This is a genomic window from Lichenibacterium ramalinae, assembly GCF_004137085.1.
GTDB lineage: Bacteria > Pseudomonadota > Alphaproteobacteria > Rhizobiales > Beijerinckiaceae > Lichenihabitans > Lichenihabitans ramalinae.
Map to the genome: position 1 here is coordinate 53,503 of NZ_QYBC01000013.1, position 111,946 is coordinate 165,448.

The following is a 111,946-nucleotide window of genomic DNA, read 5'->3' on the forward strand; positions in this document are numbered from 1 at the left end:
ACCGGAGCCCGCAGCCCCCGAGCCCGCCAAGAAGGCGCGCCGCGGCCGCGCCAAGGCGACCGCCGGCTGAGAGTCCGTCGAGGAGAACCCTTTCCCCCGGAGACGACGAGAAAGCTCTCGACGTCGTCGGAGGGCGTTGGGGCACGCGTTCGATAGCGTTGCGGGCACCGAGGCCAAGGCCACCGCCGGCCCCGCCATCGTGCCCGGGCGCCGACCTTGCCGGGCTTCGGCCCGGCGCCCCGCAAAGCCTCAGGCGGTGCGGCCGATGCCGACGTGGACGAAGCCGTGCCGGGCCGCTTCCTCGCGCGGATAGATGTTGCGGAGATCGACCAGCACGGCGGCCTTCAGCAGCGACTTGAGGCGGCTCATGTCGAGCGCCCTGAACGCGTCCCATTCCGTCACGATGACGAGCGCGTCGGCGCCGTCGGCACAGTCGTAGGCGTCCGACGCGAAGATGACGTCGTCGAGCATGCGCCGTGCCACCTCCATGCCTTCGGGATCGTAGGCGCGCACGCGCGCGCCGGCGTCCTTAAGGGCCGCGATGAGGCTGAGCGAGGGCGCATCGCGCATGTCGTCGGTGTTGGGCTTGAACGTCAGACCCAGCACCGCGACCGTCTTGCCGCGCAGGCTGCCGCCACAGGCCGCCAGCACCTTCTTGGCCATGGACCGCTTGCGCTGGTCGTTCACGGCCGCGACCGTCTCGACGATGCGGACCGAGGCGCCATGGTCCTGCCCGGTCTTGATCAGCGCCATCGTGTCCTTGGGGAAGCAGGAACCGCCGTAGCCGGGGCCGGCATGCAGGAACTTCGAGCCGATGCGGTTGTCGAGGCCGATGCCGCGCGCCACCTGCTGCACGTCCGCCCCCACCTTCTCGCACAGGTCGGCGATCTCGTTGATGAAGGTGATCTTGGTCGCCAGGAAGGCGTTGGCGGCGTATTTCGTCAGCTCGGCCGTGCGGCGCGACGTCCACAGGATGGGCGCCTGGTTCAGGTAGAGCGGGCGGTAGAGTTCCTGCATGACGGCACGGGCGCGGTCGTCCTCGATGCCGAGGACGATGCGGTCGGGACGCTTGAAGTCCACGATGGCGGCGCCTTCGCGCAGGAACTCGGGGTTGGACGCCACCGAAACGTCGGCGTCGGGCCGCGCCTCGCGGATGATGCGCTCGACCTCGTCGCCGGTGCCCACCGGCACGGTGGATTTGGTGACGACGACGGTGTGGCCCTGGAGGGCGCCGGCGATCTCGCGGGCCGCGCCGTAGACGTAGGACAGGTCGGCATGGCCGTCCCCCCGCCGCGAGGGCGTCCCGACCGCGATCAGCACGACTTCGGCGGCCGACACGGCCGAGGCGAGATCGGTCGTGAAGGACAGGCGTCCGGCGCGGACGTTGGAGGCGACGAGGTCGCCGAGCCCCGGCTCGTAGATCGGCATCTCGCCGCGCAGCAGCATGGCGATCTTGGCGGGATCGTTGTCGACCGCCGTCACGGCATGGCCGAAGTCCGCGAAGCATGCGCCCGAAACGAGGCCCACATAGCCCGAGCCGATGATGGCGATGCGCATACTGATCATCCCGTGGGACCGTCGCTCGGGACCGTGACGCCACGGCGGCCACGCAACCGGCACGCCGCCAAGCTTAACCATTCAGTCCCGGGGCGGCAAGGCGACGGGCTTCCCCCAACGTAAGCGGGGGCGCTCCCGCCTTCGGTGACGGCGCTCCGGCCTACGTCGGGGAAGCCGTGCTATCGGCTTGCAATCGCTGGGAAGTTCTTTCCCGAACGCCCGAACGGCCACGGCCGCGCATGGCTGCCATCAGGCGTCCAGCCTCGCTCCGCGTCAGTGGCGCGCGAGGCGGCGGCGGACCGGGTCGTCGCGCAGGATGAAGCGGGCATATTCGGCGCCGGCGTGCCGAAGGGCCCGGTCGCGGTGCACGTCCTTGTGGCCGGGCAGCACGGGGAAGTCGTCGAGCCGGAGCAGCCCGTCGAGCTTGTCCGACAGGTCCCGCATCGTCATGGTCCGGCCCCGCGCCGCCTGCCCCTGGACGTAGAGCAGGAACTGCTCGCACAGCACGTGGAGCGCGTAGAGCTCGTCGCGGTCGAGGTAGTTGGCGGCGATGCGCGCCTCGTCGACGCTGGGCTGCTCACCGGCGATGCGCTGCAGCCCCATGTTGGGGGCATCGTGATCGGCCCGCGCCAGGATGACGTCCGACGGCGTATGGCCCGTCACCGCATAGACGAACTTGGCCTGCAGCGCCTCGTTGAAGCGCCGCGCGTCCGGGGCGGCGGCGTCGTGGTCGGTCGCGGCCTGCCGGAAGAAGGCCCGCACGGTCTCGTAGATGTTGGTCTCCTGCGCCCGCAGCCCGCGCAGCCGCGCCGCCAGCCTGTCGGCCGCGGCGGGGTCGTCGCGCAGCCGCGGCTCGTTCAGGGCATAGCCGTCGACGGCCGTGGCCCGGAGCATCTGGGTGGCCCAGCGCCGGAAGGCCGCCGCCTTGGCCGAACTCAGCCGGTAGCCCACGCACAGGATCGTATCGAGATCGTGCAGCGTCCCGGTCGCGGCGCTGCCGGGGCGCTGCGTGCCGAGCGCGCCCTCGCCCGCCAGCACGGCGAGCTCCTTCGAGACGGTGGCGGCCGCGACGCCGAAGAGTTCCGCCATCTCGGCCTGCGTGGCCCAGATCGTGTCGGCCCCGAGATCGACGCGCAGGTCCAGCGGCCGGTCGCGCGGGCCGAACCGCACGAACTCGAAGGCGAGCTGTTCGACATCGGGGGAGGCCGGGCGGCGGCTGCGCCCGGCGGGCGGCTCGGAAGGGGAACGCGGCTTCGGCATGGCGACCGGTCTCGTCGGCGGTTGAATCACCGTCAACGCGCAGGCCGGCCCTGGTTCCGCACCGTCGCCGGCACCGTCCGGCCCGGATCCCGCCGCAGGGCGAGGCCGTGCTCGGTCTTGTTCCAGCCCTGCGGGTCGCGCAGCAGCTCGAACAGGGCTCGCCAGGCCGCGGCCGAGACGAGCAGCAAGTAGAGGGGGAGGGTCGCCAGCCAGGGCACCAGGTCCGGCCGGCCCATGCGACGGGCCCCCGCCACGCCCGGCCACAGCGCCGCCAGCACGCCACCGGCCAACAGGGCCGCGCTCGCCGCGACGAAGAACCACCAGGCGGCAGTCTCGGGCCGGAACGCGAGGCCCCACCAGGCTTCGGCGGCGGCGAGCGCCAGGAGCGGCGCCCCGAGCAGGCAGCTGAGCACGGTGCCGCAGAGCGAGACCGCCACCGACAGGCCGCCCCGACACCCGAGGTCGCGGAACAGCCGCACCGGATGGCGGCCGTGGACGATCAGCGTCACCATCCAGCCCTTGAGCCAGCGGGCCCGCTGGGGCATCCAGCGCGCCACCGTGAGCGGGGCTTCCTCGAACGTGTCGGAATCGAGCGAACCGAGACGGAAGCCGAAGCGCGCCAGGCGATAGCCGAGGTCGATGTCCTCGGTGACGTTCCAGGCGTCCCACAGGCCGACGTGGCGCAGGGCCGCAGCGCGGAAATGGTTGGAGGTTCCGCCGAGCGGCACCGGCAGGCCCAGCGCGGACAGCCCCGGCTTCACGCAGTGAAACAGCGCCGCATAGTCGAGGGCGAACATGCGGGTGATCCAGGCGTCGTCGGCGTGGTCGATCGTCAGGCGGGCCTGCAGGCAGGCGAGGTCGTCGCCCGCGGCCGCGAACCGCGCGGCGGCCGCCCGGAGTTGGCCGGGGTCGGGCCGGTCCTCCGCGTCGAACACCACCACGAGCGCGCCGCGGGCGGTCTCGAGCGCGGCATTCAGCGCACACGGCTTGGTGCGCGGTCGGCCGTCGCCGAGGACGACGACGTCGTAGGGGAGCGGCAGGTCCAGCCGCGCCGCCGCCGCCACCGTGGCGGCGTCGCAGGCTTCCAGCATGATCTTGATGTCGAGCTTGGCGCGGGGATAGTCGCGGCCTTATGTAGGAAACGCAACATTTGCCATCGTCGATGGTGACGTTTCCTCGTTGCGAGCGTCCATCATCATCCCGGTTCCTCGATCGCCATCGCTGAGGAATCGAACACCGAATGTCTCAAAGGCCTCGCGCACGGCTGCGTAAGCTTTACCCGACACCGGTTGTGAGGTCTTCATCTCCAGTCGCTTCACCGTCGACACCGACAAGCCGGCTGCCCGTGCGAGGTCCAACATGGACCAGTCGAGCATGCCTCGCGCACCACGGATCTGGCCCGGCGAAAGCGTATCAGCCATGAGCGAAGGTCCTCTCCTCGCCCGATAGTTTTTACGGGCGATGCACGGATTTACACGACGCTTGTGTGGTATGCAATTCCGTCATCTCGACCTTATCGCATCTTGAATTTCGTTCCGGATCAATTTCTGTCGAAGCCGGGTTAAGTCTCTATCGCCATTCAACCCCATGGCTTTCGGCGACTGAGGGACGCTTGCACCCTTGCCACAAAGGCTGGAGGCGCAGCGTGCCGTTATATTATTTCGATGTCCGCAACGCGGATGGGCTTCATCGCGATGAAGTCGGAGATCACTTCGATAGCCTGGACGAAGCTATTGATATCGCTCAATCGCTCCTCCCGGATCTTGCTTCGAGAAAACTGTCGGACGGCGACTGGCACGATCTTTCTTGTGATGTGAGGGATGACGCCGGCCGTGTCGTCTACCAAGTAGAATTGACATATCGGGGAACGCGCATGCCGGTGAGACCGGCCTCCCGGCCGGCTTGGTGAGGCTGCTACATAGGTCTATCAGTAGGGGTGGGCTGTAAATAATCGCCATTCCGCTGTCCCGTGGTCAATGCCCCATGCTGTCAGCACTTTAGGAGCAAAACCGTTAGGAGTTGCCATGGGACCCAAGCACTGAATTCGGATATCCCACGGCGTATGCTGAGCATTGGCGATTTGAGACGGATCGAAATGGCTTTTCAGCGCCGTCTCAAAAGTGTCGAGGTCAGACGGACTAAAGCCCCATCCAAGGAAGAACTTGGCCTTTGATCCGCCGCCCGGATGGCTTAAATTCAACAGGTAAGAAAGCAGTCTCTGCCTATCAACCTTCAGCTTTACCGGTAGCTGCAATGAGGTGTTCACGCGTTGCCCCCGGTATAGCAGCGACTTTGCTTGCCTCAAGCAACAACAAAGCGTGGAATGGCTCTTCGAACTCTACCGTGTACGCCTCGCCAGCGCCATGCACGGCAACTACCGTGCCTTCGGAGCCAGCCGGCAAATATCCCCTTGGGGCGAGTTCGATGCTCCTGACTAGGCGAACGTCGCTGAGTTCGTCAATCGGAGACGGCCGAAACGGCTCAGCGTTGTAAAACAGTCGGGCGTCCATGGCCAACCCCTTACCCACACGATACCACTGCGGTATCAGCTATGCTGATGGGAGAGCGCGAAACTCGCCCCAAGGCGCATTATGCAGGCCGTATTATATCAGGTGATTCGCGTTTTGCGGCCCATAGACTTCAGGATCGGTCAACCCGGAACGGGGCATGCGACGATGTGTCACAAAACTTGTTCAGAAAATATCCTCGCGTTTACAGTGACTTACTGAGTTTCGGGTTCCTCGGCGCTTTTAATGGTTTTTTGGTTCCCCCGCAGAAAAGTGACAAACCTCTTCCAAAACGGCCAAACTTTTTCAGCCAAGTAGAAAGCTTGAAGAATCAAAGAGTTACAAAATCGGTGTCAATCCGGGCTTCGTGAGAGTTGATCATCAAAAAATTTGATGATTGATGTCCCTGGAGGCTAATCTAAAAGGATGTTCTTAGCCCCAATCGCTGCCATCACCTGCACCATGAACACGGCGGTGAACCGGCCTCGGGCGAGCTTGTTGCGGATGTTCGGCTCATTCTCGGGCACGCCAATCGCGCTCAGGCGTTCGGCTAGTTCCTTGTACCCGATCCCCCGGCGTTTCAGCTCCGCCTTGAGGACGTTTTTGACCTTAGCTTCCCATTGTTCCCCGCCATCGGCTGGCGCGGCTTGTGGGGCTGGGCTCACATTGTCGAGCATGGCATCATCTCCGTAGCGAATGCCATCATACACGATGCTTTTGCCCTTGACTACGATGCAAATATGCCATCATGTGCGATGCATAAGCAGCGCGGACGATGGCAATGGCTCAGCACTTCCTCCTTTCGGCCCAGGCCCGCACCCTCTCCCTAGCCTCGATTTACAAGGCCGGTGAGGACGCCGCTTACGGCACGTTCTGCAAGATGCGCTGGGCCGAGACGGAAGGCGCCCCGGTATGCCCCCGCTGCGGTGGCCTTCGCCACTACGACGTGAAGGGCCGCCGCAGGTTCAAGTGCGCCGCCTGCGCGCATCAGTTTTCAGTCACCTCGGGGACGATCTTCGCCAGCCGCAAGATGGCCTTCGTGGACCTCTGCGCCGCCATCTGCATCAGCGTGAACGCGGTCAAAGGCGTCTCCGCCCTCCAACTCGGCCGGGACATCGACTGCCAGTACAAGACGGCCTTCGTCCTCGCCCACAAGATCCGTGAGGCTCTGGCCTCCGAGGTCGAGGGCATGCAGCTCGCCGGTGAGGTCGAGGTTGACGGCGCCTACTTCGGCGGTAAGGTGCGCCCCGCCAATCACAAGGAGGATCGCCGGGACCGCCGCAAGGCCGAGAACCAGAACGGCGAGCGCCGCGTGGTGATCGCCCTCCGCGAGCGTGACGGGTCCACCAAGACCTTCGTCACCAACACCGAGGCCGAGGGCGTCGCCCTAGCTGTCGAGAACGTGTCGGCCGAGGCGACCGTGTTTGCCGACGAGGCGAAGCACTGGGATGCCCTCCACAGCCGGTTCCCCGCCGTGGGCCGTATCAACCACTCCGAGAGCTACGTCACCGAGGAAGCCAACACCAATCAGGCCGAGTCCTACTTCTCCCGCCTCCGCCGCATGGTGGACGGCCAGCACCACCACGTCTCGGCTCGCTACCTCTATCAGTATGCCGCTGAGGCGGCCTGGAAGGAGAACAACCGTCGTCTCCCCAACGGCGACGCCTTCCGCCGCACGCTGTCCCTGGCGATGGGCTCGCCTGTGTCGCGGCAGTGGAAGGGGTACTGGGAGCGGTCGCAACCATAATCGCTTACCGATAACCATTCCGCACGGCTGACTCGTAGTTCATTTTATAAAGTCGGATTGCCATCGCGTCTCTCGACACATTGAAATATTCGGCAAGCTCTGTAATTGTTTTATATCCATCTTTTTTTGCCTTTTTGATAAGGTCATTTGGCATAAGAATGTCAGCTGCTAATGAGTTAGCTTGGATCTCCACAGCATTGCTCAGCGCATCGGATCGTAGAAGCGCGTCCTCTACAACTCCATCTCCGATAATTTTCTTGTGCAATATGAAGTGTGCTATCTCATGCGCGATGGTGAAACGCCTCCTAGTTTCCGAATGCATTTCGTTGACGTAGATAGCGTAACCACTATCGCCGCCTTCCTCGTCGTCTTTTTTAATCATTCCTGAGACCTTTTCAGGAAGCTCGGTTCTATAAACTTTTAGGCCGAGATCATGCGCGAGCGATACAACCTTGATAGGTGGCCGCTTTTGATGCTCTTCGATAATTCTATCTTGCTCACGAAGCAACATTATAGATCTCCGCTTTCTTCTTTTGCGCCCCTTACATTTGGAAAATTGTCTACTCTTGATGCTCTTCGTCTAACTCCGAATCCTCTTCCTGGGCTCCTAAAAGGAGACCCTTCCTCAAGCTGTTGAAAATACCTCTCGGATATTTCTCTAGCCGTTTTGTCTGCCCGTAATTCTGCTCGCTCAAGGACTGTTTGCATCCCAAGAAAACCCAGCCCAGTAAGAACAACTGCAACTAGGGCGATAACGATCCCTAGTACCGTGACCTCTAGGGAAACCTGCCCCAACATATATGTGTTAGCATCACCGGTAGGAGGCAATGCGTCCTTACGAATCATTGAAAACCAAAGCGCAAAAAGCGCAATGTTTACAATCAGAAGTAAGAAATTACCGATACGGAAAAAATTAGAAAGCGACATCGTTTGGCCCCTGATCAACAGGGACCCCATAGGCAAACTGACCTTTTGTCAAACAGTCGCCCACACCCGCACGCCCTTCCTGATACCCTCGCTCCCGAGCTTCCCCCGCTTCCACTGGAGCGTAAGGGCCTGGACGATGCGGTAAGCGAGGGCCTTGCACAGCACCGGGTCGGAGGCGTCCATTGCCTTCGCCTCGGCTACGCGGCGTGATAGCTCGCGGGTGTCCTGCGGGCCGTGCTCTCTCAGCGATGCGACACAGAGCGCCCATAGCTCGCCCCGGCGGAATAGCCGAGACGTGTCGGTGTAGGCCCGCACGTCGGCGGGATCGTTCGTGGCGAAGATCGCGAGCGTCGCGTTGACGTGGGCGAGATCGCGCCGGGCCTGCTCCGCCTTCTGCTCATAAAGCTTGATCGACGCTTCGATGTCGTTCCGCTTGGCCTTGAGGGTGGCGATGATCTGAGGGGGAGGAAGGGCCATGGCCTATCTCCCGACCGCGAGGCGCCAGAGCGACGCCCCGTCCCGCAGCCCGGCCTTGTCCACGATCCCGCGCCGATCAAAGCGGGCCATCATGGTTCCGACCTTGTGCGTCATGGTGAGGGCAAGGCGCCTATCGTCGTGATCCCAGCCCTGAGACGTGATGACGTGTCGAGCAAGCTCACGAGTGGACAGGGGCTTGGTGGAGGCGTCCATGGCGGCCTTGCAGAGCGCGAACATGTCCGACCGCTTCAGGGCCTTGGTGAGCCCGTGGTAGGCCGTGACAGGGCCTACAGCCGCCGCTGTGGGATCAAACAGCCGAACGGCGCCGACCACGTGAATGAGATCCGCCTTGGCTTCGGCCAGGCGATCGGTCAGGCTATCGATCTGAGCTTCCACCTCGGCCTTCTTGAGAAGGAGCTGGGTGACGACGTGAGGCGTAGACATGCGCCATCATAGGCAATGGCGAAGGCATCGCATAGGTTGATGTTTGTTGCGTTTCCTACATAAGGCCGGATAGTCGAGGGCGTCGAGGTTGCGCACCACCTGCGCCAGCATCCGGGCCTCGCGGAAGAGCGGCACCACCAGCGTGTAGATCGGCAGGGCGCCGTCCGGGACGCGCGCCGCGGGCGAAGCCGGGCGCCGGGCGCCGCTCGCCGCCGCCACGGCGAGGCGCTGCGCCACCGCGGCGGCGAAGAGCGGGAAGAGCAGGACCACGACGACCAGCCATCCTCGCGGCGGGTCCGCCGCCGTGACGAAGGCCATCGACGCGGCCGCGCCCAGCGCCACCGCCTTCTGCACCGGCGTGGCGCCGCCCCGCGCCGAAAGCGCCGCGTCCCAGGCCGCGAGGCCCGAGGCGCTCCGCTGGGCCAGCCCGGCCGCATCGTGGCGGCGCAGCAGCGCTTCGAAACGCCTGGGCGTCGTGATGGCGAAATCATAGGCGCCGGGGTCGGCGGCATGGGCGGCGAGCAGGCCGCGCAGTTCCTCGCCGCGCGGTGCCAGCACGGCATGGAGGTTCGCGGCATTGGGGGCCAGTGTCGCGGCGCCGGAGCGGCCGTGCGGGCCCGGCAGGACACCGCGGCTCAAGGGCAGGGCCCGGTCGAGATAGGGCACGCCGAGGTGCCGGGCGAGCGACCGGAAGTAGCGCGCCTCGGCGAAGCCAAAGCCCAGCAGGGCCGCTTCCCCCGTCACCGCCGCCGCCGCGGCCGCTGTCGCGGCGAGCCGCAGGAGCGACGGCGCGACAGCTTGCGCGAGGAGGAAGTCCAGTTCGGGCGGGAGCGCGTCGCTTCCGGCAAGCAGGCCGAAGGTGTCTCGCAGGCTCCGCGTCGGCGCGGCGGCCCCTGATGCCGCAGCGCGCCGCGCGGTCGCGACGGCAGGGCCGGCATCGGCAGCGAACGGGTCGGCAAAGGCCATGGCGGGCGCCCCGGTTGGACGGCCCGAGCCTAGCGGTTTCCACCACCTGTTGAAAGCGCGGCGAGCGCCCGATGAGCGCCTCGACCACCGCCGACGGTGGCGCCGGCCCTACTCGCTCGCCACCAGGGCGGCGGCGGGGTTGCGGGGGAAGCCGCGCAGGCGCGCCAGGACGGCGGCGAGCGGGTCGCCCCCGAGGGCGGCGGTGACGAAGTCGCCGTGCGGCACCGCATCGCCCGCGTCGACGAAGACCACGCCGCCCGGCGCGATCGCGTCGCCGAGGCTGTCGTCCGAGACCGGCACGCCGCGCGCGGCGAGCCGCCGGCGCAGGGCCTCGTTGCCGGCGCGCGACGACTTGCCGTAGAGGCTGACGAAGACGCCCGGCCCGCGCCGCATCACGAAGTCGGCGAACGTGTCCTCCTCGCCGTAGAGCGCGTCGAGCAGAACGACGCCGCGCACGCGGCGCCCGGCGCCGCCGTAGCGCAGCGCCGCCGCGGCCGGGAGGTAGCCGCCCGAATAGCCCACGAGGATCACCGGCGCCTCGTCGAAGACGAAGGCGGCCCCGGGGCGGCCGTCGAGTTCGGCGAGGCGGCGCGCCGCCTCCTTGAGGAACTGCGCGAAGACGCCCGGCTCCCAGAAGCGTCCAGCACTCGAATCCTTGGCGTCGAGCGCGAATTGCGGCGCCACCAGCACGGCGTTCATGTTGGACTGCGCCAGCTGGCGCGCCACGCCCTGCCGGTCGCGGACGTCGCGGTCGAGCCGGGCCTCGTTGCCGTGCAGGAAGACCACGATGGCGGCCGGCCGGCGCGGGTCGAAGCCCTTCGGGATCGACAGCAGGACGCGCTTCTCGCTGTAGCTCTGGTCTTCCCAGAGGACGCCGTTGCGGGCCGACGAGTGACCCAGGCGGCCGTTGTCGTCCACGTCCATGAAGGGCTTGTCGCGGCCCGGCACCGTCCCGTGGAACGGGAAGGGCGTCGTGTCGAAGGGGACCAGCGCGGTCGCGCCCGCCGAGGGGGCGAGGCCCGCGGTGCGGCGGGCGAGGTTGGCGGCGAGGCTGGGCGGGCTCGGCGTGCAGGCCCCCGCCAGGACGGGCAGGCCGGCGGCGAGCACCAGGACGGAACGGCGGGAAAGGCTGCGCAAGAGGTCCGGACCGTTTCGCTTTCGTGAACGGACCTCGACCATGCGGCGCCTTGGTGACTAAACTTTTAACGGCAGGGGGGTGGCGACCTCGGTGCGCGGCGCCGGCGTCCGGCCCGGTCCCTGGGGCAGCATGACGGCGAAGAAGGCCGGGATCGCCACCAGATAGGCCACGCCGCCGACCGCCAGCACGCTCGACAGGCCGAACGCCGTGGCGATGAGCGGCACGGCGGCGGCCCCCACCACCGAGAAGCAGCCGTTGATGCCCCAGGCCCACAGGAACATGTGCTCCTTGCCGAGCCGCGCCAGCCACGTCATGGCGGTCGGCATGGGGAAGCCCATGAGGAAGGCCGGCGGCGCCACGGTGAGGAAGCAGATGAGCAGGCGCCAGCCGTAGGGCAGCGTGCCGATCAGCACCAGCGCCTGGTCGAGGAAGAGGCCGTAGCCGATCAGGATGGCGCCGATGGCGAGCAGGATGACCGGGAGGGCGGTGCGGGCGCGGCCGAGCAGGCGTTCCGCCGTGAGACTGCCGAGGCCCGAGAAGACCAGCATCGACGTGATGAGGATCGAGGCCGACACGGTCGCGTTGTTCAGCGCCAGCGTGTAGTCGGCGATGAGCCCCACCTCCACGGTGATGTAGCCGAGGCCGAGGCAGGCGAAGTACAGGATGGTGCGGCCCTTGCCGGGCGCGGTGCTGAAGGCGGTGCGCCAGCCGAACACCACCGGGATGACGATCAGCGAGGCCGCCGCGATGGCGGCGATGCCCAGCGTCGCCCAGAGCAGCAGGTAGCCCCATTCGTCCTGCACGATCTCCAGCCGGTCGAGCAGGTTCGGCAGGTCGCGCGGCTTCACGTAGGCGGCGAAATAGGGCCGGTCGTTGGTGAGGGGCCGCGCGTCGAAGACGTAGCGGTCCGCGATGGCGGGCCAGCCGCCGAAGACCAGCGCGTGGAAGGCGAGCCGCCCCATCTGCGTCGAGGGGAGCACCTTCGGGGCCGGGCCGGGCCCATCATCGTCGACCTCCTCGGTTGCCGCCGTCCCGGTCCCGTCCGTGGCGGCCTTGCCGGCCGCCGGGGCGGAGGCGTCCGAGAAGATCGCGTTGCGGTAGTCGGCGAGCAGCTTGTCGGTGGCACCGGCGTCGAAGGGGATGCCGGGCCAGTAAACGTCGTCGAACGACATCGCGTGGGTGTGGTCGCGCAGCGTCGCGATCTCGGCGGGCGTGAAGCCGCCCTTCTTGTACAGCACGGTCGTGGTCGACAGGTAGGACGAGACCGCGAAGAACGCGTTCTCGACCGCTTCGGGCCGGTCGTGCGATGCCGGGTCAGGCGCCACGGCGCGGGCCGCCTCCACCATGGTGCTGTAGAGCTTGAGGATCGACTTGGGCGGCTCCTCCTTGTTCCACAGCGTCACCGACAGGATGCCGCCGGGGCGCAGCGCCCGCATGTAGGTTTCCATCGCCTGGCGGGTGTAGCCGTATTTCTCGACGATGGCGAAGCCGCCCGGCGCCGACAGGCCCGCCGAATCGGCCAGGCTGAGGTCGACGACGTCGTAGGATTCGGGGTGTCCGGCCAGGAACAGGCGGCCGTCGTAGTCGACGACGTGGACGCGCGGGTCGTTCAACACGTCGCCCGTGAAGTCCCGCAGCGTCGGGTCGGTGCGGAAGGCCTTCAGGATGGCGGGGTTCGATTCCGCCACCGTGACGCTCTTCGAGCCGTCCCGCAGCGCCACGTCGGTCGAGATGCCGCCGCCGAACTGGATGACGAACGTGTCGGGGTTCTTGGCGACGAGATAGGGGTAGACCATCGGCAGGAAGCGGAAATAGGCCGTCTCGGCGGGCTTCAGGTCGCGGATGATGCCGCTCGGGCCCTCGCCGTCGATGTAGAGGCCGAGATAGGCATTCTCCGGCACCTGCGGCAGGTTGAAGGCGGCGTTGTCGCTGAGGCCGGGCGCGAAATGCAGGTAGGAGGAGCCGTAGACGGCGATGTCGCCGAAGGGCGAGTAGTCCCGGTAGACGAGGTGGCTGTCGGGGAACTTGCGGGCGTAGGAGATGCCCTTGTAGTCCGAGACCGCCAGCGTGTTCAGCCCGAGGGCCGGCGGCAGCACGGCATGGGCGAGCAGCGCCAGCACGCCGCTCGCCAGCAGGGCGGCGTCGGCCCGCAGCGCGGACCGGCCGGGCGCGACGGCGGAGAACCAGCAGAAGCCTCCGGCGAGCGCCAGGACGATGGGGGTGACGACGAGGTTCTCGGGCGGCAGCAGGTACAGCGTGCCGAGGAAGGCCAGTCCTCCGAGCCCCGCCCCCACGAGGTCGGCGAAATAGACCCGGGCGAAGAACCGGTCCGCCTTGAGGAACACCGTCCCGAGGAACAGCGCCCCCGCCAGGAAGGGCACGAGGTAGAGGCAGAAGTTGGCGGCGAGGCGCCATTTCTGCATGGGGTCTGACAGCAGGAAGATGGCGTTGAACGGCACCTGCTGGGCGAGGAGGTTCGCCGCCACCAGCAGCGGCGCGAAGAGCAGCAGCGACGCCCCGGCGACGCCGCGCCACCGTCGGGCGAAGAAGCCCTTGCCGATGCACATGACGGCGCTCACGAGGCCGAAGGCCAGCATGGCGAGGCTGACGACGAGCGAGCCGAAATGCGCCCACGACCCCACCGAGAAGATCCGCATGATGCAGATCTGCAGCGCGATGACGGCGCCGGCCACGAGGCCGACGCCGAGGTAGAGCGGCAGGCTCGGCGAGAGCGGCGGGTCGGAGATCCTGTCCCTCATGCCGCGGCTCCCGCTCCCCTGGTCTCGATCACTTGTTGTGGTTGCCCTGGATGGCGTCGCCTTCGAGCTTGGTGAAGGGCACGAAGGGCACGACCTTGTTGAAGATATCGGACCGCGCCACCGTGATGGTGCCGTCGGCCGCGACGGTCTTGTCCACCTTGAGGACGCGCTGCGCGCCGGGCGGGCCGACCGGGATCACCATGATGCCGCCGGGCTTGAGTTGCTGGAGGAGCGGCGGCGGGATGTGGTCGATGCCGCACGTCACCACGATCTTGTCGAAGGGGCCGTTCTCGGCCCAGCCGTAATAGCCGTCGGCGTTCTTGGACGAGATGGCCTTGAACTCGTTGTAGCCCTTGGCGGCGAGGTCGTCGTAGGTGGCGCGGGTCCGCTCGGCGAGAGGCTTGATGATCTCGATCGACCAGACCTTGTCGGTCAGGTGGCTGAGGTAGGCGGACTGGTAGCCCGAGCCCGTGCCGATCTCGAGCACCTTCTCGCCGGGCTTGATGTCGAGCGAACTCGTCATGCGGGCCACCGCATGCGGGCCCGAGATGGTGACGCCGTAGCCGATGTCGAGGAAGGCGTGGTCGTAGGCGCGGGACAGGTTGGCGGGGCGGACGAAATGCTCGCGCGGCGTCAGCAGGAAGGCGCGTCCGTCCTTGGCGTCCCAGATGTCCTTGTTGTGCAGCAGGGCCTGGTAGCGGTCCCAGTGCTCGCCGAGGAACTTCGGGTCCTCGCCGCGGTTGGCCACCATCCACTTGATGTAGTCGTCGCGCCCCGTCACCGGCGGCGTCAGGCTGGCATCGTAGGGCTTCGGCACGTCGGCCAGGGCCAGGCCCGGCCGCCACAGCGCCGCCGCTGCCACGAGGCTTCCCGCCCCGATGATGAATGTACGACGATCCAAATCCGCCTCCGAGCGAATGCCGCGCCAGGGCGCGCCGGCGGGACGATGCTGCACCGCGGTTGAATCGACGCTACGGGTGTCGCCTTCCCTTGGCAAGTCGGCTGGCAAGTCGGCAGGGCGGGCAGCTTCGCGGCCGCACCGGGCCGCCGGAGCCGGATTCCGCAGCGACGCCATCGGGTTGAGGGCGCCGGTCGCGTCACCGCCCCCGCGGTCGCGACCGGGCGGACTGCCGGTAGGGTGAACGGCGGGCCGGCGCGACCGCCTGCAGGAGGCGGGCGTCATGGAGCGACAATCTGCGGTGGTGCCGTCCGGCGACGGTCTCGTGACGGTGGACCGGTCCCTCGCCGCCATGCTGGTCGCCATGCTGCGCGACCCGCTCTCGGCCCTGCCGCCCGGCGTCTTCGACGCCCCGCTGGTGATGGAACGGGTCGCCGGGCGCCGGAGGCTGCACCTGCTCGACCCGGCCCTGATCCAGGACGCCCTGGTGCGCCACGCCGACGACCTCGTGAAGACCGACGACATCCGCCGGGTGCTCGGGCCGGCGCTCGGCGAGGGGCTGCTCACCGCCGAGGGCGCGCATTGGCGCTGGCAGCGGCGCGGCGCCGCCCCCGCCTTCGCGGCGGCGCGGCTCGGCGCCTTCCTGCCCGCCATGCTGGCGGCGGCCGAGGCCACGGCGTCGCGCTGGGCGGCACGGGGCGACGGCGCCGTCCTCGACATCGGCCACGAGACCACGGTGACGACCTTCGACATCATCGTCGCCACCATGCTGTCGGGCGGCGCGGGGCTGGACGTGGGACGGGTCGAGCGGAGCGTCGACGACTACCTCGCCCCCACCGCCTGGGTCTTCGCCCTCGGCCTGCTCGGTCTCCCGTCCTGGACCCCCTACCCCGGCCGGCGACGGGCCGCGGCGGCCAAGCGCTTCTTCCGGGGCGCCATGCGGGCGGCGGTGGCGCGGCGGCGGGCCGCCCCGGCGGGGGACGACGACCTCGTGTCGCTGCTGCTCGCCAGCGCGGATCCCGACACCGGGCGCCGCATGACGGACGACGAACTCGCCGACAACATCGCGACCTTCATCGCGGCCGGCCACGAGACCACCGCCAACGGCCTCGCCTGGACCCTGCACCTCCTGTCCCGCCACCCCGCCGAGGAGGAGCGGCTCGTCGCCGAGGTCCGGCGCGTGACGGGCGGCGGCCCGGTGCGGCCCGAGCATGTCGGGCGCCTCCCCTACACGCGGGCCGTCTTCGAGGAAGCCATGCGGCTCTACCCGCCGGCGCCGCTCATCGCCCGCCAGGCCCTGCGCCCCTTCACGCTCGGCCCCGTCCGGGTCGAGGCCGGCACCGCCCTGGTGGTGCCCATCCACGCGCTGCACCGCCATCGCCTGCTGTGGGAGGAGCCCGAGCGCTTCGACCCCGGGCGGTTCTCGCCCGAGCGCGCCGGGGCGCGACACCGCTACAGCTTCATGCCCTTCGGGGCCGGGCCGCGGATCTGCATCGGGGCCGGGTTCGCCACGCTCGAAGCGGTGGCGATCCTGGCGGTGCTGCTGGGGCGCTTCCGCCTCGACAGCCTCGGCGGTCCCGAACCGCGCCCCGCCATGCGGGTGACGCTGCGGCCGGCGACGCCGATCCGCCTGCGGCTGCGGGCCAGGGACGGCGGGCCGTGACGGCGGACCTGACGGTGGGAGGTGACGGTGGCCCGCCCCGCCCTTCCCCTCCGTCCGCCGCCGTGCTTCGGTTCCGCCGAGCGGAGGGATGCAGATGCGGCGCACGACGACGGTGGCGATGGGTCTGGGTGTGGTTCTGGCGACCGGCCCCGCCCTCGCCGACTACAACAAGGGCCAGGAGCTGATGATCCTGATGCTGCATTCCGCCGTGCTGGCCGAGGCGCACTGCCCCTACCGGGTCGACGATCGCAAGATGCAGGGCTTCCTGTCGCGCAAGGGGCTGACGCGCGGCGACCTGACCTCCGGGCGCTTCTCGCCGCTGCTGCAGGAGGACATGGCGGCCGACACGCAGCGCTACGACGGCGACGCGGCCGCGGCCTGCGATCAGGCCTGGGCCTCCTTCGGCCCGCAAAGCCCGCTCGGCGGCCTGCTCCGCGCCAAGTAGCGGGGGTTCCCCTGCCCGGCCGCCTCCGCTAACCCGGGGCGGGCGAGGACGAGGAGCCGGGGGATCCCATGTGCGGCATTGCCGGGATGATGATGCGGGGCGGCGCCGCCGTCCCGCGCGAGCGCCTCGCCGCCATGGGTCGGGCCGTCGCGCATCGCGGGCCGGACGGCGCGCACGACCATGTGGCCGGGGACGTCGGGTTCCACCACGCGCGTCTCGCCATCATCGACCTCGCCACCGGCGACCAGCCGCTGCACGACGGCGCCGGGCGCGCCCTGGTGGTCAACGGCGAGATCTACAATTACGTCGAGCTCCGCGCCGCCCTGCCGGGCGTGCCGTGGCGGACGCAGGGCGACTGCGAGCCGCTCCTGGCCCTCTACGACCGCCACGGGCTCGACTTCCTCGCCGAGGTCCGGGGCATGTTCGCCCTGGCCCTGCACGACCCCGGGCGGGGCCGCGTCGTGCTGGCGCGCGACCCCTTCGGCATCAAGCCGCTCTATTACGCGGCCGACCCCGACGGCCTGCTCTTCGCGTCGGAACCCCAGGCCATCGTGGCGGCACGCCGCGCGGCTTCGGGCGCCAACCATCAGGCCATCCGGCCGGAAGCCGCCCACGAACTGCTGCAGCTGCAGTTCACCACGGGGCGCGACACGATCTTCGCCGGCATCGCCCGCGTGCTGCCGGGCGAGATCCTGGTGGTCGAGGGCGGCGAGATCGTCGAGCGGCGCCGGGCCCCGCCGGTGCTGCCCGAAACGGTGCGGCGCCAGCCCGAGCGGGCCGCGCTCGCCGCCATCGACCGCGTGGTGATGGACAGCGTCGCGCTGCACGAGCGCTCCGACGTGCCCTACGGCCTGTTCCTGTCGAGCGGCATCGATTCCGCGACGGTGCTGACCGCCATGACGCGGCTCGACGCCGCCCCGGTGCGCTCCTACACGGCCGCCTTCCCGGAGACGGGCGTGCACGACGAGCGCGAGACGGCCGCCGCCATGGCCCGGGCCGCGGGGGCCCGCCACACCGAGCTGCCCATCACGGCCGAAGCCTTCTTCGCCCGCCTGCCCGAGATCGCCGCCTGCCTCGACGACCCCGTGGCGGATTACGCCGTGGTGCCGAACTTCCTCCTGGCCGAACGGGCCGCCGAGGACGTCAAGGTCGTGCTCTGCGGCGTCGGCGGCGACGAGATCTTCGCCGGCTACAGCCGCTACCGGCGCCAGGCCCTGCCGCGCTGGCTCGGCGGACGGCCGCGCCGCCGCAAGGGCCCCTGCGACGGGCTCGACCTGTTCCGGACGCCCATGGCGGGATGGCGCGACGGCATCGCGGCCGCCGAGGCCGAAACCGCCACCCACGCCTTCAACGGGTTGCAGCGCGCCCAGGCGCTCGACTTCGCCGACTGGCTGCCCCATTCCGTCCTGGTGGCGGTGGACCGATGCCTGATGCATTTCGGCCTCGAAGGGCGGACACCGCTGCTCGACCGGGCGGTGGCGGATTTCGGCTTCGCGCTGCCGAACGGGCTGAAGCTGCGGGGCGGTCAGGGCAAGTACCTGCTGCGCCGCTGGCTGGCCGACGCCAACCCCACCGCCAAACCCTTCGCCAAGAAGCTCGGCTTCACCGTGCCGGTCGGCGAATGGATCGCGCGCGACGGCGCGCGGCTCGGCGACCTCGTGGCGCGCGAGCCCGGCATCGCCGAACTCTGCCGCCCGGCGACGGTGCGCCAGGTCTTCGTCAGCCCCGACAAGGCCCACCGCCTGCTGGCCTGGCGCCTGCTCTTCTTCGCGCTCTGGCATCGCCGCCACATCCGCGGCCTGGCGCCCGACGGTGGCACGCTGGCCTGCCTCGACGGCTGACCTATCGAAATTCTCGATGGCCGCTGCCGAAGTTTTGCCGGTTTCGCCCCGGAACCATCGAGGCTAGACCGAAGCGCCAGTGGCGGCCGTGCCGCCACGCCCATCGACAAGGTGCCCCGTCCATGAAGACGATCCTCCTCGCCTCCGCGCTGCTCGCCGCCGCGGCCCTCCCGTCCTTCGCCCAGGGCCTCGTCACCGACGGCGCCAAGGTCGAGGCCGGCACCTACACGATCGAGCCCGAGCACACCCGCGTGCGGTTCGACGTGTCGCATTTCGGCTTCACCAAGTATGACGGCGAGTTCCGCAAGGTTTCGGGCACCATGACGCTCGACCCCGCCAAGCCGGACGCCTCGAAGGTCGACATCACCATCGCGACGAACAGCGTCATGGTGCCCAACGCCAAGCTCAAGGAGGAGCTCGACGGCGCCCAGTGGCTCGACGCCGCGAAGTTCCCCGAGATCACCTTCAAGTCCACCAAGGTCGTCGCCACCGGCGCCGACACGGCCGACGTGACCGGCGACTTCACCCTCCACGGCGTCACCAAGCCCCTGACCCTCAAGGTCAAGTTGAACGGCGCCGGCGTCAACATGGTGAACAAGCACTATACCAGCGGCTTCGAGGCCAAGGGCACGATCAAGCGGGCCGACTTCGGCGTGAAGACCTACGTGCCGATGGTCAGCGACGCCGTCGACCTCGACATCGACGCCGCCTTCGAGAAGACCAAGTAAGCGACCAAGACCAAGCCAGCGACCGCATCCGCCCCGGCCGGCCCGTGCCGGCCGGGGACCCGCCCGGGAGGCCCCGCCATGACCGCAACCGCCGTCCCCTCCCGTGCCGCCCCGCGGCGTGGCGCCTCGCCACGCTACGGCTGGGTGGCGATCGCGCTGCACTGGACCATCGGCCTCGGCATCCTGGCCATGCTGGCCATGGGCCTCGCCATGGTGCATGCGCCGCTGGCGCCCCTGATGAAGTTCAAGCTCTACCAGCTCCACAAGTCGGTCGGCATCACGGTCCTGGCCGCCGCCCTGCTGCGCCTGCTGTGGCGCTTCACCCACCGCCCGCCTGCCCTGCCGGGCCACATGCCGGCCTGGGAGAAGGGCGCCGCCGAAGGCACGCACCTGCTGCTATACGGGCTGATGATCGGCATGCCGCTCGTCGGCTGGGCGCTGGTGTCGGTCGCGCCGCTGAACATCCCGACGGTGCTGTACGGCGTCCTGCCCTGGCCCCACATCCCCGTCACAGCCTGGTTCGGCTGGAGCAAGGCGCAGGCCGCGCCGGTGCTGGGCTTCCTCCATGCCTACGGCGCCTATGCGCTGATCGCCCTCGTCCTGCTCCATGCCGGCGCGGCGCTGGGCCACCACCTCGTGCTGCGCGACGACGTGCTGCGCCGCATGATCCCCGGGCTGCCGTGGTTCGGCCGCCGCTCCACCGAGAGGCTCCCCTGATGCGATCGACCTTCGCCGCCGCCGCCCTGCTCCTCGCCATCGCCGGCTCCGCCGAGGCCGCCACCTGGACGGTGGACCCGGCCAAGAGCCGGCTCGGCTTCTCGGGCGCCCAGACCGGCGCACCCTTCACGGGGCGCTTCAAGACCTGGACGGCGGCGATCGACTTCGACCCGGCCCATCCCGAGTCCGGCCACGTCCTCGCCACCGTCGACACGGCCAGCGCCACCACCGACGACCCGCAGAAGGACGAGGCCCTGCCGGGCAGCGACTGGTTCGACGCCGCAGGCTTCGCCAAGGCCACCTTCGAGGCCACGGGCTTCGTGCCCAAGGGCGGCGACAGCTACGAGACCGCCGGCAAGCTGACGCTGCGCGGCGTCGGCAAGGACGTGGTGCTGCCCTTCACCCTCACGATCGCCGGCGACCAGGCCCATGCCGTCGGCCACGCCAAGCTGGTCCGCACGGATTTCGGCGTCGGCCAGGGCAGTTGGGCGTCGGCAGACTATGTGGCGCTCGACGTGACGGTCGACCTCGACCTCGTCGCCACCCGCAAGCCCTGACGGGCGGCGGGCGCCGCCGCCGTCCGGAGGCGCGGGCCGCGCTTCAGCCCTCGTAGGCGTGGGACGCGCCCCAGGGGTCCGTGACGGCGCCGTCGGCGATGTAGCCGGGCCCCACCGGCACCTTGCCGTGGCCGCCCGGGATGTCGAGCACGTAGGTGGGCTGGCACAGGCCCGACACCCGCCCGCGCAGCGCCCGCATCAGCGCCTGGCCTTCCGCCAGCGGCACCCGCAGGTGCGCGGTGCCGGGCGCGAGGTCGCCGTGGTGCAGGTAATAGGGGCGGATCCTGAGTTCCACGAAGGCGCGCATCAGCGTCGCCAGCGTTTCGGCATCGTCGTTGACGCCGCGCAGCAGCACGGTCTGGCTGACCAGCGCCAGTCCCGCGTCGAGGAGGCGCCCGCAGGCCTCGCGGGCGGCGGCCGTCAGCTCGCGCGGGTGGTTGCAGTGCAGCCCCACATAGGTGGTCTTGCCCGAAGCGCCGAGGGCCGCCACCAGCTCCGGCGTCACGGCCTCGGGCGTCACCACCGGCACGCGCGTGTGGAAGCGCACGATCCTGACATGCGGCATGGCGGCGAGCCGCGCCATGACGTCGGCGATGCGCCGGGGCGACAGCGCGAGCGGGTCGCCGCCCGTGAGGATGACCTCCCAGATCGCCGGCTGGCCCGCGATGTAGTCCAGCGCCGCCGCGATCCGGTCGGGCGGCAGCACGGCGTCGGCGCCGGGCCCCACCCGCTCGCGGCGGAAGCAGAACCGGCAATAGACCGGGCAGACGTAGAGCAATGTCAGCAACGCCCGGTCCGGGTAGCGGTGCACGATGCCCGGCACGGGGCTGTGGGCGGCGTCGCCGATCGGGTCCTCGAGTTCCTCGGGGCGCCGGTCGAGCTCCGCCGGGCGCGGCACGAACTGGCGGGCGATGGGGTCGGCAGGGTCGGCGGGGTCGATCAGCGCCGCCATGGCGGGCGACACCGCGACGGCGTAGCGCTCCGCCACCGGGGCCAGCGCGGCCGCCTCGGCGACGCCGATCAGGCCGGCACCGGCGAGGTCGGCGGGCGTGCGGAGGGTGGCGCTCACGCGTCCGCCACCGGCAGCCACAGCACGTCCTCGATGCGCGGCGCCCCGGCCGCCAGCATCACCAGCCGGTCGAAGCCGAGCGCGATGCCGCTGGCCTCGGGCATGGCGGCCAGGGCGGCGAGGAAATCCTCGTCGAGCGGGTAGGCCTCCTGGCCTCGCGCGGCCCGGCCCGCCATGGCGGCGACGAAGCGACGGCGCTGCTCGGCGGCGTCGGTGAGTTCGCCGAAGCCGTTGGCGAGCTCGACGCCGCAGCAGTAGAGCTCGAAACGCTCCGCCGTGCGCGGATCGCCGGGGCTCGGCCGCGCCAGGGCCGCCTCGGGCGCCGGATAGCGGTCGAGCAGGGTCGGGCGGCCGAGCCCGAGGTGCGGCTCGACGCAGGCGCTGAGCACCCGGCTGAAGACGTCCGACCAGCTGTCGTCCTCGGCGACCCGCAGGCCGGCGCGCACGGCGCCCGCCGCGAGGGCGTCGCGGTCGGGCTCCGGCCCCGCGAGGGTCGCCGGCAGGTCGATGCCGGCGTGGCGGGCGAAGGCTTCCGCCACGTCGAGCCGCTCGGGCGCGGCGAAGGGGTCGCAGCTGCGGCCCCGGTGGTGCCAGAGCCGGGACCCTGCGGCCTCGGCGGCGGCGGCGAGCAGCGCGCCGCAGTCCCGCATCAGCGCCTCGTAGGGCTCGGCCGCCCGGTACCATTCCAGCATGGTGAACTCGGGGTGGTGGGTGGCGCTGCGCTCGCCGTTGCGGAACACCCGCGCCAGCGTGAAGAGCCGCGGTTCACCCGCCGCCAGCAGCTTCTTCATGGCGAATTCCGGCGACGTGTGGAGGTAGCGCCGCCGCGGCGCGGCGTCGGGGCCCACGAGGTCGGTCGCGAAGGCCTCGAGATGGGCCTCGTTGCCGGGCGACACCTGCAGGACCGGCGTCTCGACCTCCAGGAAGTCCCGGGCGGCAAACCAGGCCCGCAGCGCCGCGGCGATGCGGCCGCGCGCCAGCAGGAAGGGGCGCCGGTCGGCATAGACGTGCGGCGACCAGGCGGGGGACGGGGACGGCGAGGCGGAGGACAAGCGCTGGGGACTCGAGACTCTGGTCAAATGGGACGAAATCGCTATGGTGCCGGCCGATTGCGCGTCCGGCTGAAACACGCCCGGACCGCTTAGCAATTTTTCGAAGGTCAATCACCCGTGAGAGTCATCGCCAGCTCGGTTCGCAAGGGCAACATCCTCGAGAAGGACGGGCAGCTCTACGCCGTCCTCAGCGCCGAGTCCTTCCACCCCGGCAAGGGCACCCCCACCACGCAGATCGACATGCGGCGCATCAGCGACGGCGTGAAGGTGTCGGACCGCTACAAGACCACCGAGCAGGTCGAGCGCGCCCACGTCGAGGACATGAACTTCTCGTTCCTGTACCAGGACGCCGACGGCTTCACCTTCATGAACGAGGAGAACTTCGAGCAGGTGGTGGTGCCGGCCGACGTGCTCGGCACGCAGGCGCAGTATCTCCAGGAAGGCATGAAGGTCCAGCTGTCGATCTTCAACGAGACCGCCGTCTCCGCCACCCTGCCCCAGCGCGTCACCTTCGAGGTGGTGGAAACCGAGCCCGCCATGAAGGGCCAGACGGCGTCCTCCTCCTACAAGCCCGCCAAGCTGTCCAACGGCGCCCGCGCCATGGTGCCGCCCCACATCCAGCCCGGCACCCGCATCGTCATCCAGACGGAAGACGGCAGCTACGTCGAGCGCGCCAAGGACTGACATGCCGGGCCTTCTCCCGCCCGCGGGAGAAGGCGCTACGTCCCCCGCACGATCCCGAGTTCGAGCCCCACCAGAAAGGCCGCGAGGTCGTCGGTGGCGGCGTCGACGTGGGACGCATCCGCGCCGAGGCGCTCCCAGGGCTCGCGCCCGTCCTCGGCCGTGGTCGGCGGCACCACCAGCACGGTCGCCATGCCGCGAGCATGCGGCACCACGAGGTTCTTGCCGAGGTCCTCGAACATCGCGGCGCGGCGCGGGTCGACGTCGTGGAGGAGGAAGAACCGCTCGTAGGCGGCGGCCTCGGGCTTGGGGACGAGGTCGGCCGACACGATGTCGAAGACCGCCTCGAAGCCCCCGGCGGCGAAGCCGAGCCGTTCCGTGGTCCGCAGCGCGTGGTCCTTCGAGCCGTTGGTGAGGATCAGCTTGCGCCCCGGCAGCGCCGCCACGGCCTCGACCAGCGCGGGATTGGGGGCGAGCGACGAGCGGTCGATGTCGTGCACGAAGGACAGGAAGGCCTCGGGCGCGACGGCGTGGTCCTCCATCAGGCCCTTCAGCGTCGTGCCGTAGCGGCGGTAGTAATATTTCTGCAGGCCGCGCGCCGTCAGGCCGTCGATCCCCATGAGGTCGGCGAGCCACCGGGTGATGCGCTCGTCGATCGCCGGCCAGACCGCGCTGCCGGCCGGGTAGAGCGTGTTGTCGAGGTCGAACACCCAGGTGTCGACGTGGGCGAAGCGGGCCCGGACCGACGCCGGAAGCCGCGGCCTCGACGCCAGGACCCGCTCGGCGGCCTCGGCACCGTCCAGCACGTCCCGGACGGCGGCGTCTGCGGGCTGTTCCGTCACCGGGTGATGAGCGTCCCGGCGCCGTGGTCCGTCAGCAGTTCGAGCAGCACCGAATGCGGCACCTTGCCGTCGAGGATCACCACGCCCTCGACGCCCTGCTCCAACGCGTAGATGCAGGTCTCGACCTTGGGGATCATGCCGCCCGTGATGGTGCCGTCGGCGATGAGCTCGCGGATGGCGTCGACCGACAGTTCCTTGATGAGCGTCTTGTCCTTGTCGAGGACGCCCGGGACATCGGTGAGCAGCAGCAGGCGCTTGGCCTTGAGGGCGCCCGCGATGGCGCCCGCGAAGGTGTCGGCGTTGACGTTGTAGGTGGCGCCGTCGCTGCCCTGCGCCACCGGGGCCAGCACGGGGATAAGTTCGCGGCCCAGCACCTGGTCGAGCACCGTGGTGTCGACCCGGGACGGGTCGCCGACGAAGCCGAGGTCGACGCCGTGGTCGCCGTCGCTGCCGGCATCGGCCGGCACCTCGTATTTGGTCGCCGTGACCATGTTGCCGTCCTTGCCGCAGAGCCCGATGGCCCGGCCGCCCTCGGCGTTGATGAAGCCGACGATCTGCTTGTTGATGGAGCCGCAGAGCACCATCTCGACGATCTCGATCGTGGGCTTGTCGGTGACCCGGAGCCCGTTCGAGAACTGCGACTGGATGCCGAGCTTCTTCAGCATGGCGCCGATCTGCGGGCCGCCGCCGTGGACCACCACGGGGTTCACGCCCGACTGTTCGAGCAGCACCATGTCGCGCGCGAAGGAGCGCGCCGTGGCCTCGTCGCCCATGGCATGGCCGCCGTATTTCACCACCACGATGGCGTCGTCGTAGCGCAGCATGTGGGGCAGCGCCTGGGTGAGGATCTCGGCGCGTTCCGCCGGGCTGCCCTTTTCCACGTCCGTCATGGTTCACAGATCCGTCGGCTGGCGGTCGGTCGCCCGGGGCGCTGGGGCGCGGCGGACGTCAAAGCTTTAGCGCGAGAGCCCCGCGTTCGGCCAGGAGCCGGGCGACGCTTTCGCGCATTTCCGGTATTCCGGCCCCGGTCTCCGACGAGGTGAGGATCACCTGCGGATAGGCGGCCGGGTGCTTGGCGAGGGCGGCCTCGGTCTCGGCCACCCGGGCCGCGCGGTCCGCCGCCTTCACGGCGTCGCCCTTGGTCAGCACCACCTGGTAGGAGGCGGCGGCCCGGTCGAAGGCCGTCATCTGGGCGTGGTCCACCTCCTTGAAGCCGTGGCGTGCGTCGACGAGGAGGTAGACGCGCTGCAGCGAGGTGCGGCCCCGCAGGTAGCTTTCGATCAGCACGCCCCATTCGGCGATCTTGGTCTTGGACACGGCGGCATAGCCGTAGCCCGGCATGTCGACGATGTTGAGGTGGCCGCCGAGGTCGAAGAAGTTGAGCTGCTGGGTGCGGCCGGGCGTGTGGGACACCCGGGCCAGCGTCTTGCGGCCCGTCATGGCATTGACGAGTGACGATTTGCCGACATTCGACCGGCCCGCGAAGGCGATCTCGGGCCGGGTGATGGGCGGCAGGATCTCGACCGACGTGGCGCCGGCGAAGAAGAGGCATTCCCGCGCGAAGAGCAGGCGGCCCGCCTCGGCGAGGTCGCGGGCCGGCGGATCGCCCGGCCCCGCCGCGCCCTCGGGGTCAGACACGCTTGGTCTTCCGCACCATGTTGGACAGGTTGCCCCACAGCTCCACCTTGGCGCCCGCCTTCTTGGCGATCAGGTACTGCTGCACCACCGACAGGGTGTTGTTCCAGGTCCAGTATATCACCAGCCCCGACGGGAAGGTGCCGAGCATGAAGGTGAAGATCACCGGCATCCAGGAGAACATGGTCTTCTGGACCGGGTCCGGCGGCTCGGGGTTCATCTTCATCTGCAGGAACATGGAGAAGCCCATGATCACCGGCCAGATGCCGATGGTGAGGAAGTGGCCGATGAGCGGCACGGCGCCGGGATCGTAGGGCAGCACGCCGGCGAAATTGAAGATGGAGGTCGGATCGGGCGCCGACAGGTCGTGGATCCAGCCGAAGAAGGGCGCGTGGCGCATCTCGATGGTGATGAAGATCACCTTGTAGAGCGCGAAGAACACCGGGATCTGGATGACCATCGGCAGACAGCCCGCCACCGGGTTCACCTTCTGCTCCCGGTAGAGCTTCATGGTGGCTTCCTGCTGCTTCTGCTTGTCGTCGGGAAAGCGCTCCTTCAGGGCCGCCAGCTGCGGCTGCAGCTGCTTCATCTTGGCCATCGACATGTAGGACTTGTTTGCCAGGGGGAAGAAGATCCCCTTGATCAGCACCGTCACGATCAGGATCGCCACACCGAAGTTGCCGGTGAGCTTGTAGAACCAGTCGAGGACCTGGAACAGCGGCTTGGTGATGAAGTAGAACCAACCCCAGTCGATGAGGTTGCCGAAGTTCCGGATGCCGTAGTCCTTCTCGTATTTGTTGAGGACGGCCGTCACCTTGGCGCCGGCGAAGACCCGGGTGGTGACGTCGGTGCTGGCGCCCGGCGCGACGGTGCGGGCCGGCAGCAGGGCGTCGGTCTGGTAGTCGCGGTTGGCATTGTCGGCGAAGGACGAGAAGCGGCCCTTGTAGGGCAGATCCTGCTGGGGAGCGATCACGCCCGCCCAGTACTTGTCGGTGATGCCGAGCCAGCCGCCGGTGCCGTCGAGCGTGCGCGAGTTGCCCGTCTCCTTGTCCATGGCGGCATAGGTGATGTCGGTCTCGCGGTTGTCGCCGATCTCGCCGACGAGACCCTCGTGCAGGACCGAATAGTTCGACGTCACCGGCGTGCCGTGGCGCGAGATGAGGGCGTAGGGCAGCAGGTTGACGGGGGCGGTGCCGGAATTCGTCACCGAATCCTTCACGGTGAACATGTACTGGCTGTCGACCGAGATGGCCCTGTGGAACAGGAGGCCCTGGCCGTTGTCCCAAGTGAGGGTCACGGGCTTGTCGGGCGTCAGCCGGTCGCCGTCGGCAGTCCAGACCGTGGAGGGACCCGGCATGGCGGCCGTCTCGCCAGAGGCCGCCACGAAGCCCGTCTCGGCGTAATAGGGATGGGGGGCGTTCGAGGGCGAGAACAGCTCGATGATCGGGCTCTGCCGGTCGGTGGTCTCGTGGTAGTCCTTGAGGGCGACGTCGTCGATGCGTCCGCCCTTGAGGTCCACCGATCCCGCGATGGCGGGCGTGTCGATCACGACGTGGGGGTTGGCGGCGACGGCGGCGGCCCGGGTCTTCTGCACCTCGACGGGCGCCATGCCGGCGGCGGGCTGCGAGGCGGCGCCGTTCGGCGGGGAGGCCGCGGGCTGCTGCGCCAGTTCGCGCGACGCCTGGGCATCCTTCTCCGTCACCGGCGTCGCGGCGCCCGGCACCGGCGTGGCGGCGGTCTGCTGCTGCAGCTGGCGCTGCTTCTGCATCTGGGGATAGCCGTAGAAGAAATTCCAGCCGATGATCACCAGGATGGACAGGGCGATCGCGACATAGACGTTCTTGTGTTCATCTTTCATGGTGCGTCACGCTGCCTGGGTCCGGACTGCCGACGCGCCCGACGGGACGGCGAGGCTCCGCGAAGAGATGGTCATGGATGGGGGGTGTAAGACCCGGCCTCGCCCCCGCGCCCGGCGCCGGGCTTGCGGCGCGGCCCGGAGCCGCCCCGCGCGCGACCCTTGCCGGCATCCCGGCCCTTGGCGGCATCGGCCAGGCAGCGCCTGACCTCGCCCAACAGGGCCGCGAAGGGCGCGGCGAGCGCGTCGCGGCGGGCGACGATCACGTAGTCGTGGTCCGGCAGGGCTGCGAGGCCGGGGGCGCGCAGCGCTTCCCGGAAGCGCCGCTTGATCCGGTTGCGCTCGACCGCATTGCCGGCCTTCTTGGTCACCGTCAGGCCGACGCGGGCCCCGGTCTCGGGAGACGCGTCTCCGTCCCGGCGGCGGTAGACCTGCAGGCTGAGCGAGCGGGAATGAACCCGCCCCCCCGATGCGGCCCGGAGGAAATCCGGGCGTACCTTGAGCCTCGCCGGGACCGGAGACCCGACGTTGCGGCTCGGCTGCCCTTCGACGACACCGGGAACGTCGTCCCCGGGCCGCGCCGGAAGGGCATCCATTCACAAGCTCTCAGGCCGAGAGGCGCTTGCGGCCGCGGGCGCGACGAGCGGCGATGATCTTGCGGCCACCGACGGTGGCCATGCGAGCCCGGAAGCCGTGGCGGCGCTTGCGCACGATCTTGCTGGGTTGATAGGTCCGCTTCACTGTCCTGCTCCGTTTTCACCGCGGGGCACCTCGCGCCCTCTCGGCGTGGAACGGCGACCCTCTCGTTCGATAGCGATTCCGCGCCGCGTCGAAACGCGCCGAAAGCCTGCGGCAGCGTTGCGCCGACAGGCTCGAAATTCGTGGCGCATATAAGGGTCGCGCTCCCGCGAAGTCAATCAAAGCCGGAAGGGTCGCGCCCAAAGGGGGAAGGGTCGCGCCCAAAGCCCGAAGGGTCGCGCCGCGGATCCTCGGGACCGCGCGGCGCGACCCGCGCCATCACCGGACGGCGGGAGCGATGGTGGGGGCGACGGCCGGCACCATCGGCCGGGCGGCCGGCGTGACGGTCCTGCGATTGGCGAGGGCGCGGCCGGCGGCGCAGCCACCCACGGCGCCCAGGATGCCGTGGCCCACGGCATGGCCGGCGAGGCCGCCCACGAGCGCGCCCTTGATGCAGCCCTTGGCCTCGGCGGCCGCGGGCGCAGCCAGGAGGGCGCCGGCGCACAGCGCCGAAACGATCAGTCCACGCATGTCAGTGTCCTCGGTCGTCACGCCCGAATCGGGCGGCGCACCCCAGCGGCGCGCGTCCACCAGATTGGACGCGCTACCAGGGGGCGCAAGTGGCGCCGCGGATGAAGGTTTCTTCACATGCCCCACCGTCCCCGCCGGAGCGGGGGAGGACGGCATCGTCAGGGGCCGGCGGCCCCGCGCCCGGGCGGGGCCGGGCGTCAGGCGGCCTTGGCGGTGCCCGTCACGGTCGCGTCGAAGCCGTGCAGCACGGCCGGGCGGCCGGAGCGGGCCACCAGCACGCAGCCTTGCGGGACTTCGCTCCACTGCGTGCGGTCCCCGTCGAGCGGCTCCGACACGACGACGAGGTTGCCGTGGTTCTGGCGCCAATACAGCGTCGGGGCGCGGCCGTCCGACGCCCAGCGAAAGGCGTAGAGGTCCCGGCCATCGGTCAGGCAGGCGGTGAAGCGCAACGCTTCGCGCAGGCCCGCCTTCAGCATCAGCCCGTGCACGGCGTGGAGCGTCGCCGCCATGCCGCCGATCGGGTCGGCGGCGAGGCCGTGGGCGAAGGCGGCGAGGAACAGCGCCTCCGAGTCCGTGGTGCCGGAGCGGTGGTGGTAGAGGTCGTCCGGGATCATCGCCTCGACCCGGCGCTTGATGGCGCAGAACTGGCCGATCTGGCCGTTGTGCATGAACATCAGCCGCCCCACCGTGAAGGGGTGGCAGTTGGCGCGCGCGATGGCGGGCCCGGTCGACGCCCGCACGTGGGCGAAGAACACCGACGCCTTCACCTGGTGGCACAGGTTGCGCAGGTTCTCGTCCGACCAGGCGGGCCGCACCTCCCGGTACACGCCGGGGCGGTCGCGGTCGCCGTACCAGCCGATGCCGAAGCCGTCGCCGTTGGTCACCACCTTGGCCTCGACGGAGCACAGCGACTGCGCGATCAGCGAGTGGGCGGGCTCGGCCACGAGGGCGTCGAGGAAGGTGGGTTCACCCTGGTAGGCGATCCATCGGCACATGCGGAACACCTCGCGGCGCGATCGGGACTGGCTCGGTTCCCCTAGGATCGCGCCGCGAAAATTAACAGGGCCTTAAACATGACGGAAGTTTTAACGACCCGTGACGTTCCGCCAACGCGTGGAAGAACGTGCCTGTGACATTTGCGCGACGGCTGCCGGCCGGTGCCGGCACGGCACCGTAGGCGTCGGTAGCCATCGCCAGGGGGTCGTCGCCGCCGCGGTCCAGCACCGTGGCGTAGTGGAACTCGTGGCCGCGCAGGCGCGTGCCGGCGGGGCCCAGCCCCGACGACACCAGGGTGGTGGCGTCGCGGTAGCCGAGGTTGAGCTTGCGCCGGGCGAAGCTCGTCTCGACGCCGAGCAACCCCGCCATGGCGTGGCGCGCGCCTTCGCCGTCCACCAGCCCCTGCCCCAGCACCATGTAGCCGCCGCACTCGCCGTGGACCGGATGGGCGCCGGCGAAGGCCCGCAGGCCGGCGAGGAAGCGCGCCGCCGCCGCGATGCGGCCGGCCTGCAGCTCCGGGTAGCCGCCCGGCAGCCAGCAGGCGTCGCAACCCGCCGGCGGCGCCTCGTCGGCCAGGGGCGAGAAGAAGGCGAGTTCCGCCCCGGCGGCGCGCCATCCGTCGAGCACGTGCGGGTAGAGGAACGAGAACGCCGCGTCGCGCGCCACCGCGATCCGCTGACCGGGCGGGCGGAGCGGAACACCGGCGTCCCCTCCGGCGGGCGGGCCCCCGGCCGCAACGTCGGCGGGAAGGCCCGCCACCGCCATCAGGGCGTCGAGGTCGACGTGTTCGGCCACGACGTCGGCGGCCGCCTCCACCCGCGGCTCGAGGTCGCCGGTTTCGCCGGCCTGCACGAGGCCGAGGTGGCGTTCGGGCAGCGCCAGCCGCTCGGTGCGGGGCACCGAACCCAGCACCGGCAGGCCGACCCGCGCCACCGCGTCGGCGACGAGGCGCCGGTGCCGCTCGCTGGCGATGCGGTTGAGGATGACGCCGGCGACCCGGATGCGCGGGTCGTAGGCGGCGCAGCCCGCCAGCAGCGCGGCGGCCGATTGCGACTGGCCCGAACAATCGTGCACCATGACGACCGGCCAGCCCGCCAATGCGGCGACGTCGGCCGAGGAGCCGCCGCTGCCGTCGTCGGCCGGCACGCCGTCGAAGAGCCCCATGGAGCCCTCGCAGACCACGAGGTCGGCGTCGTCCGCCGCGGCGAGCCGCCGCAGCAGGTCCGGCGGCATGGACCAGCTGTCGAGGTTGTAGCTCGGCCGCCCCGTCACGGCGGCGTGGAAGGCGGGGTCGATGTAGTCGGGGCCGTTCTTGCGCCCGGCGACCCGCAAGCCGCGGCGGGCGAGCGCGCGCATCAGCCCGAGCGTCAGCACCGTCTTGCCCGAGCCCGAGCGGGTCGCGGCGATCATCAGGCCCGGGGCGCTCACGCGGGCAGGCCCGTCATGCCGCCGACGAGCAGCGCCCGCAGCGCCACGATGGACCCCACCGCCACGATGGCGGGGGACCTGAACCCGTCCCGGTCGGCCGCCGCCCGGGCCTCGGCCAGCGTCGTCACCAGCACGCGCTGGCGCGGCGTGGTGGCGTCCGACACGATGGCGACGGGCGTGTCGGGGGCGAGCCCGCCCGCGACGAGGTCGGCCGCGATGTCGTCGAGATGGGTCATCGCCATGTAGAGGATCAGCGGCAGGCCGGTGCGGGCGATCGAGGCCCAGTCGCGCGGCGCGTCCGCCTTGGCGAGGTGGCCCGTCATCAGGATGACGCCCGTGTTGGTGTCGCGCGTCGTGGCCGGGATGCCGGCATAGGCGAGGCCGCCGATGCCGGCCGTGACGCCCGGCACGATGCGGAACGGCACGCCGGCGCGGGTGAGGTCGAGCGCCTCCTCGCCGCCGCGGCCGAAGACGAAGGGGTCGCCGCCCTTCAGCCGCAGCACGCGCTTGCCGGCCCGCGCGAGCTCGATCAGCCGGTCGGTGATGTCGCCCTGCTTGGGCGACAGCTTGCCGCCCCGCTTGCCGGCGAATTCCCGCGCCGCCTCCGGCCCGGCGAAGCCCATGACGGCCTCGGACACCAGGGCGTCGTAGACGATGGCGTCGGCGCTGCGCAGCGCGTGCAGGGCATGCAGCGTCAGCAGGCCGGGGTCCCCCGGCCCGGCGCCGCAGAGCCACACGGTGCCGGGCGCGAAACGCGGCAGGGCGCCGGCGGCGTCGAGGGTGGCGAGCGGGTCGTTCACGGCCGGCAATGCGTTTTCCTTTGTGCGGGCGCTTCGGCACCATACATCATGAGGCGATGACCGACCCCACCCTCCGCCGCGGCTGGACCACGGGCGCCTGCGCCACGGCGGCGGCGCGCGCCGCCTTCGCGGCGTTGCACGGCGCGGGCCACCCCGACCCCGTGGAGATCGCGCTGCCGGGCGGGGCGCGCGTCGCCTTCGCGCTGGCGCTCGGCGAGGTCGGCGACGGCTGGGCCCGGGCCGGGATCGTCAAGGACGCGGGCGACGACCCGGACGTGACGCACGGGGCGCTCGTGGTCGCAACCGTGCGGCCCGCGCCGGCCGGCGCCGGCGTCGTCTTCCGGGCCGGCGAGGGCGTCGGCACGGTGACGCGGCCCGGCCTGCCCATCCCCCCCGGCGAGCCCGCCATCAACCCCGTGCCCCGCGCCATGATCCGGGCCGCCATCGCGGAAGCCGCGGAGCTGCTGGGTGTGGCGCCCGACGCCGACGTGGAACTCGCCGTCCCGGGCGGGGCGCTTCTCGCCGAGCGCACGCTGAACGGCCGGCTCGGCATCGTGGGCGGCCTGTCGATCCTCGGCACGACCGGCATCGTGGTGCCCTACAGCTGCGCGGCCTGGATCGACACGATCCACCGCGGCATCGACGTGGCGCGGGCGCTGGGGCTCGGCCATGTCGCGGGCGCCACCGGCAACACGTCGGAGGTCGCCGTCAGGGCGCTGCACGGCCTCGCCGAGCCGGCGCTGATCGACATGGGCGACTTCGTCGGCGGCATGCTGAAATACCTGCGCCGCCACCCCGTCGCGCGCGTCACGGTGGCGGGGGGCGTCGCCAAGATGACCAAGCTGGCCCAGGGCCTGCTCGACCTCCACTCGAAGCGCGGCGAGGTGGATCGCGGCTTCCTGGCCGGGCGCGCCCGCGCCGCCGGGGGCGGCCCGGCCCTGGCGCAGGCCATCCTCGCCAGCAACACCGCCGCCGAAGCCTTCGGCCTCGCGGAAGCCGAGGGTGTCGCGCTCGGCGCCGAGATCGCCGGGGCGGCGCTCGCCACGGCCGCGGCCTGCCTCGGCCGGAGCGAAGGCCTCGACGTCGCGCTGTTCGACCGCACGGGCCGGCTGGTGGCGCGGGCGGGCTGACGGGCTCAAGGCCCGGTGCCCCCGCGGAAGCGGCGGTGGTAGTCGGCGTCGTAGAGGGCGCTGTCGCGGAAGTCCTCGGCCGTCAGGGCCCGGCCGACGAGGATCAGGGCGGTGCGCTCGGCCGGCTCGGTCGCCATCAGGCCCGCGATGGTGCCGAGCGTGCCGCGGACGATCCGCTGCTCGGGCCAGGAGGCCCGCACCACCACGGCGACCGGCATGTCGGCGCCGTGCACCGGCAGCAGCTCAGCCACGACGCGGTCGAGCGCATGGATCGACAGGTGGAGCGCCAGGGTGGCGCCGGTGGCGGCGAAGGCCGCCAGCCGTTCGCCCTCCGGCATGGCGGAGGCGCGGCCCGACGTGCGGGTGAGCACGAGCGACTGCGCCACGCCCGGCAGCGTCAGCTCGGCGCCGAGCGCCGCCGCCGCCGCCGCGAAGGCGGGCACGCCCGGCGTCACCGTGACGGGGATGCCGAGCCCGCGCAGGCGGCGCAGCTGCTCGCCCATGGCGCTCCACACCGACAGGTCGCCAGAATGGAGCCGCGCCACGTCCATCCCGGCCGCGTGGGCCGCCGCGATCTCGGCCGGGATGGCGTCGAGGTCGAGCGGCGCCGTGTCGACGATGCGGGCGCCCGGCGGACAATGGTCGAGCAGCGCCCGCGGCACCAGCGAGCCCGCGAAGAGGCAGACGGGGCAGCGCGCCAGCAGATCGCGGCCCCGCAGCGTGATGAGGTCGGGCGCGCCGGGACCGGCGCCGATGAAGTGGACCGTCATGGCTCCTCCCGGAACGCGATGGCGCAGGTGGCGGTATCGGACGCGATGCGCGCCACGGCGAGCCGCGCCCCCGCCCCGGCGGCGGCGAGGGCGGAGGCTTCCGCGACCGACGGGATGCCGAGGCACGCGCGGGCGGCGGCGGACGCGACCGTGATGCGGTCATCGGGGTCGCGCAGCGACGCCTTGGGCAGGATGGCGACGGCGAGGCCGAGTCGGGCCGCGGCCTCGCGCAGCGCGGGCCGGTCCTTCTCGGCGATGGTGGCGAGCACGGCGGGCGCCCCGGCAAGGTCCGGGGGCAGCCGGGACAGGGCATGGTGGACGAGGGCGACGAGCGCCTCGGGGGTGGCGGCCTTGCGGAACCCCAGGCCGATGGCGAGGCGGAAAGGCCTTCTCCCCTCCGAGACGGGCGGGAGGAGGGCAGCGCCCGCCGGGTGTCGCGCGTCACCGCTCACGGCTTGATCCAGGTCCAATGCGTCACCGGCATGGCGGGCCGCCAGCCGTGGAAGCTGCCGACGGGGTCGGCCTCGGCGGTCGACAGGGTGGCGAGCCGGCCCCCGTCGCGCCGGAAGCGCGCGATCAGCAGCGCCTGGGTCTCGATCGTGACGGCGCTGACGACGAGGCGGCCGCCGGGCTTCAGCGCCGCCGCGCAGGCGTCGAGCACGCCCGCCCCCGTGGCGCCGCCGCCGACGAAAATGGCGTCGGGCCGCGGCAGGCCGGCCAGCGCCGCCGGCGCGGCGCCGTCGACGACCGACAGATCCGGCACGCCCAGCGTCGCGGCGTTGTGGCGGATGCGGGCCGCGCGGTCGGGGTGCCGCTCGACGGCATGGGCACGGTTCGCCGGGTGGGCCAGCATCCATTCGATCGCCACCGACCCCGATCCGGCCCCGACGTCCCACAGCACCTCGCCGGGCAGCGGCGCCAGGCGGGCGAGCGTCACGGCGCGGATGTCGGCCTTGGTGATCTGCCCGTCGTGGTCGAAGAGCGCATCGGGGCGCCCCGGCACCAGGGACAGCGACCTGCCCGGCCCCGCCACCGCGAGGGCGAGCGTGTTCAGGGGGTCGATCCCGTCGAGCGCGAAGCCCTCGGCGCCTGCCGCCCGCACCCGCTCGCGCGGTCCGCCCATGGCCTCCAGCACCGTGACGGTCGCGGCGCCGAAGCCGCGCTCGCGCAGCAGCGCCGCGACGCGGCCGGGCGTCGCGGCATCGGCGGACAGCGCCACCACGCGGGCCCCCGGCCGCAGCGCCGGCACCAGGGTTTCGAGCGGCCGGCCGCAGAGCGACACGAGGGCGCAGTCCTGCTGCGCCCATCCCATGCGGGCCGTGGCGAGGCTGAAGGCTGAGGGCTGCGGGAAGCAGCGGGTTTCGGCCGCCGGCACATGCCGCGCCAGCACCCCGCCGACGCCGTGGCAGAAGGGGTCGCCGCTCGCCAGCACGGCGACGGGCGTGCCGCGCCGCGCCAGGATGGCCGGATAGGTGTCGGCCATGGGCGATGTCCAGGCCAGGGTTTCGCCCGGCACCGGACCCGCCAGGGCGAGGTGGCGCCGGCCGCCGACGACCAGCGCGGCTTGCGCCAGCGCGTCCCGCGCGCCACGAGAGAGGCCGTCGACCCCGTCCTCGCCGATGCCGACCAGCGTCAGCCAGGGTTCCGCGCTCACCCGACCCTCCCCGGCCCATGAAGCTCCTGATCCTCGGCGGCACCACCGAAGCCACGGCCCTCGCCGCAGCCCTGGCGGGCCGGCACGACCTGCGGCCCGTGCTGTCGCTGGCGGGCCGCACCGCCCACCCCGCCCTGCCCCCGATCCCGCACCGCATCGGCGGCTTCGGCGGGGTGGCGGGCCTGTCGGACTATCTCGAACGCGAGCGCCAGGAAGCGGTGGTGGACGCCACCCATCCCTTCGCGGCCCGCATCTCGGCCCATGCGGCGGAGGCCTGCGGCCGGCTCGGCCTGCCGCTGCTGGCCTTCACCCGCCCGCCCTGGCAGCCCGGCCCCGGCGACCGCTGGACCGGCGTGCCGGACCTCGACGCCGCGGCCCGCGCCCTCGGCGGGCCGCCGCGGCGCGTGCTTCTCACCGTGGGCCGCCTCGGCCTCGCGGCCTTCCGGGCGGCGCCGCAGCACCGCTACCTCATCCGCAGCATCGACCCGCCGGCGCCCGGGGACCTGCCGCCCGAGCATCGCGTCGTGCTCGACCGCGGCCCGTTCCGCCTCGCCGACGAGACGGCGCTGATGGCGGGCGAGGCGGTCGAGACGCTGGTCACCAAGAACAGCGGCGGCCCGGCGGCGGCGGCGAAGCTCGCGGCCGCCCGCGCCTTGGGGATCGGCGTCGTGCTGGTCGCGCGGCCCACCGCGGCGGGGCCGCGCGACGAAGCCGTCGCGCTCCCCGACGTGCTGGCCTGGATCGACGCGCGGGCTCACGGCCGGGCCATGCCGTAGCTGCGCGGCGTCAGCATCCAGCGCCGCCCGTCGGCCCCCGCCACCCAGCGGGTCTCGCTCGACCCGATCACCACCAGGGTCGCCATGTCGACCAGCGCGGGATCGGCCTCACCGAGGCTGGTGAGGTGGATGCGCTCGTCCGGCCGGCCGATCGCCCGGGCGAAGGCGACGGGCGTGGCGGCGTCCTTCAGGGCGCGCAGGTGCCCGAAGGCTTCGCCGAGCCGCGTGGGCCGGGCCTTCGAGGCGGGGTTGTAGAGCGCCAGCACGAAGTCGCCCTGCGCCACCGCCGTGAGCCGGCGCAGCACCACGTCCCAGGGCTTGAGGTTGTCGCTGAGCGACATGGCGCAGAAGTCGTGGCCGAGCGGCGCGCCGAGCCGGGCCGCCGCCGCCTGCATGGCGGAAAGGCCGGGCACGACCCGGACCGGCACGGCGCGGAAGGCGGGTTCGCCCTCCAGCGCCTCGAACACCGCCGCCGCCATGGCGAAGACGCCGGGGTCGCCGCCCGACACGACGGCGACGTGGCGGCCCTCCAGGGCCAGCGCGAAGGCGTGGCGGGCGCGGTCGATCTCGACGCGGTTGTCGGACGCGTGGCGGATCAGGCCCGGCCGCTCCGGCACCCGTTCCACGTAGGGGATGTAGCCGACGAGGTCGGTGGCGGCGGCGAGGGCCACTTCGGCCTCGGGCAGCCGCCAGTCGGCGGTGCCGGGCCCGAGCCCGACCACGGCGAGGGTGCCGGCGGTCATGGCGCGACCGCCCGGAGGTTCGCCCTTCTCCCCTGCGGGGGGAAGGTCCGCACGGTGGGGATGAGGGGCTTTGCGGCGCCCCGGCACCCCTCATCCGGCGCTTCGCGCCACCTTCTCCCCAGAGGGGAGAAGGACAGGACCGCGCTGCCTGCCGGAAAGGTGCCGGAGACGGACCGGCACGGCCGCGAGCCCGGGAGGTTCGCCCTTCTCCCCTGCGGGGAGAAGGTCCGCACAGCGGGGATGAGGGGTTTTGCGGCGCCCTGGCAAACCTCATCCGGCGCTTCGCGCCACCTTCTCCCCAGAGGGGAGAAGGGCAGGACCGCGCTGCCTGCCGGAAAGGTGCCGGAGACGGACCGGTACGGCCGCGAGCCCGGGAGGTTCGCCCTTCTCCCCTGCGGGGAGAAGGTCCGCACGGCGGGGATGAGGGGTTTGGCGGCGCCCTGGCAAACCTCATCCGCCCTGCCGGGCAGCTTCTCCCCGCTGGGGAGAAGGGCACCATGGCCCGGCGCGTGCCGTCCCGTCACGGCCGCCGCCCCCGGCCGGGGACCAGCACCACCGAGAAATACGGCGCCACGTCGTCGGGCTTGTCGGCCAGCCGCATCACCGCCTCCGCCGCCATGGTTCCGCGCTCGACGTAGAGGGCGCGCTCCAGCAGCCCCGCGGCGGCGAGCGCGGCCCGCACCTTGGGGAGGTTGCGGCCGAGCTTCATCACCACGGCGGCATCCGCCGCGGCGAGCCGCGCCAGCAGCGGCTCGGCCGCCAGCGTGCCCGGCACCACGGTGAGCACGTCGTCGCCCCAGGTCATGGGCTCGCCGGCCGCCGTCCAGCAGCCCGACATGCCGGTGACGCCCGGCACGATGGCGCAGGGGAAGCGGTCGCGCAGCCGCACGTAGAGGTGCATGAAGGAGCCGTAGAACAGCGGATCCCCCTCGCACAGCAGCGCCACGTCGCGGCCCGCGTCGAGATGGCCGGCGAGCCGGTCGGCGGCTTCGGCATAGAAGCGCGACAGGGCCGCGGCGTAGTCGGGGTGGTCGAAGGGGATCTCCACCGTCACGGGATAGTGCAGCGGCAGTTCCTCGGCCCCGGCCGGGATCCAGCGGTCCGCGATGGTGCGGGCATTGCCGCGCCGCCCCGCCTTGGCGAAATAGCTCACGACGGGCGCGGCTTCGAGCGCCCGCACGGCCTTGACGGTCAGGAGGTCGGGGTCGCCCGGCCCGAGCCCGACGCCGACGAGGCGGCCCGGCGTCATTCGGCGTCGCTCGCCAGGGCGTTGACGGCCGCCGCCGTCATGGCGCTGCCGCCCTTGCGGCCCCGCACCACGAGGGCGGGAAGGCGGGCAAAGGCGAGCAGCGCTTCCTTGGATTCCATCGCCCCCACGAAGCCGACCGGCATGCCGATGACGGCGGCCGGCATCGGCGCGCCCGCCGCCACCATCTCGAGCAGGTGGAACAGCGCCGTCGGGGCGTTGCCGATCGCCACCACGGCCCCGGCCATCCGGTCGCGCCAGAGTTCGACGGCCGCCGCCGTCCGCGTGGTGCCGAGCCGCGCCGCCAACGCCGGCACTTCCGGGTCGTTCAGCGTACAGACCACGTCGTTGCCGGCCGGCAGGCGGCGGCGCGTCACGCCGTCCGCCACCATGCGGACGTCGCAGAGCACGGGCGCGCCGGCCCGCAGCGCCGCCTTGGCGGCCGCGACCGCGCCGGTCGCGAAGCGGATGTCGGCCGCCGCCTCCACCATGCCGCAGGCGTGGATGATCCGCACCGCCACCGGTTCCTCGACCGGGTCGAAGGCGCGCAGGTCCGCTTCGGCGCGGATCATGGCGAAGCTCCGGGCGTAGATGGCGGCGCCGTCGCGGATGTAATCATAGGTCACGGGTGACGGTCCCATCGCAGCGTGGTCTTGAGGAGGCGGCGCGCTTCCTCGGGGTCGAGCCCGGCCGCGACCGGCTCGTCGCCGGCCGTGCCGTCCGCCACAAGGGCGTAGCGGCCCGCCGCGGCGACGAGGGTCAGCGGCGCCGCCCCCGGATGGGCGCAGCCCTTGGCGCAGCCCGACACGTGAAGCGCGATGCCGGCGCCGGCCTGGCCGGGGCCGAGGAGGCCGGCGAAGCGGGCGGCGTGGTCGAGCACGGGCGTCGAGCCGCGGGCGCAGCCCGCCGCGCCCGTGCAGGCGGCGACGCGCAGGCGCGGGTCCGCCGGGTCGACCACGAGGCCGGCGTCGGCGCAGGAGGCGGCGAGGCCGGACGCGCCCGGGGCGGACAGGCCCGGCACCAGCAGGGCGCGCCAGGGCGTCACCCGCAACGCGGCGGCGCCGGCCCGCCGCGCCGCCGTCACCAGGGCATCGAGCTGCCCGGCGTCGAGCCGGCCGAAGGCGGCGGCGACGCCCAGAACCGTCGTGCCGTCGCCGAGCACCAGGGCTCCGATGCCCGGGGCCGCGCCGCGATGTGCAGCGGCGCCACCGGGCGGCGGCGCCACGCCGACGAGACCGTCGAGACCGGCCGCGCCGCACACCGCAGCCGCGCCCTCGGCGGCGACGAGGTCCCGCATGCGGCGCAGGCCGGGATCGCGCCGCCGCGCCGCCACGAAGGCGGCGGCGAGGCGCAGGGCGACCTCCGGCATCGCGTCGGGCGTCGCGGCGGCCAGGGCCGCGTCCTCGCCGTCGAGCCGCAGGGCGAAGCGCCAGTCCGGGCCGGCGTCGAAGCGGATGTCGGCCGCGACGGCGCCGAGCGGCAGCAGGCCGCCGCCGCAGACCGCGACGCCGAACTTCGACGGCAGCGCGGCCAGCGCGGTCGCGGCGGCGAAGCGCTCCTCGAGGCTCGCGACGGCGGCGCGGATGTCGCCGGCGGCCGAGGGGTCGAGCCCCATCAGCGGGCTGGCCAGCACGTTGCGGCGCCCCTCGGCGCCGGCATCGGCATCGAGCAACCCGAGGGCGTCGAGCTCCACCGTCGCGGCCGCGAGCCGCGCCTCGGAGACGCCGCGGACCTGCAGGTTGGCCCGGGTCGTGAGGTCGAGGAGGCCGTTGCCGTGCCGGGCCGCCACCGCCGCGATGCCGCCCGCCTGGCGCAGCGTCAGCGCGGCGCCGCGCGGCTTCACCCGCAGGATCAGCCCGTCGCCGCTGGCCATGGGGCGCAGTGCGCCCGGGCACCAACCGACGCGCAGCTCCGCCGGGGCGCTCACGCGGCGGCCCCGAGGCCGGCCAGGATGGCGGCGGTGGAGTTGCGGCGGGATTGCCAGTACCCGCGCGCCGCCGCCTCGGCGAAGCGCGCGGCCGTCGCCCGGGCCGCGGCGGGGTTGGCGCCGAGCATGAAGTCCCGCACGGCCTCGTCGCCGAGCGTCGCGTCGAAGAGCAGGTCGAAGTGGCGGCTCGGCGCGGCGTCCGAGGTGGCGGCGAAGCAGAACAGCGCGTCCACGGTCTCGGCGATCTCGGCGGCACCGCGGAAGCCGTGGCGCATCTGGCCGGCGATCCAGCGCGGGTTGGCGGCGCGGGCCCGCACCGCGCGGGCCACCGCCTCGGGCAGCGTGCGGACCGTGAGCCGTCCCGGCTGGGTGGCATCGGCGTGGTAGAGCGCCGGGGCCGTGCCGAGCGCCGCCGCGGCGGCGGCGAAGCCGCCCTGGTGCTCGGCGAAGGTGTCGGAGGACAGCAGGTCGACCTCGGGCAGGTCGGCAACGTGGAGGTGGGCCTCGGCCGCCGCGACCCGCGCCCGGAACCCCGGCGAAGCGCGTCCCGCCGCGTCGGCGCCGCCATAGGCGTGGGACGTGCCGGCCAGGTAGCCCTCGCCGAGGTCGGCGCGGGTTTCGAAACCGCCGGCCGCCACCGCGCGGGCGAGGCCGATCCCGTAGCTGTCCGGGGCGCCGCCGAAGACCCGGTCGGGCTCGGCCTCCCCGGCGCGGCGGGCCGCCGCCAGGGGGTTGGTGTCGTAGTCCTCGTCGAGGGCCGCGACGGCGCGCACGGCGGCGTCGAAGAGGGCGATCTGCTCGGGGAACGTGTCGCGGAACAGGCCCGAGATGCGCAGCGTCACGTCGACCCGGGGCCGGTCGAGCCGCGCCGCCGGCAGGATCTCGAAGCCGTCGACGCGGGTGGAGCCGTGGTGCCAGCGCGGCCGCACGCCGAGCAGCGCCAGGGCCTGGGCGAGGTCGTCCCCGCCGGTCCGCATCGTGGCGCTGCCCCACAGGTCCATGACGAGGCGGCGCGGCCAGTCGCCGTGGTCCTGGGCGTAGCGGGTGGCGAACTCGGCCGCGGCCCGCGTGCCGATCTCGACGGCGGTGCGGGTCGGCACGGCGCGGGGGTCGACCGAGAACAGGTTGCGGCCGGTCGGCAGCACGTCGAGGCGCCCGGCGGCTGGGGAGCCCGCCGGGCCGGGCGCCACGAAGCGCCCGTCGAGGGCGGCCAGCAGCCCCGCCGTCTCGGCCGCCCCGCAGGCCGCGAAGCCGCCCTCGCGCGCGTCCGCGCCGCCGAAGATGTGCAGCCCGTCGCCGATGCGGGCCTCCTTCAGGTCGCAGAGCCAGGCGTCGAGCCCGGCGAGCGCGGCATCCGGGACGGCATCGGCGGCGATGCCGCAGTCGTCGAGCAGGCCGGCGTCGCGGGCCCGCTCCAGGATGGCGGCGCCGAGCAGGCGGGCGCGCCGGGCGTCGAGCCCCTGCGCCTCGGCATATTCGTCGAACAGGGCCTCGACCTCGGCCAGCGCCCCGTGCGTGCCGGCGGCGACCAACGGCGGCGTGAGGTGCCCGACCGTGACGGCGGCGATGCGGCGCTTGGCCTGCGCGGCCTCGCCCGGGTCGCTGACGATGAAGGGATAGACGGTCGGCACGGGCCCCAGCACCGCCTCGGGCGCGCAGGCGCCCGACAGCGCCACTGCCTTGCCGGGCAGCCATTCCAGCGTGCCGTGGGTGCCGAGGTGGATCATGGCGTGGACCCGCTCGGCCTCGCGCAGCCAGACGTAGAAGGCGATGTAGGCGTGGCAGGGCGGCAGCGCCGTGTCGTGGTAGTCGGCGCGGCGGTCCGCCGTGCGGGCGCGGTCGGGCTGCAGCGCCACCACCAGGTTTCCGGCCCGGTGGACCGGGTAGGCGAAGGCGCCGGCCCGCAGAGCGGGATCGTCGCCGGGCGCGCCCCACCGGGCCGTGACGGCCTCCCGGAAGGCGGCCGGCAGCGCCGCGAAGGCGCCCTCGTAGGCGGCGAGCGGCAGCAGGGGCTCGGGCGCGCCGGCCGTGAGATGCGCCATCAGGGCGGCGGGATCGGCGACGGCCGCGACGCAATAGCCGGCCCCAGCCAGCGAGGCCGCGATGGCGGCGAGGCTGGCGGGCGCGTCGAGCCCCACCGCGTAGCCGCCGCGCCCCGCCTTGCCGGGATAGTCGGACAGCACCAGGGCGAGCCTGCGGGCGGGGCGCGGCGTGCGGCGCAGCCCGGCCCAGGCCGCCGCGAGGTCGGCGACATGGGCGACGCGGTCGGGTTCCGGCCGATGCAGCACGGGCGCGAACTCGCGCTCCGGGTCGGGGGCGCCGGCCTCCTTGAACGAGACCGCGCCCGCCAGGACGCGGCCGTCGACCTCGGGCAGCACGACGTTCATGGCGAGGTCGGCGCTGCGCAGGCCCCGGTCGCTCCCCGCCCAGGCGGCGCGGTCGCTGCCCGACTGGATCACCTGGAACACGGGCGCGTCGGCGCCGTCGAGCACGGTGCCGCCCGCCCCGCGCCGGGCCGAGAAGGCCGTGGTGTTGAGGACGACGTCGGGCGGATCGGCCGCCACCAGCGCCGCCAGGGCCTCGGCCGCCGCCGCGTCCTTGAGGCTCGTCACCGACACCGCCGTGACGCGCAGCCCCCGGGCCGCCAGCGCGTCGGACAGCGCTTCCACCGGCGCCGTGTCGCCGGCCAGCAGGGCCGAACGGTAGAAGCACAGCAGAGCGTGGGCGGGTGGTGCATGGCGAGCCGACGCGGCGTCCACCGCGCCCTCAGACGCATCAGCCGGTTGCAGCGCAACGACCCGCTCCTGGAAAAGGGTCTCGTTCAGAGGTTCCAGACTGTCGCGGTTTGCGCCCTTCTCCCCTGTGGGGAGAAGGTGCCCGGCAGGGCGGATGAGGGGTTCGGCAACGCTCCCAGACCCCTCATCCGGCGCTTCGCGCCACCTTCTCCCCGGTGGGGAGAAGGGCACGGCCTCCGAGCGCCAGAGAGGGCGCGACAGCGCGGCCGAGACGGCCGCCGCCGGGAGCCCGACGGGCTCCTCCCAGGGCGCGGCATGGCCGAGATGCGCGCCGACGAAGCGCAGCGCCTGGCGCAGGTTGTCGGGACCGCCCTCGCGGAAGTAGCGCCACAGCCGGCGCAGGTCCGCCTCGGGCAGGGTCGAGAGCGCGTCGAGCCGCGGGTCGAGCTGGTCGCAGCCCGGCACGGCGGCGAGCGCGAAGCCGTGGCGCCGCGCCGCCGCGCCGAGTTCCTCGAGCCCGTAGCGCCAATAATCGAGGCCGCCGAGGATGCGGACCAGCACGAAGCGCGAGCGCGCCGCGACCTTCTCGACGTAGAGGTCGACCGAATAGGGGTGCTGCAGCGCCTTCAGGCCGGCGAGGCGCAGGCTCGGCAGCCCCGCGTCGCCCCGCGCCGCCGCCGCCAGCGCCGCCAGGTCGCCGTCCGAGAAGGACAGGACGAGGACGTCCGCCGGCGTCTGGTCGACGTCGACGGCGGCCGGCGCGGGATCCAGGGTGCCTTGGATGGTGGGCAGCAGATGCATGGCGCGACCCTATCCCGCCGTCACGCCCCGATGTCGACGGCGACGGCGGCCCGGTCGAGCCCCTTCTCGCCGATGACGACGAGGCGGCCGCGCCGCTCCTCGCCGGGCGCCCAGGGGCGGTCGAACTGCTGGCGGAAGCGCGTGCCGACGCCCTGGACCAGGAGCCGCATGGGCTTGCCGGCCACGGCCAGGAAGCCCTTGGTGCGCAGGACGCCGTGGCGCTCCGCCACCAGGGCGAGCTTGCGCGTGAAGGCTTCGGGATCGTCGAGGGCGGGCACGTCGAGCACGAAGGAGTCGAAGTCGTCGTGGTCGTGCCCCTCCTCGGCATCGTGGTGGGAGGGGCGGTTGGCGAGGTCGTCCTCGGCGGCGGCGGCGAGGCCGAGCAGCACGGCGGCGTCGATGCGGCCCTCGCGGGTCGGCACGAGCTTCACGGCACGCGGGATCGTGGCGCGGATCTCGGCCGCGACGGCGTCGAGCTGCGCGGCCGAAAGCAGGTCCGCCTTGTTGAGCACGACGAGGTCGGCGCACAGGAGCTGGTCCTCGTAGACCTCCTCCAGCGGGTTGTCGTGGTCGACGGCGCCGTCGGCCTGGCGCTGGGCGGCGAGCTTGGCGGGATCGTCGGCGAAGCGCCCCTCGGCGACGGCGGCGCCGTCCACCACCGCCACCACGCCGTCGACCGTCACGCGGGCGCGGATCGCCGGCCAGTCGAAGGCCTTGACCAGCGGCTTCGGCAGGGCGAGGCCGCTGGTTTCCACCACGATGTGGTCGGGCCGCGGCTCGCGGGCCAGCAGCGCCTCGATGGCGGGCACGAAGTCGTCCGCCACCGTGCAGCACAGGCAGCCGTTGGCGAGCTCCACGATGTTCTCCTCGGGGCAGGATTCGATGCCGCAGGAGCGCAGGATGTCGCCGTCGACGCCGACGTCGCCGAACTCGTTGATGATGAGCGCCAGCCGGCGGCCGTGGGCGCCTTCGAGCAGGTGGCGGATCAGCGTGGTCTTGCCGGCCCCGAGGAAGCCGGTCACCACCGTCACGGGGACCTTGGCGAGCGCGTTCATGCTGGGTTTCCTGCGATGGGGAGGGGCGGCACGCGGGCCACGACGCCGCGCTTGATGGGGTCGGCGCGCAGCTTCCAGGGGATCAGCCCGTCGGGGGCGGCGCCGTAGAGGCGGGCAGCCTCGGCCACCACCGGGGCGGCCCCGTCGGCCGGCAGGTCGCCGTAGACGTAGGTCCACTTGCCGGGCGCGGCGAACGACACCGTGCAGGGCCGCCGGCACACGCTGAGGCATTCGACCGGCACCAGCGCCACGGCGGCATCGGGCCCGAACTCGGCCTGCAGGGCGTCGTGCAGGCGCCGGCCCGCCCGGACGGGATCGGTCTCGCCCTCGGCCCGGCAGGTGACGCAGACGTAGACGGTGGTGGGAGCGGGCGGTGCCGCGCTGTGGTCCTGCATGCCTGATCCGCCCCGCGTCCCTGCTTCACCGACGGGAAGGGATGCGGCGTCCCGCGGCGACGCCACGGGACCGACGGCCCGGCAACGGGCCGCTCAGGCTCCAGGACACCCCGCCCGGCGCGCACCGACATCGCTGCGCCGTCTCGGTGGACGGCGGCGCCAGCACGGCAGGTTTCCTGACTCGCGGATCGAGCGCCGGGACCGTCGCCTTCCCGGGGCGCGGAGGGCGCCCCAGTGGCCTCGTGACGATCCGGCTCTCCGCTCACAGTTGCGGGGGCAGTTCCGGCCTCGGCCGGCCTCGCGGCCCGCCTCCGGTATTCCCGTCCGGCGCCCCGCGAAGGGCGCCTGCCCCCTCGCGGGGGACCGATGCTGGCCCGATGCATAGGCCCGCTCGGCCGGCCGGTCAAATCCCGCGGCCGCCGTTTCCCGGTAGCATTCCGGGCGGATTTGCTATCAAACCGCGGCAGCGGCGCGACGCGCGCCCGTTCCCGGGAGGTCCCATGCGCCGCCTCGCCCTGACGCTCGCGCTGTTGTCGGCCCTCAGCGCGCCCGCGCCGGCCCAGCAGGCGGCGGCCCCCGCCACCCTCGCCCCGAAGAGCTTCGACAGGCCGGACCTCGCGGCCGCGGCCCAAAGGCTCAAGGCGGAGATCAAGGCGAAGAGCGCCGCTGACGCCGACGGCCGCTCCGCCGCCGACTCTGGCGCCGATTTGGCCGCCGCCGCCGCCAAGGCCCCCCCGGGTTCGGAACAGGCGTTGAAGGCCTACGCCGCCGCCATCGCGGCGGGACGCGACGGCGCCGCGATCTGGCTCGGGCTCGCCACCGCGGCCGAGGCGGTCTCGGCCGCCCTGCCCGACACGGACGAGAGGCGCGACAGCCTCGCCCGATGGGTGATGCCGGCCGCCTACGCCTCCTACCTGCGGGCCACCACGCGCCGGGACGAGGCCGCGGCCCTGGCCCTCGGCGGCGCCTCCATGGCGCGGCAGGAACAATGGCGCCCGGCGCTCGACGCCGACCGGGCGAGCCTCGCGGCCCGCGAGGACCCGAAGCTGCGCGCCGCCTACGAGGCCCTGCGGGACGCGCACGGCTTCCACGTCGCCGACTACAGCGTCGACGCCGATGCCGTGGCGCCCCGCATCTGCCTGCAGTTCTCCGAAGACCTCAAGGGCAGCGCGGCCGAGCTCGCCCCCTACGTGACAGTGGCGGGCCAGGCCGATCCCGCCCTGTCGGCCAAGGACCGGCAACTCTGCGTCGAGGGGCTGGAGCACGGTCAGACCTACCATGTCGCGGTCCGCACCGGCCTGCCGTCGACGGTGGGCGAGGCGCTGACCCGGCCGGCCGACTACGACGTCTTCGTGCCGGACCGGCCGGCCCGCATCGCCACGCTGGGCCAGGGCTACGTGCTGCCCCGCGTCGGGGCCGAGGGGATCCCGCTCCTGTCGGTCAACGTCGCCCGCATCGACGTGTCGATCGTCCACATCGGCGACCGCAACCTCGTGGCGACGCTGCGGGCGGGCAACTTCCGCAACCAGATCGGCGACGATGACGCCCGCCGCCTCGCCGAGGAGGAGGGCCGGCAGGTGTGGTCGGGCTCGCTCGCCGTCGCGGCGAAGCTCAACGCGGACGTGAAGACCGCCTTCCCGGTCCGCGAGGCCGTGGGGGCGCTGGCGCCGGGCGTCTACGTGCTGCAGGCGCGGCTGCCGGCGACCGGTGCGGAGGCGGGGCGCGATGGCCGCGACGGCGCCAGCGCCACCCAATGGTTCGTGGTGTCGGACCTCGGCCTCAGCGTGGTCGGGGGCGAGGGCGGCATCACGGCCCTGGTGCGCTCGCTCGCCACCGCGGCGCCGGTCCCGGGCGTGACGTTGACGCTGCTGGCGCGCGACAACGGCGTGCTGGGCACCGCCGTCACGGGCGCCGACGGCGCCGCCCGCTTCGACCCCGGCCTGTCGCGCGGCGAGGGGGGCGCGCGGCCCGCGCTCCTCACGGCGGCGGCACCGGGCGGCGACACCGACTTCCTCGACCTCACCGCGGCCCCCTTCGACCTGACGGACCGGGGCGACAAGGGACGGCCCGCCAAGGCGGGGCTCGACGCCCTGGTCTATGCCGAGCGCGGCGTCTACCGCCCGGGCGAAACCGTGTCGCTCACGGCGCTGCTGCGCGACGCCGCCGGCACGGCCGTGCCGGGCCTGCCGCTGACCCTCGTCGTGTCGCGGCCCGACGGTGTCGAGAGCCGCCGTGTCCAGGTGCCGGACGGCGGCATCGGCGGCCACAGCCTCGCGGTTCCGCTGCTGGCGGAAGCCGCATCCGGCACCTGGAACGTCGCCGCCTATGCCGACCCCAAGGGCAAGCCGGTGGGCGAGACGACCTTCCTGGTCGAGGACTACGTCCCCGAGCGCCTCACCCTGGCCCTGACGCCCGCGGCGCCCCGCCTCCGCCCCGGCCAGCCGGCCGAGATCCGCACCGAAACCCGCTTCCTCTACGGCGCGCCCGGTGCCGGGCTCGCCGTGACCGGGGACAGCACGGTGGAGGCGGCGCCCGGCCCGGCCTGGCCGACGCTGGACGGCTACCAGGCCGGCCTCACCGACGAGGCCGTGGAGTCGGCCACCACGGCCCTGCCCGAGCCGGTCACCACGGCCGCCGACGGCACCGCGGCCATCTCGGTGCCGGTGGCCGTGGTGACGGCGACGCGGCCGCTGCAGGCCCGCATCGCGCTCCGGGTGGCGGAGCCGGGCGGCCGGGCGCTCGAACGCGGCGTGACGATCCCGATCCTGCCGGCGACCGGCCTCATCGGGGTCAGGGCCACGGGCGACGGCGCCGCGGCCTTCGACGTCGTGACGGTGGATGCCGCCGGCCAGCGCTCGGCCGTGGCCGGCCTTCACTGGCGGCTGACGCGCGACGAGCACAATTTCCAATGGTACAAGACCGACGAGGGCCATTGGCGCTTCGAGCGCGTCGACGGCTCGAAGCTCGTGGCCGAAGGCCGGATCGACACGGCGGCGGCGGCCCCGGCGCACCTGTCCGTCCCGGCCTCGGACGGCCACTACAGGCTCGACGTCACGGCGCCCGACCAAGCCCTGCCCGATGCAGGCCTGCCCGATGGAGGCCTACCCGCCACCGCCGTCGGCTTCGACATCGGCTTCGGCGCCGAGGCCGGCGGGGACAGCCCGGACCGCCTCGGCGTGACGCTCGACCGGGCCGACTATCGCCCCGGCGACACGATGCGCGTCACGGTCGCGTCGCGGTTCGCCGGCCATGCCACGCTGCTGGTCGGGCAGAACGGGATCGCGGCCCGGCGCGAGATGGACCTCGCGGCCGGCGACACCGTCGTGACGCTGCCGGTCGAGGCGGCCTGGGGCCCGGGCGCCTATGCCATGGTGCTGGCGCAGCGGCCGCTCGACGCCCCGGCGAAGCGCATGCCGGGCCGGGCGGTCGGCCTCGCCTGGTTCGCCGTCGGTGCGGCCGCCCGCGACCTCAAGGTCGAGCTCGGGGTGCCGGCGCTGGCCCGCCCCCGCGCGCCGCTGCACGTGCCGGTGCGCCTCGCCGGCCTGAAGCCGGGCGAGCCGGCCGCCGTGACGGTGGCGGCGGTCGACGCCGGCATCCTCAACCTGACCCGCTACGAGGCGCCGAAGCCCGGCGCCTTCTTCTTCGGGCAGCGCATGCTGGGGCTCGACCTGCGCGACATCTACGGCGGGCTGATCGACGGCTTGGGCGTCGCGGCCGGCGCCATCCGGCAGGGCGGCGACGCCGGCCTCGTCAGCAGTGCCGAGGCCCCCACCCAGCCGCCGCTGGCCCGCTATTCCGGCATCGTGCCGGTGGGCCCGGACGGCACCGCCACGGTGGATTTCGACATCCCGGCCTTCAACGGCACCCTGCGGGTCTCGGCCGTGGCCTGGTCGAGGACCGGGGCGGGCAGCGCCGAGGCCGACGTGGTGCTGCGCGACCCCGTCGTGGTCACGGCCTCGCTGCCGCGCTTCCTGTCGGTCGGCGACCGGGCGCGGCTGCGAGTCGACATCGACGACGTCGAGGGCCCGGCCGGCGAATACCGGCTCGCCCTGGCGCCGCGCGGCCCCTGGTTCCTGCCCGCCGACGCGCTCGACCGCACGGTCGCGCTGCAGCCCGGCGCCCGCGGCGGGTTCGACGTTCCCGTGACGGCGGCCGGCCTCGGCGTCGCCGGGCTTTCCCTGCGCCTCACCGGGCCCGGGGGGCTCGACCTGTCGCAGGAGGTGGCGCTGGGCATCGCGCCCGGGGCGCCCGCCGTGTACCGCCGCGTCGTCCACCCGCTGACGCCCGGCCAGGGCCTGACGCTGTCGCGCGACCTCCTGGCCGACTTCGTCCCGGGCACCGGGCGGGTGTCGCTCGCCGTGTCGCCGCTCGGCGACATCGACGTGCCGGCGCTGCTGCTCGGGCTCGACCGCTACCCGGTCGGCTGTTCCGAACAGGTCGTCAGCCGCGCCCTGCCGCTGCTCGGCCTCGACCGGCTGGCCCCGCCCTCCGCGCTGATGCCGGACGGGGACCTGAAGCCGCGCCTGGCCGGCGCCGTCGCCCAGCTGCTCGCCCGCCAAACCGCCGAGGGCGGCTTCGGGCTTTGGACGGCGGAAGGGGGTGGCGGCGACCCCTGGCTCGACGCCTACGTGACGGATTTCCTCACCCGGGCGCGCGAGGCGGGCTTCGCCGTCCCGCCCCGGGCCCTCGACGCAGCGCTGGACAGGCTGCGCAACACCCTGGCCGCCGGCACGCGCGACCGGTCCGCCGCCGCGCAGGACCGCGACCTCGCCCTTGGCTATGCCGGCTACGTGCTGGCCCGCAACGGCCGCCCCGTGATGGCCGACCTGCGCTACATCGCGGGCGAGCGCCTCGATGCCCTCGCCTCGCCCCTCGCCAAGGCGCAGCTCGCCGCCGCCCTCGCCCTGCTGGGAGACCGGCCCCGCGCCGCCGCGACCTTCGCGGCCGCGACGGCGGCGCTGGACCGCGAACCGGACGACCGCGGCTACCGCCAGGACTACGGCTCGCGGCTGCGCGACGCCGCCGCCGTGCTGACCCTCGCGGCGGATGCCGGGCTGGAGGCGGCCACGGCCCAGGCCGGCGAAGCCCTGTCGGCGGCCCAGCGCTCGCCCTACCCGCGCAACACGCAGGAACAGGCCTGGCTGGTCCTGGCCGCCCAGGCGCTGCAGGGCCGGGCGCAGCGGCTGGCGCTCGACGTCGACGGCGCCCGCCACGCCGGCCCGCTCTACCGCGACCTGCCGGCCGCCCGGCTCGACGCGGGTCCCCTCGCGCTCGTCAACGCCGGCCCCGACACCGCCGACGTCGTGGTGACGACGTCGGGCCAGCTGCCGGCGCCGGAGCCCGAGGCCAGCCACGGCTACGCGGTCGAGCGCCGCTACGTCGGGGTCGACGGCCGCGAGGTGGATCCCGCGCATGTCGCCCAGACGACGCGGCTCGTCGTCGTGCTGAAGGTGGCGGCGGCGCAGGCCACCCAGGCCCGTCTGCTTCTGACCGACCCGCTGCCGGCAGGCTTCGAGATCGACAACCCGGCCTTGGTGGCGGACGGCGTCGTGCCCGGCCTCAAGGGCCTCGACGTCGACGCCGCGCCCAGCCACACCGAGTTCCGCGACGACCGCTTCACCGCCGCCTTCGAGCGCGCGCCGAGCGACCCGCCGGTCTTCACCGTGGCCTACACGGTGCGGGCCGTGACGCCGGGCCGCTTCGTCCACCCGCCCGCCGTCGTCGAGGACATGTACCGGCCGGAACGGTTCGGCCGCACCGGCAACGGCATCGTCGAGGTGGCGCCCGCCCGCTGACCTCGGCGATGCCGTCGCCGAACCCGTCAGGGCTTCTTGTGGAGGCTGAGGGCGATGTCGTTGAGCTGCAGCGTCGCCGAGTTCACCTCGGTGGCGGTGTCGGTCAGGCCCTTCTGCAGGGCCGTCATGGCTTTGCCGACGTCGGCGTGGAAGCTCGCCGTCTCGGACTTCACCCCGGCGACGTCGGCCTTGAGGCTCGCCACGTCGCTGGATTTCAGCTGCAGGTAGACGAGGCCGAGCAACGCCGCGATGCCGGCCAGCGCCACGGTCGACAGCGCCAGAAGTGTGACGACGATCCAACGGAAGCCGCGACCCGCCGGGGGCGGGACAACCTCTGCGGCCCGCTCCACCGGGCCCCGCCGCGCCGCGTCGCGATTCGCCGTCATGTCGCCATCCTCCGCACCGGCCCCAGCGGCAGACGCGCGAGGCGAGCCTTTCGATGCACGGCCGCCGCATGGCTCCGTTGTCGCGCTGCACCCGTTGCTTTCGCGGCGCCGCGAGAGCATATGGGACGGAGCCGGACACATGGGCTGCCGTAACGCGCCCATGCTTCTCCCACCACCGGAGTGGGAGCTTCCCGTCACCGGCCTTTTCGCGCCCTGCTCCGGACGATGGCGGCTTCACACTCCCGAAGCCTGCCTGGAGGCTTGCGGCGCAGTTCGAACGAAAAGTCAGGACCCTTTGACGACATTTTCCGACCTCGGCCTCCCCGCGCCGATCCTGAAGGCGCTCGCCGCCGAGGGCTACGAGACCCCCACCCCGATCCAGGCGGGCGCCATCCCGCACGTCCTCGCCGGCCGGGACCTCCTGGGCATCGCCCAGACCGGCACCGGCAAGACCGCGGCCTTCTCGCTGCCGATCCTCGGCCGCCTGTCGCTGACCGACGGCCAGCCCCGGCCGCGCAGCTGCCGCGTGCTGGTGCTGTCGCCGACGCGCGAACTCGCCAGCCAGATCGAGGCGAACATCATCGCCTACGCCAAGTTCCTGCGCTTCTCGACCACGCTGGTCTTCGGCGGCGTGCCGGTGGGCCGGCAGATCCGCGCCTGCGCGCGCGGCGTCGACATCGTGGTGGCGACGCCGGGCCGCCTCATCGACCTCATCAACCAGCGCGCCTTGACGCTCGAGGACGTCGAAGTCTTCGTGCTCGACGAGGCCGACCGCATGCTCGACCTCGGCTTCATGCGGGACATCCAGAAGATCGTCTCGATGCTGCCGCGCAAGCGCCAGAGCCTGTTCTTCTCCGCCACCATGCCGCCCGCCATCGCCAAGCTGGCCTCCACGCTGCTGAGCAACCCCGTCGAGGTCGCGGTGGCGCCGGTGTCGTCGACCGCCGAGCGCATCCGCCAGAGCGTCATCTTCTGCCCGACGCGCGACAAGCAGGCCATGCTGCACGGCCTGCTCGCCGACGACACGATCACCCGCGCCCTCGTCTTCACCCGCACGAAGCACGGCGCCGACAAGGTGGTGAAGTACCTGAACGCGTCCGGCTTCAAGGCCGACGCCATCCACGGCAACAAGTCCCAGAACCAGCGCGAGCGGGCCTTGGCGGCCTTCAAGTCGGGCCAGTCCCGCCTGCTCGTCGCCACCGACATCGCGGCGCGGGGCATCGACGTCGACGGCGTGAGCCACGTCATCAACTTCGACATCCCCAACATCTCCGAAACCTACGTGCACCGCATCGGCCGCACGGCCCGCGCCGGCGCGGACGGCTCCGCCATCTCGCTCTGCGGCGAGGACGAGCGCTCCTACCTGCGCGACATCGAGCGGCTGATCCGCCAGAAGGTGCCGGTGCAGGAAGGCAAGCCCGGGGCCGTCTCGGCGCCGACCCAGGCGGAGACGCCCTACCGCGACCCGCGCGCCGTGCGCGGCCGCCCCGGCCAGGGCGCCAAGCCGCATGGCGAGGGGCGTGGCGACGGCCGCGCCGCCAACGGCGGCAACCGTTCCGGCCAGCCCCGGCACGGCGCGGAAGGCGCGCCGCGGGGCAACGCCGCCCCGGCCCGCCCGCACAATGCCGGCGCGGGGGCTGCAGCCCGCCCGCGCGACGGCGCTCGCCCGGCTGACCAAGGCGCCCAGCGGCCGCGCGGCGACGGCGGCCGGCGGGCGCAGCAGCCGCGCTGAACGCGGTGCCGAGGGTGCGGTGAAATAGCCGCGCCCAGGCTCGCGGCGGCCCTTGCGCGACGCGCGGGCTCCGCCCTACCATCGCGTCCATGGCCGAGACTCTCATCACGATCCGGGGGGCACGGACTGGCGATGCGCAGGCCATCGCGGCAGTCCACGACGCGGCTTGGCTCGACGCCTATCGGGGCATCATCCCGGGGCGCGAGCTCGACAAGATGGTGGCACGGCGCGGCCCGGCCTGGTGGCTGAAGGCGATCCGCAACGGCAGCCGCCTTTCCGTCCTGGACTTCGACGACTGCATCGGCGGCTACACCAGCTACGGCCGCAACCGCGTACCTGCCCTGCCCTATCGCGGCGAGATCTTCGAACTCTACCTGGCGCCGCAATACCAGGGCATGGGCTTCGGCCGACGCCTGTTCGAGGCCGCCCGCAAGGACCTCGGCGAGCACGGCTACGACAGCTGCCTCGTCTGGGCGCTGGCCGACAACGACCGCGCCATCTCGTTCTACCTCCGCCTCGGGGGCCGCATCGTGCGCCGGGCCGAGGAGCGTTTCGGGGCCGAGATGCGCGGCCGCATCGCCTTCGGCTTCGACTGAGCGGCAGTTCAAACCCGTTCCCTTACCGCCCCGCGTCGTTTATGAGCGGTCGCCATCCGGCGCGTGCGCCGCAGTCCCACCCAGAAACGACCGGAGACGCCCCGTGAACCTCGACGCCATCGCGATCGGCAAGAACCCGCCCGACGAGGTCAACGTGATCATCGAAGTGCCGATCGGCGGCGAGCCCATCAAATACGAGCTCGACAAGGAGGCCGGCATCCTCATGGTCGACCGCTTCCTGCACACGTCGATGCGCTACCCGGGAAACTACGGTTTCATCCCCCACACCCTGTCCGACGACGGCGACCCCTGCGACGTCATCATCGCCAACACGCGCGAGATCGTGCCCGGCGCCATGATGGCCTGCCGCCCCGTGGGCGCGCTGCTGATGGAGGACGAGAGCGGCGGCGACGAGAAGATCATCGCCGTGCCGGTCACCAAGCTGACCAAGCGCTACGAGAAGGTGCAGGAATACACCGACCTGCCCCAGATCACGCTGGAGCAGATCGAGCATTTCTTCGCCCACTACAAGGATCTCGAGCCCGGCAAGTGGGTCAAGATCGTCAAGTGGGTGGGGGCCGACGAGGCCAAGGAGCTGATTCGCCAGGCCATCGCCCGCGCCAAGACGGCGGGCTAGAGCGCCTTCGCCCCCGGCCGCTCCGGACCGAGAGCCGGCGGTCGGCGACGGCACCACACGGGCCGGAGCGGCGGCGGCTCCGCGTCACCTGTTCCGGTCGCCGCGTCCGCTTTCGCCCGGCTCGAAGCCCACGGCATCGTCGCCGTCACGAGCTTCGAACGTGGCACGGAAGCCCGCCGCCCATTCCCGCCGCTTGTCGCTGCCGGCGCTGTAGGGATTGTCGCCCAGGGCCAGGCCGTCCTGCCGGGCCCGCAGCCCCTCCTTGAAGTAGTCGGTCAGGGATCTCGGTTCCGTCGGCTGCATGGCGTCGAACCCTCTGGCATGGTGCGGACGTTCGCCGCCCATCCTATGCCCCGGTTCGCCGCAACCCGAAACCGGCAAGTCGGCCCTGACGCAGCGGAAGGGGCCTGCCGTGGCGGAAATATCGTCGACCGCAGCCGAACGGGCGAGGCCGCTCCAAGCGGAGGCGCGCCGTGAGCGTCGACCGCCTCGCAGGCCCGGCCGGCGGGCCGTGCACGGGTCCTGCGCTCGGCCTCGACCTCGTCGCCCGTCTTGACCTCGTTGCCTTTCCTCGACATTGAGTGCGCCATGACGATCAGCGGAGACGCGCCTCCCATGTCCGAGGCAACCTCGACCATCCCCGACGGACGCGCGGGGCCCGAGCCGCGGCGGCGCACCGTCGCCGTGAAGGTCGGCCACGTCACGGTCGGCGGCGGCGCCCCGGTGGTGGTGCAGTCCATGACCAACACCGACACGGCCGACATCGACGGCACCGTGCGGCAGGTGGCGGCGCTGGCCCGCGCCGGCTCGGAACTCGTCCGAATCACGGTGGACCGCGACGAGGCCGCCGCGGCAGTGCCGCGCATCCGCGAGCGGCTCGACCGCATGGGCTGCGACGTGCCCCTCGTCGGCGACTTCCACTACATCGGCCACAAGCTCCTGGCCGACCACCCGGCCTGCGCCGAGGCCCTGGCGAAATACCGCATCAACCCCGGCAACGTGGGCTTCAAGGACAAGAAGGACAGGCAGTTCTCGGCCATCGTCGAGACCGCGATCCGCTACGGCAAGGCGGTGCGCATCGGCGCCAACTGGGGCTCGCTCGACGGCGAGCTGCTGACCAGCCTGATGGACGAGAACGCCCGCTCGGCGCGCCCCGTCGAGGCCCGCGCCGTCACCCGCGAGGCCATGGTGCGCTCCGCCCTCTATTCGGCGGAACGCGCCGAGGAGATCGGCCTACCCAAGGACCGCATCATCCTGTCCGCCAAGGTTTCGGCCGTGCAGGACCTCATCGCCGTCTACAAGACGCTGGCGTCCCGCTCCGACTATGCCATCCACCTCGGCCTGACCGAGGCCGGCATGGGATCCAAGGGCATCGTGGCCTCGTCGGCGGCGCTCGGCATCCTGCTGCAGGACGGCATCGGCGACACGATCCGCGTGTCGCTCACCCCCGAGCCGGGCGGCGACCGTTCGCTCGAGGTCAAGGTCGCGCAGGAGATCCTGCAGACCATGGGCTTCCGCACCTTCGTGCCGCTCGTCGCCGCCTGCCCGGGCTGCGGCCGCACCACCTCGACGACGTTCCAGGAACTGGCGCGCGACATCCAGAGCTACATCGTCAACTCCATGCCGGAGTGGAAGACCAAGTTCCCGGGCGTCGAGAACCTCAACGTCGCCGTGATGGGCTGCATCGTCAACGGCCCGGGCGAGTCCAAGCATGCCGACATCGGCATCTCGCTGCCCGGCACCGGCGAAACGCCGGCCGCCCCGGTCTTCATCGACGGGCAGAAGGCCCTGACGCTGCGCGGCGCCAACATCGCCGCCGAGTTCAAGCAGCTGGTCGACGACTACATCGTCAACCGCTTCGGCACCGGAACGCGCGACGCCGCCGAATAGCGGTCCGCGCCGCGGGGAAGAGAAACGCTCCCCGGTGGGACGTCCGGACTTCAAATCCGGGAAGGGCCGCGAGCCGGTCCTTGGTGGGTTCGACCCCCACTCTCTTCCGCCATCCCCGGCTCCTCAGCCCCGGGCCGCCCCTTGCGAGGCCGCCCCGTGCTGGTGATCGCCGGCCTCCGCCGCCCCGGCTTCGGCCCCTTCGACCTGTCCGTGCCGCCCGGCACCTGCTGCGCCGTCACCGGCCCGTCCGGCGCCGGCAAGAGCGTGTTCCTGCGCATGGTGGCGGACCTCGACCCCTGCGAGGGCCGGGTCACGCTCGACGGCATCGACCGCGACGCCGTGCCGGCCCCGCTGTGGCGTCGCCGCGTCACCTATCTGCCGGCCGAGACCGGCTGGTGGGCCGAGACCGTGGGGGCCCATATGGCGGCGCCCGGCCCCGGCTTCGCGGCGGACCGCGCGGCCTTGCGCCTGCCCGCCGACGTGCTCGACTGGCCGGTGGCGCGCCTGTCCACCGGCGAGCGCCAAAGGCTGGCCTTCCTGCGCGGCCTCGCCGGGAACCCCCGCGTGCTGCTGCTCGACGAGCCCACGGCGGCGCTCGACCCCGCCGCCACCGAGGCCGTGGAGACGATCCTGCGCCGCCGGATGGCGGAGGGGATGGCGGCGCTCCTCGTGTCGCACGCGGCCGAGCAGGTGGCCCGGCTGGCGGATGCGCGCTTCCCCGTCGCGGACGGACGGCCGGAGATCCCGGCGGGCCGGGAAACGTCGGCATGAAGACGGCCGTGCTGGGGCCCGCCGACCTCGCGCTGGCCTCGGTGCTGGTGCTGGCGAGTGCCGGGCTGAGCCTGGCGCTGGGCCTCGGCCTCGCCCGGACCTTCGCGGTGGCGGGGCTGCGCACAATGCTGCAGCTGACGCTGGTGGGCTTCGTGCTGCGCTGGATCTTCGCCGCGGCCTCGCCCTGGGTGGTGCTGGCCGCCGCCGCCGTGATGATGACCGCCGCCACGGCCGAGATCGCGGCCCGGCAGGAGCGCCCGCTGCGCGGGCTGTGGCGGCACGGCCTCGGCGGTGCCACGATGGCGAGCGCCACCGTCCTGGCGGTGGGCTTCGGCTACCTCACGCAACTGCGCCCGGCCGTCTGGTACGACCCGCGGGTGCTGGTGCCGCTGGTCGGCATCGTTCTCGGCTCGGTGATGAGCGCCGTCAGCGTCGGGCTGAACGGGCTGGGCCTCGCCGTGACGCGGGAGCGCGCCGCCATCGAGGCGCGGCTGGCGCTGGGCGCCACGCGCTTCGAGGCGCTCGGCGGGCCGATGCGCGGCGCCATCCGGGCCGGGCTGATCCCCATCCTCAACCAGATGTCGGCGGCCGGCCTCGTCACCCTGCCGGGCCTGATGACGGGCCAGATCCTGGCGGGCGCCGATCCGCAGGGCGCCGCCGACGTCCAGATCGTCACGCTGTTCCTGCTCGCCGGCGCGGGCGCACTCGGCACGGTGGCGGCCGTCTACGGCGCAGCCTGGCGGCTGACGGACGCGCGCCATCGCCTGCGGCTCGACCGGCTGGCGCCGCCGCGGCCCTGAAGCCGCGGCGGCCCTGAAGCCGCGGCGGCTCCGAGGCCGTCGCGCGAGGCTCAGCGCCAGTGGTCCAGCACCTCCTCGGTCAGCGCGGTCTCGACCTGCTGGCCGTAGCGGCTGGTGTAGAGCAGCACCATGGCATCGTGGGTCTCGTCCGAGGCCGAGCAGAGCGCGTCGACCACGACGACGACGCGGTAGCCGCGGTCGACCGCGCCCAGCACCGTGCCGAGCACGCAGACGTCCGTCTCGCCCCCCGTCACCACCAGCGTGTCGACGCCGCGGCGGCGCAGCCGGGCGTCGAGGTCGCCGTGGACCCAGGGCGCGTAGGTGGTCTTGTCGAAGACCGCGGCGGGCGGCACCGCCTCGCCGAGCGGCGCCATCAGCTCCACCATGGCGGGATCGAGCTCGTCGAGCGTCAGGGCGTGCCAGCGCTCGTAGTAGCCGCGCCACGTCCCCGAGGCCGCGTCGGCGTTGCGGGCCGGCACGAAGCGGGTGAACAGCGTGCGCGCCGGGTTGCGGCGCACGATGCGCTCGACGTTGGGCAGGACCCGCGCCATCCAGGGCGTGTGCCACGCCGTGTCCCCTGCGAACATGTTCTGCATGTCGACGCAGAGGTGGAGGGCGCCGTCGCCCAGGGGGCCGAAGCGCAGCCCATGCTTCACCGGTCCGCCGTCCATCTCCGCCCTCCCCGCACCGCGTTGCCTCGCTTGGCTTGGCCGAACAACGGGCCGCGACCGGTGCGGGTTTGGGCCTGCGGCCCTCGGCCTCACGCGTCCGGGACGTTGCGCTCCAGGTCCTCCATCCACAGCCGGGCATTGCCGTCCGAGGGCGCGCGCCAGTCGCCCCGCGGCGACAGGGAGCCGCCGGCCGACACCTTGGGCCCGTTGGGCAGGGCCGAACGCTTGAACTGGCTGAAGCCGAAGAAGCGGTGCACGAAGACGTGCAGCCACTTGCGGATGTGGGCGAGGTCGTGGGCGCGGCGGCGCTCCTCGGGGAAGCCGTCCGGCCACTCGCCCCGGGCCGCGTCGCCCCAGGCCATGAGGCTCAGGAAGGCGATCTTGGACGGCTTGAAGCCGTGGCGCAGCGTGTAGAACAGGTTGAAGTCCTGCAACTCGTAGGGGCCGACGCGCTCCTCGGTGCTCTGCGGCTTCGAGCCGGCCTCCACGGGCACGAGTTCGGGCGAGATCTCGGTGTCGAGGATCGACAGCAACGTGGCATTGGCGGCCTCGTCGAACTGGCGGGTCGACACGACCCAGCGGATGAGGTGCTGGATCAGCGTCTTGGGCACGCCGGCATTGACGTTGTAATGGCTCATCTGGTCGCCGACGCCGTAGGTGCACCAGCCGAGCGCCAGTTCCGACAGGTCGCCGGTGCCGAGCACGATGGCGCCCTGGTGGTTGGCGAGGCGGAACAGGTAGTCGGTGCGCAGCCCCGCCTGCACGTTCTCGAAGGTCACGTCGTAGGCGGCCTTGCCCTCCGCATAGGGGTGCTTCAGGTCGGCCAGCATCTGGGTGGCGGCCGGGCGGATGTCGAGTTCGTGGGCGGTGACGCCGAGCGAGGCCATGAGCCGGTGGGCGTTGCCCTTGGTGTCGTCACCGGTGGCGAAGCCCGGCATCGTATAGGCCAGGATATCGGTGCGCGGCAGGCCGAGGAGGTCGAAGGCCTTGGCGGCCACGATGAGGGCGTGGGTGGAATCGAGCCCGCCCGACACGCCGATGGTGATGCGCTTCACCCCGATGGCGGCGAGCCGCTGCTTCAGCCCCGCCACCTGGATGTTGTAGGCCTCGTAGCAGTCCTGGGCGAGGCGCTCCCGGTCCGCCGGCACGAAGGGGAAGCGCTCGATGGGGCGACGGAAGCCGATGTCGTGGCCCGGCGGGTCGAGGCGGAACGGCACGGTGCGGAACCCCGCCGCCGCGGCCGTGGCCCGGGCATTGTCGTCGAAGGAGCCGGTCGAGACCCGTTCCTGGCGCAGAAGGTCGAGGTCGACGTCGGCGACCGTCACCTGCCCGGCTTCGGCGAAGCGCTCCCCCTGGGCGAGCAGCACGGCATTCTCGTAGACGACGGTCTGGCCGTCCCAGCTGAGGTCGGTGGTGGATTCGCCGGCCCCGGCCGCGGCGTAGACGTAGGCGGCGAGGCAGCGGGCCGAGGTCGCCTGGCACAGCAGGTCGCGGCTGCGGGCGCGCCCGATGGTGATGGGGCTGCCGCTGAGGTTGGCCAGCACGGTGGCGCCCGCCAGCGCGAGGGCGCCGGCCGGCGGCTCCGGCACCCACATGTCCTCGCAGACCTCGACGCCGAGCACGAAGCCCGGCAGGTCGGCGGCGGCGAAGAGCAGGTCGGTGCCGAAGGGTGCCGCGGCGGCGCCGATGGCGATGGTCTCGCCCCGCAGCCCGGCGCCGGGCGCGAAGTGGCGCTTCTCGTAGAACTCGCGGTAGTTGGGCAGGTAGCTCTTCGGCACCACGCCCAGCACGGCGCCGCGGTGCAGGACCACGGCGGTGTTGTAGAGGCGGTTGCGCCAGCGCAGCGGCGCCCCCACCACCAGCACGGGCAGGAGGTCGCGCGTGCCCTCGGCGATGGCCAGCAGGGCGGCCTCGACGCCCTCCTGCAGCGCCTGCTGCAGGAACAGGTCCTCGAGCGCGTAGCCCGACACCGACAGTTCGGGGAAGACCGCGAGGCCGACGCCCTGCTCCCCCGCGTCCCGCGCCGCCTGGAGGATCGATGCGGCGTTGCGGGCGGGCTCGGCGATGGCGGTCCCGACCGTGCAGGCGGCGACGCGGAGGAACCCGTGGGTGTAGATCGACCTGAACGCCATGGCGCCCTCCCCTCCACCGGCCCGGGCCGGACCCGCCAGGGTTTGCGCCGCGGGCCGCCGCGGGGTCAAGCGTCGACGCTGCCGCCCCCCGCCCTCAGAGGCCCAGCACGCGCCGGCACCCGTCCTCCGCCTCCGCGACGCCGATCGCCGCCATGTCGTCGCCGCCGCGCAGGATCCACCCCGCAGCCCGGCCGGCGGGCTCGACGCGGGCCGCCTGGTCGACGAAATGCGCCCGCAGCCCCAGGGTCGGGATGCCGGAGGCGGCCGCGAGGTGCATGAGGCCGGAATCGTTGCTGACGGCGAGGGCGCAGCGGGCGAGGCAGGCCGAGACTTCGGGCAGGGTGAGGGCGCCGACGAGGTCGACGGCGTCCGGCAGGGCGGCGAGCAGCGGCGCCGCCCCCGCGCGCTCCCGCGCCCCGGGGCCGCCGAACACGGCCGCGCGGGCGCCCGGCAGCGGCCCGGCGGCGAGGCGCCGGAACAGCGCCGCGAAACGCTCCGCCGGCCACATCTTGGGCGTCCAGCTGGCGGTGGGGCAGAGCGCCACGACAGGCCCGCCTTCCGGGATCAGCGCGGCGGCCCGCGCCCGCTCGGCCGCCCCGGCCCAGGCCACCGGCAGGGGCGCGGGATCGATGCCGAGCAGCGCCGCGTGCTGCTGGTAGAGCCGCAGCCCCGGCATCGGCCGCCGCATGAACCGGTTGCGCGCCAGCACCGCATAGGGCAGGCCCGATCCCTTGAGGTCCACCGCCATGTCCCAATGCGTGCCCACCACGGCGGCCCAGAGCGCCAGCCAGTGGGTGTGGGTCTGGCGCTTGCGCACCACGATCACCCGATCGAGCCCCGGCATGTGGGTGAACAACCCCGCCGCCTCCGGCGCGGCCGCCACGGTGATGCGGGCCCCGGGCCGGGTGCGGGCGAGATGGTCGAGGATCCCGCAGGCCATGACGGCATCGCCGATCATCCGCGGCGCCACGAACAGGATCTTTTCCGACACGCGCCCCAACCTTTCCACCGGCCCGGGAGGCGTTCTAGAGCCAGTCAGGCCGTTGTTGAAGCGAAGCTTCGACCCAAGCGCCGACCCCTCCGGCATCGTGCCGTCGCGCTCCGCCGCCGCATCGCGGCAACCCCGGCCAAGCACCAGCCTACGATAGGCACCACAATGCCGGTCGGTGTTCACCGATCGTTGTCTTAACCGGCCGATAACGATTGCATTCTACAACGGACCATGCAACCCATCATGGCGACGCTGCATAGAGGTGACGCGTCCGAATACAGCGGCAAGAGAGACTTGTATTCCGGGCATCTCGGGCTCCTCGTTCCTCGTATTCACACGCCTTTGCGCCGCGGGCAGATCAAGGGGATTTCGACTCCGATGTACAAACCCAGCGGCGACGACATCCGGGATGCGGATGAAGGCAGTGAGCCCGGAGTCGTGCGGGTCGGCTCGGACGCGATGGAGGCCGGAGGGCTTAAGCCTGCCCGAGCATCCAAGGCTATCGCCACCAGGGTCGCCATTCGGCCCGGCATGGAGACGGGTTTCGCGAACTGGCAGGCCACGTTCACCCGGGCGGCGTCCGCCACGGCTGATTTCGTCAGCCTGGACATCATCCCGGCCTTTCCCGGCTCGGCCGAATGGCAGGTCATCCAGAGATTCCGTTCGCCCGAGGGGCTGGCCCGATGGGTCCGCGATGCGTCCCGCGCCGCTCTCCTGACCGAACTGACCGGCCTCGAAGATCCCGCACGCCCCGCCCACGCCGACGAGGCGGCGCCGGACTACCACTCGACCACCACGGTCACGGAAGTCATCACCACGGTGGTGAAGCCCGGCCAGGAGGAAGCGTTCCGCCTCTGGGGCGAGCGGATCCAACGCGTGCAGGCGTGCTTCCCCGGCTACATGGGCACCCTGGTCCAGGCGCCCCTGTCATCGGACGTTCCGCATTGGACCACGCTGGTCCGCTTCGAATCCCCCGCCTTCCTCGATGCCTGGCTGGGGTCGGCGGAGCGAAAGGCCATCCTCGCCGAAGCGACGCCGCAGGTCTCGACGTGGCGGAACCATCGGATGAGCAACGCTTTCGCCGGCTGGTTCGCCAACGAACAGCGTCTGGCTCCGCCGCCGGCCTGGAAGCAGACGTGCCTCGTCCTCCTGGTTCTGTTCCCCATCGTCATGCTGGAGATCCGCTTCCTCGGCCCCGTGCTGAGGGGACTGCCGCTGACCGTGTCGACGTTCATCGGCAATGCCATCAGCGTCTCGGTCGTCTCGTGGCCCCTGATGGCTGTCGCCATCTTCGCGCTCGGCTGGTGGTTGAAGCCCACGGCGAAACCGCGCTGGCGCACCGAGTTCCTTGGCATGTCGGCCGTCGCCGGCCTCTATGCGATCGAAATACTGGCTTTCAGCCGTCTTCTATGACGTGACGTCATACAGGACGGATATGGAGCCGAGATTCACCCCTAGGGAAAGTTGCCACATGACCGACCAACACAACGACTTCATGGCCCGGGCCATTGCCCTGTCGGAGAAGACCTCCCTCGTCGACAGCGCCGGCGGTGTCTTCGGCTGCGTGATCGTGCAGGACGGCAAGATCATCGCCGAGGGCGCCAATCGCGTGGTCGCGGAGAACGATCCGACCTGGCATGGAGAGATCGAGGCCATCCGCAAGGCCTGCAAATCGGAAGGGACGTTCAAGCTCCGCGACGCGACGCTCTACACCAGCGCCGAACCCTGCCCCATGTGCATGGCGGCGGCCTATTGGGCCGGCATCAAGTCGGTCTATTACGCCGCGCAGGTCGAGGACGCGTTGGAATACGGCGGGTTCGACGACAGCATGATCTATGCCGAACTGAAGAAGGACGTCGGGGAGCGCTCGATCCCCAGCAAGCAGATCATGCGGGCGGAAGCCGTCGAAGTCTGGAAGAAATACGCCCAGAAGGCGGATCGCGTCCCGTATTGACGCCTCGACCGTCCCTCGTCCGATTACATTCTCCCACCCGGACAGCATCGTCCGGGTGGTATCCTCCTGCCTGACGGGCCCGAGCATGACCATCGAGAACTTGAAACGGGCCTGCAAGGGTGCGGTCATCGCGGCGAGCGATGCGGGGTTCCTCGAGGCCATCCATGGCAACCTGTGGAACAAGCTGGTCCCCGACCGCGCCCCGGAGGCGGTGGTGCAGGCGGCGGACGAAGACGATGTGGTCGCGGCCGTCCGGTTCGCGCGCGCCAACGGCTTTAAGGTCGTGGTCCGTGGCGGCGGCCACAATTGGTGCCAGCCGTCCTTGCGCCGCGGCGGCATCATGATCGACCTCCGCCATTTCGACAAGGTGATCTCGATCGATGCCGGGAACCGCAGGGCGGTGATCCAGCCGATCGTCAGCAACCGCGACATTCAGAGGGCGCTCAATCCCCTCGGCCTCGCCTTTCCGACCGGCCATTGTCCGGAGGTCAAGGCCAGCGGCTACTTCCTCGGCGGCGGCATGGCGTGGAACCCGACGGTCTGGGGTTTCGGAGCCGAAAGCCTTGAGGCGATCGAGCTCGTCACCGCGGACGGCGAGCTGATCGAGGCCAGCGAGACCGAAAACCCCGATTACTTCTGGGCGGCGCGTGGCGCGGGCTACGGGTTCTTCGGCATCATCACCAAGTACCACCTCAGACTGCAGGCGCTGCCCAAGGCCATGCATGGCAGCACCGCCTTCTACCGGCTCGAGGACGCGCCGGTGATCGGCAGCTGGTTGGGGGAAATGGCCCCGGCGATCTCGCCCAGCGTCGAGTTGAGCCAGTACATCGTGCAGGCGCCGCCCGAGCTGAAGCCGCTGGCGGCCGATCAGAACGGCTGGCTCTGCATGGTGACGGGGACGGCCTTCGAGGACACGCCGGACGCCGCCAGGGAGGCGCTGCGCCCGCTGGAGCGGCCGCCGGTCCCGTCCCTGTCGCGTTCGTTCGCGACGCCGCTGGACTTCGAGCAGCTCTTCGACGCCTCGGGAGCGCTCTGGCCGGAGGGCCTCCGCTCCAGGGTCGAGGCGACCTATTCCGATCACAGCCCGGGAGAGATGATGCAGGCGGTCCTGCAGCTGTTGCCAAAAGCGCCGTCGGCCACGACAGTGTTCCTGTTCACCATCTTCTGCGGCCCCGACGTCCCCGCCCCGCAGAAGGACATGGCGCGGTCCATGTCGGCCAAAGTGTACGGCGGGCCCTGGTCCATGTGGCGGGACGCGGCGGACGATCAGGTCAACGCGGACTGGCATCAGGCGGTGGTGACGACGTTGCGGCCCTACAACACAGGCTATTACATCGGCGAGGCCAACACCGTGGAACGACCATCCAGTGCCGTGCAGGCCTTCGCGCCCGAGAAATGGCGGAAGCTCGGCGAGCTTCGGGACCGTTACGATCCGGACCGTGTGTTCTTCGACTATTTCGAAGGCTTGTCGGACGGCCGGTGAGGACGGGCGACGTCAGCGGATGCGAGGGCCAGCACGGCGGGGCGCATGGCGCCCTTACCGATCGCGACCGGGCGCGATGCGGGAACCTTCGACCTGATGAAAGACAGCGCGCTTGGAAATCCTCGAAACCCTGGCGATCCTGGCCGTCCTGCTCGGCTGCACCCTGCTGGGCCGATGGGGCCGGCGCTGGCTCAAGGACCACCACAAGACGAGCCCCACCACCGAGTCGGTCCGCGCCATCGCCGCCATCGTGGCGACGATCTCGGGACTGGTGCTGGGCCTCCTGGTCAACTCAGGCAAGACCGAGTTCGACGCCCATGCCGAGACCTACCGGCGCTACGGCATCGCTTTGGCCGATCTCGACCGCCACCTGCGCGACTACGGCGTCCCGGCGACGCCGCTCCGCACGGTGCTGCGGACCTTCACGGCGGCCGTGATCGCCGACCAGTGGCCGGACGAGCCGCACCCCTCCGGCCCCTACCCGTCCCCGGTCCACCCCGTCCAGCCCGGCAGCGGTGAGACGGCCGAATACACCGCCATGCTGACCGACATGGATGACGGGATCGAGGCGCTGTCGCCGTCCGGCGCCCGGCAGGACCGCCTCGCCGCGCTGCTCCGCCAGGACCTGCGCACCGTGCAGGCGATCCGCTGGTCGCTCATCGAGCGCGCCCCGTCGGACCTGTCGCCGATCCTGCTCGGGGTGCTGGTGGGCTGGCTCGCGGCTTTGTTCCTGATCTTCGGCCTCATGTCGCCGCGCAACCGGCTCACCGCCTTCGTGTTGGTGCTGTCGGCCGTGTCGGTCGCCTCCTCGGTCTACCTGATCATCGACTTCGATTCGGACATCGGCGGCCCCATCTCGGTGTCGAGCCGCCCGCTGCGCGACGCCCTGTGGCACATGGACCGGCCGTGACGCATGGGGACCGGACCGACGGGCCTGCCGCAGCTGTCCGGCCCCGACGGCGATCCTGGCGGGCGGCCACCGGCGAATCCGAGACCTGACGTCGCCTGCGGAGGACCCCCGCCATGACCGTCCGCGTCGGGTCGACCCGGGCCGGCATCCGGTCGACGCACCCGACCCTGCGCTTCCGGACCGTGCTGATCCTCGCCTTCACGCTCCTCGTCGTGGTGGCGGCCGCGGTCCCGCTCGCGCTCAGCGAGCGCACGCTCGCGTCGATGCGTCGGACGCAGGTCGAGCAGCAGTTCGCGCTCGTGTCGTCGGGCGTGCGCTCGAGGTTCGACGCCCAGTTCGGCGGCGCCAACGCCGTGCTCGCCACCCTGGCGGCGGGCTTCCCGTCGGACACGGCCGACGAGGCCGCCGCGGTCAGGTTGGCGCGCGTGCTGTCAGACCTTCGCGCGACGTCTCCGGTGGCGCTGGCGATCGTCTTCGCCAAGGCGGACGGAAGCTTCGGCCTCGCCCGCGCGCTGACGCCGGCGGACCGCGGCAGGGCCGAAGCGGCCGGCGTCGGCGATGCAGCCTTCGAGGTCCAGACCGGCGCCACCCGCGACGGGTCGCGCTCCGACAGCTTCGCCTATCTCGACGCGACCTTCGGGATCCTCGCCCGGTCCCCGCCGACGCCGGCCGGCTACGATCCCCGGCAGCGTCCGTGGTACCGGCTCGCGCAGGCGACGGACCGCGGCGTCGTCACCCCACCCTACCGCTTCCAGGATTATTCGGTCAGCGGCGTCACCCTCTCCCGTCGGGGTGGGGGGAGCGGGACGGACGTCTTCGGCATCGACGTCACGCTCGACGACCTGTCGGCATCGCTCCGGGACAGCGTGGCCTTCGACGGCGAGCAGGTCTCCATCCTGGAGGACGACGGCTGGCTCGTCGCCGACAGCGCCGTGACCGGCCTGCCCCTCATGCTGGACCGGGCGGATCACCAGTCGCGGAGCGGCACCACGACCGGGTTGGACCGGGTGGATGCCGTCTATCGCGCCTTCCGCCGCGATCCCGATCTGCGCGCCATGGACCTCGACCTCCCCGGCGACCGCGTCCTCGCGAGCTTCGCCACCCTGCGTTTCGACAACCGCACCTTTCTGATCGCCAACACCCTGCCCGACGCGGTCTTCGACGCGCCGGTCCTGCGCTGGCTGCGGCGGGTGCTGGGCGTCGAATGCGCCGTGGTGGCCCTGGCCCTGGTGCTGGCGCTGCAGGCGGCGCGGTCCATGTCCGGTCCCATCATGGCCCTGGCATCGGACGTCGAACACATCGTCGCGTTTCGTGGCCTCCGCGCGCCGCGCCGCCCGAGCCGGCTTCGGGAGGTCGCGCGCCTGTCCGAGGCCGTCGATACCCTGGAGCTCGCGTTGCGGGCCTTCGCCACCTTCACGCCGCCACGCCTCGTCAAGGGCATCGTCGAACGCGGCGCCATGCCCGGCCTCGGAGGGATCAAGCAGGAGGTGGTCGTCATGTTCTCGGACATCGAGGGCTTCACCGCCCTGGCCGAGGACGTCGCCCCCGTGGACCTGACGGCGCAGCTGTCGCGCCACCTCGCCGCCATCGCCGACGCCGTGATCGCCTCGGGCGGGACCGTCGACAAGTTCATCGGCGACAGCGTCATGGCGTTCTGGGACGGCGAGGGCGCGGCCGCGGCGGCCTGCACGGCGGCGCTCGCCGCCGAAGCGCGCATCGCCGGCCTCAACGCCGCCTTCGCCGCGGAAGGTCTGCCGGCCATGCGGTCCCGCTTCGGCCTGCACAGGGGCGAGGCCATGCTGGGCAACGTCGGCACGCCCGGCCGCATGAGTTATACGGTGCTGGGCCATGTCGTAAACGTCGCGTCCCGCATCGAGGCGCTCAACAAGGAGCACGGGACGACCGTGCTGGTCAGCGACGCCGTGGTGGCGGTCGCCGGACGAACGATGGCCTTCCGGCACGTCGCCGATGCCGTGGTGCGGGGAGCCAGGACGTCGGTCGGCCTCTACGCGCCCGTGTCGGAGGAGAGCGGGACCGTTGCAACATCCTCCGCGCCGCTCGGCGTCCCGGCGGGGGCGCCGTCGACGAGCCGGTCCAGCCCGGGTCGCGGCGTCGCCGATGCAGGCCAGGCCCGAAGCGGGAGCCTGGCGGGCTCTACGCCGGCAGAACCACGACCTTCGTCTTGATCGGCGTCCGGGCGTAGAGGTGGATCATGTCCTGGCTGAGCAGGCCGACGCAGCCGCTGGTGATGCCCTTGCCGATCGTGTCCGGGTCGCTGCTGGCGTAGATCGTGTAGAGCGTATAGGCGCCGTTCTGGTAGAGGTGCAGGGTGCGGGCGCCGAGCGGGTTGTCGAGCCCCCCCGGCATGCCGTGGGCATAGGCGGCGGCCTCGGGCTGGCGCTGGATCATCTCCTTGGGCGGCGTCCACGTCGCCCATTCCGACTTGCGGCCGACATAGGCGTCGCCGTGCCACAGGAAGCCGTTGCGGCCGACATTGGCGCCGTAGCGGGTCGCCGAGCCCGCGCCCTCGATGCGGTAGACGTAATAGTTGCCGGGGTCGACCACGATGGTGCCGGGCGCTTCGGGCGATTCGTACCGCACCGTCCGGCGGAAGAACTTCGGGTCCAGCTTGGCGATGTTCACCGCCGGGATCGGGAACTTCTCGTCCGGGATCGGGCCATAGGCCTTGGCGGCCTCGGCGAGCATCAGGGCGTCGGAGGTCGCGCAGCCGGCGAGCCCGAGCGCGCCGAACCCCGCGGCCGAGCCGACCAGGAACGACCGGCGGCTGAGGAAGCCCGCCCCGCGCGCGGGCGGGACGATCCCGCCGGCGACGCCATCCCCACCGTGCCTGGTCATGTCCCGACGCGCCCCATGTCCCACGGCCGGGTGCGACGACGATCCACCGATCCCCCGACGCGCGGCCTGCCCGGTCGAGATAGCCGGTGGCGGGCTCGACTGACAAGGGCATACGGCACCCCTGCCTCACGTCTCCGCCCGCCACCGCGCCAGCGGCAGCGGACGCGCCGCGGCGCTCATGCCCCAGTGTTCGCACAGCCGGTGCAGCCCCTCGCGCAGCCGCTCCAGCGCCAGGGCCTCGGCGGTGCGGGCATGGGCGCTGTCGGCGACGAGGTCGCGCAGGGCCGCGACGGGGCGGGCGGCCAGCACCACACCCGCCACATAGGGCATCAGGCGCACCCCGACGGCCGCTTCGGCCCGGCGCAGGGCGTCCCGGTGGCGGCGGGCGGCGTCGCCGGGGGTGGGGTCGGCGCTGCCGCCGTCGACGTGGGGACGGGCGAGGTCGACGGCCGACAGGGCGTCGAGGCCGGCGCGATGCCAGTGGGCGCGCAGACGGTCGCCGGCGTGCCACAGCGTCTCGTTGGCGGCGATGTCGTGGCGGTCGAGCAGGTTGCGGGCCCGCAAGACGTCGAAGGGGTCGGAGATGCGGCGCAGGCCGCCCGCCGCCACCGGCGCCTCGCCGTCCTGCCGGGCGTGGCGCAGGCGCTCGGGCGTGGCGTCCTGGTGGCCGGGCGCCACACGCCCGCCGGCCAGCGACACGGCCTCAACCTTGCGGCGCGGCACCGTCACGCCCTCCCGAAGACGGAGGCGAGCGTCGGGCCGCCGCGCGCCGGGCCCGGGCCGCCGGGCGGCCGCTCGACGCCGAGCCGGCGCAACGCCGCCCGGCCCTCCGCCAGGCTCGACACGACGGCGTGGGGGATGCGGAGGGCGATGCAGCGCTCGGCGAGGGCGCAGGCCGCCGGCCCCGGGCGCTCGGGGTCGCGCTCGATGCGCAGCAGCGCCACATGGCCGCGCGGCAGCAGCAGCGCCAGGGTGCGCCCGCTGGCGTCGGCAGGCTCAGCCCCGCCAGGCGACAGCGGCCAAACCTCCGGCAGGCGCAGCGCCAGGAAGCCGCGCAGACCCTCCTCCACCCGGGCGGGGTCGGGCCGGCGGCGCTCGTCGAGGCCAAAGGCGCCCCGCCGGCGCGGCGCGCGCAGCACGAGCGGCGGGCTCATGCCCGGCTCCCCGGCCCGGCGTGGCGCGACAGCCCGGCGTGCTGCGGGCAATAGCTGGCGCCGGCCCGCCGCGCCGCGCCGCAGAAGGCGAAACCCGCGCTCCGCGGCTCCCCCAGGGGCCAGCGGCAGGCGCGGGGCGCCAGCCCGACGACGGCCGTCGCGGCGGGCGGGAACCAGGGATAAGCGGGCGCGACCGGGCGCTCCGCGGCGAAAGCCGACGTCGACGGGACCATGATGTCCAACATTGTCAGGGGTTGCGGGGCCGGAGGGTCTGGACGACTCGCCCCCGACCCGGCTAATATGCCCATATTGGGCACGTCCGTCAAGCGTTTGTGCCCATTTTGGGCATGTTCCTGGGGATCGCCGTGGCCAACAACCTGCGACAGCTGAGGGAAGGCCGCGGCTGGACGCAGGACGAGGCCGCCGCCGCCCTGGGAACCACCCGCAACCAATATGCCAAGCTCGAGGGCGGCAGCCGGCGCCTGTCGGACAAGTGGATCAAGCTCGCCGGCGAGGCCTACGGGGTGGACCCCGGCGACGTGGTGACGGAGCGGGCCGGCAGCGTGCCGATCGCCGGCTACGTGGGGGCCGGGACCGAGATGCATTTCTACGCCGAAACCCAGGGCCCGCTCGACGAGGCGCCAGCGCCCGAGGACGGCACGCCCGAAACGGTGGCGGCGGAGGTACGGGGCGAGAGCCTGGGCCCGCTGTTCAACGGCTGGCGGGTGTATTTCGACGACCGGCGCGAGCCCGTGACGGACGACCTCGTGGGCCGGCTCTGCGTGGTGGGGCTGGCGGACGGGCGTGTGCTGGTGAAACAGCTGCTGCGCGGCCGCATGGAGGGCCGCTTCGCCCTCCACGGCCAGTTCGGCGAGCCGGTGCTCGACGCCGACGTGCTCTGGGCCGCCAAGGTCAAGAGCATGATGCCGGGGTGACGTCGCGCCGGGCGCGGACAGGCAGAGCCGCGGCGGGACGCGAAGGGGCGGAGCCGCGGCGACGGCCCCGCGCGTTCGTGACCGCCCGGGCCCGGCTACCGGCGCGCCGCGGGATCGCGTAAGGTCGTGGATCGTCCCGCCCCGGTGCCCATCCCATGTCCGCCGCCACCGCCAACGCTTTCATCCTGGTCGCGATCGGGCTCGTCTTCGCCGTGTTGCTGGCCGGACTCGTCAACATGGTCCGGGGCGGCAGTTCCAACACGTCCCAGCGCCTCATGCGCTGGCGCGTCGGGCTCCAGTTCGTGGCCATCCTGGTGGTCATGACGGTGCTGTACTTCAGGGGGTGATGCCGTGGTGATCCTCAATCGCATCTACACGCGCACCGGCGACGACGGGTCGACCGCGCTCGGCTCCGGCGAGCGGCGGCGCAAGTCGGATGCCCGCGTCGCCGCCTACGGCACGGTCGACGAGTGCAACGCCGCCATCGGCCTCGCCCGGCTCTCGGCCGCGACGGAATCGCCCGAGCTCGACGCCATGCTGGGCCGCATCCAGAACGACCTGTTCGACCTCGGCGCCGACCTCGCGACCCCGCCGGCCGAAGCCGAGGCCGAGGGGGGCCGGCTGCGCGTCGTCCAGAGCCAGGTGGACCGGCTGGAGCGCGAGATCGACGCGCTGAACGCCGACCTCGCGCCGCTGCGCAGCTTCGTGCTCCCCGGCGGCACGCCGGCCGCCGCCGCGCTCCACCTCGCCCGCACCATATGCCGCCGCGCCGAGCGCCTCATGGTGGACCTCAAGGTCGGCCAGGGGGAGACGGTCGGCGACCCCGCCATCGCCTACGCCAACCGCCTGTCCGACTTCCTCTTCGTGGCGTCGCGCCACTGCAACCACCTGCGCGACGGCGACGTGCTCTGGGTGCCGGGCCGGGACCGGTAGGGCAGGTGGCGATCGGGCGGCACCACCGGGTCGCGTGGCGCCGAGCCCCGCGGGCAGAAGGCGCCGCGGGGGCCCGCGGCAGATCCGAAGCGCCGTCGGCTCCGGCGCATCCGCAGGAACATCGGACCGAGAGCGCTTTCGCCTTCGGCGAATTCGCTCCAGTTCCGAATGGAGAGCAGTTTCATCGGCTTGGAGTCGCCAATGCGACTCGGAGACGGCCGATGCTGCCCGAGAGCATTGCCGTCAGCCCGGGAGCGCCGGGCGATGCCGGGCCGCAGATAATCTGGACTTGTTCTCATCTCCATTTCGAAACTTTCCAATAGATCCGGCCTATATTGACGGCTCGATCACGGCATCGGAAGACGAGGGGCCGACGGGCGCGGAGCCACCCGCCCGTCGGCCCCGCTTCCCCCCTCCAGGGCCGTTTTGGCCGGAGATGCCGCCATGATCCACGCCGCGCCGCAGGCGTCCACCAGCCCCCTCGAAGCCCTGGCGCTGTCGGAACGTTTCGTCCTGTGGAGCTTTCGGGCCTGGGCCTGCTGTTGCCGGGGCCGACGCCTGCCGGCCGAGCCCGTCGCCTCGGCCTTCGCCAACATCGGCGCGCCGGCCGCCGCCGTGGCGCTCGACGACGCCATGACGCGCCTCGTCCTGGGCACGTCCCGGCCCCTCACCGTCCATTGCCCGCCCCACCCCGGCCTGTCGGAGGACGAGACCCGATTGCTCGCCGCCGTGGCGGCGGCGCAGCGCCACGACCGCGACGACCTCGCCCGGCTCTTCGCCGAGATCCTGGCGCCGCCCGCCAGCGCGCTGCTGGGCCGCTCCCTGATGGAGCTCGGCGCCGCCATCGCCACCGTCGGTGTGCTGCTGCCGCAGCCCGGCCCCGAGGAGCCGGTCCCGGCGCCGGAAGGGCGGCCGCGGCCCGCCGCCGCCACCCTGCATTGACGGGCGGCGGCATGAGCCCCCTGCCCCGGCGCTGCCCCCTCGCCGCCGCCCCGGCCGAGATCGCCTGCCCGGACCGCGCCTGCCGGGCCGAGGCGGCCGCAGCCCTGCCGCGCGAGGGGCCGGAGCGCGCCCTCGTCCTGGCGCTGCGCTTCGTCGCCGCCGCGGCCGAGACGGGCGACGCGGCCTGCTTCGACGCGGCCTTCGCCGAGGCCGAGGCCGCCTTCGGCCCCCGTGACGGCGCGCTGGTGGTGGCGCGGTCCGCGGCCCTGCTGCGCGCGGCGCGGCGCGAGGGGGTGGCGCTGCTGCTGCTTCTGCCGCCGTGCCGGTCCCTGTCGGCCGACGAGGCCGACCTCGTCGCCGCCCTGACGGCGCTCCGGTCCGGGCGGCCCATCGCGGCCCGCGACCGCCTGCCGCAAGCGTTGCGCCTCGCCCTCGCCGACCTCGCCGTCCCGGTGCGGCATCGCAGTTTAGGACCGTTCGAAACAACAGATTGGACCCGTTCCGAGTTGGAGGCCGCGCAGTTTCCAGCCGTTCTAAGTTGAGGCCGCGACTGTCGATTTGGCTTGAAGACGCGACGACACGGTCCTAACCCGACCACTGATCGCCCCCACCAGGAGAACGCCGCCGTGCTGGTCGCCTATCTCATCATGCTGCGCGAAGGGATCGAGGCGGCGCTGATCGTCGGCATCGTGGCGGGCTACCTCCAGCAGACGGGCCGCTCGCGCTTCATGCCGGCGGTGTGGGCCGGCGTGGTCCTGGCCACCGCCATCTGCCTCGCGCTCGGCATCGCCATGAACGCCGCCGAAGCCGAGTTCCCGCAGAAGCAGCAGGAGTTCTTCGAGGGTGCGGTGGCTCTGGTGGCGGTGGGGGTGCTCACCTCCATGATCTTCTGGATGAAGAAGGCCGCCCGGTCCATCAGGAGCGAGCTGCACGGCTCCGTCGAGGCGGCGCTGTCGCGCCGGTCGGGCGGCGCCATGGCGCTCGTGCTGATGGCCTTCTTCGCGGTCGGGCGCGAGGGGCTGGAATCGGTCTTCTTCCTGCTCGCCACCTTCCAGCAGGACCTCGGCTGGGGCCCGCCGCTCGGCGCCCTGCTCGGCGTGGTCTCCGCCGTGGCGTTCGGCGCGGCCGTGACCTACGGCGGCTACCGCCTCGACCTGCGCCGCTTCTTCGCCTGGACCTCCGGCCTCATCGTCTTCGTGGCGGCGGGCCTGCTCGCCGGGGCGCTGCGCGCCTTCCACGAGGCGGGCCTGTGGAACGGGCTGCAGGAGCGCGCCTTCGACCTGTCCAACGTGCTGCCCGCCGACGGCACGGTCGGCACGCTCCTGTCCGGCATCTTCGGCTACCAGGATGCCCCCACGGTGGGCGAGGTCGCCGTCTACCTCGCCTTCCTCGTCCCGGCCCTGTGGCTGCTCTTCGCCCCCGGCCGCCCCGGCGTGCCCGCCGCGCGCCCCGCCTGACCCCTCCGACCTCCCCACCTCAGGATCGAGCCCCCATGACGACCGCCGCCCGCCTCACCGTCAGCCTCGCCGCGCTCTGCGCCGCGGGCGCTCTGGGCGCCGCCCGTGCCGCCGACACCGCGCCGGTCGGGGTGACGATCTCCGACAAGGGCTGCGAGCCGGCCAATGTCGCGGTCGTGCCCGGCAAGTCGGTCTTCAAGATCAAGAACGCCTCGAAGCGCGCCGTGGAATGGGAGATCCTCAAGGGCGTCGACGTCGTCGAGGAGCGCGAGAACATCATCCCGGGCTTCACCCAGACCATCACGGCGACGCTGGATGCCGGCGACTACCAGATGACCTGCGGGCTTCTGTCGAACCCCAAGGGCGTGCTGAAGGTGGCGGCGAGCCAGCCGGCCGCGGCCGACGCCAAGCCGGCCGCCGTGTCGCCCATGGACCTCGTGGGGCCGCTGGCGGAATACAAGGTCTACGTCACCCGGGAGATCGACGCCCTCGTGACCGAGACCCGCGCCTTCACGGCGGCCGTGAAGGCCGGCAAGCTCGCCGACGCCCAGGCCCTCTACGCCCCGACGCGCCAGCATTACGAGCGGATCGAGCCCATCGCCGAGCTGTTCAACGACCTCGACGGCTCCATGGACAGCCGCGAGGACGATTTCGAGAAGAAGGCCGAGGACCCCGGCTTCACCGGCTTCCACCGCATCGAGAAGGGGCTGTTCGGCGACAAGTCGACGGCGGGGCTGGCGCCCGTGGCCGACAAGCTTATGGCCGACACCGAAGACCTGCACAGGCGCGTCTCGGGCCTCGCCATCACGCCGAAGAGCATGGTGGGCGGCGCCGCCGACCTCATCGAGGAAGTCGCCTCCAAGAAGATCTCGGGCGAGGAGGACCGCTACAGCCGCACCGACCTCTTCGACTTCCAGGCCAATGTCGACGGCGCCCAGAAGATCGTCGCGCTGCTCGACCCGCTCGTGCAGAAGCGCGACCCCGCCCTCGTCGCCCGCGTCAAGGGCAACTTCGCCAAGGTCGACGCCGTGCTGGCCAAGTATCGCAACGGCCAGGGCTTCGAATCCTACGACAAGCTCGCCCCCGAGGACCGCAATCGGCTGAAGGGCCCGGTGACGGCCCTCGCCGAGGACCTGTCGACCCTGCGCGGCACGCTCGGCATCGACTGAGAGCCCGTGGATGAACGCCCGCTTCCCCGACATGCCGGGGGTCTTCCGCGATGACACCGGTGGGCGTTCAGGCACGAGTGCGATGCAGTCACGGACTCTGACACGGGAGCTGCGACCATGACGGAGCGCAAGACCATCCTGGGACGCTGCCCGTTCGGCGGCCTCGCCCGCCCCGCCGCGCCCGCGCCGGAGGAGGCGCCGGCCTGCCCGGGGCGCCGCAGCCTGTTGGTGGGCTTCGGCCTCGCGGGTGCCGCCGGCCTCGCCCCGGGTGCGGCCCGGGCCGCGAACGCCGAGGAGGAGCGCCGCGCCGCGCCCGACGCGGACGGCACGCGCGACCGCCAGCCCTTCTACGGCCGGCACCAGGCCGGCATCGTGACGTCGCAGCCCGCCGCGGCGCTGGTGGCGGCCTTCGACGTGCTGGCGGACGACCGCGCGGAACTCGCCGAGCTGATGCGGCGCCTCACGGCCCGCACCGCCGCCCTGATGGCGGGCGAGATGCCGGCCCCCACCGACGCCAAGCTGCCGCCCCCCGACAGCGGCCTGCTCGGCCCGGGCGGCATGTCCGACAACCTGTCGATGACGCTCGCCTTCGGCGCCTCGCTGTTCGACGGGCGCTTCGGCCTCGCCGCGCACCGCCCGAAGCGCCTCGCCGCCATGGCGGCCTTCCCCAACGACGCGCTCGACCACGATTGCTGCCACGGCGACCTGCTGGTGCAGTTCAACGCCAACACGGCCGAAACCAACATCCACGCGCTGCGCGCCCTGCTGAAGGACTTCCCGGACGGGCTGGCGCTGCGCTGGAAGCAGGACGGCTTCCTGCCGCCCCACACGATCAAGACCCAGGGCCGCGACACCGCGCGCAACCTGCTCGGCTTCAAGGACGGCACCGCGAACCTCGATGCCCGCGACGAGGCCCTGATGGACCGCATCGTGTGGGTCGACGACCGCGCCGGCGAGCCCGCCTGGACGGCCGGGGGCACCTACCACGTCGTGCGCGTGATCCGCACGCTGGTCGAGCGCTGGGACAGGACGCCCCTGCGCGAGCAGGAAACCATCATCGGCCGCGACAAGGCCGAAGGGGCACCGCTCGGCCTCGCCCAAGAGCGCGACCTGCCCGATTACGGCTCCGACCCCGAGGGCCGGCGCGTGCCGCTCGACGCCCATATCCGCCGCGCCAACCCGCGCGACGCCGCCTCGGCCGACAGCGTCATCCTGCGCCGCGCCTACAATTATTCGAACGGCCTCACCAAGGCGGGGCAGCTCGACATGGGCCTGCTGTTCTCGTCCTTCCAGTCCGACCTCGACCGCGGCTTCATCGCCGTGCAGACGCGGCTGAACGGCGAGCCCCTGGAAGAATACATCAAGCCCGTCGGCGGCGGCTATTTCTTCGCCCTGCCGGGCGTCGCGGGTCCGCACGACTATTTCGCCAAGGCGCTGCTCGAAACCACCGCCTGACGGCAGCCGGCGCGGAGCCAATAGACCAAGACCGCCCGGCATGCGCCAGTTTCGGAACGCGAGCCCGCCCACGGTCCTTAACGGATCCTTCGTCCCCACGGCGGCGATGCGGCGGCATCGCGCTACGGCTCGTCAACGATGCCGGCATGGCGCGATTGCGGCTTGCGATGTCGCATGCGACCTTCGCATCCATCACATCTCGCGTCGGGCCTGTCGTGGCATCGCGGCGCCGGACCGAGCCCGATGCGTGACGACGGTTCCGATCTCGCCGACTGCACGGCCGCCGCGAAGGCGGGCGACCCGGTCACGGCCCTGGCGATAGGCCTCGCCGCCCGGCGTTCGGCGGAAGCCCGGGGCGACCACGGCTCGGCCGCCGAGGCGGCGCTGGCCGTCGCCTGGGCCTGCTTCCAGGTCGGCGAGGTGGAGATGGGCCTCGGCCATGGCGAGGAAGCGCGGCGGCTCTTCGGCACGCTCGGCCTCGCCGCCCGCGAGGTCGTGGCGCAGGCCGTGGTGGCTTGGCTGCTGCTCGAGACGGGGCTGACGGAAGCCGCCATCGAGGCGGCGCTGGCGGCGGTGGGGGCAGCCGAGCCGCTCGGCGCGGCCGAGGCGCCCGGCGCCCTGGAAGCGGAAAGCTGGGCCGCCAACGTGCTGGCCGTGGTCTTCTGGAGCTGCAAGCAGATCGACCGCGCCGATACCCTGAGCCTGCGGGCGCTGGCGCTGGCGCGCCGGCACGGAAACCCGCAACTGGTGGCTTGGTGGCTGATCAACCTCGCCGGCATCCGGTCCGAGGCGGGCTACCGGCACGCGGGCCTCGGCGAGGAGGCCGAGGCGCGGGCCGCGCTGGACGACGCCCTGGCGATCAACGGCGAAGCCTTGGCCATCACCGCGCCCGGTGGCGCCCATCCGGCCCCCTGGTGTGCCCGCTTGGCGCTCTGCAACGCCGCCGAATACGAGGTGGCGCGCGGCGGGCTCGACGCCGCCGAAGCGCATCTGGCGCGCTGGGAAGAGCTGCCGCTGGAGCCCGGCGTCCGCGCCCTGGCGCATTTCCTCTACACCCGGAGCGGCCTCCTCGTGCGCCAGGGGCGCGGCGCCGAAGCCCTGCCGGTCTGCGACCGGGCGCTCGCCCTCGCCCGCGAGTCCCGCAACACCGATTCGCGCGCCCACGCGCTCAGGATCATGTCGGAGATCCAGGAGAGCCTCGGGCGGTTCGACCTCGCCCTGGCCCTCTTCAAGCAGTTCCACGACACGCAGGCGACGTTGGCGGCCGAGCAGGTGCAGCGCCGCGTCCGGCTGGCCGAGCTCCATTACGAGGTCGACCGCCTCAAGCTCCGGGCCGACGAACTCACCCAGACGAGCCGCATCGACGCGCTCACGGGGCTCGGCAACCGGCGCCTCCTCGACGAAACGCTGGATCGGCTCCGGCACGCGGCGCAGCCGTTCCAGGTCGCCGTGTTGGACCTCGACCACTTCAAGAGCATCAACGACCGCTTCTCCCATGCGCTCGGCGACGAGGTGCTGCGCCGCGTCGGCGCGCTGCTCGGGGCGGCGGTGCGCGGCGGCGACGTCGCGGCTCGCATGGGCGGCGAAGAATTCGTGCTCGTGCTGCCGGGCACGGAGGACGACGAGGCGCTCGCCGTCTGCCGGCGCGTCCAGGCGATGCTGTCGGCGCTCGACTGGCGCGAGGTCCATCCGGCGCTGCGGGTCACCGCCAGCATCGGTCTCGCGAGCCGCGACGAGGCCATCGACCCCGTCGGCGTCATGGCCCTGGCCGACGAGCGGCTCTACGCGGCCAAACGGGCGGGGCGCGACCGCATCGTCGCCGTGGCGGAGGGCGACGGGCACCGGCGGGTGCGGGCCGGAGGGCGCCAGGCCGCCGAAGCGCTGAACTGAGCGTGTCCGGACGACGGCCCGTCCCCCCGATCACCCAGACACGCGCGACACGTCCGCGACGCCCGGGCGCCGGAGACCCGGCGGAGCTCAGCCGAAGCCCCGATAGGGCCGGGCGGCGCGGCGGCGCGGCTTCGGACGATCCTCGAAGCCCGGCAGGGCAGTCGCCACGGCCTCGGGTGGGGCGGCGTCGGGCGGGGCGGCGGCCTCTCCGGGCGCCGGACCCGCGACCACGTCGGCGGCGGCAGCAGGCTCGTCGCCGCCGCGGGTGCTCCCGCCGCGACGGCGCGACCGCGGCGCGGGGTCGGGCGCCTCCTCCGGGGCGGCGTCCGGCGGCGGCTCGGGCTCCGCTTCGGCGCTGCGCCGACGGGACCGAGGTGGCGCCGCCGCCGCCGCCTCGGGGGGCTCGGGCGTCTCGGCCACCGGCTCCGTGTTCACGAATCTGATGGCCACCGGCTCGCCTCCCGTGCCTTTGGGATGCCTTGAGGTGGCACGCCGGACGCCCGACGGCCAGGGGCGCGCGACCTCCGTGCCGGGTTCGGGCGTTCATGCGCCATGACGACGTTCTTCACCAGCGACACCCATTTCGGCGACACGCGCGCGCTGCGCTTCGACCACCGGCCCTTTCCGACGCTCGACGCCCACGATGCCGGGCTGATCGAAGGCTGGAACGCCAGGGTGGGGCCGGACGACACGGTCTGGCACCTCGGCGACTTCGCGCTCGGGCCGGCGCCGGACCGCATCGCCGCGATCCTGTCGGCCCTGGCGGGCGAAAAGCACCTCGTCACCGGCAACAACGACGGCGCCGCCACGCTGGCGTTGCCGGGGTGGGCCTCCGTGACCCCCTATGCCGAGATCGCCGTCGAGGGGCGCCCCCTGGTGCTGTGCCATTACGCGTTCCGCACCTGGAACGGCATCGGCCGCGGCGCCGTGAACCTGCACGGCCATTCCCACGGCAAGTTGACCCCGATGCCGCGCCAATACGACGTCGGCGTCGACGCCCAGAACTTCCGCCCCGTCACCCTGGCCGAGATCCTGGTCAGCCGGCGCCGGGGCGCGCGACAGGCGCGCGCCGGCCGCGCGGAGGGCGAGCCGCCATCCGGGTGATTGTCAAATCAGCGCCGATACGGTCACATGCCGTCGCTGAATGAGGGCTATGTAAGCCGATGCAGGACGGGCACGACTCGCCGGACGCTTCGCGCGTCGCGGCGGCCGACGACGCGCGCATGTTCGATCTCGCGCCGGTGTCGCTCTGGCTGGAAGACTACAGCGGCATCCGCGACCTCTTCGCGGGTTGGCGGCGCTCCGGCGTCACCGACCTGCGCGCCTTTCTGGCGGCCGATCCCGCCCGCATCTCCGCCTGCTCGGCCCGGATCCAGGTGCTGAAGGTCAACCGCCGGACGCTCGACATGTTCGAGGCGCGGGACCGCGACCACCTCGTGGCGAACCTCGGCGGCATCTTCAGCGGCGACATGTTGACCGCCTTCGTCGACGAACTGGTCCAGCTCTGGGACGGCCATTCGACCTTCTCCGGCCTGACCGTCAACTACAGCCTGTCGGGGCGCAGGATCGACGTGCAGCTGTCCGGCGCCGTGCTGCCGGGACACGAGGACCGCTGGGACCGCGTGATGGTGTCGCTCGAGGACGTGACGGAGCGGGAAAGCGCGCGCCGGCGGCTCGCCGACAGCGGCGACTACGCCCGTGGCCTGTTCGAACATTCGCCGGTGTCGCTCTGGGTCGAGGACTTCAGCGCCATCAAGTCCCTGATCGACCCGCTGCGCGAGCGCGGCATCACCGACTTCCGCACCTTCACCGACGTGCACCCCGACTTCGTCGAGCGCTGCATGATGGAGATCCGCGTCATCGAGGTGAACCGCCACACGCTCGACCTGTTCGAGGCCGGCGACCAGCCGACCCTGCTGGCCCGCCTCGGCGACGTGTTTCGGGACGACATGCGGGGCCATTTCCGCGAGCAGTTGATCGACCTCTGGGACGGCAAGCTGTTCCAGCGCCGCGAGGTGGTGAACTACACGCTGTCGGGCCAGGCCCTCCACCTCCACCTGCAGTTCTCGGTGTTCCCGGGACACGAGAAGGACTGGTCGCTCGTGCAGGTCGCCCTCACCGACATCACGGCGCGCAAGAAGGCCGAGGCCTATCTCGAGTTCCTCGGCAACCACGACGTGCTGACCAAGCTCTACAACCGGACCTTCTACGTCGAGGAACTCAACCGGCTGCAGCGCCGCGGGCCGAGCCCGGTCTCGCTCATCGTCATCGACCTCGACGGCCTCAAGGCGGCGAACGACGGCTCCGGCCACGAAGCCGGGGACTCGCTGCTGCGCCGCGCCGCCGAGGTCATCTCGTCGGCCATCGCCAAGCCCTGCCATGCGGCGCGGATCGGCGGCGACGAGTTCGCCGTGATCCTGCCCGGGCTCGACACGGAGGCGGCCGCCCAGGTCGTCGTCGACATCGAGGACCTGCAGGCCATGAACAACCAGTTCTACCCGGGCATCGCGCTGAGACTGTCGATGGGCCACGCCACCTCGCAGGCGGGCGAGCGCCTCGAGGAGACCGCCCGGCGCGCCGATGCCGCCATGTACGACGCGAAGCGCCGCCGCTACGCGCAGGAGGAGCAGGACCGCCGCTCCCACGGCTCGGCCTGACGCCGGGCCGGCATGCCGCGACCCGCGGACCGGTCGCGGGGGCGGCAGGCGAATTCAGAATGAATCCGCCCCGTCAACATCGATATCGCGTGCCCCAGAACTTTTCCGGCCTCCGTGACGTTAGCATTTCAGCAACGAATGGAGACTGGACATGGACAAGACGATGTGGATCGCCGCTGGCGCGTTGACGGCCTGGCTGATGATCGGCGCCGCCGCGATGATGTGAGGCCGCGTCGATGTCCGCCGAGCGCGGTTTCGACCCGGGCCCTCCGGCAAGGGCACAAGAAGACGGATGAGGGCGCGTCACCCCCGGTGAGGCGCCCTTTCCATGTCGGGCCGCCGGCCCCGGCCGTGGCGGGTTCAGGCGTTCCGATGCGGCGGGCTGGCGACACGGAACTCGACCCTGGCCCCCGCCGTCGACACCACGCAGGCCACGACGCCGTCCACCCGCACCGCTTCCGCCCCGTCCCGGAAGGTGAAGCTGTCGCCGAAGGTCCGCTCCCGCGACCAGGGCGAGCCGAGCGCCGGCTCGGGCCCGAATTCGAGGTCGGCCGGTTCGAACCCCTTCTCGGCGAGCCGCTGCTGCAGGGGCCTGCGGCAGGCATCGGCCAAGTCCCCGCTTCCCATGGCGGCGTTGATGATGCGGCCGCCGGCGAATCTCAGGTCCACCAGCAGCACCGTGCCGCCGAGCGCGACGGCGAGCAGCACGCCGGCCAGGACCAGCCCGAAGCTCCTCAGCGCCGGGCGCTTCCGCCCGCTATCCCGACCCGCCATCGCCGCCTCGCCACCCTGCCCCAACGCCAGCCGCCGCCTTGCCACTCCCTTGCCGCCGCCGCGCCCCGCATCCCGTTCGGCATGTCGGTGCGGAGGCCGCCGCAGCAAGGGTCCGGCGGCATTTCGCGGGCGGCGCGCTTCCGGCCCGGCCCGCTCTGATCTATAGCTGCGCCGCCTCACAAGAAACGGAGCGATCCCATGGCCTTCATCTCCGACACGCTGGCCCGCGTCAAACCCTCCGCCACCATCGCGGTGACGCAGAAAGCGCGCGACCTCAAGGCCAAGGGGCGCGACGTCATCAGCCTGTCGGTCGGCGAGCCGGATTTTGATACGCCCGACAACGTCAAGGAAGCCGCCATCGCCGCCATCCGCCGGGGCGAGACGAGATACACGCCCGTCCCCGGGATCGTGCCGCTGCGCGAGGCCATCGCCAAGAAGTTCAAGCGCGAGAACAACCTCGACTACAAGCCCACCCAGACCATCGTGGGCACGGGCGGCAAGCAGATCCTGTTCAACGCCTTTTTGGCGACCTGCAACCCGGGCGACGAGGTGGTGATCCCGGCGCCGTTCTGGGTCAGCTACCCCGACATGGTGCTGATCGCCGGCGGCACGCCCGTGGTGGTGCAGACGACGCTGGAGCAGAACTTCAAGCTGCAGCCCGAAGACCTCGAGCGCGCCATCACGCCCCGCACCAAGTGGGTGCTGCTGAACTCGCCCTCGAACCCTTCGGGCGCCGCCTATTCGCGCGCCGAGATGAAGCGCCTGACCGACGTCGTCCTGCGCCACCCCGACGTGTGGGTGCTGACCGACGACATCTACGAGCATCTCGTCTACGGCGACTTCACCTTCTGCACCCCCGCCGAGGTCGAGCCCGGCCTGATGGACCGCACCCTCACCATGAACGGCGTGTCCAAGAGCTACGCCATGACGGGCTGGCGCATCGGCTACGCCGCCGGTCCCGACCGGCTCATCAAGGCCATGGACATGCTGCAGGGCCAGCAGACCTCCGGCGCCTGCTCCATCGCGCAATGGGCCTCGGTCGAGGCGCTCGAGGGCCCGCAGGACTTCATCCCCAAGAGCCGCAAGGTCTTCGAGGGGCGGCGCGACCTCGTGGTCTCCATGTTGAACCAGGCCCGCGGGCTGAAGTGCCCGACGCCCGAGGGCGCCTTCTACGTCTACCCGTCCTGCGCCGAGCTCATCGGCCGCACGGCCCCCTCCGGCAAGGTGATCGAGACCGACGAGGATTTCGTCACCGAGCTGCTCGAGGCCGAAGGCGTCGCGGCGGTGCACGGCTCGGCCTTCGGCACGGGCCCGAACTTCCGCATCTCCTATGCGACCTCGAACGACCTGCTGGAGAAGGCCTGCACCAAGATCCAGAACTTCACCGCCTCGCTGCTCTGACGGGGCGCGCCGTCCTTCCCCTCGCCCGCGACACCCCTCGCCTGCGGCCGTCATGCCACAGGCGGGGCGGAAAGCGGGCGTGCCGGGGACCCGGCGGGACCGGGGCCACATTGTCCCTGTTCAAGGGACGGGGCCGCGCGATCGCCGCGCCGCCCGTGCCTCAGCCGGAGACCTTCCCATGCCCCATCCCACCAAGGCGCTCGCCGCCGCCCTCGGCGCTGGCGCGCTGCTCGCCGGCCTCGCCTGCGGTTCCGCGCCGGCGCTCGCCGGCCCCGTCGGGCAGCTCTATTGCAACGTGTCGGGCGGGGTGGGTTTCATCATCACGTCGCGGCGCGCGCTGAACTGCGAATATTCGCCCGCCAACGGCGCCCCGCATCAGCATTACGTCGGCACGATCAGCCGCTACGGCCTCGACATCGGGCCGCAGGGGCCCGGCAAGCTGACCTGGGACGTCGTCTCGCTCGGCGGGGCGGTGGGCAACGGCGCCCTCGCCGGCACCTTCACCGGGGCGACGGCGTCGGCGACGGTCGGCGTCGGGGTCGGTGCCAATGCGCTGATCGGCGGCGCCAACGGCGGCCTGACGCTCCAGCCCCTCTCGGTCGAGGCCCAGTCCGGCCTGAACGTCGCGGCCGGCGTCGGAGCCCTCGAGCTCGAATACGCGCCCTGACGACACCCATCCGCGCCGCCGCCTCCCGGCGGCCGGCGCGGAACCGGGCCGTCGGTCGGCCTCCGTCCACGTCGGACGGTGGCGCCGCACGGCCATCACGGAGGCTGGACGCCGCAACGCCGCGCCCTAGCTTCCGTGCCATGCGCCTCACGGTCGCCCTTTCCCTCGCCTGGCTCGCCGGCGCCGTCGGCACCGCGCAGGCCGTGACACACCACTACACGCGCGCCGAGCGCTACGCCGGCTGCATGTTCGGCGAAACCATCCCGCTGATGCGGCGCGGCACCGAGCGGGAACGCGCGCTCGCCATCGCCTCCGACCGGTGCATCGCCTGGTCCGAGGGCCTGTCCGAGAGCGACATCCGCGAGGTGGACCTCCAGCTGCATCGGGCGATCGAGCGCTCCGAGCGCTCGGGCCTGTGACGGGGCGGACGGCATCACGGTCCGGCCGCCGGCTCAATCCCGCGATACGCCGTCCAGGGTCTGGGCCAGGTGGTCGATGCGGGCCGCGGCCGCGCCGAGCGCCCCGGCCAGCGTTTCGGCCAGCGCCGCCGTCCGCGCCTCGTAGGCGGCTTCGGCGCCCCGCAGCGCGTCGTTCTCGGCTTCGAGCGCGGCGATGCGGCGCTCGGCTTCGGCGAGCTGGTCGGTGATCGTCAGGGCCGCCATCACGGTGATGCGCCCGTCGCCGATCTCGCCGAAGGCGCCGCGCAATTCCACGATCTTGGCGTCGAGGCGGGCCGCCAGGCCGGTCAGGTGCTCCTCCTCCCCGTCGCCGCAGGCCATGCGGTAGATCCGGCCCGCGATCCTGACGTTCACCTGCGCCATGGGGGCCTCACGCCGGGCCGCTGGCGGCGGCGTCGCCCGACGCGAGCGCCTCCACGATGTCGCGCAGCGTGGCGCCGGCCCGGTCGAGCCGGCCCGACACCTCGTCGACGGCCCGGTCCAGCCCGCGCGCCCGCGCCAGGGCGGCATCGAGCTCGACGGCGAGGCGCGAGCGGTCGTCCTGCATGACGGAGAATTCGGCCTCGGCGTCGGCGCGGCCAGCCTCGGCCTCGGCGCGGCGCTCCGCGGCGGCTTCGAGCGCATCGAGCGCGCCGTTCAGGCGCTGCAATGCGCGCTGGAGGCGATCGGGCAGGTCCATGGATCCCCGGGGAGTCGGGCGCTGGCGGGCGCTCGCCGCAACCCTGGCGGTGAAAGCCCGCGAGGTCAACGCGGGCGCCCGTCGGGAGCAGTTTCGCGGGCCAGGCGCGCGAATGCGTTTCCAACGCATCCCGTCCTGCTCTAGGTGTGTGGCGCAACGGAGCGAAGGGAGATCGCCGCCATGGCCGTGAAGGTCGCCATCAACGGGTTCGGACGCATCGGCCGCAACATACTGCGGGCCATCATCGAGTCGGGGCGCGACGACATCGAGGTCGTGGCGATCAACGACCTCGGCCCTGTCGAGACCAACGCCCACCTGCTTCGCTTCGACAGCGTGCACGGCAGGTTCCCCCACACCGTCACGGTCGAGGGCGACACGATCGACGTCGGCCGCGGCCCCATCAAGGTCACGGCCATCAAGGACCCGTCGCAGCTGCCGCACGGCGAGCTCGGCATCGACATCGCAATGGAATGCACCGGCATCTTCACCTCGAAGGAGAAGGCCTCGCTGCATCTCAAGGCCGGCGCCAAGCGCGTGCTGGTGTCGGCCCCGGCCGACGGCGCCGACATCACGGTCGTGTACGGCGTCAACCACGACAAGATCTCCGCCGAGCACCTCGTCGTGTCGAACGGCTCCTGCACCACCAACTGCCTCGCCCCGGTCGCCAAGGTCCTCAACGACACGATCGGCATCGAGCACGGCTTCATGACGACGATCCACTCCTACACGGGCGACCAGCCGACGCTCGACACGATGCACAAGGACCTGTACCGGGCCCGCGCCGCCGCCCTGTCCTCCATCCCGACCTCGACGGGCGCCGCCAAGGCCATCGGCCTCGTGCTCCCCGAGCTGAAGGGCAAGCTCGACGGCTCGGCCATCCGCGTGCCGACCCCCAACGTGTCGCTCATCGACCTCAAGGTGAAGACCAAGCGCGCCACCACGGTCGACGAGATCAACGGTGCCATCCGCCGCGCCGCCTCCCAGGAGCTGAAGGGCGTGCTCGGCTTCACCGACCTGCCGAACGTGTCGTCGGACTTCAACCACGACCCGCATTCGTCGATCTTCCACACCGACCAGACCAAGGTGATCGACGGCGATTTCGTGCGGGTGATGAGCTGGTACGACAACGAATGGGGCTTCTCCAACCGCATGGCCGACACGGCCGTGGCGATGGCCAAGCTGATCTGACGCCGATCGCCGGCGGCCGTCGCCGGCCGCCGCCGTCACACGGTTTCGCCGCCGACGAGCTGCTGCAGGCGATCCGCCAGGGCCCTCAGGCTCACGTCGCCCTTGTTGAGGATCTGGTTGGCGCCGGCGAGGCGCCGCCGGTCCTCACGGGTCAGGTCCATGGCGGTCAGCACCACGACCGGCACTTCGGCGCCGTCCGGCCGCCCCCGCAGCGCCGCCAGGAAGGCGAAGCCGTCCATCACCGGCATGTTGAGGTCCAGCAGCACGATGCCGGGCCTGGCCGTGGCGAAGCGGTCGAGCCCGTCGCGCCCGTTCGCCGCTTCGGTGACGGCCCAGCCGTCCCGCTCCAAGAGGGCGCGCATGCGGCCGCGGATGTCGGGATCGTCGTCGATCACCAGGGCCCCGCCTTCGGGCACGCGGAACCGGTCCACCACGGCCTTGAACCGCTCCCAGCGCACCGGCTTCAGCACGTAGTCGGCGGCCCCGAGCGCCTGGGCCAGCCCGCGCTGGTCGACGAAGGTCACCATGACGACCGGGATGTCGCGCAGCTCCGGATCCGCCTTGAGGGCGCTCAGCACCGACCAGCCGTCGGTGCCGGGCATCATCACGTCGAGCAGGATGGCGCGGGGCTTCAGCGCCCGGGCGAGGTCGAGCCCCGCCTCGCCGTCCCCCGCCGTGCGGGCCCGAAAGCCCTCGCGGTGCAGGAAGCGCGTCATCAGGGCCCGCTGGTCGGCATCGTCGTCGATGACGAGGACGAGGTCGCGCGCCGGCCCCGCGTCTTCGGCGCCGGCCGTGCCGGTCGCCGGCTCCGCCGCCACCGCGGGCGCGGCGTAGCGGGCCGGCAAGGCGATGGAGAAGGTGCTGCCCTGCCCTTCCGCGCTTTCGACCGAGACGTCGCCGCCCAGCATGTCGGCGAAGGCCCGGGTCAGCGACAGGCCGAGGCCCGTGCCGCCGAACTTGCGCGTCGTCGAACTGTCGGCCTGGGTGAAGCGCTGGAACAGGCGCCCCAGCTGCTCCTCCGACATGCCGACGCCCGTGTCGGCGACGGCGAACCGGACCCGGTCCGGCGCGCCGGGCGCGGCGACCCGCGCGGCCGACAGCACGATGGTGCCGTCCTCCGAGAACTTCGCCGCATTGGAGAGCAGGTTGAGCAGCATCTGCCGGATCTTGGTGAGATCCGTTTCCATGGAGCCGAGGCCGGGGTCGAGCCTGAGCTCCAGCCGGTTGCGCTTCTTGGCGACGAGGCTCTGCACGGCGGCGGCGACCTCCTCCACCAGCGGGGCGACCTCGAAGCGCTCGGCATAGACCTCCATCTTGCCGCTCTCGATCTTGCTGAGGTCGAGCACGTCGTTGATGAGGCCGAGCAGGTGGCGGGCGTTGGATTCGATCTTGCGTATGTCGATGGCGAGGTCGGCCGCCTCGGCCCCGTCCTCGACTTCCTCCAGCATCATCTCGCTGTAGCCGATGATGGCCGAGAGCGGGGTGCGCAGCTCGTGGCTCATGTTGGCGATGAAGGTCGATTTGGCGAGGTTCGCCTCTTCCGCCACCGCCTTGGCGTCGGCCAGCGCCCGTTCGACGGCCTTGCGCTCGGTGATGTCGATGGCGACGGTCAGCACCGTCCGCTGTCCCGCCACGGGGGCGATCAGGCTCTTGGTGTTGGCGACCCAGAGCGTCGTGCCGTCCGGCCGCAGCAGGCGCTTCTCGATGGTGGCGGGCTCGCCCGCCGTCACCACGCCCTTCAGCGCCGCCCGGCTCATCTCCTCGTCGTCGGGATGGGTGATGTCGGCCATGCGCAGCGCCAGCAGCGCTTCGCGCGGGCGCCCCGCCATGGCGCAGAACCGGCCGTTGACCGACAGGAAGCGCCCGTCGCGGTCGATCTCGGCGAAGCCCGCCCCGGTCTGGTGGAAGATGCCCGACAGGTGCGCCTCGCTGTCGCGCAGGGCGGCCTCGGCGCGGGCGCGCTCGGCCGCGTCCCAGATGCGGGCCGCCACGGCCTCGATCAGCGCGACCTCCTCCTCGGTCCACGGCCGGGGCACGCCGTGGTTGACGAAGAGCGTCGCCTTGAGGCGCCCGTCGCGCACGAGCGGCACCGCCACGAAGGCGCGCGTGCCGAAGGCGCCGAACACGGCCTCGTCCACCCGCGGATCCGCGACGACGTCGGTGCTCGACAGCGTGTCGCCGCCCCGCAGCCGCGCCATGGCGCTCGGGCCGAAATCGTCGAGCGGCATGGCTTCGGTCACCGCCGCCAGACCCTCGGCATGGTCGGTCGACATCGCGATGATGCGGTCGTCCGGCATCATCTCGCCGAAGCCGACCCGGTGGGCGCCGAGGTGGCGGCCCAGCGCCTGGACGGCCGCCGCCACGATGGCCTTCGGGTCGGAGACGCCGTGCAGCGCCTCCTCGAGATCGAGGCGGAACTGCTGGCGCCGGTCGCCCAGCACCTGGGCGGTGCGTTCCATGCCCTGGTTGAGGATGCCGCGCACGCGGCCCTCGCGGTCGATCAGCGGCGTGAAGCTGTAGTCCCAGTAAGTCGTGCGGGGGATGCCGTCGCGCACCATGGGCAGCATCTGGTCGAAGGCCGAGAAGCCCTCGCCCGTCTCGAACACGGCGGCGAACTGGGGCGCGATGATGTCCCAAATGTCGGACCAGACGTCGCGTGCCGGCCGGCCGAGGCAGCCCGGATGCCGCTCGGCCGGGATGGGTGCCCAACTGTCGTTGTAGAGCAGGACGAGCTCCTCCCCCCAGTAGATGGCGGTGGGGAAGGCGGAACTCAGGCAGATGCGCAGGGCGGAGCGCAGGACCTCGGGCCAGCCGTCGGGCGGCCCCAGGGGTGAGGCGGCCCAGTCGACGGACCGGATGCGCTCCCCCATGGCGCCCCCGCCCGTCATGAAGGGTCGCGTCGATCCACTCGTCCCCGACATGCCCGCACTCCTCGTCACGGCCGCGGCGGCCCCTGTCCCGACGTAGCCTTCCGGCCGCGCCTCCACAATATCGCCACGGGCTCTTCGCGCTTGAGGGGTGGAATGCCGCGTGCCATGACGGGACGACCCCCTGATGCCGGCCCGGAGGCAGCCCCCGTGACCCAGTTCCGCACTCTCGACGACGCCGACCTGTCGGGCAAGCGCGTGCTCGTGCGGGTCGACCTCAACGTGCCGACCGAGAACGGCCGCGTGACGGACCGCACCCGCATCGCCCGCATCCTGCCGACCATCCGGGAAATCGCCGACAAGGGCGGCCGCGCCGTCCTGCTGGCGCATTTCGGCCGCCCCAAGGGCGGGCCGGACGAGAAGAATTCGCTGAAGCCCATCGCGGCGGCCCTCAGCGAGGAGCTCGGCCGCCCCGTCGCCTTCGTGCCCGCCACAGTGGGCGACATCGCCCATTCGGCCATCGGCGCCATGAAGGACGGCGACGTGGTGCTGCTGGAGAACACCCGCTTCCACCCCGGCGAGGAGAAGAACGCGGCGGAGTTCGTCGAGCAGCTCGCGGCGCTCGGCGACATCTTCGTCAACGACGCCTTCTCGGCGGCCCACCGCGCCCATGCCTCGACGGAAGGGCTGGCGCGCCGCCTGCCCGCCCATGCCGGCCGCACCATGCAGGCCGAACTGGCCGCCCTGGCCCGCGCGCTGGAGCGGCCCGAGCGGCCCGTCGTCGCCGTGGTGGGCGGCGCCAAGGTGTCGACCAAGCTCGAACTCCTCGGCAACCTCGTCACCCGTGTCGACGTGCTGGTGATCGGCGGCGGCATGGCCAACACCTTTCTGGCCGCGCAGGGCAAGGCGGTGGGCAAGTCGCTCTGCGAGCACGACCTGCTCGACACGGCGCGCGACGTGCTGGCGAGGGCCGGGGCGTGCCGCATCGTGCTGCCGATCGACGCCGTGGTGGCGTCCGCCTTCAAGGCCCATGCACCGTCCAGGGCCGTGCCGGTCGACGCCGTCGGGCCCGACGACATGATCCTCGACATCGGCCCGGCCTCGGTCGCAGCCGTCAAGGCCGTGCTGGAGACCGCCAGGACGCTGGTGTGGAACGGCCCCTTCGGCGCCTTCGAGCTGCAGCCCTTCGACGCCGGCACGGTGGCGGTGGCGCAGGAAGCGGCCGCCCTGACGGTGGCGGGCAAGCTCGTCAGCGTGGCGGGTGGCGGCGACACCGTGGCGGCGCTGAACGCCGCCGGCGCCGCCGAAGGCTTCACCTACGTGTCGACGGCGGGCGGTGCCTTCCTCGAGTGGATGGAGGGCAAGGTCCTGCCGGGCGTGGAAGCGCTGCGCCGGTGAGGGGGGCTCGGCCCCGGCCTCAACCTCGACCTCATCCTCGGCTTTGCGGCACCGTGTGGCCGCGCTCCGCCCAGGCTTCGCGCATGTCTTCCAGCCCCCGGCCCTTGGTTTCGGGCACGAGCCGCAGCGTGAACAGGAAGCCGAGCGCCGTCAGCGCCGCGTAGAGGAAGAAGGTGGCGGGGCGGCCGAAGGCCGCGACGAGGTCGAGGAAGGTCAGCGCCACGATGAGGTTGAAACCCCAGTTGGCCACCGTGGCGATGCTCATGCACCGCCCCCGCGCCTCGGTGGGAAAGATTTCGGAGATCAGCAGCCAGAAGACCGGCCCGAGCCCCACGGCGAAGAAGCCCACATAGGCAGTGAGGCTCGCCGCCGTGAGCCAGCCCAGCGCCCCGCCGGCGCCGAGGAGGAAGCCGGTCCCCAGCACCACGAGGCTCACCGCCATCCCGGCGAGGCCGACCAGCAGCAGGACGCGGCGCCCGACCCGGTCGATCAGGCGGATCGCCACCAGCGTCAGCGCGACGTTGACGGCGCCGACCCCCGCCGTGGCCAGGATGGAGGCCGAGGCGGAGGACAGGCCCGCCGCCTGAAAGATGGTGGGGGCGAAGTAGATCACGGTGTTGATGCCCGTCACCTGCTGGCAGATCGCCAGGCCGACGCCGACGATCAGCGGCAGGCGCAGGCCCGGATCGGACAGCGACACGCGCCCGCCGCCGCGCTTCTCGCCGGCGAGGTCGGCCTCGATCCCGTCGAGTTCCGCCTCGATCTGGCGCGCCGTCTCGCTCGACCCGCGCAGGGCCTGGAGGGCGCGCCGCGCATCGGCCAGGTGGCCGTGGCCGGCCAGCCAGCGCGGCGATTCCGGCAGCGCCAGCATGCCGCCCGCCAGGATCACCCCGGGCAGTGCGCCGAGCCCCAGCATCCAGCGCCAGCCGCCGCTCGCCGAGAAGGCGTAGCCGATGAGGTAGGAGACCAGGATGCCCGAGGTGATCATCAGCTGGTTCAGCGACACCATGGCGCCGCGGCTCTCCGCCGGCGCGGTCTCGGCGAGGTAGAGCGGCGCCAGCATGGAGGACACGCCGATGCCGAGCCCCACCAGCAACCGCCCGGCAAGCAGCATCCAAAGACCCGTGGCGGCCGCCGACAGCAGCGACCCGGCGACGAAGATCAGCGCCGTCACCAGGATGAGCGGCCGACGGCCGTAGCGGTCCGACAGGGCGCCGGCGAAACCGGCCCCGACGGCCGCACCCAGAAGGGCGATGGAGGTGACGACGCCCTGCATCAGCGGTGACAGGGCGAAGGCGTCGCGCAGGAACAGCAGGGCGCCGGAGATCACGCCCGTGTCGTAGCCGAACAACAGGCCGCCGAGCGCGGCGGTGGCGGCGATCAGAGCTGCATGCATGGTGGATCCTTCCCGGGATGTGGATGGAACGGCCGGCCAGGGGGAAAGTCCCGATCCGCGGTCTGTTTGCAACCTATGGCAGTGTTTAAAACTCATTTTAGTTGCCGGGGTTGCGTCCCTACCCGAGAGCTTCGCACTCTGTGTGGGGCACGTCATGGGTCAAGCCAAACGCCAGCGGGACGCCCTGTCCCGTGATGGTCACCTTCCCCGAAGCCGCATCGCGGGCGCCGTCCGCGACGCCGTGATGTCGCAGGCCACCGCGCTGGGCGTGGCCGGCGGGCTGTGCGGCTTCCATGCCGCCGTCGGGAGGGAGCTGCTGGCGGCGCGCTTCGGCGTGATGGCCCACCTCATCGCCGGCGACGTGCAACGCTGGGTGACGCCCGCGATCCTCCACAGCTACGTGGGGCGCGGCGGGCGGGTCGACGCGGCCTCGGGGGCCTGCCACGTCTGGCTGACCCTGCCCGCCTCGGGCGCCACGGTGGATTTCGACGCCTGGGAGGAGCCCGTCCGCTACGACGCCACGGCCCGGCCTCACGGCCCCTGGACGGCGCCCCGGCCCGACTTCTACTGGGTGGCGCCGGGAGAACGGGCGCCCGGCCTCCATGCCGTGCACCCGGACCGCGACGCGACCGCCTTCGTCGAAGCCCGGCTGGCGGGCCGCTCGGCGCGCCAGTTCATCGCGACCGCCCTCGGGGAAGCGCTGCAGCGCCTCGGCGACCGGGCCGCCTGAGCGGGACCGCCCTGCGCCTCAAGCGTCGTCGCCGAAGCGGGTCGCCCGTGCCGACGTCTCGTCGCCCCGGGTCTCGGCGATGATGCCGTAGAGGTCCGGACGCCGGCCTCGCATCCAGCGCCGGCCGCTGCTGGTCGGGATGAGGTCGAGGGCGAGGTCGGCCACCACCACGTCGTCCTCGATGGCCGTGCTTTCCGCCACCACCCGCCCGTAGGGGTCGAGGATCATGGCGTTGCCGGTGCGGACCTCCTCCATGTCGGCCCCGATGCCGTTGCTGAAGACCACGAAGAGCCCGTTGTCGTGGGCCCGCGACGGCAGCCATCGCATGAGCCAGCCGCGCCCGTCCGGGCCGGCCAGCGCGGCCCGCAGCGGCTCCGGGTCCTCGTGGCGTCGCTCCCACAGCGCCAGCGGGATCGGCTTCATGCCGTGCGGGCTGAGGGACCGGGTCCCGCCCGTCTGGTGCGGGGCGAGTAGGACCTCGGCGCCCATGAGGGCGCAGGCCCGCACGTTCTCGATCAGGTTGTTGTCCCAGCAGATGAGGATGGCGACGCGCACGCCCCAGGGCGTGTCGAACACCGTGAAACCCGCGCCGCTCGCGATGCGGGGATGTTCGAAGGCGTGGAGCTTGCGGTGCGTATGCCCGGAGCCGTCGGGAAGGCACAGCCGGTAGGCGTTGTAGATCCGTCCTTCGGCACCGGCTTCGAGCCAGCCGACGCCGATGCCGAGGCCGAGTTCCCGGGCCAGCGCCGCGACCTGCGACACGGACGGCCCGTCGACCGGCTCGGCCAAACCCTCCACCTCCGCGGCGACGAGGCCGGGAACGTGCCAATAGCCGCCGATGCACATTTCGGGGAAGGCGACGATCTCGGCCCCGGCGGCGCGAGCCTCGCGGGCCAGGGCCTCGACCCGGCCGAGGTTGTAGGCCTTGTCGTCGGCGCGGTGCTCGAACTGCACGGTGGCGACGCGGATCTGGGAAGGCATGGCGGACATCCTGATGAGGCGGCGCGCCGCATGCGGCGACGAGCGACTGTGTCAGCTGCCGCCCGCCATGTCAGGTCGGGCGCCCGCCATCTTCAACGCGCCTTCACCGGCCCGTGCCAGGGTCGGCGGATCCGCACCCTCGCGCGTTGCCGAAAGCCATGACCGACCCCAACGACCCGTCCGCCCCCCTGCCCGCGTCCCTGCGCCAGGCCCGCCCCGAGCACGCGCGCCTCGCCGCCGCGATCGCCGCGCATGACATCGCCTACCATGGCGAGGACGCCCCGACGATCTCGGACGCCGACTACGATGCGCTCAGGCGTCGACTCGTCGCCCTCGAGACGGCGTTCCCGGGCCTCGCGACGCCGACCGGCCCCGGCGCCACCGTCGGGGCCAAGCCGTCGGAGAAGTTCGCGTCGATCCGCCACGCCGTGCCGATGCTGTCGCTCGGCAACGTCTTCGCCGACGCCGACGTGGCGGAATTCGACGCGCGGGTGCGCCGCTTCCTCGGCCTCGCCCCGGACGCCCCCCTCGCCATCACGGCCGAGCCGAAGATCGACGGCCTGTCGTGCTCGCTGCGCTACGAGGGCGGCCGCCTCGTGCAGGCGGCGACGCGGGGCGACGGGTTCGCCGGCGAGGACGTGACCGCCAATGTCCGCACCGTCGCCAGCATCCCGAACGACCTCCGCGGCGAGGACGTGCCGGCCGTGCTGGAGGTGCGCGGCGAGGTCTTCATGACCAAGCCCGATTTCGCCGCCCTCAACGCCCGGCAGGCCGAGGCCGGGCGCCCGCCCTTCGCCAACCCGCGCAATGCCGCGGCCGGTTCGCTGCGCCAGCTCGACCCTGCCGTGACGGCCGCCCGCCCCCTGCAGTTCTTCGCCTATGCCTGGGGCGAGCATTCCGGGCTGCCGGCCGCGACCCAGTTCGACATGATCGCGGCCTTCGCGCGCTTCGGCCTGCCGACGAACCCGCTGACGGCGCTCTGCCACTCGGCCGCGGAGCTCCTCGACCGGTATCGCGCCATCGAGGCGCAGCGGGCGGCGCTGCCCTACGACATCGACGGCGTCGTCTACAAGGTGGACGACCTCAAGCTGCAGGAACGGCTCGGCTTCGTGTCCCGCGCGCCGCGCTGGGCCGTGGCCCACAAGTTCCCGGCCGAACGGGCCACCACCACGCTGCTCGGCATCGACATCCAGGTCGGCCGCACCGGCTCGCTGACGCCGGTGGCCAAGCTCGCGCCCGTCACGGTCGGGGGCGTCGTGGTGGAGAATGCCACGCTCCACAACGAGGACGAGATCGCCCGCAAGGACGTGCGGGTCGGCGACACCGTGCAGGTGCAACGGGCCGGCGACGTCATCCCGCAGATCGTCGCGGTCGTGGCCGAGCTGCGCCCGCCCGAGGCCGTGCCCTTCCGTTTCCCCGACACCTGCCCGGCCTGCGGCTCGGCGGCGGTGCGGGAGGTCGACGAGAAGACCGGCGAAGCCGACGTCGTGCGCCGTTGCACGGGCGGCCTCGTCTGCCCGGCCCAGGCCGTCGAGCGGCTGCGCCATTTCGCGTCCCGCAACGCCTTCGACATCGAGGGCCTGGGCGACAAGCAGATCGCGCTGTTCTACGCCGAGGGGCTCATCAGGACGCCGTCCGACATCTTCGCCCTGGAGGAGCGGGACGCCACGGGCCTCACGCGCCTCGCCAACCGCGACGGGTTCGGGGCGACCTCGGTGCGCAACCTGTTCTCCGCCATCGCGGCCCGGCGCCGCATCGCGCTGAACCGCTTCCTCTTCGCGCTCGGCATCCGCCGGGTGGGCGAGACCAACTCTAAGCGGCTGGCGCGCCACTTCGGCACGATCGAGGCCGTGCGGGCGGCGGCGCGCGCCGCCGCCGAGCCCGATGGCGAGGGTCGCGCCGAACTCCACGCCATCGACGGCCTGGGCGACACCGTGGCCGAAGCGCTGGCCGATTTCTTCGCCGAACCGCACAACGAGGAGGAGGTCGACCGCCTGCTCGCCGCCATCACGGTCGAACCCATGGAGGTGGCGGCGGCGGCGAGCCCCATCAGCGGCAAGACCATCGTGTTCACGGGATCGCTGGAGCGCATGACGCGCGACGAGGCCAAGGCGCGGGCCGAGGCGCTCGGCGCCAAGGTGTCGGGCTCGGTCTCGAAGAAGACCGACATCGTCGTGGCGGGGCCGGGCGCCGGCAGCAAGGAAAAGAAGGCGCGCGAACTCGGCCTCGACGTGATCAGCGAAGACCACTGGATGGCCCTCGCCAGCGGCGAGGCGCCGCAGTCGAGCCGCGATGAAGCGACAGTCGAACCGGGACAGGATCCCGACGGCGATTGAGGTTCGACTCAGCTTTACTCGAAGTCAGGGGGTGGATCCGACGCGTTTGTCTGTCTTTTGCGGTTATCGTGGCGGCGATGGTCATGTCGCAGGGCTGGTATGAGGAACCAAGGGCGAGCAGCCTGCATTGATCGAGACAAGGCGCGACTCCAGGACAAGGCACGATGAACACGATCTCTTTCGGCTCCTACGGAGCCACCTTCAAGAAGGCGGCCACGGCCGGCCTTGCAGCCCTGTCGCTCGGCGCCATGGTGATGGCGACGACCGACCGGGCCGAGGCCCGCGGCTTCGGCGGCGGCGGCGGCGTTTTCCGGGCGGGCGGGTTCCACGGCGGCTTCGGCCGCGGTGGTTTCGGCCGCGGTGGGTTCGGCGGCGGCTTCGGTCGCGGCGGCTTCGGCGGGTTTCGGGGTGGCTTCGGCGGCTTCCGCGGCGGCTACGGCCGTTTCGCCGGCTTCCGGGGCGGCTATCGCGGCATCGGAATCGGCCGCTATGGATACCGGGGGTTCGGCTATCGCCGCTTCGGTTACGGCCTGCCGCTCGCGGTCGGGCTCGGCCTGGGTTACGGGGCAGCCTACGGCTACGGCTATCCGTACGGCGGTTACGGCTACGGCTACACGGACGGTGGCTATGGCGATGCCGGCTATGGCTATGGCGATGCCGGCTACGCCGGGCAGGGCTACGCTGGACAGGGCTACGCCGGGCAGGGCTACGCTGGACAGGGCTACGCCGGGCAGGGTTATGGCAATGCCAGCTATGCCGGACAGGGCTATGCCGGGCAGGGGTACGACGAAGGCTACGGCTCGGAATATCGCGGGCGTCGTCGCGGGGTCTATTCTTGCAACCCCTACACGGAACGCCACACCCGCTTGGAGCGGAAGGCCTGCCGTTACTGAATAGCGGTCGCGGCCGCCCTTCGAGCACCTGAGACAGGGGCGGCCCGAGGGCCGCCCCTTTTTGCGTCACGCGCGCGGGTCCGCTGTGGCAGCCCGGGTGATGCCACGGCGCCACAGGCGGGACGGGACGCGACGCCGCCCCTTCGACCGCGGCCGTGGCGCTGTTCCCATCGCCGCCGACGGCGGCTAGACCGGGCCTCTCGACGGCGCCTCCCTGCGCCGATCATGGGGCGCGAAGGGCCATGGGGAGGGATTCCGGTCTCGTGGCGTCGGCCAGCGTGGCGTTCTGCCTCGGCACGCTGTGCCTTGGGATGACGGCGGCCGGGGCGCAGCAGCCCGCGGCGGTACCTCCCGCCGCACCGACCGGTGCCGGCAACCTGCCCGACCTCGGCGGGACGGCGCAGACCTCCGGCCAACCCGCCGCCCAGGGCACGCCCGAACAGGGCAATCCCAGCATCCAGTCCTCGCTCGGCCCCCTCGGCGATCCGGGCGGGATCCGCGCCGCGCTGGCGGGGCGCGGCATCACCTACAGCCTCGTCGGCATCGGCGAGATGCTGGGCAACCCGACGGGCGGCGCGCGCCAGGGCATCGTCGGCGAGGGGCGCCTCGACCTCCAGGTCGACGTCGACCTCGCCACCGCCCTGGGCCTCGACGGCGCGAGGCTGCATGCCAACGGCTACAAGATCTTCGGCGACGGCCTCGGGCGCAACGACCTCTTCAGCCTGTCGCTGCCGAGCGGGATCGAGGCCCTGCCGTCGACGCGCCTCTACGAAGCCTGGGTGGAGCAGACCGGCCTCGACGGCAAGGTCGCCCTCAAGGTCGGGCAGATCGGCGCCGACACCGAGTTCCTGGTCAGCCAATATGCCAACCTGTTCATCAACGCGACCTTCGGCTGGCCCAACCTCACCACCTACGACCTGCCGAGCGGCGGGCCCGCCTATCCGCTGGCGGCGACCGGCCTCCGACTGAAACTCGCGCCCGACCCGCATTGGACCGTCCTGGCCGCCGTCTTCGACGGGGATCCCGCGGGCGCGGCGCGCCTGGGAGCCGCCACCGACCCACAGATCCTCGACCGCCACGGCACGTCCTTCCGCCTGACCGACCGGCCCTTCACCATCGCGGAATCGGCCTATGCCTACGGCGACAGGCAGGGCGCCGTGCTGCCGGGCCTGGTCAAGCTCGGGGGCTGGCAGCATTTCGGCGACTTCGCCGCCACGATCCCGACGGCGGCCGGGCTGACGCTCGGCTCGGGCACGGGCCGGCTGCAGGGCAACCACGGCCTCTACGGCCTCGTGGACCAGATGATCGCCCGCCTGCCCGGCTCGGACGACGGTGCCGTCGGCGTCTTCGCCCGGCTCGCAGGCGCGCCCGGAGACCGCAACCTCGTCTCCCTCTACGCCGATGCCGGCATCACGGCGAAGGGGTTCCTCGCCAGCCGGCCGGACGACAGCCTGGGCCTCTCCTTCGCCGTCACCCGCCTGTCCCCTGCGGCGCGGCAGACCGACCGGGCCGAGGCGGCGCTGCTGGGCAGCGCCTACCCGATCCGCTCGCGCGAGATGCTGGTCGAGGCCACCTACCAGGCCGAGGTGGTCCCGGGCTTCACGCTGCAGCCCGACGTCCAGTATGTGATGCGCCCCGGCGGCGGCATCCCCGACCCGCTGAGCCCGGACGGCGCGCCGATCCGCGACGCCCTGGTGTTGGGGCTGCGCGCCACCGTGCAATATTAGGCCGGCGCCGGCCCGCGGAACCCCGCGGCGGCCGGCGCCATTGATGCAGCGTCCCACGCAGAGGGAGGACGCTATGCGCATCCTGGCCATATCGGCGGCAGCCACGCTGCTCGCCCTGGGCGCGGCCGCCGCCCAGACCGACCCAGCCCCCAACAACGCCGCGCCCCCGCGCGGCACCGGCCCCTCCAACGAACCCATCAACCCCGCCGGCAACGCCGCCTCCGGCGTGAACGCTTCGGGCACCATCCGCACCGTGGCGATGGCCGACCTCGCCCAGGGCGCCAACAGCTTCACCGAGGCCCAGGCCCGAGCCCGCATCGCGAGCGCCGGCTTCACCAACCCGACCGGGCTCGCCCAGGACCCCGGCGGCATCTGGCGCGGCCACGCCGAACGGGAGGGCCGCACCGTGGATGTCGGCTTCGACTACAAGGGCCAGATCGCCTTCCAGTGATCGTCAGCGCCCGACCCGCAACCTTCAGGAGTTCATGCCCATGGCGACCCAGACCTTGACGGCGCTGTTCGACCGCTACGACGACGCCGCTGCGGCGGTGCGGCGGCTCGAGGAGGCCGGCGTGCCCCACGCCCATATCAGCCTCGTGTCCAACGATGCCGCCCACAGCCAATATTACGGCGCCGTGCCGGGCGATGCCGACCCGATGCCCGATGCCCCGGTGAGCGGCACGGGTGCCGGCGCCTCGCTCGGCACGCTGCTGGGCGGCGGCGCCGGGCTGCTCGCCGGCCTCGGCCTGTTGGCCATCCCCGGCCTCGGCCCCGTGGTGGCGGCGGGCTGGCTCGCCGCGACCCTGGTGGGCGCCGGCGTCGGCGCGGCCGCCGGCGGCCTCGTCGGGTCGTTGACCGACATCGGCGTCAGCGAAGACGACGCCCACGCCTATGCCGAGGGCATCCAACGCGGCGGCACACTGCTGACCGTGAAGGCCGACCCGGCCATGGCGGACCGGATCAGCGATATCCTGGACCACGATTCCGCCGTGGACCTCGCGGAGCGATCCGGCACCTGGCGCGGCCAGGGCTGGGACGGCAGCTACGCGGGTCGCGGCACCGTCACGGGCGAGGCGGTCTTCACCGATCCCACCATGCTGGCACCCGGCGCCCCGGCAGGAGCGACGCCGGCCATCGACGCGCCCGCGGCGGGATCCCGCGTGGGCAATGGGCTCGCGGCCGGCCTCGAACGGGACGGCGCCGTCGTCCCGCCGGACGACCTCGGCCGCGGCCCCCGGCCCGTGCCCCCACGCACCGCCGCGCCGGATGCGACCCGGGAGGTGCGGAGCCGCGTCCGGATCTACGATCAGCCCTGATCGGGCGGCGGGCGGAGCTGCTCCGCTGCGCTCGAAGATGCTCGCGAAGCCGATTCGGCGCCCGCCTGGGCCGGCGCCGAACCGACACCTGCGGCAGGATGTCGCTAAATTTCATGGGAACTCGGGCCTTTGCGACGTGATGCCGTCGTATCTGAACGATCGTTCATGTCGTCCCATCCGGCTTTGAGCCGCCGTTCTGAGCCCGGATCGGCGCCGTTCGGGCGTTTCGCCGGCCCCGCGCCGTTTCTTGAACTCTGCCTGAGCCGAGCGGCCCGGCGACTGTCCTATTTTGGCAACAGCTTGGCGTGGCAAGTCCCGTCAAATATTGCTCCTGCCCCGGCAGTATAGTTTCGGCTGCCGCTCCATGGCGCCAACAGCCCGCCCTGCACCAGATCGGCAGCGAAGATCAAGCGGCTGCGCCCGGTTGTAGAGCCGGATCTGTACGAGGCGATTTCGGCCCCACATTGTCGCCCCAAACCGACCTATGTTGCCGACCCGTTCGCAACGGAACGGGAAAAACTGATAGTGACACTCAAGGACATCGTGCTGCCAGCCCTCGTCTTGGCGACCGCGTTCACCGGCACCGCGGCGGAAGCCCGCGGCTTCCGGACGGCCTCGGGCGCCGGCCTGGCATCATGGTATGGGCCCGGCTTCGGCGGGCACCGGACGGCCAGTGGCGAGCGGTTCAACGGCGGCGCGCTCACGGCGGCACACCGGTCCCTGCCTTTCGGCTCGCGCGTGCTCGTCACCAGCCGCCGCACCGGCCGGTCCGTCGTGGTCCGCATCAACGACCGTGGTCCCTATGTGGGCGGCCGTGTCATCGACCTGACCGCGGCGGCGTCCCGGGCCCTCGGCATGAACGGCACCGAGCCCGTGACCCTCGCTAGGCTCTGAAGCGGAACGTCCTGTCCGGTTCCCGCCGCCTGAAGCAGCATCGGCTTTGTCGGGATCGCCTCGGCGACAGCATGCCGAAGAGCCTGCTCCCGTTTCGAAGCTGGGGCGAACCCGGCGAAGGCGCTCCCGCTGGCGAGCGCGGCAGGAGGCGCGGTGGCGGGACCGTCACCGGAGCGTGACAAAGGCGTCACAAAGCTCCGCGCGATCGGAATGCCTGCCCTGCCGCGCTGCAGAAACGGGCATTTGTGCGATGCAATATGCGCCGTTCGGCTTATCTTGAGGTCACACGATACCGGAAGGCACCGTGGACGGCGTCGCTCCCCGTCGGTGGAGGACGCCATCAGACATCCACGAGCGGATGGGCAGGGCACCCGATACGGGGCTCCGCCCGCCGCCGCACCGACACGAAGAAGAACATGAGAACCATCGCCAAACTCGCCCATTTGGGCACCCAGGGCGGGCGCTTCCCGCTCCTCGACGTCATCGACAATGTGAAGCGCGTCCTGAGCGCCGCCGCCGACCGCCGCTCGACCCGCCCGCTTCAGGACCTGGACGGCTGGTCCGACCAGGCCGAAGTCGCCTATTACGAGGACTGCCGGGCCTGCCGCTGCCTGTGATCGCGGCTCGAGCGCCGTCGCCGTCCCGCTGAGGCCGCGAGCCTCTGGCGGGCGGTCGGCGACACGGGCGGGTTCTGCAGCGCGAGCCCGTTCACGGGCGCGAGGCGCAGCACCGCTTCGATCAAGGCCCCGGAGGCGCCAACCGCTTGCGCAGCGTCAGCGTGGCCCAGCCTTCGAGTTCGGCACGGCGCACCAGCGCGAAGCCCTGCGTGCCATAGGCCGACAGGATGCCGGGCGTGTCGCGCGGCAACAGCCCCGACAGGATGACGTCGGCGCCCGGAGCGGCGTGGGCCGCGATGGCCGGCGCCAGGGCCCGCAAGGGCCTGGCCAGGATGTTGGCCAGGATCAGGTCGTAGGGCGCCTGCCGCCGCAGCGTCGGATGGGCGAGACCGGCCGCCACGACGGGACGGATGTGGGGGCCGACGCCGTTCAGGGCGGCATTGGCGCGCGCGGCGCGGACCGCGACGGCATCGAGGTCGCCGCAGAAGATCTCTCGCTTGAGGGCCTTGGCCGCCGCCATGGCGAGCACGCCGGTGCCGGTGCCGAGGTCGACGATGCGGCGCGGGCGCCGGCGCTTCAACACGGCATCGAGCGCCAGGAGGCAGCCGCGCGTCGTGCCATGGTGGCCGGTCCCGAAAGCCAGGGCCGCCTCGATCTCGAGGGCGAGGTCGTTCGACCGCACGTCGTCGCGGTCGTGGCTGCCGTGCACCAGGAAGCGCCCGGCCCTCACCGGCGCGAGGCCGGTCAGCGAGCGCTGCACCCAATCCTGCTGGGCGATCTCCTCGGTCACCATGGCGGCGGCCAGGTCTTCGCCCATCGTGTCGGCGATGAGGGCCCGGATGGCGTTCTCGTCGACGCTGCGGCCGAAGTAGATCTCGACGATCCAGGGTTTGGGATCGAGGGGGCTGGCTTCGTCCTCGAAGGAGGCCGCGGCCGTCTCGGCGGGGTCGAAGACCTCCATCACGAAATCGGCGGCCATGCGGGCCCGGTTCTCGTCGCAGGAGAACCGCAGCAGTTGCGCGGCGTCGTTGGGAGGGAGGCCTTCGAGCATGCCCGCGGCTAGCACGGCGCGGCACCGGTGTCACCCGCGCCGCGCCAGAGGTCGATCGGGGGCGGTGTCCGCCCCGTCGGACCGGCTTACTTGCCCTTCTTCTTCGCCATGTGGTGGCCGACCGCGCAGCCGGCGGCGGCGCCGAGCAGGCCATGGTGGCCGGCCATGTGGCCGGCGACGCCGCCCGCGGCCGCGCCCGTGAGGCAGCCCGCCGAAGCGACGTTGACGGAACCCACGAGAGCGAGGGCGGCGACGGACAGGATGAGGCTACGCATGGCGGAACTCCTTCTGTGGGACAGGGGCCGCGGGATCCGCGGCGATGGCGCCTTCGCCGACGGCGAAACCGCCCCCTTCTCGTCACGACAACGTGCAGACCCGGCAAGCGTTCGCCGGCCGGCGCGAATTCCCGGTCGCCGCGAGCGAGGTGCCGGCCGCGACACGCGCTGCCCCCCGAACGGGGCCTGGAGGCCGGCGCCACGGCGGCATCGGCTTTCTCCGAGTCGCCTCGACGACCCCGAGCCGACGACACTGCCCTCGATCCGAGCGGGAGCGGATCCTCCGCAGGAGTAAGCGCCCTAGGCCGCCATGCCGCTGCAGGACTCGGCGCAGCGACGGCAGGCCGCCACGCACTCGTCCATATCGCCGACCCGCTCGCAGCTGTCGGCGCACAGGCGGCAGATTTCGGCGCATTCCCCGGCGAGATGCCGTGCGTGCGGCGAGCCGAGGATCATGAAATGCGCGTGGGTCCGGCACATTTCCGAGCAGGACAGCATCAGCCGCATGTGCTCCTGCTCGACGTGGGCGCCCCCGACCGCGAGGCAGTGGTTGGTGGCCATGCCGAGGCAGATGCCGTAGCAGGCGAGGCAGGCTTCGATGCAGGCGCGGGTCTCGGGCGACGGTCTCGCCATGGGGTAGCTCCTCGGTTGCCGGGGTCGGACGGATCCCTCCCGCACCGAACCCGCGGGGGTCCGCGCAGGTTCGTCCCGACCGGGCCCGCGACCCTGCGGGCCTGGACATTCTGACAAGAATTGTCACATTGGGCGGGAGAACCCGCCCCCAAGGCGGGCTCGGGTCCGCGGGGAGGATTGGCTCGGCGGACGCCGCCGACCCCTCCAGCGCGTAGACCCCGACCCATGTCTCCTGCCGCTCCGCTTTCCCCATCCGCCCTGGGTCTCAACCTCGCCGCGAGCGAGGGCACAACCGGCACCGGCCCGAACATCAGGACCGGGCGCCTCGCCAACGGCCTCGAGATCGTGGTGATCCCGGACCATCGCGCCCCGGTCGTGACCCACATGGTGTGGTACCGCAACGGCTCGGCCGACGACCCGGTGGGCAAGTCCGGCATCGCGCATTTCCTCGAGCACCTGATGTTCAAGGGGACCGCCACCCACCCGCAGGGACGCTTCTCCGAAACCGTCGCGGAACTGGGCGGGCAGGAGAATGCCTTCACATCCAACGACTACACGGCCTATTTCCAGCGCATCGCCAAGGAACACCTCGGCACGCTGATGGGCTTCGAGGCCGATCGCATGACCGGCCTCGTCCTGTCCGACGCCGTCGTCGACCCCGAGCGGGACGTCGTGCTGGAGGAGCGCCGCATGCGCACCGACACCGACCCGTCCCAGCAGCTGTCGGAAGCCGTGCAGGCGACGCTCTTCTCCAGCCACCCCTACGGCAAACCGATCATCGGCTGGAAGCACGAGATCGAGACGCTCGATCGGCGCGACGCCCTCGCCTACTACAGCCGCTTCTACACCCCCGAGAACGCCATCCTGATCGTCGCCGGCGACGTCGACTTCGACGAGGTGAAGCGCCTCGCCGAGGACAGCTACGGCAGGATCGAGGCCCGCGGCGAGGCACCGGTGCGCCGGCGCCCGCAGGAGCCGCCGCCCCATGCCCACCGGCTCGTCACGCTGGCGGATCCCAAGGTCGAGCAGCCCAGCGCCCAGCGCGTCTACCTCGTGCCCTCCTACCGGACCGGCGGCCGCGACGCGATGGCGCTCGAAGTGCTGGCGCACCATCTCGGCGGCGGCCAAACCTCGATGCTGTACCGCGCCCTGGTGCTGGAGCAGCGGATCGCGGTAGCGGCCGGGGCCTACTACATGGGCACGTCGCTCGACGACACGCGCTTCTACGTCTGGGCCATGCCGGGCGAGGGCGTGACGCTCGAAGCGCTGGATGCCGCCGTGGACGGCGTGGTGGCCGAGGTCGCCACGACGCTGGCGGAGGCGGGCGACCTCGCCCGCGCCAAGACGCGGCTCATCGCCGACGCCGTCTACGCCCAGGACAGCCAGGCGACGCTGGCGCGGTGGTACGGCGCCGCGCTGACGACGGGGCTGACCGCCGAGGACGTGGCCGGCTGGCCGGACGGCATCGAGGCCGTGACGGCCGAGGACGTGCGCGACGCCGCCGCCGCCTGGCTGTCGAAGAAGCGCGCCGTGACGGGCTTCCTGCTGCCCGAGGCCGAGCCGGGCAGCGACGCCGCCTGACACGCCCACCACCCTGCCCACCGGCGCGGCCCGCCCGCGCCGGCCTCCGCTTCTCGCGTTTCGGATCCGTCATGACTGCCTATGCCGCCACCCAGCCCGTGTCCCGCGCCGCGACCGTGCAGAAGGTCCGTTCGCCGGGGGGGATCGAGGCCTGGCTGGTCGAGGACTATGCGGTGCCGCTCGTCGCCGTCGACTTCTCCTTCAAGGGCGGCGCCGCCCAGGACCCGACGGCCAAGGCCGGGGTGGCCGCCATGATGGCGAGCCTCCTCGACGAGGGGGCCGGGGACATGGACTCCGAGCATTTCCATCGCGCGCTCGACGACCGCGCCATCGAGATCTCGTTCGGGGCCGATCGCGACGCCGTTTCGGGCCGGCTGAAGACGCTGAGCCGCTCGGTGGACGAGGCCTTCGACCTGCTGCGCCTCGCCATGACGTCGCCGCGCTTCGACGCCGACGCCGTCGATCGGGTGCGCGCCCAGATCACGGCCGGATTCCGGCGCGAAGCCAAGGACCCGGATGCGCTGGCGGGCCGGGGCTGGCGCGAAGCCGCCTTCCCGGGCCATCCCTACGGGCTCGCCGTGCGGGGCACGGCCGAGACGCTCGCCGGCGTCGGGCGCGGCGACCTCGTCGAGGCCTATCGCGGCGCGCTCGTGCGCCGCGACCTCAAGATCGCGGTCGTGGGCGCCATCGACGCCGCCAAGCTCGGAGGGCTTCTCGACCGGGCCTTCGGCGACCTGCCGGCCACCGGCGACCTCGTCGCGGTGGCGCCCGTGCTGGTGGCGGCCGGCGGGCGGCCCCAGGTCATCGACCTCGACATCCCGCAGTCGACCATCCGCTTCGGCCTGCCCGGCATCCCGCGCCGCGACCCCGACCACATGGCCGCCGTCGTGGTGAACCACATCCTGGGCGGCGGCGTCTTCTCCGCCCGGCTGTTCCGCGAGGTGCGCGAGAAGCGCGGCCTCGCCTATTCGGTCTATTCCCACCTGTCGACCTTCGAGCGCACCGCCATCTTCGGCGGCGGCACCTCGACCAAGAACGAGCGCGCCAAGGAATCGCTCGACGTCATCGGCCAGCAGATCGACGAACTCGCCACCGACGGGCCGACCGAGGAGGAACTCGACAAGGCCAAGAAGTTCCTGACCGGCTCCTACGCGCTGCGCTTCGACACGTCGCTGAAGATCGCCAGCCAGCTCGTCAACCTGCAGACCGAGGGCTTCGACGTGGCCTATCTCGACGAGCGCAACGGCATGATCGAGGCCGTGACGCTGGCGGATGCCAAGCGCGTCGGCGCCCGCATGCTGGGCGCCGGCCCGTTGCTGGTGACCGTGGTGGGGCGGCCCGAGGGGCTGTGAGGCGGGGCGGGCCGGGGGGCGGAGCGCTGCCCCGGCCCGCGATCGGGATTGTTAAGCTTCGCATGGGCTGATGGCGCGTCGTCCCGCGTCCCGAGGTATCGCCCATGTCCCGACTGCCCGCGCTCCGGCCCTGTCTGGTCCTGGCGGGCGCGGCGCCCTGGCTGGCGGGCTGCGCCGGCACCGCCCTCACCGACCGGGACTGCATGACGCGCGTCATGTACTTCGAGTCGAACCGCTCGAGCCCGGACGGCATGCTGGCGGTCGGCACCACGGTGATGAACCGGCTGCAGTCGCCCAAATACCCCAAGAGCGTCTGCGAGGTCGTCGGCCAGCCCCACCAGTTCGCGCCCGGCGCGCTCGACAAGCCCATGGTGCCGCGGCTCGCCGCCCGCGCCTCGGCGGTGGCCGAGCGCGTGCTGGCGGGCGAGCGCCACCCCGCGCTCGGGCCCGACGCGCTGTTCTTCCACACCGCCGGCTACACGTTCCCGTACAACAACATGCATTACGTGCTGGTGGCGGGCGGCAACGCCTTCTACGAGAAGCGCAGCCCCGGCGAGATCGCCGCCCTGGCGCGCTACACGCCGCGGCCGGCCGCGCCCGAGACGCCCCGCCAGGACGGGGCGGGCTTCGGCGATGGGGCGAGCTTCGGCGATGGGGCGGCCGAACCCGCCGAGGCCCCGGCGCCGGAGGGCGACGCCCCGGAGGATGCGCGGCCCCCCGCCGGCGACGAGTGAGGGGGCTCCCGCGGTTCGTCCGCCGCGCCGCGACGGGCCGCCCCGATTGTTGCGGCACCGTGTCGGCGCTATATCGAACCCATGCGCTTCACCCCTGAGTTCCTCGAGGAGATCAAGACGCGGGTGAACGTGTCGGACGTCGTGGGCCGGCGCGTCCGCCTCAAGAAGGAGGGGCGCGAGTGGCGCGGCCTGTCGCCCTTCAACGCCGAGCGGACGCCCTCCTTCTTCGTCAACGACGCCAAGATGGCCTGGTTCGACTTCTCGTCCGGGCGCAACGGCAACATCTTCGACTTCGTCATGGCGACGGACGGGCTGTCGTTCCCCGAGGCCGTCGAGGCGCTGGCGGGGGAGGCGGGGCTCGACCTGCCGAAGGCGACCCCGGACTCCGTCGAACGGGAGAAGAAGCGTGCCGGCCTCGTCGAGGTGCTGGAGATGGCGGCGCAGTTCTTCACCGCGACGCTGAAGGGCTCGGGCGGCGCCCGGGGCCGCGACTATGTCGCGTCCCGCGGCATCGCGCCCGCCGTCCAGGCCGAGTTTCGCCTCGGCTACGCGCCGGCCGAGCGCTACGCGTTGCGCGACCACCTGGCGGGCCGCGGGGCGTCGCCCGAGGTGATGATGGAGGCGGGCCTGCTCAACCACGGCGAGGGGATCGCCGTGCCCTACGACAAGTTCCGCGACCGGGTGATCTTCCCCATCCAGGACCGGTCGGGCCGGGTGATCGCCTTCGGCGGCCGGGCGCTCGAAGCCGGCGTGCCGGCCAAGTACCTGAACTCCCCCGAAACACCGCTCTTCCACAAGGGCAAGCTGCTTTACAACCACCACCGGGCCCGCAAGCCCGCGCAGGACCGCGGCGCCGTCGTCTCGGTCGAGGGCTACATCGACGTCATCGCCATGACGGCGGCCGGCTTCCCCAATGTGGTGGCGGGCCTCGGCACGGCGCTGACCCTCGATCAGTGCGAGCTGCTCTGGCGCATGTCGCCCGAGCCGATCCTGTGCTTCGACGGCGACGGGGCCGGGCGCCGTGCCGCCGCCAAGGCGCTGGACACGGCGCTGCCGGCCATCACGCCCGAGAAGACGCTGCGCTTCGCCTTCCTGCCGGATGGCCAGGACCCGGACGACCTCGCGAAATCCGGGGGCGAAACCGCCATCGCGGCCGTGCTGGCCGGCGCCAGGCCCCTCGTCGACGTCCTGTGGGGCCGCGAGGTGGAGGCACACCCGCTCGACACGCCCGAGCGGCGTGCCGGTTTGAAGCGCCGGCTCGCCGACCTCGCCCTGCAGATCGGCGACGAGACGCTGCGCCGCTACTACCAGCAGGAACTCTATGGCCGGCTCGACGCCCTGACGGGCCCGGCGCGGCGCGGGCCGGCCTCCGGGCCGGGCCCGCGCGCCCAGCGGCCCCCGTTCCAGGCCAATGGCGCCCGGCCCCGCTTCGGCGCCCCGCCGCCGCTGCGCGGCTACCGCGGCTCGGCCCCGGCGCATCTCGGGGCCGGCTTCGCGCTGCCGGCCCAGGCCGGTCCCGGCGGTTTCGCCCGCCGCGACGTCGAGATCCTCTCCATCGTGATGAACCACCCGGCGCTGCTCGACCGGTATGCCGAGGACCTCGCCCACCTCGCGCTCGACAACCCCGACATGGCACGGCTGCGCGACACGATGGTGGGCCTGCTCGACGACCACGTGCCCGACCACGAGGGCTTCAAGGCGGCGCTCGACGCCCGCGGCGCGGGCGATCTCCGCCGCCGCGTCCAGGCCGTCGCTGACCGCGCGCCGCTCTGGTCGACCGACCCTTCCGCCGCCATCGAGGACGCCGAACTGAGTTTGCGCCAGGCCATGGCCTTGCACCGGAGGGCGCGGGAATTACATAGAGACTTGCAGGAAGCCCGCGATGCGCTCGCCAGAGACCCGTCGGAGGCGCGTTTGGCCGAACTTCGTGACATCCAGACCAGCCTTTCGGCGGTGGAGGGAACGGAGGCGATGGTCGATGGTTATGGAACCCTGTCGGGCCATAACCCTTCGGGGGACTGAGGATCCTGGCGCGTTTCCTGCGTCATGGTTAATTCGGAATTTACAGCCTTGGCCGATGGTCCTCGGCGGGACGTCAGCGGGGCCGGGGTCGGGCATGAGCACAGGATTTCAGGCGAGCGCGTCCGGCGGGGCACGCGGCCGGTCGGAGCGGACGATGGCGAAAAAGGACAACGAGAAGGTCGAAGGCGAGGGCGCCGTGGCCGAGCCTGTCGCCGACAGTCCCCTGCTCGACCTGTCCGATGCCGCCGTCAAGCGCATGATCAAGGCGGCCAAGCGCCGTGGTTTCGTCACGCATGACGAACTCAATGCCGTGCTGCCCTCGGAGGAGGTGACCTCCGACCAGATCGAGGACATCTACGCGATGCTGTCCGAGATGGGCATCAGCGTCGTCGAGAGCGAGGAAGCCGAGGAAGGCGCCGAGAAGACCGAGGACAAGGCCGAGGAGGAGGAGGAGGCCGAGGGCGGCGATCTCGTCGAGGCGCCGCGCGCCACGGCCGTCGCCACGCGCGCCTCCGAGCCCGCCGACCGCACCGACGATCCCGTGCGCATGTACCTGCGCGAGATGGGTTCGGTGGAACTGCTGTCGCGCGAGGGCGAGATCGCCATCGCCAAGCGGATCGAGGCCGGCCGCGAGGCCATGATCGCGGGCCTCTGCGAGAGCCCGCTGACCTTCCAGGCCATCATCATCTGGCGCGACGAACTCAACGACGCCAAGGTCCTGCTGCGCGAAATCATCGATCTCGAGGCCACCTACGCGGGCCCCGACGGCAAGAACACGCCCAAGATCGACATGACGGCTCCGGGCGCTCAGGAGGCGCTGGCGGCCCGCGCCGCCGCGGCGGCGCCCGCCACCGCACCCCGCAACCCGCCGCCCGGCATCGGCGGCGAGGTGCCGATCCCCGAGGAAGCCTTCGAGGACGACGACGACATGGAGAACTCCGTGTCGCTGTCCGCCATGGAGACGGAGCTGAAGCCGAAGGTGCTCGAAACCTTCGACCGCATCGCCGACGCCTACAAGAAGCTGCGCCGCCTCCAGGACCAGAACGTCGAGAACCGCCTCGGCGGCGAGACGCTCTCGCCGGCCCAGGAACGCAAGTACAAGGACCTCAAGAAGGCCGTCGTGGCCGACGTGAAGTCCCTGTCGCTCAACCAGAACCGCATCGACGCCCTGGTAGAGCAGCTCTACGACATCAACAAGAAGCTCATCGGCACCGAGCTCAAGCTGCTGCGCCTGGCGGAAAGCTGCGGCGTCGGGCGCGAGGACTTCCTGCGCAACTACCAGAATTCGGAGCTCGATCCGAAGTGGGTGCTGCGCGTGTCGAAGCTCGGCAGCCGCGGCTGGAAGGACTTCGTCGCCCGCGAGAAGGACGGCATCCACGCCCTGCGCGGCGACATCCACACGCTGTCCACCGAGACGGGCCTCGAGATCACCGAGTTCCGCAAGATCGTCCACATCGTCCAGAAGGGCGAGCGCGAGGCCCGGCAGGCCAAGAAGGAGATGGTGGAGGCGAACCTGCGCCTCGTCATCTCCATCGCCAAGAAGTACACGAACCGCGGCCTGCAGTTCCTGGACCTCATCCAGGAGGGCAACATCGGCCTGATGAAGGCCGTCGACAAGTTCGAGTACCGCCGCGGCTACAAGTTCTCGACCTACGCGACCTGGTGGATCCGGCAGGCCATCACGCGCTCGATCGCCGACCAGGCGCGCACCATCCGCATCCCGGTCCACATGATCGAGACGATCAACAAGATCGTGCGCACGTCGCGCCAGATGCTGCACGAGATCGGCCGCGAGCCGACCCCGGAGGAGCTGGCCGAGAAGCTCGCCATGCCGCTCGAGAAGGTCCGCAAGGTCCTGAAGATCGCCAAGGAGCCCATCTCGCTCGAGACCCCGGTCGGCGACGAGGAGGACACCCACCTCGGCGACTTCATCGAGGACAAGAACGCGATCCTGCCGATCGATGCCGCGATCCAGTCCAACCTGCGCGAGACCACGACCCGCGTGCTGGCCTCGCTCACCCCGCGCGAGGAGCGGGTGCTGCGCATGCGCTTCGGCATCGGCATGAACACCGACCACACGCTCGAGGAGGTCGGCCAGCAGTTCTCGGTGACGCGCGAGCGCATCCGCCAGATCGAAGCCAAGGCGTTGCGCAAGCTCAAGCACCCGTCGCGGTCGCGCAAGCTCAGGAGCTTCCTCGACAACTAGATCGGGACGGTCGGAACCCGCCGGATCGCCCCAGACGACCGAGGCCCGGGAGCGATCCCGGGCTTTTTCACGTCCGCGTCAAGG

106 protein-coding genes, 1 tRNA gene, 1 pseudogene and 1 riboswitch (1 of these 109 cut by a window edge) are annotated in these 111,946 nt (G+C 72.1%); of the genes and pseudogenes, 54 read left to right on the forward strand and 54 right to left on the reverse strand.

Annotation, left to right across the window (positions count from 1 at the left end; genetic code table 11):
- Positions 1-70, forward strand: partial view of a Ros/MucR family transcriptional regulator gene (locus D3272_RS28425; RefSeq protein WP_428977998.1) — the end only. Its footprint begins 683 nt before the window's first position; only the last 70 of its 753 coding nucleotides appear in the window; its start codon lies off the left edge, out of view; it ends in the stop codon at positions 68-70.
- 179 nt (positions 71-249) lie between these two features.
- Here D3272_RS28425 and D3272_RS15855 read toward each other — a convergent pair whose 3' ends face one another.
- From D3272_RS15855 to D3272_RS15870, 4 genes and pseudogenes are all read right to left on the reverse strand, one after another.
- The gene (locus D3272_RS15855) at positions 250-1,557 is read right to left on the reverse strand and encodes a UDP-glucose dehydrogenase family protein (protein WP_129220188.1); all 1,308 of its coding nucleotides are present in this window, start codon (positions 1,555-1,557) and stop codon (positions 250-252) included.
- Between the two features lie 273 nt (positions 1,558-1,830).
- Positions 1,831-2,817 carry a RhuM family protein gene (rhuM, locus tag D3272_RS15860; RefSeq protein WP_129220189.1) on the reverse strand — a complete coding sequence of 329 codons (987 nt, stop codon included), beginning with the start codon at positions 2,815-2,817 and terminating at the stop codon, positions 1,831-1,833.
- A 32-nt stretch (positions 2,818-2,849) separates the two neighbouring features.
- Positions 2,850-3,926, reverse strand: a pseudogene (locus D3272_RS15865) (glycosyltransferase family 2 protein); the annotation flags it as partial.
- Positions 3,927-3,947: 21 nt separating this feature from the next.
- Positions 3,948-4,238, reverse strand: coding sequence for a helix-turn-helix domain-containing protein (locus tag D3272_RS15870; protein WP_129220191.1), 291 nt, complete (start codon positions 4,236-4,238; stop codon positions 3,948-3,950).
- 224 nt (positions 4,239-4,462) lie between these two features.
- On the opposite strand from D3272_RS15870, the gene D3272_RS28430 reads away from it, so the two are divergent.
- Entirely contained in the window at positions 4,463-4,726 is a 264-nt protein-coding gene (locus D3272_RS28430) for a DUF6894 family protein (RefSeq protein ID WP_428977999.1), read from the forward strand.
- An 18-nt stretch (positions 4,727-4,744) separates the two neighbouring features.
- Here D3272_RS28430 and D3272_RS27375 read toward each other — a convergent pair whose 3' ends face one another.
- Positions 4,745-5,083 carry a DUF6883 domain-containing protein gene (locus D3272_RS27375; protein WP_165361379.1) on the reverse strand — a complete coding sequence of 113 codons (339 nt, stop codon included), beginning with the start codon at positions 5,081-5,083 and terminating at the stop codon, positions 4,745-4,747.
- A 654-nt stretch (positions 5,084-5,737) separates the two neighbouring features.
- Complete coding sequence (locus tag D3272_RS15880) at positions 5,738-6,001, reverse strand: DUF6471 domain-containing protein (protein WP_129220193.1); 264 nt, start codon at positions 5,999-6,001, stop codon at positions 5,738-5,740.
- Between the two features lie 104 nt (positions 6,002-6,105).
- On the opposite strand from D3272_RS15880, the gene D3272_RS15885 reads away from it, so the two are divergent.
- Positions 6,106-7,071 carry an IS1595 family transposase gene (locus D3272_RS15885; RefSeq protein WP_129220194.1) on the forward strand — a complete coding sequence of 322 codons (966 nt, stop codon included), beginning with the start codon at positions 6,106-6,108 and terminating at the stop codon, positions 7,069-7,071.
- Positions 7,072-7,075: 4 nt separating this feature from the next.
- Here the strand turns inward: D3272_RS15885 and D3272_RS15890 are convergent, their stop codons facing one another.
- The 7 genes from D3272_RS15890 to D3272_RS15920 form a co-directional block, all read right to left on the reverse strand.
- Positions 7,076-7,582 carry an ImmA/IrrE family metallo-endopeptidase gene (locus tag D3272_RS15890; protein WP_129220195.1) on the reverse strand — a complete coding sequence of 169 codons (507 nt, stop codon included), beginning with the start codon at positions 7,580-7,582 and terminating at the stop codon, positions 7,076-7,078.
- A gap of 464 nt (positions 7,583-8,046) precedes the next feature.
- Entirely contained in the window at positions 8,047-8,475 is a 429-nt protein-coding gene (locus D3272_RS15895; RefSeq protein ID WP_129220196.1) for a hypothetical protein, read from the reverse strand.
- 3 nt (positions 8,476-8,478) lie between these two features.
- Positions 8,479-8,919 (reverse strand): hypothetical protein, encoded by a 441-nt coding sequence (locus D3272_RS15900; RefSeq protein WP_129220197.1) that lies wholly within the window; start codon positions 8,917-8,919, stop codon positions 8,479-8,481.
- 6 nt (positions 8,920-8,925) lie between these two features.
- A complete protein-coding gene (locus tag D3272_RS15905; RefSeq protein WP_129220198.1) occupies positions 8,926-9,885 on the reverse strand; it encodes a hypothetical protein in 960 nt (319 codons plus the stop codon).
- 108 nt (positions 9,886-9,993) lie between these two features.
- On the reverse strand, positions 9,994-11,022 hold the full coding sequence (locus tag D3272_RS15910; RefSeq protein WP_129220199.1) for an alpha/beta hydrolase: 1,029 nt from the start codon (positions 11,020-11,022) through the stop codon (positions 9,994-9,996).
- A 57-nt stretch (positions 11,023-11,079) separates the two neighbouring features.
- Positions 11,080-13,782: a hypothetical protein gene (locus tag D3272_RS15915; RefSeq protein ID WP_245496604.1), complete on the reverse strand. Its 2,703-nt coding sequence runs from the start codon at positions 13,780-13,782 to the stop codon at positions 11,080-11,082.
- 28 nt (positions 13,783-13,810) lie between these two features.
- Positions 13,811-14,683, reverse strand: coding sequence for a protein-L-isoaspartate O-methyltransferase family protein (locus D3272_RS15920; RefSeq protein ID WP_129220200.1), 873 nt, complete (start codon positions 14,681-14,683; stop codon positions 13,811-13,813).
- A 280-nt stretch (positions 14,684-14,963) separates the two neighbouring features.
- Here D3272_RS15920 and D3272_RS15925 point away from each other — a divergent pair, with 280 nt between their 5' ends.
- The 6 genes from D3272_RS15925 to D3272_RS15950 all read left to right on the forward strand — a co-directional run bounded on the left by D3272_RS15925 (position 14,964) and on the right by D3272_RS15950 (position 20,631).
- Positions 14,964-16,343, forward strand: a complete 1,380-nt coding sequence (locus D3272_RS15925) for a cytochrome P450 (RefSeq protein ID WP_129220201.1) — start codon at positions 14,964-14,966, stop codon at positions 16,341-16,343.
- A 94-nt stretch (positions 16,344-16,437) separates the two neighbouring features.
- Positions 16,438-16,788 (forward strand): hypothetical protein, encoded by a 351-nt coding sequence (locus D3272_RS15930; protein ID WP_129220202.1) that lies wholly within the window; start codon positions 16,438-16,440, stop codon positions 16,786-16,788.
- 68 nt (positions 16,789-16,856) lie between these two features.
- The gene (gene asnB / locus D3272_RS15935) at positions 16,857-18,629 is read left to right on the forward strand and encodes an asparagine synthase (glutamine-hydrolyzing) (protein ID WP_129220203.1); all 1,773 of its coding nucleotides are present in this window, start codon (positions 16,857-16,859) and stop codon (positions 18,627-18,629) included.
- Between the two features lie 122 nt (positions 18,630-18,751).
- Positions 18,752-19,357, forward strand: a complete 606-nt coding sequence (locus D3272_RS15940; RefSeq protein ID WP_129220204.1) for a YceI family protein — start codon at positions 18,752-18,754, stop codon at positions 19,355-19,357.
- Between the two features lie 78 nt (positions 19,358-19,435).
- Complete coding sequence (locus D3272_RS15945) at positions 19,436-20,074, forward strand: cytochrome b (protein ID WP_129220205.1); 639 nt, start codon at positions 19,436-19,438, stop codon at positions 20,072-20,074.
- Positions 20,074-20,631, forward strand: coding sequence for a YceI family protein (locus D3272_RS15950; RefSeq protein WP_129220206.1), 558 nt, complete (start codon positions 20,074-20,076; stop codon positions 20,629-20,631). Before D3272_RS15945 ends, D3272_RS15950 begins: the two co-directional genes overlap by 1 nt.
- A 43-nt stretch (positions 20,632-20,674) precedes the next feature.
- Here D3272_RS15950 and D3272_RS27380 read toward each other — a convergent pair whose 3' ends face one another.
- Both D3272_RS27380 and epmA read right to left on the reverse strand, forming a co-directional pair.
- The gene (locus D3272_RS27380) at positions 20,675-21,700 is read right to left on the reverse strand and encodes a lysine-2,3-aminomutase-like protein (RefSeq protein ID WP_165361380.1); all 1,026 of its coding nucleotides are present in this window, start codon (positions 21,698-21,700) and stop codon (positions 20,675-20,677) included.
- A complete protein-coding gene (gene epmA, locus D3272_RS27385; RefSeq protein ID WP_245496606.1) occupies positions 21,697-22,752 on the reverse strand; it encodes an EF-P lysine aminoacylase EpmA in 1,056 nt (351 codons plus the stop codon). Before epmA ends, D3272_RS27380 begins: the two co-directional genes overlap by 4 nt.
- A 117-nt stretch (positions 22,753-22,869) precedes the next feature.
- Between epmA and efp the strand changes: the two genes are divergently transcribed.
- Entirely contained in the window at positions 22,870-23,436 is a 567-nt protein-coding gene (efp, locus tag D3272_RS15960) for an elongation factor P (RefSeq protein ID WP_129220207.1), read from the forward strand.
- Positions 23,437-23,471: 35 nt separating this feature from the next.
- On the opposite strand, the gene D3272_RS15965 is transcribed toward efp, so the two are convergent.
- From D3272_RS15965 to cobA, 10 genes are all read right to left on the reverse strand, one after another.
- Complete coding sequence (locus D3272_RS15965) at positions 23,472-24,206, reverse strand: pyrimidine 5'-nucleotidase (RefSeq protein WP_129220305.1); 735 nt, start codon at positions 24,204-24,206, stop codon at positions 23,472-23,474.
- 65 nt (positions 24,207-24,271) lie between these two features.
- Positions 24,272-25,165 carry an acetylglutamate kinase gene (gene argB / locus D3272_RS15970; protein ID WP_129220208.1) on the reverse strand — a complete coding sequence of 298 codons (894 nt, stop codon included), beginning with the start codon at positions 25,163-25,165 and terminating at the stop codon, positions 24,272-24,274.
- A gap of 58 nt (positions 25,166-25,223) precedes the next feature.
- Positions 25,224-25,913, reverse strand: a complete 690-nt coding sequence (gene yihA / locus D3272_RS15975) for a ribosome biogenesis GTP-binding protein YihA/YsxC (RefSeq protein WP_129220209.1) — start codon at positions 25,911-25,913, stop codon at positions 25,224-25,226.
- The gene (yidC, locus tag D3272_RS15980) at positions 25,906-27,768 is read right to left on the reverse strand and encodes a membrane protein insertase YidC (protein WP_129220210.1); all 1,863 of its coding nucleotides are present in this window, start codon (positions 27,766-27,768) and stop codon (positions 25,906-25,908) included. The genes yihA and yidC overlap by 8 nt, the downstream gene beginning before the upstream one ends.
- A 71-nt stretch (positions 27,769-27,839) precedes the next feature.
- Complete coding sequence (rnpA, locus tag D3272_RS15985; RefSeq protein WP_129220211.1) at positions 27,840-28,361, reverse strand: ribonuclease P protein component; 522 nt, start codon at positions 28,359-28,361, stop codon at positions 27,840-27,842.
- Positions 28,362-28,371: 10 nt separating this feature from the next.
- Entirely contained in the window at positions 28,372-28,506 is a 135-nt protein-coding gene (rpmH, locus tag D3272_RS15990) for a 50S ribosomal protein L34 (RefSeq protein WP_074444741.1), read from the reverse strand.
- Between the two features lie 276 nt (positions 28,507-28,782).
- On the reverse strand, positions 28,783-29,034 hold the full coding sequence (locus tag D3272_RS15995) for a hypothetical protein (protein ID WP_245496607.1): 252 nt from the start codon (positions 29,032-29,034) through the stop codon (positions 28,783-28,785).
- Positions 29,035-29,231: 197 nt separating this feature from the next.
- Positions 29,232-30,029 (reverse strand): class II glutamine amidotransferase, encoded by a 798-nt coding sequence (locus tag D3272_RS16000; protein ID WP_129220212.1) that lies wholly within the window; start codon positions 30,027-30,029, stop codon positions 29,232-29,234.
- Between the two features lie 61 nt (positions 30,030-30,090).
- Entirely contained in the window at positions 30,091-31,440 is a 1,350-nt protein-coding gene (locus D3272_RS16005; RefSeq protein ID WP_129220306.1) for a cobyrinic acid a,c-diamide synthase CobB, read from the reverse strand.
- Between the two features lie 14 nt (positions 31,441-31,454).
- The gene (gene cobA, locus D3272_RS16010; RefSeq protein WP_129220307.1) at positions 31,455-32,258 is read right to left on the reverse strand and encodes a uroporphyrinogen-III C-methyltransferase; all 804 of its coding nucleotides are present in this window, start codon (positions 32,256-32,258) and stop codon (positions 31,455-31,457) included.
- Positions 32,259-32,314: 56 nt separating this feature from the next.
- On the opposite strand from cobA, the gene D3272_RS16015 reads away from it, so the two are divergent.
- Positions 32,315-33,388, forward strand: coding sequence for a cobalt-precorrin-5B (C(1))-methyltransferase (locus D3272_RS16015; protein WP_207210224.1), 1,074 nt, complete (start codon positions 32,315-32,317; stop codon positions 33,386-33,388).
- A 5-nt stretch (positions 33,389-33,393) separates the two neighbouring features.
- On the opposite strand, the gene cobM is transcribed toward D3272_RS16015, so the two are convergent.
- From cobM to cbiE, 3 genes are read right to left on the reverse strand one after another with little or no spacing between them, the layout of a single operon-like run.
- Entirely contained in the window at positions 33,394-34,158 is a 765-nt protein-coding gene (gene cobM / locus D3272_RS16020; protein WP_129220214.1) for a precorrin-4 C(11)-methyltransferase, read from the reverse strand.
- The gene (locus D3272_RS16025; protein ID WP_129220215.1) at positions 34,155-34,610 is read right to left on the reverse strand and encodes a cobalamin biosynthesis protein; all 456 of its coding nucleotides are present in this window, start codon (positions 34,608-34,610) and stop codon (positions 34,155-34,157) included. The genes cobM and D3272_RS16025 overlap by 4 nt, the downstream gene beginning before the upstream one ends.
- Entirely contained in the window at positions 34,607-35,812 is a 1,206-nt protein-coding gene (gene cbiE / locus D3272_RS16030) for a precorrin-6y C5,15-methyltransferase (decarboxylating) subunit CbiE (RefSeq protein ID WP_245496608.1), read from the reverse strand. The genes D3272_RS16025 and cbiE overlap by 4 nt, the downstream gene beginning before the upstream one ends.
- A gap of 17 nt (positions 35,813-35,829) precedes the next feature.
- Between cbiE and D3272_RS16035 the strand changes: the two genes are divergently transcribed.
- Complete coding sequence (locus D3272_RS16035; RefSeq protein ID WP_129220216.1) at positions 35,830-36,588, forward strand: cobalt-precorrin-6A reductase; 759 nt, start codon at positions 35,830-35,832, stop codon at positions 36,586-36,588.
- On the opposite strand, the gene cobJ is transcribed toward D3272_RS16035, so the two are convergent.
- The 7 genes from cobJ to D3272_RS16070 form a co-directional block, all read right to left on the reverse strand.
- Positions 36,567-37,331, reverse strand: a complete 765-nt coding sequence (gene cobJ, locus D3272_RS16040; RefSeq protein WP_129220217.1) for a precorrin-3B C(17)-methyltransferase — start codon at positions 37,329-37,331, stop codon at positions 36,567-36,569. The genes D3272_RS16035 and cobJ overlap by 22 nt on opposite strands.
- Before the next feature lie 520 nt (positions 37,332-37,851).
- Positions 37,852-38,580 carry a precorrin-2 C(20)-methyltransferase gene (locus D3272_RS16045; protein ID WP_129220218.1) on the reverse strand — a complete coding sequence of 243 codons (729 nt, stop codon included), beginning with the start codon at positions 38,578-38,580 and terminating at the stop codon, positions 37,852-37,854.
- Entirely contained in the window at positions 38,577-39,218 is a 642-nt protein-coding gene (locus D3272_RS16050; protein ID WP_207210225.1) for a precorrin-8X methylmutase, read from the reverse strand. The genes D3272_RS16045 and D3272_RS16050 overlap by 4 nt, the downstream gene beginning before the upstream one ends.
- The gene (gene cobG / locus D3272_RS16055; protein ID WP_129220220.1) at positions 39,200-40,504 is read right to left on the reverse strand and encodes a precorrin-3B synthase; all 1,305 of its coding nucleotides are present in this window, start codon (positions 40,502-40,504) and stop codon (positions 39,200-39,202) included. Before cobG ends, D3272_RS16050 begins: the two co-directional genes overlap by 19 nt.
- Positions 40,501-44,040, reverse strand: a complete 3,540-nt coding sequence (cobN, locus tag D3272_RS16060) for a cobaltochelatase subunit CobN (protein WP_129220221.1) — start codon at positions 44,038-44,040, stop codon at positions 40,501-40,503. Before cobN ends, cobG begins: the two co-directional genes overlap by 4 nt.
- 20 nt (positions 44,041-44,060) lie before the next feature.
- Positions 44,061-45,095, reverse strand: a complete 1,035-nt coding sequence (cobW, locus tag D3272_RS16065) for a cobalamin biosynthesis protein CobW (protein WP_129220222.1) — start codon at positions 45,093-45,095, stop codon at positions 44,061-44,063.
- Positions 45,092-45,490 (reverse strand): DUF1636 family protein, encoded by a 399-nt coding sequence (locus D3272_RS16070; RefSeq protein WP_129220223.1) that lies wholly within the window; start codon positions 45,488-45,490, stop codon positions 45,092-45,094. The genes cobW and D3272_RS16070 overlap by 4 nt, the downstream gene beginning before the upstream one ends.
- 170 nt (positions 45,491-45,660) lie before the next feature.
- Positions 45,661-45,812, reverse strand: a riboswitch (cobalamin riboswitch).
- A gap of 178 nt (positions 45,813-45,990) precedes the next feature.
- Here D3272_RS16070 and D3272_RS16075 point away from each other — a divergent pair.
- Positions 45,991-51,285, forward strand: a complete 5,295-nt coding sequence (locus D3272_RS16075; protein ID WP_129220224.1) for an alpha-2-macroglobulin family protein — start codon at positions 45,991-45,993, stop codon at positions 51,283-51,285.
- Positions 51,286-51,311: 26 nt separating this feature from the next.
- Here D3272_RS16075 and D3272_RS16080 read toward each other — a convergent pair whose 3' ends face one another.
- Positions 51,312-51,671 carry a hypothetical protein gene (locus tag D3272_RS16080; protein ID WP_129220225.1) on the reverse strand — a complete coding sequence of 120 codons (360 nt, stop codon included), beginning with the start codon at positions 51,669-51,671 and terminating at the stop codon, positions 51,312-51,314.
- A 295-nt stretch (positions 51,672-51,966) separates the two neighbouring features.
- Between D3272_RS16080 and D3272_RS16085 the strand changes: the two genes are divergently transcribed.
- The 3 genes from D3272_RS16085 (at position 51,967) to ppa (ending at position 54,636) form a co-directional block, all read left to right on the forward strand.
- The gene (locus D3272_RS16085; protein ID WP_129220226.1) at positions 51,967-53,403 is read left to right on the forward strand and encodes a DEAD/DEAH box helicase; all 1,437 of its coding nucleotides are present in this window, start codon (positions 51,967-51,969) and stop codon (positions 53,401-53,403) included.
- An 89-nt stretch (positions 53,404-53,492) separates the two neighbouring features.
- Positions 53,493-53,999 carry a GNAT family N-acetyltransferase gene (locus D3272_RS16090; protein WP_129220227.1) on the forward strand — a complete coding sequence of 169 codons (507 nt, stop codon included), beginning with the start codon at positions 53,493-53,495 and terminating at the stop codon, positions 53,997-53,999.
- 103 nt (positions 54,000-54,102) lie between these two features.
- Positions 54,103-54,636, forward strand: a complete 534-nt coding sequence (gene ppa, locus D3272_RS16095; RefSeq protein WP_129220228.1) for an inorganic diphosphatase — start codon at positions 54,103-54,105, stop codon at positions 54,634-54,636.
- An 84-nt stretch (positions 54,637-54,720) separates the two neighbouring features.
- Here ppa and D3272_RS16100 read toward each other — a convergent pair whose 3' ends face one another.
- Positions 54,721-54,939: a hypothetical protein gene (locus D3272_RS16100; protein ID WP_129220229.1), complete on the reverse strand. Its 219-nt coding sequence runs from the start codon at positions 54,937-54,939 to the stop codon at positions 54,721-54,723.
- Between the two features lie 312 nt (positions 54,940-55,251).
- Here D3272_RS16100 and ispG point away from each other — a divergent pair, with 312 nt between their 5' ends.
- The 4 genes from ispG (at position 55,252) to D3272_RS16115 (ending at position 58,097) form a co-directional block, all read left to right on the forward strand.
- Positions 55,252-56,526, forward strand: a complete 1,275-nt coding sequence (ispG, locus tag D3272_RS16105) for a flavodoxin-dependent (E)-4-hydroxy-3-methylbut-2-enyl-diphosphate synthase (RefSeq protein ID WP_245496609.1) — start codon at positions 55,252-55,254, stop codon at positions 56,524-56,526.
- A 15-nt stretch (positions 56,527-56,541) separates the two neighbouring features.
- Positions 56,542-56,638: transfer RNA gene (locus tag D3272_RS27390), tRNA-Sec, on the forward strand.
- Between the two features lie 44 nt (positions 56,639-56,682).
- Positions 56,683-57,297 (forward strand): ABC transporter ATP-binding protein, encoded by a 615-nt coding sequence (locus D3272_RS16110; protein ID WP_245496610.1) that lies wholly within the window; start codon positions 56,683-56,685, stop codon positions 57,295-57,297.
- Entirely contained in the window at positions 57,294-58,097 is an 804-nt protein-coding gene (locus D3272_RS16115; RefSeq protein ID WP_129220232.1) for an ABC transporter permease, read from the forward strand. The genes D3272_RS16110 and D3272_RS16115 overlap by 4 nt, the downstream gene beginning before the upstream one ends.
- A 50-nt stretch (positions 58,098-58,147) precedes the next feature.
- Here D3272_RS16115 and D3272_RS16120 read toward each other — a convergent pair whose 3' ends face one another.
- The 3 genes from D3272_RS16120 to D3272_RS16130 form a co-directional block, all read right to left on the reverse strand.
- Positions 58,148-58,768 (reverse strand): cysteine hydrolase family protein, encoded by a 621-nt coding sequence (locus tag D3272_RS16120; protein WP_129220233.1) that lies wholly within the window; start codon positions 58,766-58,768, stop codon positions 58,148-58,150.
- 89 nt (positions 58,769-58,857) lie between these two features.
- A complete protein-coding gene (locus D3272_RS16125) occupies positions 58,858-60,900 on the reverse strand; it encodes an NAD(+) synthase (RefSeq protein WP_129220234.1) in 2,043 nt (680 codons plus the stop codon).
- Positions 60,901-60,994: 94 nt separating this feature from the next.
- On the reverse strand, positions 60,995-61,891 hold the full coding sequence (locus D3272_RS16130) for a glycosyltransferase family 9 protein (RefSeq protein WP_207210226.1): 897 nt from the start codon (positions 61,889-61,891) through the stop codon (positions 60,995-60,997).
- A 231-nt stretch (positions 61,892-62,122) separates the two neighbouring features.
- On the opposite strand from D3272_RS16130, the gene D3272_RS16135 reads away from it, so the two are divergent.
- From D3272_RS16135 to D3272_RS16155, 5 genes are all read left to right on the forward strand, one after another.
- Positions 62,123-63,304, forward strand: a complete 1,182-nt coding sequence (locus D3272_RS16135; RefSeq protein WP_245496611.1) for a putative antibiotic biosynthesis monooxygenase — start codon at positions 62,123-62,125, stop codon at positions 63,302-63,304.
- A gap of 58 nt (positions 63,305-63,362) precedes the next feature.
- Complete coding sequence (locus D3272_RS16140) at positions 63,363-63,845, forward strand: nucleoside deaminase (RefSeq protein WP_129220236.1); 483 nt, start codon at positions 63,363-63,365, stop codon at positions 63,843-63,845.
- An 85-nt stretch (positions 63,846-63,930) separates the two neighbouring features.
- Positions 63,931-65,328, forward strand: coding sequence for an FAD-binding oxidoreductase (locus tag D3272_RS16145; RefSeq protein WP_129220237.1), 1,398 nt, complete (start codon positions 63,931-63,933; stop codon positions 65,326-65,328).
- A 112-nt stretch (positions 65,329-65,440) separates the two neighbouring features.
- On the forward strand, positions 65,441-66,238 hold the full coding sequence (locus tag D3272_RS16150) for a bestrophin-like domain (RefSeq protein ID WP_129220238.1): 798 nt from the start codon (positions 65,441-65,443) through the stop codon (positions 66,236-66,238).
- Positions 66,239-66,351: 113 nt separating this feature from the next.
- Entirely contained in the window at positions 66,352-68,424 is a 2,073-nt protein-coding gene (locus D3272_RS16155; RefSeq protein ID WP_129220239.1) for an adenylate/guanylate cyclase domain-containing protein, read from the forward strand.
- Here the strand turns inward: D3272_RS16155 and D3272_RS16160 are convergent.
- From D3272_RS16160 to D3272_RS16175, 4 genes are all read right to left on the reverse strand, one after another.
- Positions 68,393-69,094, reverse strand: coding sequence for a L,D-transpeptidase (locus D3272_RS16160; protein ID WP_129220240.1), 702 nt, complete (start codon positions 69,092-69,094; stop codon positions 68,393-68,395). The two genes, D3272_RS16155 and D3272_RS16160, sit on opposite strands and share 32 nt — an antisense overlap.
- Positions 69,095-69,220: 126 nt before the next feature.
- A complete protein-coding gene (locus D3272_RS16165; RefSeq protein WP_129220241.1) occupies positions 69,221-69,823 on the reverse strand; it encodes a hypothetical protein in 603 nt (200 codons plus the stop codon).
- Complete coding sequence (locus D3272_RS16170; protein WP_129220242.1) at positions 69,820-70,248, reverse strand: hypothetical protein; 429 nt, start codon at positions 70,246-70,248, stop codon at positions 69,820-69,822. The genes D3272_RS16165 and D3272_RS16170 overlap by 4 nt, the downstream gene beginning before the upstream one ends.
- Positions 70,245-70,556 (reverse strand): GcrA family cell cycle regulator, encoded by a 312-nt coding sequence (locus D3272_RS16175; protein WP_129220243.1) that lies wholly within the window; start codon positions 70,554-70,556, stop codon positions 70,245-70,247. Before D3272_RS16175 ends, D3272_RS16170 begins: the two co-directional genes overlap by 4 nt.
- Before the next feature lie 24 nt (positions 70,557-70,580).
- On the opposite strand from D3272_RS16175, the gene D3272_RS16180 reads away from it, so the two are divergent.
- The 9 genes from D3272_RS16180 to D3272_RS16220 all read left to right on the forward strand — a co-directional run bounded on the left by D3272_RS16180 (position 70,581) and on the right by D3272_RS16220 (position 79,029).
- Positions 70,581-71,183 (forward strand): helix-turn-helix domain-containing protein, encoded by a 603-nt coding sequence (locus D3272_RS16180; RefSeq protein ID WP_245496612.1) that lies wholly within the window; start codon positions 70,581-70,583, stop codon positions 71,181-71,183.
- A 155-nt stretch (positions 71,184-71,338) separates the two neighbouring features.
- Complete coding sequence (locus D3272_RS16185) at positions 71,339-71,530, forward strand: twin transmembrane helix small protein (RefSeq protein WP_129220244.1); 192 nt, start codon at positions 71,339-71,341, stop codon at positions 71,528-71,530.
- Between the two features lie 4 nt (positions 71,531-71,534).
- Positions 71,535-72,116 carry a cob(I)yrinic acid a,c-diamide adenosyltransferase gene (locus D3272_RS16190; protein WP_129220245.1) on the forward strand — a complete coding sequence of 194 codons (582 nt, stop codon included), beginning with the start codon at positions 71,535-71,537 and terminating at the stop codon, positions 72,114-72,116.
- Between the two features lie 444 nt (positions 72,117-72,560).
- A complete protein-coding gene (locus tag D3272_RS16195; protein ID WP_129220246.1) occupies positions 72,561-73,058 on the forward strand; it encodes a hypothetical protein in 498 nt (165 codons plus the stop codon).
- An 11-nt stretch (positions 73,059-73,069) separates the two neighbouring features.
- Complete coding sequence (locus D3272_RS16200) at positions 73,070-73,600, forward strand: hypothetical protein (RefSeq protein WP_129220247.1); 531 nt, start codon at positions 73,070-73,072, stop codon at positions 73,598-73,600.
- 84 nt (positions 73,601-73,684) lie between these two features.
- Positions 73,685-74,515, forward strand: coding sequence for an iron uptake transporter permease EfeU (gene efeU, locus D3272_RS16205; RefSeq protein WP_129220248.1), 831 nt, complete (start codon positions 73,685-73,687; stop codon positions 74,513-74,515).
- A gap of 35 nt (positions 74,516-74,550) precedes the next feature.
- Positions 74,551-75,684 carry an iron uptake system protein EfeO gene (gene efeO / locus D3272_RS16210; RefSeq protein ID WP_129220249.1) on the forward strand — a complete coding sequence of 378 codons (1,134 nt, stop codon included), beginning with the start codon at positions 74,551-74,553 and terminating at the stop codon, positions 75,682-75,684.
- Positions 75,685-75,801: 117 nt separating this feature from the next.
- Entirely contained in the window at positions 75,802-77,139 is a 1,338-nt protein-coding gene (gene efeB, locus D3272_RS16215) for an iron uptake transporter deferrochelatase/peroxidase subunit (protein WP_129220250.1), read from the forward strand.
- A 243-nt stretch (positions 77,140-77,382) separates the two neighbouring features.
- Positions 77,383-79,029, forward strand: coding sequence for a GGDEF domain-containing protein (locus D3272_RS16220; protein ID WP_129220251.1), 1,647 nt, complete (start codon positions 77,383-77,385; stop codon positions 79,027-79,029).
- An 87-nt stretch (positions 79,030-79,116) separates the two neighbouring features.
- Here D3272_RS16220 and D3272_RS16225 read toward each other — a convergent pair whose 3' ends face one another.
- Positions 79,117-79,479: a hypothetical protein gene (locus D3272_RS16225; RefSeq protein ID WP_129220252.1), complete on the reverse strand. Its 363-nt coding sequence runs from the start codon at positions 79,477-79,479 to the stop codon at positions 79,117-79,119.
- 102 nt (positions 79,480-79,581) lie between these two features.
- Here D3272_RS16225 and D3272_RS16230 point away from each other — a divergent pair, with 102 nt between their 5' ends.
- Positions 79,582-80,133 (forward strand): metallophosphoesterase family protein, encoded by a 552-nt coding sequence (locus D3272_RS16230; RefSeq protein WP_129220253.1) that lies wholly within the window; start codon positions 79,582-79,584, stop codon positions 80,131-80,133.
- Between the two features lie 119 nt (positions 80,134-80,252).
- Positions 80,253-81,686: a sensor domain-containing diguanylate cyclase gene (locus D3272_RS16235; RefSeq protein WP_245496613.1), complete on the forward strand. Its 1,434-nt coding sequence runs from the start codon at positions 80,253-80,255 to the stop codon at positions 81,684-81,686.
- A gap of 360 nt (positions 81,687-82,046) precedes the next feature.
- On the opposite strand, the gene D3272_RS16240 is transcribed toward D3272_RS16235, so the two are convergent.
- A complete protein-coding gene (locus D3272_RS16240) occupies positions 82,047-82,460 on the reverse strand; it encodes a hypothetical protein (protein ID WP_129220255.1) in 414 nt (137 codons plus the stop codon).
- A gap of 198 nt (positions 82,461-82,658) precedes the next feature.
- Between D3272_RS16240 and D3272_RS16245 the strand changes: the two genes are divergently transcribed.
- The 3 genes from D3272_RS16245 (at position 82,659) to D3272_RS16255 (ending at position 84,947) form a co-directional block, all read left to right on the forward strand.
- Positions 82,659-83,861 carry a pyridoxal phosphate-dependent aminotransferase gene (locus D3272_RS16245; protein ID WP_129220256.1) on the forward strand — a complete coding sequence of 401 codons (1,203 nt, stop codon included), beginning with the start codon at positions 82,659-82,661 and terminating at the stop codon, positions 83,859-83,861.
- 178 nt (positions 83,862-84,039) lie between these two features.
- The gene (locus D3272_RS16250) at positions 84,040-84,528 is read left to right on the forward strand and encodes a DUF992 domain-containing protein (protein ID WP_129220257.1); all 489 of its coding nucleotides are present in this window, start codon (positions 84,040-84,042) and stop codon (positions 84,526-84,528) included.
- A 140-nt stretch (positions 84,529-84,668) separates the two neighbouring features.
- A complete protein-coding gene (locus D3272_RS16255) occupies positions 84,669-84,947 on the forward strand; it encodes a hypothetical protein (RefSeq protein WP_129220258.1) in 279 nt (92 codons plus the stop codon).
- 33 nt (positions 84,948-84,980) lie between these two features.
- On the opposite strand, the gene D3272_RS16260 is transcribed toward D3272_RS16255, so the two are convergent.
- Both D3272_RS16260 and D3272_RS16265 read right to left on the reverse strand, forming a co-directional pair.
- Positions 84,981-85,349 (reverse strand): cell division protein ZapA, encoded by a 369-nt coding sequence (locus tag D3272_RS16260; RefSeq protein WP_129220259.1) that lies wholly within the window; start codon positions 85,347-85,349, stop codon positions 84,981-84,983.
- Between the two features lie 7 nt (positions 85,350-85,356).
- Positions 85,357-85,665, reverse strand: a complete 309-nt coding sequence (locus tag D3272_RS16265) for a DUF4164 family protein (RefSeq protein WP_129220260.1) — start codon at positions 85,663-85,665, stop codon at positions 85,357-85,359.
- Positions 85,666-85,845: 180 nt separating this feature from the next.
- On the opposite strand from D3272_RS16265, the gene gap reads away from it, so the two are divergent.
- Positions 85,846-86,853 (forward strand): type I glyceraldehyde-3-phosphate dehydrogenase, encoded by a 1,008-nt coding sequence (gene gap, locus D3272_RS16270; RefSeq protein WP_129220261.1) that lies wholly within the window; start codon positions 85,846-85,848, stop codon positions 86,851-86,853.
- Positions 86,854-86,888: 35 nt separating this feature from the next.
- On the opposite strand, the gene D3272_RS16275 is transcribed toward gap, so the two are convergent.
- Positions 86,889-89,774: a response regulator gene (locus D3272_RS16275; protein ID WP_129220262.1), complete on the reverse strand. Its 2,886-nt coding sequence runs from the start codon at positions 89,772-89,774 to the stop codon at positions 86,889-86,891.
- A gap of 156 nt (positions 89,775-89,930) precedes the next feature.
- Between D3272_RS16275 and D3272_RS16280 the strand changes: the two genes are divergently transcribed.
- Positions 89,931-91,118 (forward strand): phosphoglycerate kinase, encoded by a 1,188-nt coding sequence (locus tag D3272_RS16280; protein WP_207210227.1) that lies wholly within the window; start codon positions 89,931-89,933, stop codon positions 91,116-91,118.
- Between the two features lie 31 nt (positions 91,119-91,149).
- Here the strand turns inward: D3272_RS16280 and D3272_RS16285 are convergent, their stop codons facing one another.
- On the reverse strand, positions 91,150-92,670 hold the full coding sequence (locus D3272_RS16285; RefSeq protein ID WP_342634189.1) for a sugar porter family MFS transporter: 1,521 nt from the start codon (positions 92,668-92,670) through the stop codon (positions 91,150-91,152).
- Here D3272_RS16285 and D3272_RS16290 point away from each other — a divergent pair.
- On the forward strand, positions 92,669-93,244 hold the full coding sequence (locus D3272_RS16290) for a hypothetical protein (RefSeq protein WP_129220265.1): 576 nt from the start codon (positions 92,669-92,671) through the stop codon (positions 93,242-93,244). The two genes, D3272_RS16285 and D3272_RS16290, sit on opposite strands and share 2 nt — an antisense overlap.
- Before the next feature lie 18 nt (positions 93,245-93,262).
- Here D3272_RS16290 and D3272_RS16295 read toward each other — a convergent pair whose 3' ends face one another.
- Entirely contained in the window at positions 93,263-94,225 is a 963-nt protein-coding gene (locus tag D3272_RS16295; RefSeq protein WP_129220266.1) for a nitrilase-related carbon-nitrogen hydrolase, read from the reverse strand.
- Positions 94,226-94,383: 158 nt separating this feature from the next.
- On the opposite strand from D3272_RS16295, the gene ligA reads away from it, so the two are divergent.
- The 7 genes from ligA to D3272_RS16330 all read left to right on the forward strand — a co-directional run bounded on the left by ligA (position 94,384) and on the right by D3272_RS16330 (position 102,008).
- Entirely contained in the window at positions 94,384-96,561 is a 2,178-nt protein-coding gene (gene ligA / locus D3272_RS16300; RefSeq protein ID WP_129220267.1) for an NAD-dependent DNA ligase LigA, read from the forward strand.
- Positions 96,562-96,725: 164 nt separating this feature from the next.
- Positions 96,726-97,454, forward strand: coding sequence for a hypothetical protein (locus D3272_RS27690; RefSeq protein WP_207210228.1), 729 nt, complete (start codon positions 96,726-96,728; stop codon positions 97,452-97,454).
- 242 nt (positions 97,455-97,696) lie between these two features.
- Positions 97,697-99,181: a carbohydrate porin gene (locus tag D3272_RS16310; protein ID WP_129220268.1), complete on the forward strand. Its 1,485-nt coding sequence runs from the start codon at positions 97,697-97,699 to the stop codon at positions 99,179-99,181.
- A 73-nt stretch (positions 99,182-99,254) separates the two neighbouring features.
- Positions 99,255-99,632, forward strand: coding sequence for a hypothetical protein (locus D3272_RS16315; RefSeq protein ID WP_129220269.1), 378 nt, complete (start codon positions 99,255-99,257; stop codon positions 99,630-99,632).
- A 40-nt stretch (positions 99,633-99,672) separates the two neighbouring features.
- Positions 99,673-100,497, forward strand: coding sequence for a hypothetical protein (locus tag D3272_RS16320; RefSeq protein WP_207210229.1), 825 nt, complete (start codon positions 99,673-99,675; stop codon positions 100,495-100,497).
- A gap of 519 nt (positions 100,498-101,016) precedes the next feature.
- Positions 101,017-101,391 (forward strand): septal ring lytic transglycosylase RlpA family protein, encoded by a 375-nt coding sequence (locus D3272_RS16325; RefSeq protein WP_428978000.1) that lies wholly within the window; start codon positions 101,017-101,019, stop codon positions 101,389-101,391.
- Between the two features lie 416 nt (positions 101,392-101,807).
- Positions 101,808-102,008, forward strand: a complete 201-nt coding sequence (locus tag D3272_RS16330) for a hypothetical protein (protein ID WP_129220271.1) — start codon at positions 101,808-101,810, stop codon at positions 102,006-102,008.
- A gap of 121 nt (positions 102,009-102,129) precedes the next feature.
- Here the strand turns inward: D3272_RS16330 and D3272_RS16335 are convergent, their stop codons facing one another.
- The 3 genes from D3272_RS16335 to D3272_RS16345 all read right to left on the reverse strand — a co-directional run bounded on the left by D3272_RS16335 (position 102,130) and on the right by D3272_RS16345 (position 103,967).
- Complete coding sequence (locus D3272_RS16335; protein ID WP_129220272.1) at positions 102,130-103,059, reverse strand: 50S ribosomal protein L11 methyltransferase; 930 nt, start codon at positions 103,057-103,059, stop codon at positions 102,130-102,132.
- Positions 103,060-103,145: 86 nt separating this feature from the next.
- Entirely contained in the window at positions 103,146-103,334 is a 189-nt protein-coding gene (locus D3272_RS16340) for a hypothetical protein (RefSeq protein WP_129220273.1), read from the reverse strand.
- A 300-nt stretch (positions 103,335-103,634) separates the two neighbouring features.
- Complete coding sequence (locus D3272_RS16345; RefSeq protein WP_129220274.1) at positions 103,635-103,967, reverse strand: four-helix bundle copper-binding protein; 333 nt, start codon at positions 103,965-103,967, stop codon at positions 103,635-103,637.
- A 225-nt stretch (positions 103,968-104,192) separates the two neighbouring features.
- Here D3272_RS16345 and D3272_RS16350 point away from each other — a divergent pair, with 225 nt between their 5' ends.
- The 5 genes from D3272_RS16350 to rpoD all read left to right on the forward strand — a co-directional run bounded on the left by D3272_RS16350 (position 104,193) and on the right by rpoD (position 111,862).
- The gene (locus tag D3272_RS16350) at positions 104,193-105,548 is read left to right on the forward strand and encodes a M16 family metallopeptidase (RefSeq protein ID WP_129220275.1); all 1,356 of its coding nucleotides are present in this window, start codon (positions 104,193-104,195) and stop codon (positions 105,546-105,548) included.
- Between the two features lie 71 nt (positions 105,549-105,619).
- On the forward strand, positions 105,620-106,900 hold the full coding sequence (locus tag D3272_RS16355) for a M16 family metallopeptidase (protein ID WP_129220276.1): 1,281 nt from the start codon (positions 105,620-105,622) through the stop codon (positions 106,898-106,900).
- Positions 106,901-107,004: 104 nt separating this feature from the next.
- Entirely contained in the window at positions 107,005-107,634 is a 630-nt protein-coding gene (locus D3272_RS28325) for a cell wall hydrolase (RefSeq protein ID WP_129220277.1), read from the forward strand.
- Positions 107,635-107,715: 81 nt separating this feature from the next.
- Entirely contained in the window at positions 107,716-109,656 is a 1,941-nt protein-coding gene (dnaG, locus tag D3272_RS16365; RefSeq protein WP_129220278.1) for a DNA primase, read from the forward strand.
- Positions 109,657-109,810: 154 nt separating this feature from the next.
- Positions 109,811-111,862 carry an RNA polymerase sigma factor RpoD gene (rpoD, locus tag D3272_RS16370; protein WP_129220279.1) on the forward strand — a complete coding sequence of 684 codons (2,052 nt, stop codon included), beginning with the start codon at positions 109,811-109,813 and terminating at the stop codon, positions 111,860-111,862.
- The last annotated feature ends 84 nt before the right edge of the window (positions 111,863-111,946 follow it).

Coding starts and splice junctions, on each gene's coding strand:
- D3272_RS16075 (WP_129220224.1), top strand. CDS start 45,991: ATGCGCCGCCTCGCCCTGACGCTCGCGCTGTTGTCGGCCCTCAGCGCG.
- D3272_RS15900 (WP_129220197.1), bottom strand. CDS start 8,919: ATGTCTACGCCTCACGTCGTCACCCAGCTCCTTCTCAAGAAGGCCGAG.
- D3272_RS16070 (WP_129220223.1), bottom strand. CDS start 45,490: ATGCAGGACCACAGCGCGGCACCGCCCGCTCCCACCACCGTCTACGTC.
- D3272_RS16320 (WP_207210229.1), top strand. CDS start 99,673: ATGGCGACCCAGACCTTGACGGCGCTGTTCGACCGCTACGACGACGCC.
- D3272_RS15945 (WP_129220205.1), top strand. CDS start 19,436: ATGACCGCAACCGCCGTCCCCTCCCGTGCCGCCCCGCGGCGTGGCGCC.
- D3272_RS16290 (WP_129220265.1), top strand. CDS start 92,669: ATGGGTCAAGCCAAACGCCAGCGGGACGCCCTGTCCCGTGATGGTCAC.
- D3272_RS16175 (WP_129220243.1), bottom strand. CDS start 70,556: ATGGGCATATTAGCCGGGTCGGGGGCGAGTCGTCCAGACCCTCCGGCC.
- D3272_RS16230 (WP_129220253.1), top strand. CDS start 79,582: ATGACGACGTTCTTCACCAGCGACACCCATTTCGGCGACACGCGCGCG.
- D3272_RS16235 (WP_245496613.1), top strand. CDS start 80,253: ATGTTCGATCTCGCGCCGGTGTCGCTCTGGCTGGAAGACTACAGCGGC.
- rnpA (WP_129220211.1), bottom strand. CDS start 28,361: ATGGATGCCCTTCCGGCGCGGCCCGGGGACGACGTTCCCGGTGTCGTC.
- rpoD (WP_129220279.1), top strand. CDS start 109,811: ATGGCGAAAAAGGACAACGAGAAGGTCGAAGGCGAGGGCGCCGTGGCC.
- D3272_RS27690 (WP_207210228.1), top strand. CDS start 96,726: ATGAACACGATCTCTTTCGGCTCCTACGGAGCCACCTTCAAGAAGGCG.
- D3272_RS16185 (WP_129220244.1), top strand. CDS start 71,339: ATGTCCGCCGCCACCGCCAACGCTTTCATCCTGGTCGCGATCGGGCTC.
- D3272_RS16285 (WP_342634189.1), bottom strand. CDS start 92,670: ATGACGTGCCCCACACAGAGTGCGAAGCTCTCGGGTAGGGACGCAACC.
- D3272_RS16080 (WP_129220225.1), bottom strand. CDS start 51,671: ATGACGGCGAATCGCGACGCGGCGCGGCGGGGCCCGGTGGAGCGGGCC.
- D3272_RS15940 (WP_129220204.1), top strand. CDS start 18,752: ATGAAGACGATCCTCCTCGCCTCCGCGCTGCTCGCCGCCGCGGCCCTC.
- D3272_RS16245 (WP_129220256.1), top strand. CDS start 82,659: ATGGCCTTCATCTCCGACACGCTGGCCCGCGTCAAACCCTCCGCCACC.
- D3272_RS16015 (WP_207210224.1), top strand. CDS start 32,315: ATGACCGACCCCACCCTCCGCCGCGGCTGGACCACGGGCGCCTGCGCC.
- D3272_RS16315 (WP_129220269.1), top strand. CDS start 99,255: ATGCGCATCCTGGCCATATCGGCGGCAGCCACGCTGCTCGCCCTGGGC.
- efeO (WP_129220249.1), top strand. CDS start 74,551: ATGACGACCGCCGCCCGCCTCACCGTCAGCCTCGCCGCGCTCTGCGCC.
- D3272_RS28325 (WP_129220277.1), top strand. CDS start 107,005: ATGTCCCGACTGCCCGCGCTCCGGCCCTGTCTGGTCCTGGCGGGCGCG.
- D3272_RS15995 (WP_245496607.1), bottom strand. CDS start 29,034: ATGCGTGGACTGATCGTTTCGGCGCTGTGCGCCGGCGCCCTCCTGGCT.
- D3272_RS15885 (WP_129220194.1), top strand. CDS start 6,106: ATGGCTCAGCACTTCCTCCTTTCGGCCCAGGCCCGCACCCTCTCCCTA.
- D3272_RS16310 (WP_129220268.1), top strand. CDS start 97,697: ATGGGGAGGGATTCCGGTCTCGTGGCGTCGGCCAGCGTGGCGTTCTGC.
- asnB (WP_129220203.1), top strand. CDS start 16,857: ATGTGCGGCATTGCCGGGATGATGATGCGGGGCGGCGCCGCCGTCCCG.
- gap (WP_129220261.1), top strand. CDS start 85,846: ATGGCCGTGAAGGTCGCCATCAACGGGTTCGGACGCATCGGCCGCAAC.
- D3272_RS15890 (WP_129220195.1), bottom strand. CDS start 7,582: ATGTTGCTTCGTGAGCAAGATAGAATTATCGAAGAGCATCAAAAGCGG.
- D3272_RS16345 (WP_129220274.1), bottom strand. CDS start 103,967: ATGGCGAGACCGTCGCCCGAGACCCGCGCCTGCATCGAAGCCTGCCTC.
- cobJ (WP_129220217.1), bottom strand. CDS start 37,331: ATGACCGCCGGCACCCTCGCCGTGGTCGGGCTCGGGCCCGGCACCGCC.
- D3272_RS16120 (WP_129220233.1), bottom strand. CDS start 58,768: ATGGACGGCGGACCGGTGAAGCATGGGCTGCGCTTCGGCCCCCTGGGC.
- D3272_RS16265 (WP_129220260.1), bottom strand. CDS start 85,665: ATGGACCTGCCCGATCGCCTCCAGCGCGCATTGCAGCGCCTGAACGGC.
- ispG (WP_245496609.1), top strand. CDS start 55,252: ATGTCCGAGGCAACCTCGACCATCCCCGACGGACGCGCGGGGCCCGAG.
- D3272_RS16005 (WP_129220306.1), bottom strand. CDS start 31,440: ATGATCGCCGCGACCCGCTCGGGCTCGGGCAAGACGGTGCTGACGCTC.
- D3272_RS16355 (WP_129220276.1), top strand. CDS start 105,620: ATGACTGCCTATGCCGCCACCCAGCCCGTGTCCCGCGCCGCGACCGTG.
- rhuM (WP_129220189.1), bottom strand. CDS start 2,817: ATGCCGAAGCCGCGTTCCCCTTCCGAGCCGCCCGCCGGGCGCAGCCGC.
- D3272_RS16155 (WP_129220239.1), top strand. CDS start 66,352: ATGACCGTCCGCGTCGGGTCGACCCGGGCCGGCATCCGGTCGACGCAC.
- D3272_RS16220 (WP_129220251.1), top strand. CDS start 77,383: ATGCGTGACGACGGTTCCGATCTCGCCGACTGCACGGCCGCCGCGAAG.
- ligA (WP_129220267.1), top strand. CDS start 94,384: ATGACCGACCCCAACGACCCGTCCGCCCCCCTGCCCGCGTCCCTGCGC.
- D3272_RS16335 (WP_129220272.1), bottom strand. CDS start 103,059: ATGCTCGAAGGCCTCCCTCCCAACGACGCCGCGCAACTGCTGCGGTTC.
- yidC (WP_129220210.1), bottom strand. CDS start 27,768: ATGAAAGATGAACACAAGAACGTCTATGTCGCGATCGCCCTGTCCATC.
- D3272_RS15930 (WP_129220202.1), top strand. CDS start 16,438: ATGCGGCGCACGACGACGGTGGCGATGGGTCTGGGTGTGGTTCTGGCG.
- cobM (WP_129220214.1), bottom strand. CDS start 34,158: ATGACGGTCCACTTCATCGGCGCCGGTCCCGGCGCGCCCGACCTCATC.
- D3272_RS16090 (WP_129220227.1), top strand. CDS start 53,493: ATGGCCGAGACTCTCATCACGATCCGGGGGGCACGGACTGGCGATGCG.
- D3272_RS15880 (WP_129220193.1), bottom strand. CDS start 6,001: ATGCTCGACAATGTGAGCCCAGCCCCACAAGCCGCGCCAGCCGATGGC.
- D3272_RS16330 (WP_129220271.1), top strand. CDS start 101,808: ATGAGAACCATCGCCAAACTCGCCCATTTGGGCACCCAGGGCGGGCGC.
- D3272_RS16050 (WP_207210225.1), bottom strand. CDS start 39,218: ATGGGACCGTCACCCGTGACCTATGATTACATCCGCGACGGCGCCGCC.
- D3272_RS15915 (WP_245496604.1), bottom strand. CDS start 13,782: ATGAGGGACAGGATCTCCGACCCGCCGCTCTCGCCGAGCCTGCCGCTC.
- D3272_RS16255 (WP_129220258.1), top strand. CDS start 84,669: ATGCGCCTCACGGTCGCCCTTTCCCTCGCCTGGCTCGCCGGCGCCGTC.
- D3272_RS16140 (WP_129220236.1), top strand. CDS start 63,363: ATGACCGACCAACACAACGACTTCATGGCCCGGGCCATTGCCCTGTCG.
- D3272_RS16295 (WP_129220266.1), bottom strand. CDS start 94,225: ATGCCTTCCCAGATCCGCGTCGCCACCGTGCAGTTCGAGCACCGCGCC.
- cobW (WP_129220222.1), bottom strand. CDS start 45,095: ATGAACGCGCTCGCCAAGGTCCCCGTGACGGTGGTGACCGGCTTCCTC.
- D3272_RS16135 (WP_245496611.1), top strand. CDS start 62,123: ATGCAACCCATCATGGCGACGCTGCATAGAGGTGACGCGTCCGAATAC.
- D3272_RS16100 (WP_129220229.1), bottom strand. CDS start 54,939: ATGCAGCCGACGGAACCGAGATCCCTGACCGACTACTTCAAGGAGGGG.
- D3272_RS15870 (WP_129220191.1), bottom strand. CDS start 4,238: ATGGCTGATACGCTTTCGCCGGGCCAGATCCGTGGTGCGCGAGGCATG.
- D3272_RS15925 (WP_129220201.1), top strand. CDS start 14,964: ATGGAGCGACAATCTGCGGTGGTGCCGTCCGGCGACGGTCTCGTGACG.
- D3272_RS16275 (WP_129220262.1), bottom strand. CDS start 89,774: ATGTCGGGGACGAGTGGATCGACGCGACCCTTCATGACGGGCGGGGGC.
- D3272_RS15905 (WP_129220198.1), bottom strand. CDS start 9,885: ATGGCCTTTGCCGACCCGTTCGCTGCCGATGCCGGCCCTGCCGTCGCG.
- D3272_RS16195 (WP_129220246.1), top strand. CDS start 72,561: ATGATCCACGCCGCGCCGCAGGCGTCCACCAGCCCCCTCGAAGCCCTG.
- D3272_RS16340 (WP_129220273.1), bottom strand. CDS start 103,334: ATGCGTAGCCTCATCCTGTCCGTCGCCGCCCTCGCTCTCGTGGGTTCC.
- D3272_RS16250 (WP_129220257.1), top strand. CDS start 84,040: ATGCCCCATCCCACCAAGGCGCTCGCCGCCGCCCTCGGCGCTGGCGCG.
- D3272_RS16200 (WP_129220247.1), top strand. CDS start 73,070: ATGAGCCCCCTGCCCCGGCGCTGCCCCCTCGCCGCCGCCCCGGCCGAG.
- D3272_RS16240 (WP_129220255.1), bottom strand. CDS start 82,460: ATGGCGGGTCGGGATAGCGGGCGGAAGCGCCCGGCGCTGAGGAGCTTC.
- D3272_RS16000 (WP_129220212.1), bottom strand. CDS start 30,029: ATGTGCCGATGGATCGCCTACCAGGGTGAACCCACCTTCCTCGACGCC.
- D3272_RS16350 (WP_129220275.1), top strand. CDS start 104,193: ATGTCTCCTGCCGCTCCGCTTTCCCCATCCGCCCTGGGTCTCAACCTC.
- D3272_RS16045 (WP_129220218.1), bottom strand. CDS start 38,580: ATGACGCCGGGCCGCCTCGTCGGCGTCGGGCTCGGGCCGGGCGACCCC.
- D3272_RS16160 (WP_129220240.1), bottom strand. CDS start 69,094: ATGACCAGGCACGGTGGGGATGGCGTCGCCGGCGGGATCGTCCCGCCC.
- D3272_RS16170 (WP_129220242.1), bottom strand. CDS start 70,248: ATGAGCCCGCCGCTCGTGCTGCGCGCGCCGCGCCGGCGGGGCGCCTTT.
- argB (WP_129220208.1), bottom strand. CDS start 25,165: ATGACGGACGTGGAAAAGGGCAGCCCGGCGGAACGCGCCGAGATCCTC.
- D3272_RS15855 (WP_129220188.1), bottom strand. CDS start 1,557: ATGCGCATCGCCATCATCGGCTCGGGCTATGTGGGCCTCGTTTCGGGC.
- dnaG (WP_129220278.1), top strand. CDS start 107,716: ATGCGCTTCACCCCTGAGTTCCTCGAGGAGATCAAGACGCGGGTGAAC.
- D3272_RS16145 (WP_129220237.1), top strand. CDS start 63,931: ATGACCATCGAGAACTTGAAACGGGCCTGCAAGGGTGCGGTCATCGCG.
- D3272_RS15950 (WP_129220206.1), top strand. CDS start 20,074: ATGCGATCGACCTTCGCCGCCGCCGCCCTGCTCCTCGCCATCGCCGGC.
- efeB (WP_129220250.1), top strand. CDS start 75,802: ATGACGGAGCGCAAGACCATCCTGGGACGCTGCCCGTTCGGCGGCCTC.
- cobN (WP_129220221.1), bottom strand. CDS start 44,040: ATGCATCTGCTGCCCACCATCCAAGGCACCCTGGATCCCGCGCCGGCC.
- D3272_RS16125 (WP_129220234.1), bottom strand. CDS start 60,900: ATGGCGTTCAGGTCGATCTACACCCACGGGTTCCTCCGCGTCGCCGCC.
- D3272_RS16115 (WP_129220232.1), top strand. CDS start 57,294: ATGAAGACGGCCGTGCTGGGGCCCGCCGACCTCGCGCTGGCCTCGGTG.
- D3272_RS16260 (WP_129220259.1), bottom strand. CDS start 85,349: ATGGCGCAGGTGAACGTCAGGATCGCGGGCCGGATCTACCGCATGGCC.
- D3272_RS15895 (WP_129220196.1), bottom strand. CDS start 8,475: ATGGCCCTTCCTCCCCCTCAGATCATCGCCACCCTCAAGGCCAAGCGG.
- D3272_RS16035 (WP_129220216.1), top strand. CDS start 35,830: ATGAAGCTCCTGATCCTCGGCGGCACCACCGAAGCCACGGCCCTCGCC.